General features: G+C 64.7%; 112 protein-coding genes and 1 pseudogene (2 of these 113 cut by a window edge). 40 read left to right on the top strand and 73 right to left on the bottom strand.

Features of this window, described 5'->3' with window-relative positions; genetic code table 11:
• Positions 1 to 826, top strand: partial view of a non-homologous end joining protein Ku gene (gene ku / locus AB7290_RS08875; RefSeq protein ID WP_085405237.1) — the 3' portion only. 59 nt of this gene lie to the left of the window's left edge; only the last 826 of its 885 coding nucleotides appear in the window; its start codon lies beyond the left edge, outside the window; the stop codon is at positions 824 to 826.
• 140 nt (positions 827 to 966) lie between these two features.
• On the opposite strand, the gene AB7290_RS08870 is transcribed toward ku, so the two are convergent.
• The 7 genes from AB7290_RS08870 to AB7290_RS08840 all read right to left on the bottom strand — a co-directional run bounded on the left by AB7290_RS08870 (position 967) and on the right by AB7290_RS08840 (position 9354).
• Positions 967 to 1656, bottom strand: coding sequence for a response regulator (locus AB7290_RS08870; RefSeq protein ID WP_028147071.1), 690 nt, complete (start codon positions 1654 to 1656; stop codon positions 967 to 969).
• Entirely contained in the window at positions 1653 to 4376 is a 2724-nt protein-coding gene (locus tag AB7290_RS08865; RefSeq protein ID WP_085405238.1) for a sensor histidine kinase, read from the bottom strand. Before AB7290_RS08865 ends, AB7290_RS08870 begins: the two co-directional genes overlap by 4 nt.
• Positions 4377 to 4416: 40 nt before the next feature.
• Entirely contained in the window at positions 4417 to 5022 is a 606-nt protein-coding gene (locus tag AB7290_RS08860) for a K(+)-transporting ATPase subunit C (RefSeq protein ID WP_085405239.1), read from the bottom strand.
• A 57-nt stretch (positions 5023 to 5079) separates the two neighbouring features.
• Complete coding sequence (gene kdpB, locus AB7290_RS08855) at positions 5080 to 7194, bottom strand: potassium-transporting ATPase subunit KdpB (protein ID WP_085405240.1); 2115 nt, start codon at positions 7192 to 7194, stop codon at positions 5080 to 5082.
• Positions 7195 to 7212: 18 nt separating this feature from the next.
• Positions 7213 to 8916 (bottom strand): potassium-transporting ATPase subunit KdpA, encoded by a 1704-nt coding sequence (gene kdpA / locus AB7290_RS08850; protein WP_208088430.1) that lies wholly within the window; start codon positions 8914 to 8916, stop codon positions 7213 to 7215.
• Positions 8917 to 9028: 112 nt separating this feature from the next.
• Positions 9029 to 9118, bottom strand: coding sequence for a K(+)-transporting ATPase subunit F (locus AB7290_RS08845; protein ID WP_041953522.1), 90 nt, complete (start codon positions 9116 to 9118; stop codon positions 9029 to 9031).
• Positions 9119 to 9129: 11 nt separating this feature from the next.
• A complete protein-coding gene (locus AB7290_RS08840; RefSeq protein WP_085965673.1) occupies positions 9130 to 9354 on the bottom strand; it encodes a hypothetical protein in 225 nt (74 codons plus the stop codon).
• A 380-nt stretch (positions 9355 to 9734) separates the two neighbouring features.
• Here AB7290_RS08840 and AB7290_RS08835 point away from each other — a divergent pair, with 380 nt between their 5' ends.
• The 4 genes from AB7290_RS08835 to dapA all read left to right on the top strand — a co-directional run bounded on the left by AB7290_RS08835 (position 9735) and on the right by dapA (position 11824).
• Positions 9735 to 10202 (top strand): hypothetical protein, encoded by a 468-nt coding sequence (locus AB7290_RS08835; RefSeq protein ID WP_085405242.1) that lies wholly within the window; start codon positions 9735 to 9737, stop codon positions 10200 to 10202.
• Between the two features lie 20 nt (positions 10203 to 10222).
• Complete coding sequence (locus AB7290_RS08830; RefSeq protein WP_081369150.1) at positions 10223 to 10501, top strand: hypothetical protein; 279 nt, start codon at positions 10223 to 10225, stop codon at positions 10499 to 10501.
• 133 nt (positions 10502 to 10634) lie between these two features.
• A complete protein-coding gene (locus AB7290_RS08825) occupies positions 10635 to 10889 on the top strand; it encodes a hypothetical protein (RefSeq protein WP_063981387.1) in 255 nt (84 codons plus the stop codon).
• 17 nt (positions 10890 to 10906) lie between these two features.
• Positions 10907 to 11824, top strand: coding sequence for a 4-hydroxy-tetrahydrodipicolinate synthase (gene dapA, locus AB7290_RS08820; RefSeq protein ID WP_135214836.1), 918 nt, complete (start codon positions 10907 to 10909; stop codon positions 11822 to 11824).
• A 36-nt stretch (positions 11825 to 11860) separates the two neighbouring features.
• On the opposite strand, the gene AB7290_RS08815 is transcribed toward dapA, so the two are convergent.
• The gene (locus AB7290_RS08815; protein ID WP_161495938.1) at positions 11861 to 12154 is read right to left on the bottom strand and encodes a hypothetical protein; all 294 of its coding nucleotides are present in this window, start codon (positions 12152 to 12154) and stop codon (positions 11861 to 11863) included.
• A 201-nt stretch (positions 12155 to 12355) separates the two neighbouring features.
• Here AB7290_RS08815 and AB7290_RS08810 point away from each other — a divergent pair, with 201 nt between their 5' ends.
• The 5 genes from AB7290_RS08810 (at position 12356) to AB7290_RS08790 (ending at position 15581) form a co-directional block, all read left to right on the top strand.
• A complete protein-coding gene (locus AB7290_RS08810) occupies positions 12356 to 12547 on the top strand; it encodes a hypothetical protein (protein WP_085405245.1) in 192 nt (63 codons plus the stop codon).
• Between the two features lie 17 nt (positions 12548 to 12564).
• Entirely contained in the window at positions 12565 to 12963 is a 399-nt protein-coding gene (locus AB7290_RS08805; RefSeq protein WP_085405246.1) for a hypothetical protein, read from the top strand.
• Between the two features lie 90 nt (positions 12964 to 13053).
• Positions 13054 to 13182, top strand: coding sequence for a hypothetical protein (locus AB7290_RS08800; protein ID WP_256478590.1), 129 nt, complete (start codon positions 13054 to 13056; stop codon positions 13180 to 13182).
• A gap of 158 nt (positions 13183 to 13340) precedes the next feature.
• The gene (gene upp / locus AB7290_RS08795; protein WP_085405247.1) at positions 13341 to 13976 is read left to right on the top strand and encodes a uracil phosphoribosyltransferase; all 636 of its coding nucleotides are present in this window, start codon (positions 13341 to 13343) and stop codon (positions 13974 to 13976) included.
• 33 nt (positions 13977 to 14009) lie between these two features.
• Positions 14010 to 15581, top strand: coding sequence for an AMP-binding protein (locus tag AB7290_RS08790; protein WP_085405248.1), 1572 nt, complete (start codon positions 14010 to 14012; stop codon positions 15579 to 15581).
• A gap of 30 nt (positions 15582 to 15611) precedes the next feature.
• On the opposite strand, the gene AB7290_RS08785 is transcribed toward AB7290_RS08790, so the two are convergent.
• Genes AB7290_RS08785 through AB7290_RS08765 form a run of 5 tightly spaced genes read right to left on the bottom strand, consistent with a single transcriptional unit; the run spans position 15612 to position 20999 of the window.
• Positions 15612 to 16844 carry an acetyl-CoA hydrolase/transferase family protein gene (locus AB7290_RS08785; protein ID WP_085405249.1) on the bottom strand — a complete coding sequence of 411 codons (1233 nt, stop codon included), beginning with the start codon at positions 16842 to 16844 and terminating at the stop codon, positions 15612 to 15614.
• Positions 16845 to 16875: 31 nt separating this feature from the next.
• Positions 16876 to 18042: an acyl-CoA dehydrogenase family protein gene (locus tag AB7290_RS08780; protein ID WP_071910096.1), complete on the bottom strand. Its 1167-nt coding sequence runs from the start codon at positions 18040 to 18042 to the stop codon at positions 16876 to 16878.
• Between the two features lie 29 nt (positions 18043 to 18071).
• On the bottom strand, positions 18072 to 19361 hold the full coding sequence (locus AB7290_RS08775) for a TRAP transporter large permease (RefSeq protein ID WP_071910094.1): 1290 nt from the start codon (positions 19359 to 19361) through the stop codon (positions 18072 to 18074).
• Between the two features lie 14 nt (positions 19362 to 19375).
• The gene (locus AB7290_RS08770) at positions 19376 to 19930 is read right to left on the bottom strand and encodes a TRAP transporter small permease (protein ID WP_028147088.1); all 555 of its coding nucleotides are present in this window, start codon (positions 19928 to 19930) and stop codon (positions 19376 to 19378) included.
• A gap of 40 nt (positions 19931 to 19970) precedes the next feature.
• Positions 19971 to 20999, bottom strand: coding sequence for a TRAP transporter substrate-binding protein (locus AB7290_RS08765; protein WP_085405250.1), 1029 nt, complete (start codon positions 20997 to 20999; stop codon positions 19971 to 19973).
• A 225-nt stretch (positions 21000 to 21224) separates the two neighbouring features.
• Here AB7290_RS08765 and AB7290_RS08760 point away from each other — a divergent pair, with 225 nt between their 5' ends.
• The 4 genes and pseudogenes from AB7290_RS08760 (at position 21225) to AB7290_RS08745 (ending at position 24537) form a co-directional block, all read left to right on the top strand.
• Positions 21225 to 22427 carry a CaiB/BaiF CoA transferase family protein gene (locus tag AB7290_RS08760; protein WP_085405251.1) on the top strand — a complete coding sequence of 401 codons (1203 nt, stop codon included), beginning with the start codon at positions 21225 to 21227 and terminating at the stop codon, positions 22425 to 22427.
• A 30-nt stretch (positions 22428 to 22457) separates the two neighbouring features.
• Positions 22458 to 22925, top strand: a pseudogene (locus AB7290_RS08755) (MaoC family dehydratase); the annotation flags it as partial.
• Entirely contained in the window at positions 22925 to 23776 is an 852-nt protein-coding gene (locus AB7290_RS08750) for an HpcH/HpaI aldolase/citrate lyase family protein (RefSeq protein WP_085405322.1), read from the top strand. The pseudogene AB7290_RS08755 and the gene AB7290_RS08750, both read left to right, overlap by 1 nt.
• 17 nt (positions 23777 to 23793) lie before the next feature.
• Positions 23794 to 24537 carry an IclR family transcriptional regulator gene (locus tag AB7290_RS08745; protein ID WP_063981375.1) on the top strand — a complete coding sequence of 248 codons (744 nt, stop codon included), beginning with the start codon at positions 23794 to 23796 and terminating at the stop codon, positions 24535 to 24537.
• A gap of 10 nt (positions 24538 to 24547) precedes the next feature.
• Here the strand turns inward: AB7290_RS08745 and AB7290_RS08740 are convergent, their stop codons facing one another.
• The 10 genes from AB7290_RS08740 to AB7290_RS08695 all read right to left on the bottom strand — a co-directional run bounded on the left by AB7290_RS08740 (position 24548) and on the right by AB7290_RS08695 (position 34726).
• Positions 24548 to 24970 (bottom strand): hypothetical protein, encoded by a 423-nt coding sequence (locus tag AB7290_RS08740; protein WP_135214837.1) that lies wholly within the window; start codon positions 24968 to 24970, stop codon positions 24548 to 24550.
• Between the two features lie 144 nt (positions 24971 to 25114).
• Positions 25115 to 25906 (bottom strand): transporter substrate-binding domain-containing protein, encoded by a 792-nt coding sequence (locus tag AB7290_RS08735; protein WP_085405253.1) that lies wholly within the window; start codon positions 25904 to 25906, stop codon positions 25115 to 25117.
• A gap of 83 nt (positions 25907 to 25989) precedes the next feature.
• Positions 25990 to 26781 carry a fumarylacetoacetate hydrolase family protein gene (locus tag AB7290_RS08730; RefSeq protein WP_085405254.1) on the bottom strand — a complete coding sequence of 264 codons (792 nt, stop codon included), beginning with the start codon at positions 26779 to 26781 and terminating at the stop codon, positions 25990 to 25992.
• A gap of 88 nt (positions 26782 to 26869) precedes the next feature.
• On the bottom strand, positions 26870 to 27688 hold the full coding sequence (locus AB7290_RS08725; RefSeq protein ID WP_085405255.1) for an alpha/beta fold hydrolase: 819 nt from the start codon (positions 27686 to 27688) through the stop codon (positions 26870 to 26872).
• Positions 27688 to 28476, bottom strand: a complete 789-nt coding sequence (locus AB7290_RS08720) for an SDR family NAD(P)-dependent oxidoreductase (RefSeq protein WP_085405256.1) — start codon at positions 28474 to 28476, stop codon at positions 27688 to 27690. The genes AB7290_RS08725 and AB7290_RS08720 overlap by 1 nt, the downstream gene beginning before the upstream one ends.
• Positions 28477 to 28485: 9 nt before the next feature.
• Positions 28486 to 29457 carry a Bug family tripartite tricarboxylate transporter substrate binding protein gene (locus AB7290_RS08715; protein WP_085405257.1) on the bottom strand — a complete coding sequence of 324 codons (972 nt, stop codon included), beginning with the start codon at positions 29455 to 29457 and terminating at the stop codon, positions 28486 to 28488.
• 40 nt (positions 29458 to 29497) lie between these two features.
• Entirely contained in the window at positions 29498 to 30934 is a 1437-nt protein-coding gene (locus AB7290_RS08710; RefSeq protein WP_085405258.1) for an MmgE/PrpD family protein, read from the bottom strand.
• A gap of 17 nt (positions 30935 to 30951) precedes the next feature.
• Positions 30952 to 32406, bottom strand: coding sequence for an MmgE/PrpD family protein (locus AB7290_RS08705; protein ID WP_085405259.1), 1455 nt, complete (start codon positions 32404 to 32406; stop codon positions 30952 to 30954).
• A complete protein-coding gene (locus tag AB7290_RS08700; protein WP_085405260.1) occupies positions 32396 to 33430 on the bottom strand; it encodes a PdxA family dehydrogenase in 1035 nt (344 codons plus the stop codon). Before AB7290_RS08700 ends, AB7290_RS08705 begins: the two co-directional genes overlap by 11 nt.
• An 18-nt stretch (positions 33431 to 33448) precedes the next feature.
• Complete coding sequence (locus AB7290_RS08695; RefSeq protein ID WP_245344272.1) at positions 33449 to 34726, bottom strand: cation:dicarboxylate symporter family transporter; 1278 nt, start codon at positions 34724 to 34726, stop codon at positions 33449 to 33451.
• A 167-nt stretch (positions 34727 to 34893) separates the two neighbouring features.
• Here AB7290_RS08695 and AB7290_RS08690 point away from each other — a divergent pair, with 167 nt between their 5' ends.
• Positions 34894 to 35862, top strand: coding sequence for a LysR family transcriptional regulator (locus tag AB7290_RS08690; RefSeq protein WP_085405262.1), 969 nt, complete (start codon positions 34894 to 34896; stop codon positions 35860 to 35862).
• Positions 35859 to 37397 (top strand): hypothetical protein, encoded by a 1539-nt coding sequence (locus AB7290_RS08685; protein WP_085405263.1) that lies wholly within the window; start codon positions 35859 to 35861, stop codon positions 37395 to 37397. The genes AB7290_RS08690 and AB7290_RS08685 overlap by 4 nt, the downstream gene beginning before the upstream one ends.
• A gap of 6 nt (positions 37398 to 37403) precedes the next feature.
• On the opposite strand, the gene AB7290_RS08680 is transcribed toward AB7290_RS08685, so the two are convergent.
• Positions 37404 to 38705 carry an MFS transporter gene (locus AB7290_RS08680; protein ID WP_085405264.1) on the bottom strand — a complete coding sequence of 434 codons (1302 nt, stop codon included), beginning with the start codon at positions 38703 to 38705 and terminating at the stop codon, positions 37404 to 37406.
• Positions 38706 to 39080: 375 nt separating this feature from the next.
• Between AB7290_RS08680 and AB7290_RS08675 the strand changes: the two genes are divergently transcribed.
• Genes AB7290_RS08675 through AB7290_RS08665 form a run of 3 tightly spaced genes read left to right on the top strand, consistent with a single transcriptional unit; the run spans position 39081 to position 42850 of the window.
• Positions 39081 to 40295, top strand: a complete 1215-nt coding sequence (locus AB7290_RS08675; protein ID WP_135214840.1) for an ABC transporter substrate-binding protein — start codon at positions 39081 to 39083, stop codon at positions 40293 to 40295.
• 7 nt (positions 40296 to 40302) lie between these two features.
• Entirely contained in the window at positions 40303 to 42036 is a 1734-nt protein-coding gene (locus tag AB7290_RS08670; RefSeq protein ID WP_085405266.1) for an FAD-dependent oxidoreductase, read from the top strand.
• A gap of 19 nt (positions 42037 to 42055) precedes the next feature.
• Positions 42056 to 42850, top strand: coding sequence for an IclR family transcriptional regulator (locus tag AB7290_RS08665; RefSeq protein WP_085405267.1), 795 nt, complete (start codon positions 42056 to 42058; stop codon positions 42848 to 42850).
• Between the two features lie 6 nt (positions 42851 to 42856).
• On the opposite strand, the gene AB7290_RS08660 is transcribed toward AB7290_RS08665, so the two are convergent.
• Positions 42857 to 45007 carry an ADP-ribosylglycohydrolase family protein gene (locus tag AB7290_RS08660; protein ID WP_135214841.1) on the bottom strand — a complete coding sequence of 717 codons (2151 nt, stop codon included), beginning with the start codon at positions 45005 to 45007 and terminating at the stop codon, positions 42857 to 42859.
• Positions 45008 to 45043: 36 nt separating this feature from the next.
• Positions 45044 to 46099 (bottom strand): LacI family DNA-binding transcriptional regulator, encoded by a 1056-nt coding sequence (locus AB7290_RS08655; protein WP_085405269.1) that lies wholly within the window; start codon positions 46097 to 46099, stop codon positions 45044 to 45046.
• A 77-nt stretch (positions 46100 to 46176) separates the two neighbouring features.
• Between AB7290_RS08655 and AB7290_RS08650 the strand changes: the two genes are divergently transcribed.
• The 3 genes from AB7290_RS08650 to AB7290_RS08640 are packed head-to-tail and all read left to right on the top strand — an operon-like array spanning position 46177 to position 49196.
• Positions 46177 to 47517 carry an ABC transporter substrate-binding protein gene (locus AB7290_RS08650; protein ID WP_063981357.1) on the top strand — a complete coding sequence of 447 codons (1341 nt, stop codon included), beginning with the start codon at positions 46177 to 46179 and terminating at the stop codon, positions 47515 to 47517.
• A gap of 6 nt (positions 47518 to 47523) precedes the next feature.
• Positions 47524 to 48372 (top strand): carbohydrate ABC transporter permease, encoded by an 849-nt coding sequence (locus AB7290_RS08645; RefSeq protein WP_085405270.1) that lies wholly within the window; start codon positions 47524 to 47526, stop codon positions 48370 to 48372.
• Positions 48369 to 49196, top strand: coding sequence for a carbohydrate ABC transporter permease (locus AB7290_RS08640; RefSeq protein WP_081369148.1), 828 nt, complete (start codon positions 48369 to 48371; stop codon positions 49194 to 49196). The genes AB7290_RS08645 and AB7290_RS08640 overlap by 4 nt, the downstream gene beginning before the upstream one ends.
• A gap of 4 nt (positions 49197 to 49200) precedes the next feature.
• Here AB7290_RS08640 and AB7290_RS08635 read toward each other — a convergent pair whose 3' ends face one another.
• The 10 genes from AB7290_RS08635 to AB7290_RS08590 all read right to left on the bottom strand — a co-directional run bounded on the left by AB7290_RS08635 (position 49201) and on the right by AB7290_RS08590 (position 58514).
• Positions 49201 to 49980 carry an SDR family NAD(P)-dependent oxidoreductase gene (locus AB7290_RS08635; RefSeq protein WP_038934859.1) on the bottom strand — a complete coding sequence of 260 codons (780 nt, stop codon included), beginning with the start codon at positions 49978 to 49980 and terminating at the stop codon, positions 49201 to 49203.
• Between the two features lie 57 nt (positions 49981 to 50037).
• On the bottom strand, positions 50038 to 50628 hold the full coding sequence (locus tag AB7290_RS08630; RefSeq protein ID WP_071910051.1) for a thiamine pyrophosphate-dependent enzyme: 591 nt from the start codon (positions 50626 to 50628) through the stop codon (positions 50038 to 50040).
• Complete coding sequence (locus tag AB7290_RS08625) at positions 50628 to 51170, bottom strand: thiamine pyrophosphate-binding protein (RefSeq protein ID WP_063981353.1); 543 nt, start codon at positions 51168 to 51170, stop codon at positions 50628 to 50630. Before AB7290_RS08625 ends, AB7290_RS08630 begins: the two co-directional genes overlap by 1 nt.
• A gap of 326 nt (positions 51171 to 51496) precedes the next feature.
• A complete protein-coding gene (locus tag AB7290_RS08620; RefSeq protein ID WP_014492735.1) occupies positions 51497 to 52201 on the bottom strand; it encodes a GntR family transcriptional regulator in 705 nt (234 codons plus the stop codon).
• A gap of 108 nt (positions 52202 to 52309) precedes the next feature.
• Positions 52310 to 53053, bottom strand: a complete 744-nt coding sequence (locus tag AB7290_RS08615; protein WP_071910045.1) for an aspartate/glutamate racemase family protein — start codon at positions 53051 to 53053, stop codon at positions 52310 to 52312.
• 9 nt (positions 53054 to 53062) lie between these two features.
• Positions 53063 to 54328 (bottom strand): NAD(P)/FAD-dependent oxidoreductase, encoded by a 1266-nt coding sequence (locus AB7290_RS08610; protein ID WP_085405271.1) that lies wholly within the window; start codon positions 54326 to 54328, stop codon positions 53063 to 53065.
• Between the two features lie 3 nt (positions 54329 to 54331).
• A complete protein-coding gene (locus AB7290_RS08605; RefSeq protein WP_085405272.1) occupies positions 54332 to 55993 on the bottom strand; it encodes a thiamine pyrophosphate-binding protein in 1662 nt (553 codons plus the stop codon).
• The gene (locus AB7290_RS08600) at positions 55990 to 57216 is read right to left on the bottom strand and encodes a pyridoxal phosphate-dependent aminotransferase (protein ID WP_085405273.1); all 1227 of its coding nucleotides are present in this window, start codon (positions 57214 to 57216) and stop codon (positions 55990 to 55992) included. The genes AB7290_RS08605 and AB7290_RS08600 overlap by 4 nt, the downstream gene beginning before the upstream one ends.
• 9 nt (positions 57217 to 57225) lie before the next feature.
• Complete coding sequence (locus AB7290_RS08595; protein ID WP_085405274.1) at positions 57226 to 57579, bottom strand: RidA family protein; 354 nt, start codon at positions 57577 to 57579, stop codon at positions 57226 to 57228.
• Between the two features lie 17 nt (positions 57580 to 57596).
• On the bottom strand, positions 57597 to 58514 hold the full coding sequence (locus AB7290_RS08590) for an NAD(P)-dependent oxidoreductase (protein WP_085405275.1): 918 nt from the start codon (positions 58512 to 58514) through the stop codon (positions 57597 to 57599).
• Positions 58515 to 58751: 237 nt separating this feature from the next.
• Here AB7290_RS08590 and AB7290_RS08585 point away from each other — a divergent pair, with 237 nt between their 5' ends.
• Genes AB7290_RS08585 through AB7290_RS08570 form a run of 4 tightly spaced genes read left to right on the top strand, consistent with a single transcriptional unit; the run spans position 58752 to position 61784 of the window.
• A complete protein-coding gene (locus AB7290_RS08585; protein WP_135216109.1) occupies positions 58752 to 59588 on the top strand; it encodes a transporter substrate-binding domain-containing protein in 837 nt (278 codons plus the stop codon).
• A 10-nt stretch (positions 59589 to 59598) separates the two neighbouring features.
• Entirely contained in the window at positions 59599 to 60261 is a 663-nt protein-coding gene (locus tag AB7290_RS08580) for an amino acid ABC transporter permease (RefSeq protein WP_085405276.1), read from the top strand.
• Positions 60258 to 61016, top strand: a complete 759-nt coding sequence (locus AB7290_RS08575) for an amino acid ABC transporter ATP-binding protein (RefSeq protein ID WP_085405277.1) — start codon at positions 60258 to 60260, stop codon at positions 61014 to 61016. Before AB7290_RS08580 ends, AB7290_RS08575 begins: the two co-directional genes overlap by 4 nt.
• A 39-nt stretch (positions 61017 to 61055) precedes the next feature.
• Entirely contained in the window at positions 61056 to 61784 is a 729-nt protein-coding gene (locus tag AB7290_RS08570; protein WP_085405278.1) for an aspartate/glutamate racemase family protein, read from the top strand.
• Between the two features lie 16 nt (positions 61785 to 61800).
• Here the strand turns inward: AB7290_RS08570 and AB7290_RS08565 are convergent, their stop codons facing one another.
• Positions 61801 to 62019: a hypothetical protein gene (locus AB7290_RS08565; protein WP_135216107.1), complete on the bottom strand. Its 219-nt coding sequence runs from the start codon at positions 62017 to 62019 to the stop codon at positions 61801 to 61803.
• Here AB7290_RS08565 and AB7290_RS08560 point away from each other — a divergent pair.
• From AB7290_RS08560 to AB7290_RS08550, 3 genes are read left to right on the top strand one after another with little or no spacing between them, the layout of a single operon-like run.
• A complete protein-coding gene (locus AB7290_RS08560) occupies positions 62018 to 62479 on the top strand; it encodes a (2Fe-2S)-binding protein (RefSeq protein ID WP_167768222.1) in 462 nt (153 codons plus the stop codon). The genes AB7290_RS08565 and AB7290_RS08560 overlap by 2 nt on opposite strands.
• A gap of 1 nt (position 62480) precedes the next feature.
• Positions 62481 to 64730: a xanthine dehydrogenase family protein molybdopterin-binding subunit gene (locus tag AB7290_RS08555; protein WP_085405279.1), complete on the top strand. Its 2250-nt coding sequence runs from the start codon at positions 62481 to 62483 to the stop codon at positions 64728 to 64730.
• 8 nt (positions 64731 to 64738) lie between these two features.
• Positions 64739 to 65371, top strand: coding sequence for a hypothetical protein (locus AB7290_RS08550; RefSeq protein ID WP_028160721.1), 633 nt, complete (start codon positions 64739 to 64741; stop codon positions 65369 to 65371).
• 15 nt (positions 65372 to 65386) lie between these two features.
• On the opposite strand, the gene AB7290_RS08545 is transcribed toward AB7290_RS08550, so the two are convergent.
• Positions 65387 to 66139 carry a metallophosphoesterase family protein gene (locus AB7290_RS08545; RefSeq protein WP_085405280.1) on the bottom strand — a complete coding sequence of 251 codons (753 nt, stop codon included), beginning with the start codon at positions 66137 to 66139 and terminating at the stop codon, positions 65387 to 65389.
• A 262-nt stretch (positions 66140 to 66401) separates the two neighbouring features.
• On the opposite strand from AB7290_RS08545, the gene AB7290_RS08540 reads away from it, so the two are divergent.
• Both AB7290_RS08540 and AB7290_RS08535 read left to right on the top strand, forming a co-directional pair.
• Positions 66402 to 68099, top strand: a complete 1698-nt coding sequence (locus AB7290_RS08540; protein WP_085405281.1) for a GMC family oxidoreductase — start codon at positions 66402 to 66404, stop codon at positions 68097 to 68099.
• Between the two features lie 21 nt (positions 68100 to 68120).
• A complete protein-coding gene (locus AB7290_RS08535) occupies positions 68121 to 68594 on the top strand; it encodes a GNAT family N-acetyltransferase (RefSeq protein WP_321576295.1) in 474 nt (157 codons plus the stop codon).
• Here AB7290_RS08535 and AB7290_RS08530 read toward each other — a convergent pair.
• Positions 68587 to 69195, bottom strand: a complete 609-nt coding sequence (locus tag AB7290_RS08530; RefSeq protein WP_085405324.1) for a TetR/AcrR family transcriptional regulator — start codon at positions 69193 to 69195, stop codon at positions 68587 to 68589. The two genes, AB7290_RS08535 and AB7290_RS08530, sit on opposite strands and share 8 nt — an antisense overlap.
• A 79-nt stretch (positions 69196 to 69274) precedes the next feature.
• Between AB7290_RS08530 and AB7290_RS08525 the strand changes: the two genes are divergently transcribed.
• Positions 69275 to 70174, top strand: coding sequence for an NmrA family NAD(P)-binding protein (locus AB7290_RS08525; protein ID WP_085405282.1), 900 nt, complete (start codon positions 69275 to 69277; stop codon positions 70172 to 70174).
• An 18-nt stretch (positions 70175 to 70192) separates the two neighbouring features.
• On the opposite strand, the gene AB7290_RS08520 is transcribed toward AB7290_RS08525, so the two are convergent.
• Positions 70193 to 71686 (bottom strand): carboxylesterase family protein, encoded by a 1494-nt coding sequence (locus tag AB7290_RS08520; RefSeq protein ID WP_085405325.1) that lies wholly within the window; start codon positions 71684 to 71686, stop codon positions 70193 to 70195.
• Between the two features lie 21 nt (positions 71687 to 71707).
• Positions 71708 to 73048: an MFS transporter gene (locus AB7290_RS08515; protein WP_085405283.1), complete on the bottom strand. Its 1341-nt coding sequence runs from the start codon at positions 73046 to 73048 to the stop codon at positions 71708 to 71710.
• Between the two features lie 208 nt (positions 73049 to 73256).
• Here AB7290_RS08515 and AB7290_RS08510 point away from each other — a divergent pair, with 208 nt between their 5' ends.
• Complete coding sequence (locus AB7290_RS08510; RefSeq protein WP_085405284.1) at positions 73257 to 73907, top strand: TetR/AcrR family transcriptional regulator; 651 nt, start codon at positions 73257 to 73259, stop codon at positions 73905 to 73907.
• 198 nt (positions 73908 to 74105) lie between these two features.
• Here the strand turns inward: AB7290_RS08510 and AB7290_RS08505 are convergent, their stop codons facing one another.
• Genes AB7290_RS08505 through AB7290_RS08480 form a run of 6 tightly spaced genes read right to left on the bottom strand, consistent with a single transcriptional unit; the run spans position 74106 to position 79999 of the window.
• The gene (locus tag AB7290_RS08505) at positions 74106 to 74891 is read right to left on the bottom strand and encodes an ABC transporter permease (protein ID WP_085405285.1); all 786 of its coding nucleotides are present in this window, start codon (positions 74889 to 74891) and stop codon (positions 74106 to 74108) included.
• A complete protein-coding gene (locus AB7290_RS08500; RefSeq protein ID WP_244623317.1) occupies positions 74888 to 75745 on the bottom strand; it encodes an ABC transporter permease in 858 nt (285 codons plus the stop codon). Before AB7290_RS08500 ends, AB7290_RS08505 begins: the two co-directional genes overlap by 4 nt.
• Positions 75746 to 75769: 24 nt before the next feature.
• Positions 75770 to 76816, bottom strand: coding sequence for an ABC transporter substrate-binding protein (locus tag AB7290_RS08495; RefSeq protein ID WP_167768221.1), 1047 nt, complete (start codon positions 76814 to 76816; stop codon positions 75770 to 75772).
• A 27-nt stretch (positions 76817 to 76843) separates the two neighbouring features.
• Positions 76844 to 78151, bottom strand: a complete 1308-nt coding sequence (locus tag AB7290_RS08490; RefSeq protein ID WP_085405327.1) for an NAD(P)/FAD-dependent oxidoreductase — start codon at positions 78149 to 78151, stop codon at positions 76844 to 76846.
• A 15-nt stretch (positions 78152 to 78166) separates the two neighbouring features.
• Positions 78167 to 78880, bottom strand: a complete 714-nt coding sequence (locus tag AB7290_RS08485) for an HAD family hydrolase (protein WP_085405287.1) — start codon at positions 78878 to 78880, stop codon at positions 78167 to 78169.
• Positions 78881 to 78916: 36 nt separating this feature from the next.
• Positions 78917 to 79999, bottom strand: coding sequence for an ABC transporter ATP-binding protein (locus AB7290_RS08480; protein WP_085405288.1), 1083 nt, complete (start codon positions 79997 to 79999; stop codon positions 78917 to 78919).
• A 212-nt stretch (positions 80000 to 80211) separates the two neighbouring features.
• Between AB7290_RS08480 and AB7290_RS08475 the strand changes: the two genes are divergently transcribed.
• Positions 80212 to 81150 (top strand): LysR family transcriptional regulator, encoded by a 939-nt coding sequence (locus AB7290_RS08475; protein ID WP_085405289.1) that lies wholly within the window; start codon positions 80212 to 80214, stop codon positions 81148 to 81150.
• A 20-nt stretch (positions 81151 to 81170) separates the two neighbouring features.
• Here AB7290_RS08475 and AB7290_RS08470 read toward each other — a convergent pair whose 3' ends face one another.
• The 7 genes from AB7290_RS08470 to AB7290_RS08440 form a co-directional block, all read right to left on the bottom strand.
• Entirely contained in the window at positions 81171 to 82322 is a 1152-nt protein-coding gene (locus AB7290_RS08470; RefSeq protein WP_063981332.1) for an alpha-hydroxy acid oxidase, read from the bottom strand.
• 114 nt (positions 82323 to 82436) lie between these two features.
• Positions 82437 to 83627: a mannonate dehydratase gene (gene uxuA, locus AB7290_RS08465; RefSeq protein ID WP_085405290.1), complete on the bottom strand. Its 1191-nt coding sequence runs from the start codon at positions 83625 to 83627 to the stop codon at positions 82437 to 82439.
• Between the two features lie 72 nt (positions 83628 to 83699).
• Entirely contained in the window at positions 83700 to 84749 is a 1050-nt protein-coding gene (locus AB7290_RS08460; protein WP_354078040.1) for an L-idonate 5-dehydrogenase, read from the bottom strand.
• Positions 84746 to 86152, bottom strand: coding sequence for a TRAP transporter large permease (locus tag AB7290_RS08455; RefSeq protein ID WP_085405292.1), 1407 nt, complete (start codon positions 86150 to 86152; stop codon positions 84746 to 84748). The genes AB7290_RS08460 and AB7290_RS08455 overlap by 4 nt, the downstream gene beginning before the upstream one ends.
• 4 nt (positions 86153 to 86156) lie before the next feature.
• A complete protein-coding gene (locus AB7290_RS08450; protein ID WP_085405293.1) occupies positions 86157 to 86735 on the bottom strand; it encodes a TRAP transporter small permease in 579 nt (192 codons plus the stop codon).
• Positions 86736 to 86968: 233 nt separating this feature from the next.
• Positions 86969 to 87928, bottom strand: coding sequence for a sialic acid TRAP transporter substrate-binding protein SiaP (locus AB7290_RS08445; protein ID WP_071917185.1), 960 nt, complete (start codon positions 87926 to 87928; stop codon positions 86969 to 86971).
• Between the two features lie 89 nt (positions 87929 to 88017).
• Positions 88018 to 88827 (bottom strand): FadR/GntR family transcriptional regulator, encoded by an 810-nt coding sequence (locus tag AB7290_RS08440; protein ID WP_135216105.1) that lies wholly within the window; start codon positions 88825 to 88827, stop codon positions 88018 to 88020.
• 146 nt (positions 88828 to 88973) lie between these two features.
• Between AB7290_RS08440 and AB7290_RS08435 the strand changes: the two genes are divergently transcribed.
• Together AB7290_RS08435 and AB7290_RS08430 are read left to right on the top strand one after the other, a co-directional pair.
• Positions 88974 to 90458 (top strand): mannitol dehydrogenase family protein, encoded by a 1485-nt coding sequence (locus tag AB7290_RS08435; RefSeq protein WP_085405328.1) that lies wholly within the window; start codon positions 88974 to 88976, stop codon positions 90456 to 90458.
• A gap of 98 nt (positions 90459 to 90556) precedes the next feature.
• The gene (locus AB7290_RS08430; RefSeq protein ID WP_085405295.1) at positions 90557 to 90964 is read left to right on the top strand and encodes a nuclear transport factor 2 family protein; all 408 of its coding nucleotides are present in this window, start codon (positions 90557 to 90559) and stop codon (positions 90962 to 90964) included.
• Between the two features lie 24 nt (positions 90965 to 90988).
• Here the strand turns inward: AB7290_RS08430 and AB7290_RS08425 are convergent, their stop codons facing one another.
• Positions 90989 to 91744, bottom strand: coding sequence for an HAD family hydrolase (locus AB7290_RS08425; protein ID WP_085405296.1), 756 nt, complete (start codon positions 91742 to 91744; stop codon positions 90989 to 90991).
• A gap of 143 nt (positions 91745 to 91887) precedes the next feature.
• Here AB7290_RS08425 and AB7290_RS08420 point away from each other — a divergent pair, with 143 nt between their 5' ends.
• Both AB7290_RS08420 and AB7290_RS08415 read left to right on the top strand, forming a co-directional pair.
• Complete coding sequence (locus AB7290_RS08420) at positions 91888 to 92736, top strand: NAD-dependent epimerase/dehydratase family protein (RefSeq protein ID WP_085405297.1); 849 nt, start codon at positions 91888 to 91890, stop codon at positions 92734 to 92736.
• Between the two features lie 121 nt (positions 92737 to 92857).
• On the top strand, positions 92858 to 94126 hold the full coding sequence (locus tag AB7290_RS08415; protein ID WP_085405298.1) for a serine hydrolase domain-containing protein: 1269 nt from the start codon (positions 92858 to 92860) through the stop codon (positions 94124 to 94126).
• 58 nt (positions 94127 to 94184) lie between these two features.
• Here AB7290_RS08415 and AB7290_RS08410 read toward each other — a convergent pair whose 3' ends face one another.
• Both AB7290_RS08410 and AB7290_RS08405 read right to left on the bottom strand, forming a co-directional pair.
• Positions 94185 to 95072 carry a dienelactone hydrolase family protein gene (locus AB7290_RS08410; RefSeq protein WP_085405299.1) on the bottom strand — a complete coding sequence of 296 codons (888 nt, stop codon included), beginning with the start codon at positions 95070 to 95072 and terminating at the stop codon, positions 94185 to 94187.
• A 101-nt stretch (positions 95073 to 95173) separates the two neighbouring features.
• Positions 95174 to 96400, bottom strand: coding sequence for an MFS transporter (locus AB7290_RS08405; RefSeq protein ID WP_244623319.1), 1227 nt, complete (start codon positions 96398 to 96400; stop codon positions 95174 to 95176).
• Positions 96401 to 96945: 545 nt separating this feature from the next.
• On the opposite strand from AB7290_RS08405, the gene AB7290_RS08400 reads away from it, so the two are divergent.
• A complete protein-coding gene (locus tag AB7290_RS08400) occupies positions 96946 to 97527 on the top strand; it encodes a MarR family winged helix-turn-helix transcriptional regulator (protein WP_028147146.1) in 582 nt (193 codons plus the stop codon).
• A 14-nt stretch (positions 97528 to 97541) separates the two neighbouring features.
• Here the strand turns inward: AB7290_RS08400 and AB7290_RS08395 are convergent, their stop codons facing one another.
• Entirely contained in the window at positions 97542 to 98474 is a 933-nt protein-coding gene (locus AB7290_RS08395; RefSeq protein WP_071909990.1) for a hypothetical protein, read from the bottom strand.
• Between the two features lie 817 nt (positions 98475 to 99291).
• Between AB7290_RS08395 and AB7290_RS08390 the strand changes: the two genes are divergently transcribed.
• On the top strand, positions 99292 to 100062 hold the full coding sequence (locus AB7290_RS08390; RefSeq protein ID WP_028147148.1) for a response regulator transcription factor: 771 nt from the start codon (positions 99292 to 99294) through the stop codon (positions 100060 to 100062).
• Between the two features lie 122 nt (positions 100063 to 100184).
• Here AB7290_RS08390 and AB7290_RS08385 read toward each other — a convergent pair whose 3' ends face one another.
• The 15 genes from AB7290_RS08385 to fliK all read right to left on the bottom strand — a co-directional run.
• Positions 100185 to 100643 carry a hypothetical protein gene (locus tag AB7290_RS08385; protein WP_014492689.1) on the bottom strand — a complete coding sequence of 153 codons (459 nt, stop codon included), beginning with the start codon at positions 100641 to 100643 and terminating at the stop codon, positions 100185 to 100187.
• Positions 100640 to 101152, bottom strand: a complete 513-nt coding sequence (locus AB7290_RS08380) for a hypothetical protein (protein ID WP_063981320.1) — start codon at positions 101150 to 101152, stop codon at positions 100640 to 100642. The genes AB7290_RS08385 and AB7290_RS08380 overlap by 4 nt, the downstream gene beginning before the upstream one ends.
• 39 nt (positions 101153 to 101191) lie before the next feature.
• Positions 101192 to 101677 carry a rod-binding protein gene (locus tag AB7290_RS08375; RefSeq protein ID WP_085405301.1) on the bottom strand — a complete coding sequence of 162 codons (486 nt, stop codon included), beginning with the start codon at positions 101675 to 101677 and terminating at the stop codon, positions 101192 to 101194.
• Positions 101674 to 102093, bottom strand: coding sequence for a hypothetical protein (locus AB7290_RS08370; protein WP_085405329.1), 420 nt, complete (start codon positions 102091 to 102093; stop codon positions 101674 to 101676). Before AB7290_RS08370 ends, AB7290_RS08375 begins: the two co-directional genes overlap by 4 nt.
• Positions 102094 to 102098: 5 nt before the next feature.
• Positions 102099 to 102851, bottom strand: a complete 753-nt coding sequence (fliR, locus tag AB7290_RS08365) for a flagellar biosynthesis protein FliR (RefSeq protein WP_063981318.1) — start codon at positions 102849 to 102851, stop codon at positions 102099 to 102101.
• Positions 102848 to 104929: a flagellar biosynthesis protein FlhA gene (gene flhA / locus AB7290_RS08360; protein WP_071909981.1), complete on the bottom strand. Its 2082-nt coding sequence runs from the start codon at positions 104927 to 104929 to the stop codon at positions 102848 to 102850. The genes fliR and flhA overlap by 4 nt, the downstream gene beginning before the upstream one ends.
• 76 nt (positions 104930 to 105005) lie before the next feature.
• Positions 105006 to 105272: a flagellar biosynthesis protein FliQ gene (fliQ, locus tag AB7290_RS08355; protein ID WP_014492683.1), complete on the bottom strand. Its 267-nt coding sequence runs from the start codon at positions 105270 to 105272 to the stop codon at positions 105006 to 105008.
• A complete protein-coding gene (flgD, locus tag AB7290_RS08350) occupies positions 105269 to 105688 on the bottom strand; it encodes a flagellar hook assembly protein FlgD (RefSeq protein WP_071909979.1) in 420 nt (139 codons plus the stop codon). The genes fliQ and flgD overlap by 4 nt, the downstream gene beginning before the upstream one ends.
• 15 nt (positions 105689 to 105703) lie before the next feature.
• Positions 105704 to 106123 (bottom strand): flagellar biosynthesis repressor FlbT, encoded by a 420-nt coding sequence (flbT, locus tag AB7290_RS08345; protein WP_063981315.1) that lies wholly within the window; start codon positions 106121 to 106123, stop codon positions 105704 to 105706.
• Positions 106123 to 106467: a flagellar biosynthesis regulator FlaF gene (flaF, locus tag AB7290_RS08340; RefSeq protein WP_063981314.1), complete on the bottom strand. Its 345-nt coding sequence runs from the start codon at positions 106465 to 106467 to the stop codon at positions 106123 to 106125. The genes flbT and flaF overlap by 1 nt, the downstream gene beginning before the upstream one ends.
• A gap of 54 nt (positions 106468 to 106521) precedes the next feature.
• The gene (locus tag AB7290_RS08335) at positions 106522 to 107568 is read right to left on the bottom strand and encodes a flagellar hook-associated family protein (protein WP_085405302.1); all 1047 of its coding nucleotides are present in this window, start codon (positions 107566 to 107568) and stop codon (positions 106522 to 106524) included.
• 3 nt (positions 107569 to 107571) lie between these two features.
• Positions 107572 to 109047 carry a flagellar hook-associated protein FlgK gene (gene flgK, locus AB7290_RS08330; protein ID WP_085405303.1) on the bottom strand — a complete coding sequence of 492 codons (1476 nt, stop codon included), beginning with the start codon at positions 109045 to 109047 and terminating at the stop codon, positions 107572 to 107574.
• A 34-nt stretch (positions 109048 to 109081) separates the two neighbouring features.
• Entirely contained in the window at positions 109082 to 110314 is a 1233-nt protein-coding gene (locus AB7290_RS08325) for a flagellar hook protein FlgE (protein WP_063981311.1), read from the bottom strand.
• Between the two features lie 97 nt (positions 110315 to 110411).
• The gene (locus AB7290_RS08320) at positions 110412 to 110993 is read right to left on the bottom strand and encodes a transglycosylase SLT domain-containing protein (protein ID WP_085405304.1); all 582 of its coding nucleotides are present in this window, start codon (positions 110991 to 110993) and stop codon (positions 110412 to 110414) included.
• Positions 110944 to 111168, bottom strand: partial view of a flagellar hook-length control protein FliK gene (fliK, locus tag AB7290_RS08315; RefSeq protein ID WP_085405305.1) — the 3' portion only. Its footprint extends 1101 nt past the window's final position; the window shows 225 of its 1326 coding nt (coding positions 1102-1326); its start codon lies beyond the right edge, outside the window; the stop codon is at positions 110944 to 110946. Before fliK ends, AB7290_RS08320 begins: the two co-directional genes overlap by 50 nt.

The raw sequence follows: 111168 nt of genomic DNA, 5'->3' as shown, positions 1-111168 counted from the left end.
CGCGCTTTATCCGGCGACCACCGCGGCCGAGAAGACGCGGTTTCACATGATCAACCGCGAGACCGGAAACCGGCTCAAGCAGCAGATGGTGGACTCCGGGACCGGCGACGTGGTCGAGAGCGGCCAGAAGGGGCGCGGCTATGAGCTGCGCAAGGGCAAATATGTCGAGATCGAGCCGGAGGAGCTCGAGGCGGTCCAGATCGAAAGCAACCACACCATCGACATCGAGAGTTTCGTGCCGAGCGACGAGATCGACCAGCGCTATCTCAATCATCCCTATTATATCGCGCCCGACGGCAAGGCTGCGGTCGATGCCTTCGCCGTGATCCGCGACGCCATGAAGGACCAGGACCGCGTGGCGCTCGCCAAGATCGTGCTCACCAACCGCGAGCACATCATCGCGATCGAACCGCTCGGCAAGGGCCTGCTCGGCACCACGTTGCGCTTCCCCTATGAGCTTCGCGACGAGGACCAGTTCTTCGACGGCATCAAGAGCCCCAAGATCACCAAGGACATGGTCGAGCTCGCCGGCCACATCCTGCAGACCAAGGCCGCGCATTTCGACCCGAGCAAGTTCAAGGATGAGTACGAGACCGCGCTGAAGGCGCTGGTGAAGCGCAAGGCCAGCGGCAAGACAATCGAGCTGCCGGAGCGCGACGAGCGCCCGAGCAACGTCGTCAGCTTGATGGACGCGCTGAAGCAGAGCCTGAAGGGACGCGGTGGGAAGAAGGCGGTGGCGAAGTCCCATGCGCGTCGTGCCACCGGCCGCCCGCGCAACGCGAAGAAGACGCAGCGCTCGACGACGCGGCAGAGGAAGGCGGGGTGATTTCGCCGCGCGCCCCACTCTCTGCCCTCATGGTGAGGAGGCGCGAAGCGCCGTCTCGAACCATGCAGGCCTCGCTGCCGCAGCCGGGCCTTCATCCTTCGAGACGCTCGTTCCGCGCTCCTCAGGATGAGGATCGAAAGCTAATCCCCCGCCTTCAGCCGGTACCCGATCCCGGTCTCCGTCAGCACATATTGCGGGCGTTCGGGATCGGCTTCGATCTTCTGGCGGAGCTGGCGGACATAGACGCGCAGATATTGCGCGTCGGTGAGCTCGTCCCAGAGCTCCTTGAGCAGGAAACGATGGGTCAGCACCTTGCCGGCGTGCTGCACCAGCACGCGCAAGAGATCGTACTCCTTCGGTGACAGCTTTATCTCGCGCTCGCCGACCTTGACGATGCGGCGCACGAGATCAACCGAGAGATCGCCGGTGCGGAACACCGGACGCTCGCCCTTGACCTGGAGCTGGTGCCGCAGCGCCGCACGCAGGCGCGCCAACAGCTCGTCCATGCCGAACGGCTTTGTCAGGTAATCGTCGGCGCCGAGATCGAGCGCCTGCACCTTGCCGGCCTCGTCGCCGCGGCTCGACAGCACCACGATCGGCACGCCTTCGTTGCGGCCGCGGATGGTGCGCAGCAATTCGTGGCCCTGGATGTCCGGCAGGCCGAGATCGAGAATGATCAGCGCGGGTTCTTCCGCGAGCTTCTCGAGCGCGGTCTTTCCGTTCGACGCTTCCAGGATCTCGTAGCCCTGCGTCGAGAGTCCCATCCGCAGCAATTTTCGGATTGGCGGCTCGTCGTCGATGACCAGAACCTTGATCGGGGCGGCACTCATGCGGCTGTATCCAATGCGTGGGTCCGTGCCGGAACGGGCAGCCGGATGGTGAGGATCGCGCCGCTGCGGTCGCCGCGGTTGGCGGCCGAGATCGTGCCCTGCATCGCCTCGACGAAGCCGCGGGAGATGGCGAGCCCCAGCCCGGTGCCGGGACGGACATGGTCGCCCTTCTGCACGCGATAGAACTTGTCGAACACGCTCTCGAGCTCGTCAGGCGGAATGCCGCCACCCTGATCGGCGATTTCTAGCACAACATGATTTCCCTCGCGCCGGCTGCGGATCGAGATCGTTGTATCGGGCAGCGAATATTTCGCGGCATTGTCGAGCAGATTGAACAGCACTTGCTCGAACAGCACGGCATCGAGCTGAAGCATCGGCAGATCGGCGGCCAGCACCAGCTCCACTTTGTGCGCCGTCAATATCTTGCTCGCACGCCGCAGCGCGCTGCCGACGATCTCGCCGAGATCGTGCAGTGCCGCGTTGGGCACGATGGCGCCGGATTCGAGCTTTGTCATGTCGAGCAGATTGGCGATGAAGCGGTTGAGGCGCTCGGACTCGTCGATCACGGTGGCGAGCAGATCGCGCTTCTCGGTGTCGGACAAGGCACCGGCGAGATCGCGCATGGTCGAGGCCGCGCCGAGCACGGAGGCCAGCGGCGTCTTGAGATCGTGCGAGATCGATGTCAGCAGCGCGGAGCGCAACCGCTCGGATTCGACGGTGCGCTTGACGCGATCCACGTCCTCGACCAGCAGCACGCGCTCGATTGCCAGTGCGCCCTGGTCGACGAGTGCATCGAGCAGCCGGCGCTGGTCCGGGGTCAGCAGCGGACCGGTGCGATCATTGTCGATACCGATGACGCCGATCGGACCACGCCCGGTGCGCATCGGCAGGAACAGCCGTTTGGCACCGGGCAGCGTGTCCGAGCCGCGGCCGGCGGGACGATCATTGCTCCAGGCCCAATTGGCGGCGGCGAGATCGGCCTGGTCGATCTGGTCCTCGGGCGGATAGCCGGACTTCACCGTGAGCAGGCCTTCCTCCGGCAGCAGCAGGACCACGCGAACCTTCAGCATCAGCGCAGTTTGATAGGCAGTTGCCCAGAGCACGTCGTCGAGCGTCCCGGTGCCCGTGAGCTTGCGGCTGAACGCATAGAGCTGCTCGGTCGTGCGGATGCGGCCGAGCGCGGTGTCCGCCTGCGTGCGCACCCGCCCGGCGACGTTCGACACCACGAACGCGATCAACATGAAAAAGAAGAACGCCGCGACATTGGTCGGGTCGGTAATCGTGAAAGTGTAGACCGGCGGCAGGAAGAAGAAGTTGTACGCCAGCGACGCCGCGACGCTCGCAAGGAGCGACGGCCACAACCCGTAGCGAACAGCCACGGCGACAACCGCGGTCAGGAACATCAGGTCGACGTTTTCGATGCCGAAATACGGCTTGATGGCCACCGCTGCGGCAAGGCCGAGCGCGGTGATCCCGAGCGCCTTCAAGTAGGGACGTGCATCAAACGCCTCTGCCCGTGCCGCCGTCTGAACCGCCGTCTTCGGCGCCGGCTCGGCCGCGAGCTCATCGCCGGGAATGACGTGAACGCTGATATTGCCGGAACTGCGCACGAGATCATGCACGACGGAGCCGCGCGTCAGTTCGAACCACCGCGAGCGCGTCGATTTCCCGATCACGATCTGGGTGACGTTGTTGCCTTGCGCGAAGTTGATGACGTCGTCGGCGATGCGGCGGCCGACAGCGGGGATGGTCAGCGCTTCACCGCCCAGCGATTCGGCAAGCCGCAGCGTATCGGCGAGACGATCGCGCTCCTCGTCCGAAAGCTGGAGCGACCGCCGGGTCTCGATCGAGATCGCGGTGAATTGCGCATGCAGCCGGTCGGCTAGCCGCTTGGTGTAGCGGACGAGCCCGGCCGCGCGCGGATCCTCGCTGATGCAGACGAGGATGCGCTCGCCCGCGGCCCAGGGGCCGGCGATGGCATTCGCCTGCATGTGATTGAGAAGCTGCTCGTCGACCCGCTCGGCCGTACGCCGCAGCGCCAGTTCGCGCAGCGCGGTCAGATTGCCCGGCGAGAAATAGTGCTCCAGCGCCCGCTCGGCCTGCTTGGGCACATAGACCTTGCCCTCCCGCAGCCGCTGGATCAAATCGTCGGGCGTGAGGTCGATCAGCTCGATCGCATCGGCGCGGTCGAATACCGAGTCGGGCACGGTCTCGCGCACCCGCACATGGGTGATCTGGGCGACGACGTCGTTCAGGCTCTCGATATGCTGGATGTTGACGGCGGTGTAGACGTCGATGCCGTGGGACAACAGCTCCTCGACGTCGAGATAGCGCTTGGGATGGCGGCTGCCGGCGGCATTCGTGTGAGCGAGCTCGTCAACCAGCGCGATTCGAGGGCGGCGCTCGATCACGGCATCGAGGTCCATCTCCTCGACGCTCTGGCCGCGGTAGTCGAACCTCTTGCGCGGCACCACCTCGAGCCCGCGCACCAGCGCCTCGGTCTCGGCGCGGCCATGGGTCTCGACAAAGCCGACCACCACGTCGATGCCCGCCTTGCGCCTGGCATGGGCGCTTTGCAGCATCTCGTAGGTCTTGCCGACGCCGGGGGCGGCGCCGACGAAGATCTTCAGCTTGCCGCTCGCGCTCTCCTCCCGGCGCGCGGCTTCAAGCAGCGCCTCAGGGGACGGACGTTGTTCGGGATCGCGGCGCTCTCGGACCATCAGGCCAATATAATCATCCGCCCGCCCCCAGCCTAGACCGCTACTTCGCGGTGGCGCGATCGAGCGCGAGGTTCAGTGCCAGAACGTTAACCCGCGGTTCGCCAATCAGGCCGAGCAAACGGCCCTGGGTGTTGGAGGCCACGAGCTGCTTGACCTGAGCGTCCGGCAGATTCCGCGCCTTCGCCACCCGCGGCACCTGAAATTCAGCCGCTTCCGGCGAGATGTCCGGGTCGAGGCCGCTGGCCGAGGTGGTGACCAGGTCGACCGGCACGGCGGCGTTCGGATTTTCAGCCTTCAACTTGTCCACATCCTCCTTGAGCCGGTCGGCCAGCGCCTTGCTGGTCGGGCCAAGGTTGGAGCCGCCCGAGTTGGCCGCGTTGTAGGGCGCCGACACCGTCTTGGTCGAATCATTCGGGTCCGGCGCCAAAGTCGCCGAAAGGCGGCCGTGGAAATATTTGTCCTCCTTGAACTCCTGCCCGATCAGGGCGGAGCCGATCACCTTGCCGTCCCGCTCGATCAGGCTGCCCTGCGCCTGTGAGGGGAAGATCGCACCGGCAATAGCGGTCATTGCGAGCGGATAGGCCAGGCCGGTGATGGCGGTGAGCACCAGCAGCAGGACGATGGCGGGGCGAATTTCTCTGAGCATGTTAGGTCTCCAAATCTTTCGTCACTGCGCGGGGCGCGGTGCGCCCCGCGGCGACGATCAAGCCAGATGCAAGGCGGTGACGACGAGGTCGATCGCCTTGATGCCGATGAAGGGAATCACGATGCCGCCGAGGCCGTAGATCAGGAGGTTGCGCCTCAGCAATGCGCCGGCACCGACCGCGCGATAGGCCACGCCCTTCAGCGCCAGCGGGATCAGCGCGATGATGACCAGCGCGTTGAAGATGATCGCCGACAGGATGGCGCTCTGCGGGCTCGACAGGTTCATGACGTTGAGCACGTTGAGCTGCGGGTAGAACGCCAGGAACATCGCCGGGATGATCGCAAAATACTTTGCGACGTCGTTGGCGATCGAGAACGTGGTCAGCGCGCCGCGCGTCATCAGCAGCTGCTTGCCGATCTCGACCACCTCGATCAGCTTGGTCGGGTTGGAATCGAGGTCGACCATGTTGCCGGCCTCGCGGGCGGCCTGGGTGCCGGTGTTCATGGCGACGCCGACGTCGGCCTGGGCGAGCGCGGGCGCGTCGTTGGTGCCGTCGCCGCACATGGCGACCAGCTTGCCCTTGGCCTGCTCGTCGCGGATCAGCTTCAGCTTGTCCTCGGGCGTTGCCTGCGCGAGGAAGTCATCGACGCCCGCCTCCGCCGCGATCGCAGCGGCTGTCATCGGGTTGTCGCCGGTGATCATGATGGTGCGGATGCCCATGCGGCGCAGTTCTGCGAAGCGCTCGCGGATGCCGCCCTTGACGATGTCCTTGAGCTGGATGACGCCGAGCAGCTTGCCGTCCTTGGCGACCGCAAGCGGCGTTCCGCCTGCTTTCGAGATCTCGTCGGCAATGGTCTGGACTTCACGGCCGGCGTCGGAAAGCACTGCAGGCTGGATGGCGCGCGCGGTGTTGCCGGAGGCAACGGCCAGCGGCGCACCGCCGCCGACATAGTTGAGCATGGCATCGACCGCGCCCTTGCGCACCGACGAGCCGCCGGCATCGACACCGCTCATGCGGGTTTGTGCCGTGAACGGAATGAAGGTGGCGCCAAGCTCGGCCATATCCCGGCTGCGAATAGAATACTTCTCCTTCGCCAGCACGACGATGGAGCGGCCTTCCGGGGTCTCGTCGGCGAGCGAGGCGAGCTGGGCTGCGTCCGCGAGCTCCTGCTCGGTGACGCCGCGCACAGGACGGAACGCGGTGGCCTGACGGTTGCCGAGCGTGATCGTACCGGTCTTGTCGAGCAGCAGCGTGTCGACGTCACCGGCAGCCTCGACCGCGCGGCCGGACATCGCCAGCACGTTGAAGCGGACCAGGCGGTCCATGCCGGCGATACCGATCGCCGACAGCAGCGCGCCGATCGTGGTCGGGATCAGCGTCACGAACAGTGCGACCAGCACGACCACCGAGATCGAGCCGCCGGCATAAGCCGCATAGCTCGGAATGGTGACGGTGGCGAACACGAAGATGATGGTGAGGCCGGCGAGCAGGATGTTGAGCGCGATCTCGTTCGGCGTCTTCTGCCGCTCGGCGCCCTCGACCAGCTTGATCATGCGGTCGATGAAGGTCGAGCCTTGCGCGGCCGTAATGCGGACGCGGATCCAGTCGGACTGCACCTGCGTGCCGCCGGTCACCGCCGACCGGTCGCCGCCGGACTCGCGGATCACCGGCGCGGACTCGCCGGTGATGGCGGCTTCGTTGACGGAGGCCACGCCCTCGATCACCTCGCCGTCGGATGGGATGACGTCACCTGCCTCGACCAACACGATGTCGCCGACCTTCAGGCTGGTGCCCGGCACCAGCGTGAAGGCCTGGCCCGCGCCGCTCAGGAGCTTGGCCTGGCTCTCGGTGCGGGTCTTGCGCAACGATTCGGCCTGTGCCTTGCCGCGGCCTTCGGCCACCGCTTCGGCGAAATTGGCGAACAGCACCGTGAACCAGAGCCAGAGGATGATCTGGAAGGTGAAGCCGAGATTCTCGCCGCCGGCGACGAGGTCGCGCAGGAAGATCACCGTGGTGAGCGCGGCCACGATCTCGACCACGAACATCACGGGGTTCTTGATCATCAGCCGCGGGTCGAGCTTGGTGAAGGACGCGCTGATCGCGGGCAGAACGATCTTGGGATCGAGCATTGCCGACATCGGGGCACGTTTTTGCAGTTTCATCGTATCCATGGAGGTCACTCCAAACAATCAGAAGACGTTGCCGGCGTTCATCGCGAGTTGCTCGACGATCGGGCCGAGCGCGAGTGCCGGGAAGAAGGTCAGGCCGCCGATGATCAGGATCACGCCCACGACGAGGCCGACGAACAGCCCACCCGTGGTCGGGAACGTGCCCGCCGACGGCGGGATCGACTTCTTGGCGGCCAGCGAGCCCGCAATCGCCATCGCCGGAACGATCATGAAGAACCGGCCGACGAACATCGCGGATGCGAGCGTGAGGTTGTAGAACAGCGTGTTGCCGGTGAGGCCCGCGAAGGCCGAGCCGTTGTTGCCGGTCGCCGAGGTGAAGGCGTAGAGCACCTCGGTGAAGCCATGCGGGCCGGCATTCGCCATGGAGGCGACCGCCGCCGGATAGACCACGCCGACCGCGGTCCAGCCGAGATACATCAGCGGCAGCACCAGGATCGCGAGCATCGCCATCTTGACCTCGCGCGCCTCGATCTTCTTGCCGACATATTCCGGTGTGCGGCCGACCATCAGGCCGGCGACGAAGATCGCGAGCACGACGAACAGCAGCATGCCATAGAGGCCGGCGCCGACGCCGCCGATGATGACTTCGCCGAGCTGCATGTTGATCAGCGGGATCATGCCGCCGAGCGCGGTGAAGCTGTCATGCATGGCGTTGACCGCGCCGCAGGAGGCAGCCGTGGTCACCACGGCGAACAGCGAGGATGCGACGATGCCGAAGCGGACTTCCTTGCCCTCCATGTTGCCGCCGGTGAGGCCGAGCGCATGCATCATCGAGGTGCCGTTGGCTTCCGCCCAGTAGGTGATGGAGACACCGGCGATGAACAGCACGCCCATCACCGCGAAGATCGCCCAGCCCTGGCGCTGGTTGCCGACCATGCGGCCGAACACATTGGTCATGGCCGCGCCGATCAGGAAGATCGAGAGCATCTGCACAAGATTCGACAGCGCGGTCGGGTTCTCGAAGGGATGGGCGGCGTTGGCATTGAAGAAGCCGCCGCCATTGGTGCCGAGCATCTTGATCGCGACCTGCGAGGCCACCGGGCCGACCGCGATGGTCTGCTTGGCGCCTTCGAGCGTCGTAGCCTCGACGTAATCACCGAGCGTCTGCGGGATGCCCTGCCAGACCAGGAACAGCGTGTAGACGACGCAGATCGGCAGCAGCACGTAAAGTGTCGTGCGGGTGACGTCGACCCAGAAATTGCCGACCGTGCGCATCGAGGCGCGCGAGAATCCGCGGATCATGGCCACCGCGAGCGCGATGCCGGTCGCCGCCGACAGGAAATTCTGGTGTGTCAGGCCGAGCATCTGCACGAGATAGGATACCGTGCTCTCGCCGCCGTAATTCTGCCAGTTGGTGTTGGTGATGAAGGAAATCGCGGTGTTGAAGGAGAGATCCTGGGCGACCGCGCCCTGCCCGGCCGGGTTGAAGGGCAACACCGCCTGAAGCCGCATCACGCCGTAGATGATGAGGAAGCCGCCGACATGGAACAGCAGCATCGAGACCGTGTAGGTCAGCCAATGCTGCTCGCGCCTCTCTTCGACGCCGGAAAACCAGTAGATGCCGGCCTCGATCGGCCGCAGCACCGGCGACAGGAACGTCCGCTCGCCGTTGAACACAGCCGTCATGTATCCGCCGAGCGGTTTTGTCAGCGCGACGATAATCGCGCAAAAGAGAATGATCTGGAGCCAACCGATCATAGTCATGGCATCAACCCTTTAGGACGTTTGACCTGCGCAGGAGCGGCAGGATCAGGGCAAGCAGGCACGCCACCAGCGCGGCGTCCGCGAGCAGCAATTCGAGAAGCAGCAGCACGGGTCAGAACCGCTCGGGCCGCAGCAGCGCATAAGTGAGGTAGAACAGGAGACCGAGCGAGACGACGGCGGCGAGCGAATAATCGAAGGTCATGGTCCGCTCCCTCACAGCCGTTCGCAGGCGTAGGTGTAGCCGATCGCGAGCGCGAAGAAGCCAAAGCCCAGCGCCAGCATCAGAATGTCCATCATGGGAATGCTCCTCGTTGCGGCTTTATGTCGGACGCAACCGTTTCTCAGGCGTCCGGCGAGCGCGTGGAACGAAGGAAATGCAAAGCATTTCCACGGCACCAGCCGGGACTTTTGACCGTGTTGAAGTGCCACCACCGGCATAGGTTTTCGAGATGAGGCCTATGGCGAAGTTATATGAATTCCATAAAGGCCGGCACGTCGTGGCTGTCCGCCATGTGGCACCGACACTGTATTCCGGGCGGCCGTTCCGAGCAGGCAGCGCAGCGACACAAGCCACCGTTGCTTTCACTACCGTTGTTAAGGCAGGCCATGGCCAGGGTCTTTTCAAAAAGCCCTGCTTCTATAAGCCTCGACCTTCGGCGGCGACGGCGGCCGAGGATCTGTCGCTCTTATCCGGAAGATTCCGTGCACTTATGAAATCCTTATATCTCCCGTCCCGTCCCCATCTCGTTTTCAAATGCGCTTCCAGCCATCTTGGAGAGGCCGGCCGACTGACCGACGCCAATTCCAGGAGGCCAGACATGACCGCCGTTCTCCGACGCCTTGCCCCACCTTCCCTCAACCAACTGCTTCGCGCGGCACCGGCAATGACGCGTCCGCTGATGCTCGACATCATCGATCAGGCCTGCCGGCGCTTCCCGTCGCGCGGGCGGAGCGAGCGCAGTGCGCGCATCATGCGCCTGGTCGATGCCGAGGCCTGGACCGACGCCGCGCTGGCGCTGATCGAGTTCGAGCTGCCGCTGTGGCAGGTCCGCCGCATCGCCTATGACGAGGGCGAGTGGCATTGCGCGCTGTCGCGCGAGCGCGAATTGCCGGACTGGCTCGACGCCGCTGTCGAAGCCCGGCATGCCGATCTCGCACTTGCCTTGCTGTCGGCCTTCATCGAAGTACAGGCATTGGCCGTGGAGGTATCGCGGCCGAGCGTTCCCACCGTGCGCCCCGCCCCGGACCCGCTCTATCAGCCGGTCGCTTGCGAGAATTTCAGCTAGGCCAAGCGGAGGTTCGCGCCTTGCCGCAATCTTCAGACATGTCGCGGGGCCTCAGCCCGACGCGGTTGATCGCGCGCTTTGCCGTCCGCATCGCACTGCTCGTCGCCTTTGCAGCCTTCGGCAGCGTCGGCTTTGCACGCAGCCTCTCCGCCCTGCTCTGGATGTCGATCATCCTGTGCGCCCTCGCCGGCCTCGTCAGGCGCGAGCCGCTGTTCGGTGCCGTCCTCAATCATTGGGACGAGGGCGTTGCCTTCGGCGCCCTGTTCGCGCTGGTTCAGGTCGTCAACGAGCTGGCCTGAGCATCGGGCTTTATGACCTTCCTATGAGATCGTCGCGCAGCCTCACTCGAAATCATATTCGCTTGAAAAGATATTGATCGGGTGGTCGCGGGACACGCACCCGCCGCCCGCGTCAATCGGAAGGAATACGAAAGTGAAACTCGTCGAACCTCCCTCGTGCAGCTCTCCCTCGACCATCGTCTTCATCGGCCGCAACCACAGGGGACAGTGGGTCGCCCAGCAGCAGAACGGCCTCTACGGTGGCCTCTTCGTCAACCGCGCCCAGGCCATCAAATATGCGCTGTTCGAAAACGGACAGCATCCCGAGACCATCATCGAGCTGCCACGCGAGATCGAGCTCGACATGGGCAGCAGGCCCGATGCCGCCGCTCCCAAGCGCGCCGCCTGAGTTCCTCGGCAAAAACCATGTTCATCCCACCCTCCGCCTGGTTCACCGGGTTCATACCGGACCTGCCGACGCCGTTCGATTCGGCCGACGCGATCGACCTGAAGGCGTTCGCCGCGCTCTGCGAGCGTCAGATCGCAGCCGGCGTACCCGCGCTGGTGGTGTGTGAGACCGCCGGCGAGGCACCGACGCTCTCGCCGGCCGAGCAGGCGCTGATCATTCGCACCGCGGTCGATGTCGCGCGTGGCCGCGTGCGGATCATCGCCGGCGCCGTGTCGAATTCAACGAGCCACGCCATCGAACTCGCGCGGCGCGCGGAGGCCGCCGGCGCCGATGCCGTGATGTCGGTGGTGCCCGCCTACAACAAGCCGATGCAGGACGGAATGCTCGCGCACTTCCGCGCCATTGCCGGCGCGATCGGCCTGCCCGTGATCCTGCACGACGTACCCTCCCGCACGCTGCGGCCGCTCGCCGACGAGACGCTTCTGCGCCTCGTCGAATCGCGCCAGTTCGTCGGCCTGCGCGATGCGACCGGCGACATCACCCGCCCGATGCGCCTGTCCCGCCGCCTGCCTGCCGGCTTCCGCTGTCTATCCGGCGACGACACCACCGCATTCGGCTTCATCGCGGACGGCGGCGATGGCGCGATCTCGGAGGTCGCCAACATCGCGCCGGATCTCTGCCGCACGATTTTTTCACATGTCAGGCAGGGCCGGCTGCAATCCGCCCGGTACCTGCACAGGCGCCTGATCCCCTTGATCGCCTGCCTCGGGAAGGAGAGCCCGGCCGCACTTAAATGTGCACTCGGCGTGCTTGGCCTGATGTCGCCCGCCACAAGGCTTCCGATCGTTCCGCTGGACGCAGCCGCGCAGAGGGAAGTGGTACGCGCATTCGCCGCGATCGCCGACGAGGAGCTGATCGACCGCGTCGGCGCCTGAGGCGTCGCACGGCATCCGGGTATCCCCATGCGGCAATCAATCGAAAGGCCTCACAGGCTGCTCCGCGCCTGGCAGCTCGCGCTGCTGCGATTTGCCGTGACGCTCGATGAGTCCGACAGGCTTAATGTCGCCGCGCTCGCGGCGGACCTCGATCATCTGGGCGGCGGCGCCAGGGACTCCCTCCACTTCTTTCGGCGGACCAGCTCGCAACTCTGTGCGGCCATCAGCGGGCAGCGGCAGAGTGTGGAAGCGACGCTGGAATGCTTCTGCAAGCAGATCGATGAACCGCGGCTGCGGAACGCCTTTGCCGCAGCGATCGGGATGACGCATTTGGATCCTGCGCCGTCTCAGGCCCGGCCGAAGCGGAACCCCGGTCTCTTCAGAGGGCTGCCGGCGCGACGGTCGGCATCATTATAGCATTCCTATACTGGTGCCTCGGCGCTCATCTCGCAATCCTACGCAACGATGGACATCATACGAGGCAGATTGCGGCGGCCTCGGCCACCGCCACGCTGACGAAGGAATGCAGACATGTCGATGCTGACACATGGCGCTGAGCGCTCCCTTGGCTGGGCCGAACGCCCCGCACGGATCTCGCCGGAGCGCAAGGCACAGCTCAAGCGCCTCGCGCTCAGCGCGCTGACCCTGCTCTCGATGGGCAGCGTGCTCGCAGCGCTGATCGCGCTGAAGACCGCGATCTATGTCTGGCACCTCCACGCCTGACGGCATGGGAGACCATCATGACCTTGCAGATGTGTGAGGAAGCCGCCATGGCCGCGATCGCCCTTCAAGCCGCGCGTCGCCAGCCCGAGCGACCGACAATCGCCGCGTCCGCGGCGTGCCTTGGACCGATCGACCCGGATGTCATCAGCACCGCCATCCCCGCCTTCTTCATCGGGCGCAACGGCGCCGGCCTCTGGGTCGCGCGCGAGGCGCATGGACGCATCGGCGGTCTCTTCCTGTTCAAGAGCTCCGCGGTCGACTTCGCCAACCGGCAGAGTGGGCCCGCAAGATGCGCGCTGGTGTTTCCCGCCGAGACCTTCGAGCTCGATATCGAGAACCGCGGCAATCCGCTGATTGCGCTGGCGGAGGGCGCGAGGCGGCTCCTGGCCCGCGCGGCGGCAAGGCTGCGGACATGATCGAGCTCAAGATCGCCATCCTGGTTGCGGTGATGGGTGCATTGCTGCTCGGCCTGCGCATCGGCGTCGCGCCTGCCACGGACAAGTAGCATGCAGCTCCTCAAGGGAAATCTGGAGCAGGCGGTCACGACAACGATCCTGACCATGACGCTGAGCCTGATCTGGGGCGCGGTCCTGACAATCGTGATCACGCTCGTGGCACGCGGGCTGGGAGTTTAGAACCCGGCACATCGATGGACCGTGAATTGACCATGGCTGCCTACGAGGCGAGCAGCTGGGTACGTAGCGCCGTCGCGATGCCCGCGTGAGGCCGCGTATCCCCGCGAAAAGATCTGGCCGATCTGGCGCTATTTCACGGAACCGTGTAGATCGGTTTCATGAGCACAAGCAGCGTCAACGTCGTCGCCCACCCCCTGGTCCAGCACAAGCTCTCCCTCATGCGGGAGAAGGACCGCTCGACCAAGAGTTTTCGCGAGATCCTGAACGAGATCGGGATGCTGCTCGGCTACGAGGTGACGCGCGATCTGCCTTTGGAGCTGGTGGAGATCGAGACGCCGATCTCGCCGATGCGGGCACCGAAGATTGCCGGCAAGAAGCTCACGCTGGCGCCGATCCTGCGCGCCGGCGTCGGCTTCCTCGACGGCATGCTGGCGCTGATGCCCTCGGCGCGCATCGCCCATATCGGGCTCTACCGCGACCCCGAGACATTGCAGGCCGTGGAATATTACTTCAAGGCGCCGCAGGACCTGTCCGACCGCACCGTGATCCTGATGGACCCGATGCTGGCGACCGGCAACTCGGCCTGCGCCGGCGCCTCCCTGCTCAAGGCGCGCGGCGCCCGCGACATCCGCTTCGTCTGCCTTCTGGCCGCGCCCGAAGGCATCGCGCAGTTCCAGAGCGAGCATCCCGACGTGCCGATCTGGACCGCCGCGATCGACGAGCGGCTCAACGACCACGGCTACATCGTGCCGGGCCTGGGCGATGCCGGCGACCGGATGTTCGGCACCAAGTAGACAGGTCTGCGCGATCGGGTTAGTCCGGTTGCCATGAGCGTCAACCAATTTTCGCTTCAATCGCTGATCGGCACCGAAGGCGCCGAGCCCGCCTTCGTGTTTGACGGCAGGCCGGTCTCGCGCGCGGAATTCTCCGGGAAGGTCGAGCAGACCGCCGCATGGCTTGCCGCGCAAGGCATCGGCCGGGGCGACGTGGTCGCGGTCTGGCTGGTCAACCGGGTCGAATGGATCGCACTGCTGTTCGCCGCCGCCCGCTGCGGTGCGATCGTCGCCTCGGTCAATACCCGCTACCGCAGCGCGGAAGTCGGCCATCTGCTCAAGGTGTCCGGCGCCAGGCTGATGGTGGTCGAGGCCGCGTTCCGCTCGATCGATTTTGCCGCCATCCTCGCCGGGGTCACCAGGGACGAAGTGCCCGCGCTGCAAAGGCTCGCGGTGGTTGGCGGGGATGCGATCCCCGCACACTGGCCCTGTGTGCGCTTCGATGCGTTCGAGACGTCCTATCCGCCAGCACCGCCGGCGCGGGACGAGGTCGATCTGCCGGTGCTGCTCTACACGACATCGGGCACGACCAAGGGACCGAAGCTCGTCGCGCATTCGCAGCGGACGCTCGCCACGCACGCCGCCTCCGTCGCCAAGGCGCTGAAACTCTCGCCACAGCGCCATTCGCTGCTGGCCATGCTGCCGTTCTGCGGCACCTTTGGCATGACCAGCCTGCTCGGCTTCATCGCAGCCGGCGCGACCATCCATGTGCTCGATGCTTTCGAGGCGGCATCAGCGTCGAAGGTCCTTGGCGAACACAAGATCACGCACGCCTTCGGCTCCGACGAGATGTTCCGCCGCATCCTCGCGCTCGCCGACACACCACGGCCATTCCCGCATCTCGAAGTCTGCGGCTTCGCCGCGTTCCAGCCCGGCTGGCGTGAACTCGCCGCGGAGGCCGAGGCGCGCGGCATGCCGCTGTTCGGCCTCTACGGTTCGAGCGAGGTGCAGGCGCTGTTCTCGATCGCCCGCTCCGGTGATGCCTTCGCCGCTCGCATCGAAGGCGGCGGCTGGCCGATGTCTCCCGACGCGAAGGTGCGCGTGCGCGACACTGAGACCGGGGAGCTGGCGGCGCAAGGCGTCTCCGGCGAGATCGAGATCAGCGCGCCCTCGCGCTTCCTCGGCTATTTCAACAACCCGGATGCGACGCACGACGCGATCACCGCGGACGGCTTCTTCCGCACCGGCGACATCGGCCGGATGCGCAGCGACGGCGCCTTCGTCTACGAGACCCGCGCGGGCGATGCGATGCGGCTCGGCGGCTTCCTGGTTGCGCCCGGCGAGATCGAGGACGAGCTCAAAGCCTGCACGGGGGTTGCCGACGCCCAGGTTGTCGCGGTCGATCTTAGGGGTCAGGCGCGCTGCGTCGCCTTTGTGATTCCGGCCGAGGAGCCGCCGCAGCAGGAGATGCTGGTGGCCCGCCTGCGCGAGCGGCTGGCCGGCTATAAGGTGCCGGCACGAATCTATATCGTCGACGCTTTCCCCGTCACCGACAGCGCCAACGGTGTGAAAATCCAGCGCGCCCGGCTTCGCGCCATGGCAATGGAACGGATCGCCGCCGAATAGGCCCGCCTGTTTCAGATGGCTCGCCAGATTCTAGCGCGCGGCGCGAAGTTGTGCCGACAGCGCATCGCGGTGCCCGGGCGCCGCGATCGCGACCATGCGGCGCGCGCGCTCGGCAAGTCCGCAACCACGCAGCTCTGCAACGCCCCATTCGGTCACGATGGCATCGACATCGGCGCGCGGCGTCGTCACGGTCTCCACATGGACGACAATGCGGCTGGTCCCGTCGGACGCCGTCGCCGGCAGCGCGATGATCGCCCTGCCCCCGGGCGATGCATTGGCACCGCGCACGAAATCGAGCTGCCCGCCGATGGCGCCGATCGCGACGCCGTTAAGCGTTTCGGAGTTGACGCTGCCATCGAGCCCGACCTGGAGCGCCGAGTTGATCGCGACCAGCCGGTTGATCCACGCCAGCACATTCTGGCCGTGCGTATATGACGTCGGCCGCACCGAAACCGCCTTGTTCTCGTGCACGAAGCGATAGAGCCGCTTCGTGCCGATCACCTGGTTCGTCACCGTGGTCCCGGCATCGATTCCCTTCTCTGCATTCGTCACCGCGCCGCGCTCGATCAGGTCGACAACGGCGTCATTGATCAGGCCGGAATGGATGCCGAGATTGCGGGCATGGGAGAGCGAGGACAGGATCGCGTCCGGAATGCGTCCCACACCGAACTGAAGCGTACTGCCGTCGGCGATCAGGCTCGCCGCATGCGCGGCGATCAGCCGGGAGATGTCATCGATCGGGGGCGAGGCCAATTCCACCGGCGGGCGCCGGGCCGGCACACGCAAATGGATCGGCACGTCCTCGGGCCATTCCGCCCCGAACGTAAGGGGCGCATCCGGATTGATCTCGGCGATGACCACTCGCGCGCCCCGTGCGGCATCGATGACATAATCGTTGGAGAGGCTTGCGCTCAATCGACCATCGCCGGACTCGGCGAGTTGCACCAGCACCACATCCGCACGATGGCGCCGTGAGGCGAAATCGGCGCAGAAGGCGCTGTAGTTGCTCGGGATCACGTCGAGCCGTCCCGCTTTCGCGAGCCGCCGCGCATTCCCGATCACGCCATAGCTCTGGAACGAGATGTTGGGCGCGCACGCGGCGGAAAACGTGTCGGAGAATATTGGACCGACCATCATGCGGAACGCCGGCAGATGCCCGGCTTGCGCGACCAGCGCTTCGGTCAGGGTGACCGGCTCAGCCGTTGCCTGCCCGCACACGACACGGTCGCCCTCCCGGATCAGGCCGGAGAAGTCGAGGTTCATTGGCGTCCCCGCTAAGCGATCCGCGCGAAGACTAGTAAGACTTCGCCAGCCCGAGCACCTTTTCCGCGATGAAGCTGAGCGCGAGCTGCGGGCTGACCGGCGCGATGCGCGGGATCAGGACCTCGCGCAGATAACGCTCGACGTGGAATTCCTTGGCATAGCCGAAGCCGCCATGGGTCATCACTGCCTGCTCGCAGGCATGGTAGCCGGCTTCGCCTGCGAAATATTTCGCGGCGTTCGCGCCAGCGCCGCAAGGCAAGCCCTTGTCGTATTGCCAGGCTGCCTGCATCACCATCAGCCAGGCCGCCTCGAGCTCGACCCAGTTCACCGCGAGCGGATGCTGGATGCCCTGGTTCTTGCCGATCGGACGGTTGAACACCACGCGCGTCTTGGCGTATTCGGTCGCGCGCGACAGCGCGAGCTTGCCGAGGCCGACCGCTTCCGCCGCGATCAGGATACGCTCGGGGTTCATGCCTTCGAGGATGTACTGAAAACCCTTGCCCTCTTCGCCGATGCGGTCCTCCATCGGGATCTCGAAATCCTCGAAGAACAGCTCGTTGGAATCGACGATCTTGCGGCCCATCTTCTCGATCTCGTGGACCTTGATCTTCTTGCGGTCGAAATCCGTGTAGAAGAGGCTGAGGCCATGGGTCGGCGACCGCACGTCCTCCAGCGGCGTGGTGCGCGCCAGCAGCAGGATCTTGTGCGCGACCTGCGCGGTGGAGATCCACACCTTCTGGCCGTTGACGATGTAGCGGTCGTTCTTGGCGACGGCACGGGTCTTGAGTTGCGTGGTGTTGAGGCCGGTGTTGGGCTCGGTGACGGCGAAGCACGCCTTCTCGCGGCCCTCGACCATCGGCGGCAGCATGCGCTTGCGCTGCTCCTCGGTGCCGAACACCACGACGGGGTTGAGCCCGAAGACGTTGATGTGCACCGCGGAGGCGCCGGACATGCCGGCGCCGGATTCCGCGATGGCGCGCATCATGATCGCGGCCTCGGTGATGCCGAGCCCGGAGCCGCCATATTCCTCCGGCACGCAGATGCCGAGCCAGCCGGCATCGGCCATCGCCTTGTGGAAGTCGTGCGGGAAGCCGCCGTCGTGGTCCTTCTTCAGCCAATAGGCGTCGGGAAAGTCCTCGCAAACTTTTGCGACGGCGGCACGAATGGCTTCCTGCTGATCGGTGAGCGCGAAATCCATGATGGTCTCCTTATGGAGGCTCGTTGGGCCTAGCGCCCCATCTGCGAGGGCAGCCAGAGAATGATCGAGGGAAACGCCACCAGGATCGCGATTGCGATCAGGTGCGCGATGAAGTGCGGGAAGGTGCCGTGGAACACTTCCGCCACCGGCCGCTTGGCATAGCGAGCAACGATGAAGCAGTTGAGCCCGACCGGCGGCGTGATCATGCCGACTTCTGCGGTGACGATTTTGATGACGCCGAACCAGATCGGATCAAAGCCCAGCGTCTTGATCAGCGGCAGCACGATCGGCACGGTCAGCACCAGGATCGCGATCTGGTCCATGAACGAGCCGAGCACGATGTAGCCGCACAGGATCAATGTAATGATCACCCAGCGCGAGGCCGGAAGGCTGCCGATCCAGGCGACGAGGTCCTGCGTGACATGGGTCAGCGTGAAGAAATAGCCGAAGATCGAGGCACCGACCAGGATCATGATGATCATGCAGGTGCCGTGGCAGGCGCGCAGCAGCGTCGCATAGAGCGAGGACGGCGTGATCTTGCCCTTGACGATGGCGAGCAGGAAGGCGCCGAACGCGCCGAAGGCGGAGGCTTCCGTCGGCGTTGCGACGCCGAGATAGATCGTGCCTGTCACGATCGAGAACAGCACCACCATCGGCGAGACCTGCCACAGCAGCGCAAACTTCTCGCGCCACGGTACAGACTTCGCGGCCGGTGCGCGCGAAGGATCCTGCCAGACCAGGAAGTAGATCGTGGCCATGATGGTGAACGTGACCAGGATCGCCGGGATGATGCCGCTGATCAGCAGCTTGCCGATGTTTACCTCCGCCAGCAGGCCGAAGATGACGAGCGCAACGCTGGTCGGCAGCAGCATCGACAACGTGCCCGAGATCGCAACGACGCCGGCCGCCATCTTCGGCTCGTAGCCCTGGCGGATCATCGCCGGCAGGCTGGTCGAGGACAGCGTCGCGGCGGAAGCGGTCGAGGTGCCGCAGATCGCGCCAAAACCGGCGCCGGCGAGCGCGGTTGCCATGCCGAGGCCGCCGGGAATGCGGCCGACCCAGGCCGAAGCGGTCTTGAACAGATCGTCCGCGACACCCGACAGCAGCACGAGGTCTGCCATCAAGAGAAACATCGGAATGGTGATCAGCTCGTAGGCCGAGACGGTCGAGAGCGGCGCTGTCTGCAGGATGCCGAACAGCGTGGGCCATCCGCCAACCATGACGAGGCCGACCGAGCCGGAGAAAGCCATGGCAAAGCCGACGGGCGTGCCGAGGGCAAGCAGGCCGAACAGCAGGGCGAGAACGATGAAAGGTGTCATGGGGATATCGCCCGTTACTCGAAGCCGCGTGCTTCGCCGACGCCGGTCACCGGCGGCAGCGGATAGAGGTCGCGGCCGCTGACGAGACTCAGCACATTGCCGACGAGCTGCAGCGCCAGCCGCAGCACCAGCACGCCGCAGCCGAACGGCACCAGCGCCGCCGAAATCCAGGTCGGCCAGGGGATCGCGCCGGAGAGCACGTCGTGCTGCTCGTAATTCTCCAGCGCGCGCTCGAACCCGACCTTGCAGATCAGGATGAATACGAACAGGCCGGCGAGCGCCGTGACGATCTCGGACAACCGTCGCCCCGTCAGCGAGAAGCGCGACAAGAGGATGTCCACGCCGACATGGACATGCTCACGCAGCGCGTCCGACAGCGTGAAGAAGAACACGCCAGCGAGGAGATAGAGCCCGATCAGATCATAGGTGAAGGAGAAAGGGCTGTTCAGCGCGTAACGCATGAACACGTCGGTCACCACCAGCAGCATGATCACGAACATGAACACCACCGCGATCACCGTCAGCGCGCGCTCCAGCGCGCCGAGCACATCTCCTGCCCGTTTGATCACCTCTAGCGCCTCCCTGTTGGATGTCGGACTACCTGGCGCTCTACTTGGCGCCGCCCGCGGCGAGCAGATCGTCGAACTCCTTCAGCGCGGCAGACGCCTGCTTGCCGCGGCTGTCGAGCCCGCTCGCCCACTCCTTGCCGACGCCCTTGAGCTTGTCCTTGATCTCGGTGCGCGTCGCCTCCGGCAGCGGATCGAAGCTGATGCCTTCGTCCTGCATTTGCTTCCTGGTGACTTCGCCTTCCTTTTCGACGCCGGCGCAGGCTTGCGGCGTAATCGCCTCCGAAGCCTCGTTCATCGCCTTCTTCACGTCGTCGGGTAGCTTGTCCCAGACCGACTGGTTGATGGAGTAGGCAACGATGAAGCTGCCGAAGCTGACGCCTTCGGTGGCGTGCTTGACCAGCTTGTCGAGGCCGTATGAGACGACGCTGTCGAGCGGGAACAGCAGGCCGTCCATGGTGCCGCGCGACAGCGACTCATAGGCATCGGGCGCAGCCATGCGCACCGGCACGGCGTTGAGCGCACGCAGCGTCAGGTCCTGCGCGCCGCCGGTGGTGCGCAGCTTCAGGCCCTGCATGTCCTTGGTGGTTTCCACCTTCGACTTGACGGTCCACACCTGGTAGGGCGGCAGCACTACGGCGAGCAGCAGCTTGATCTTGTTCGGCGCGTATTCCTGCTTGGCCAGAATGCCTTCGCGCGCAGCCTTCCAATAAGCCATCGTGCCCTGGCACGCAGTCTCGAACGCACCCGGCAATTGCGCGACCTCCGACAGCGGCATCTTGTCGGAGACGTAGGACGGTCCGATGTAGCCGATATCGACCACGCCGGACTGGGTGAGCCGCAGCATGTCCGCCGCCTTGCCGATCTGCTGGTTCGGATAATAGGTGAAGGTCACCGCACCGTTGGTGCGCCTTGTGACGTCGTCCATCCAGGGCTTCAGCATCAGGCGGACGAGATAGTGACCGGCGGGGAAGCTATCGGCGACCTTCAGCTCCAGGGCCTGCGCCTGCAGCGTCGAGACCGGCAGCGAGAGAGCGAGCACTGCTGCAGCCCGGACCAGATTCTTCTTCATGTCGTTCTCCTTGACGCGTCCCCACGCCGAACGCGGCAGCGAATTGCTGCGGCGCCGTCCGGCCCTCGCTCTATTTCTTGCTTGAAAATGTACATATAGGTGAATTTATCTGTCAAGTATATGAATTATTCATGGAGCCATGCGCCGTAAACTGGAGTCGCCGAATTGACACCGCTATTTTATGAACTCTAACTTCACGTATATGAATTTATCCAACGAGGCCTCATGGGACCGCTCGCCGGCTTCACCATTCTCGACCTGACCTCGGTGCTGATGGGCCCCTACGGCACCCAGGTGCTGGCGGACATGGGCGCCGACGTGATCAAGGTCGAAAGCCCTGAGGGCGACATCGTTCGCCAGATCGGTCCCGGCCGCACGCCCGGCATGGGCGGGATGTTCCTCAATGCCAATCGCGGCAAGCGCAGCATCGTGCTCGACCTGAAGAAGACGGAAGGCCGCGACACCTTGCTGCGGCTGGCGAAGCACGCCAACGCGCTCGTCTACAACGTGCGCCCACAGGCAATGGCGCGGCTCGGCCTCGACTACGAGACACTTCGCGAGATCAACCCCGCGCTCATCTATGTCGGCGCGTTCGGCTACGGCCAGTCCGGGCCCTATGCCGCAAAGCCCGCCTATGACGATCTCATCCAGGGCGCCGCCACGATTCCGACGCTGCTTGCGGCGGCCGGCGACGGCACGCCGCGCTACGTCCCCGTCACCATCGCCGACCGCATCGTCGGCCTGATGTTGGTCAATGCGATCATGGGCGGGCTGATGCATCAGAGCCGCACCGGCGTTGGCCAACGCATCGACGTGCCGATGTTCGAATCGATGACGGAGTTCGTGCTGGTCGATCATCTGGGCGGCCTCACCTACGATCCGCCGCTCGACCATGGCGGCTATGCCCGCCTGCTGTCGCGCTATCGCCGCCCCTACAAGACCAGTGACGGCTATCTCTGCGTCCTCATCTACAACGACAAGCACTGGCGCAGCTTCTTCGAGGCGATCGGACAGCCGCATTTCCTCGATCAGCCGCGCTTCGCCAACCACGCCGCGCGGACGAAGCACATCGACGAGATCTACGAGGAGATCGGCCACATCTTCCTCACACGCACCACCGCAGAATGGCGCGATCTGCTCGAGCGCGCCGACATTCCGGTGATGCCGATGCACACGCTGGAGACGATCCTCGACGATCCGCATCTCAATGCGATCGACTTCTTCAGGACGGTGGATCATCCCGTGGAAGGCCGGATCCGCCAGATGCGCGTGCCCTCCACCTGGAGCGTAACCCAGCCGGAAGCCGCCGGCCCCGCACCGACGCTCGGCCAGCATGGCCGCGACATTTTGCGCGAGGCCGGCTTCTCGACCGACGAGATCGAGCAGCTCGCAGAGCAAAAAGCAGTTCACCTGGCCGCGCCGCCCTAACGGCAGCGCTGGCCAGAATCGCAGCTATACAGGGAGGAAACCGCGATGGCCGGGCTTTATTTCGAGGACTTTTCTGTGGGCCAGGAGTTCAGGCATCCGCTGACCCGGACCGTCACGGAGATGGACAACACCATGTTCAGCCTGCTGACGCTCAACCCGCAGCCGCTGCATATCGACGCGCATTTCGCTGAAAAGACCGAGTTCGGCCAGCGCATTTTCAACAGCCTTTACACCCTCGGCATCATGATCGGCATGACGGTCTATGATACGACCATGGGGACCACTGTTGCCAATCTCGGCATGACCGACGTCACGTTTCCAAAACCGGTCTTCCATGGCGACACCTTGCGGGCGACGACGAAGGTGCTTTCGTTGAGGGAATCCAAATCGCGCCCGAGAGCGGGTATCGTCGAGTTCGAGCACCACGCCTTGAACCAGAACGACGAGATCGTCGGCAAATGCCGCCGCATGGCGATGATGCACAAGAGGCCGGTCTGATGCGTTCGATGCTGTTCGTGCCGGGGGATTCCCCGCGCAAATTCGAGAAGGCGAGCGAAGGCAAGGCCGACGCGCTGATCATCGATCTCGAGGATTCCGTCGTCACCGACAAGAAGCCGGAGGCGCGCACCCTGACGCTTGCGATGCTGAAGGGCCGCCCCGGCCCGCATCAGCTCTATGTCCGCGTCAACGCGCTCGACACCGGCCTGACGCTCACCGATCTCGCCGCGGTGATGCCCGGCAAGCCCGACGGCATCGTTCTGCCGAAATCGCAAGGCGGCGATGACGTGCGCCAGGTTGCAACCTGGCTCGAAGCCTTGGAAGCCGCGGCCGGCATCACCGTCGGCGCGACGCGCATCGTCTGCGTCGCGACGGAGACAGCCAGCTCGATCTTCGGCCTCGGCAGCTACAAGGGCTGCTCCCCCCGCCTCGCCGGATTGATGTGGGGTGCGGAGGATCTCTCGGCTTCGCTCGGCGCCACGGAAAAGGCCGCAGGCGGCGTGTTCCACAGCCCCTACCGCCTCGCGCGCGATCTTTGCCTGATGGCCGCGGCCGCGGCCGAGGTCGCGCCGATCGACACCGTCTATACTGACATCGACAATCTCGCCGGCCTCGAGCAGGAAACGCGCGCCGCGCGGCGCGACGGGTTTTCGGCGAAGGCGCTGATCCACCCGAAACATGTCGACGTCGTCAACGCGGCGTTCGAGCCGACCGAGGCTGAGCGCACCTGGGCGGAAAAAGTGATCGCCGCATTCGCGAGCAATCCGAACTCCGGCACGCTGCGGCTCGACGGCCAGATGATCGACAAGCCGCATCTTCGCGCCGCGAAGAAGATCCTCGGCCAGACCTAGATCGGAACGCCGCCACCATGATCGTTCGCCAAGCCGCAAACGTCCTGGAGATCATGGAATTCTTCGCGCAAACGAGGAAGCCGGCGACGCTTGCTGAGATCGCCGATCATTTCGGCTGGCCGCGCTCGTCGACCTTCAACCTGCTCGCGACGCTGTCGGAGAAGGGGTACCTCTATGAGCCGCGGCCGCGCGCCGGTTTCTATCCGACGCCGCGCTGGCTGGCGATGGCGCGGATGATCTCCGAGGTCGAGCCGCTGCCGCCGTGGACGCATCAGCTGATCGCAGATCTCTCGGCGGAGACCGGCGAGACCGCATCGATTGTGGCGCCGGCGGGCGTCATGGCGGTGTTCATCGACGTCGTCGAATCCCAGGCCGCGATCCGCTATTTCGCGACCATCGGGCACCGCGTTCCGATCCACGCCACCGCCAGCGGCCGCGCGCTGCTGCTGCAATATTCACAGGAAGAGCGCGACTCCGTCTATCGTAAGATCGAGTTCAAGCAATACGGCCCGTCGACGCCGATCAGCATCGAGGCCGTCGAGATCGAGCTGCGCAATTCGATCGCGCGCGGCTATTGCCAGAGCTTTGCCGATTACAGCCGCGATCTCGCCGGCGCGGCGATCCCGCTGCCGATCGGTGATCGCCGGCTCTCGGTCGTCGTCGCAGGGCCGGAATTTCGCATTGGTCCAAAAGTGCCGGAGGTGGCCGCGCTGATCGCACGGACCGTCGACCGGCTGCGGCCGAAGACGACCGCGGCCTAAAGCCGGAGCCTCATTCGAGTCCCTGAACGGGCGGGGTCGAAGTCTCCGCCGGCGGAGCCGGGGCAGCTTGAACTGGCTGCACCGGAGGCGCGGCTTGAGCCGGCGGATTCGGATTGCTGGCGGCTCTGATCTGGCCGTTGGCATTCATCGCCTCACGTGCGCTCGGCGGAGCGCCGGTTGCGGCTGCGCGGTACGCCTCGCGGCGTGGCGGCTGCTGGTGTCTTGCCGACCGCGAACCTCTCACGCCCCATGACCTCGCGATTGAAGGACCGGCGGTATAGCCAATCACTGCACCCGCGACCGCACCGACCGGACCGAGCACGACGGCCCCGGACACGGCGCCTATCGCCGCAGCACCAGCGCGCTCCTGCGCAACGGCGCTCGCAGGCACGCCAGCCAGCAGCACGACCGCAGTGATCAGAACTTTCTTCATCGCAAGCGCCTCCCTCTCGGGAGATCACTCTTACTCAAATATGGCCGCACGAGGTTTGTTCGTTGCCCAACACGGGGCAATGGCCGATGGAACTCCGGCAATTCAAAGACCTCCGCCGCCACTCGCGGTTCCAGCGGGGCCAGATCACGGCGCGATCTTGTCGCTGGTAAATCCATTACCATCGAGCGCACGACGCACGGTGCCGTCTATCTTGGCTTCATCCAGGAAGCGCGCCGCCCAGGTCTTCGCCACGGCCTTGCCCTTGGGAACGACCACGACCACGCCGGTCGACTGGATCACCTCATCCAGCACCTTGGTTCCGGGCAGCTTTCGCGAAAGGTCTTCCAAGGCTCCCATTCCCATGGCGAGAGCATCGAGCTGCCCCTTGCCGATCAATTCGGCCGCCTCTTCCGGCTTCACGAACTTTGTCAGCTTCGCCTGCTTCAAGGATTTTTCGACCGTGCGTGACGTCGATGTCCCTTCGATACAGCCGACCCGCATGCCGGCGCGATCGACATCCGCAACGATCCGGATGTCCGATCCGGCGCGGGTGAGATAGCCGCTCATATAGGCGACGTAAGCGGGCCCTTGGTCCACGAACTGCTCGCGCTTGACGTCCGCCGGCATGAAAGAGAGATCCCAGACGTCCTTGCTGCCGGCGGCGGCGATCTCGTCGGAGCTCGGGTATTCGACGAGCTGAAGCGGAACGTGCAGCTTGTCAGCGGCAGCCTTGGCGAGTTCGACCGTAACGCCGCGCGGTTTTCCGGTCGATGGATCGCGCGTCGTCCAGAACGCCGACGCGGCCGGGCCGACGGCCACCGCCACGCGGAGCGCTCCCGTCGGCGCGATGTCGACGGGGCCTTCGGCTTTCGAGCTGGGAATGGAGGTCATGATGAAGACCAAGCCCAACGCAGCAATCAGACCACGCCGCAACATTTAGCGCCTCCAAGATTGGACAATCCGTCGACAAGCTGACGGCGCGCTCCCTCGCCCCCGTTCTTACGGGGAGAGGTAAAGAACTACACGATCTTGATCGACATATCCGGCAGGCCCTCGAGCTTGCACAGCAGAACGTCGCCCTTCACCACCGGGCCGACATTCTCCGGCGTGCCGGAATAGATGACGTCGCCGGCCTTCAGCTCGAACGCTTCGGAGAGCTTTGCGATCTGCTCGGCAACGCTCCAGATCATCTTGCTGAGATCCGAGTTCTGTTTCACCGTGCCGTTGATCGCGAGCGAAATGGCGCCCTTCTCGAAGTGGCCGGTTTTGCTCACGGGGTGGATAGGGCCGATCACCGCGGCGTGGTCAAAGCTCTTGCCGATCTCCCAGGGCTTCTTCTCCGCGGCCATGCCGTTCTGGAGATCGCGCCGGGTCATGTCGAGGCCGAGCGCGTAGCCATAGACGTGATCGAGCGCCTTGTCGGCCGGGATGCTGATGCCTCCCGATTTCAGCGCGGCGACCAGCTCGACCTCGTGATGATAGTTCTTGGTCAGCGACGGATAGGGGTGGTCGGCAACCTCGCCGATCGCGACGTTCTGGATCGCGTCCGTCGGCTTCTGGAAGAAGAAGGGTGGCTCGCGGTTCGGATCCGACCCGCGCTCGATCGCGTGCGCGGCATAGTTGCGGCCGATGCAGTAGATGCGGCGGACCTGGAACACCTGGGTCTCGCCGACGATCGGAATCGTGACCATCGGCACCGGGAAGATCGGCTTCGGTCCGGCCTGCGCGGCGGCCGGCGCCGCCTCAGTAAGGCCTGCCGCTGTCATCGCGGCTGCGGCCGTGAGCACGCTGCGTCGCGTGGTTTTTGTCATGGCTTCACTCCCTGATATTTGCCGTTTCTTGTCGAACGGTAGTCTTAGAGCCAAATGCGGGGCGGGCCAATGGCCCGCCCTGTACGTCTTAAGTCGCGACGCGATCGAAGAACGCGCGAACTTTTTGCGCGCACGCGTCCGGGTCAGTCGCGGCGACGTGATAGGAATCGCCCGGTAGCACTTCCAGCTTCGAGCCTGGAATCGTTTCCTGCCATGCCTTCACGGAGGCGACGTCGCCGAGACCGGAGCCGGTCGTGGTGATCACCAGCGCCGGGCGCTTGATGGACGGAAGCTCGCCGGTGACATCGACCGTCGGCACCATCTGCAAAAACGCCTCCAGCGTCGAAGCCTTGGTCTTCGACATCAGCTTGATCCACCAGTCCAGCGCCGCCGGCGGCAGCGACGAGCCGAGCCGGCCGGCCGTGGTCTCGCGCACCCAGGGCTCGACGCCCTGCTCGCGGATCTGCTTGCGCCAGGTCGGCGCCCGCTCGTTGAACGAGGTGAGCGAGGCCGGCGCACCGACCGCGGCGACTGCGATCACGCGATCCGGGTGTTTTGCGGTCAGGTGCATCGCCAGGGTGCCGCCGATCTTGCCGCCAACCAGGAAAACGCGATCGAGCTTCAGCACGTCCAGCATCCGGATGATGTCGTCGCCAAGGCCTGCGAAGCGATAGACATAATCGCCCTGCATCGGCGTCGAATCGCCGTAGCCGCGCAGATCCGGGCGCACCACGAGGTGATGCGTGGCGAAATAGGGCACCCAGCGCCGGAACGCCTCGCCGCTCTCGGCGAGCCCGTGCAGCATCACGACCGGCGGTTTGACGTCCCATGGCAGCAGATAATCATCGATGCGAACCGCAAGCTCGCAATCCTCGCTGACACCGATCTTCCGCAGTTCGCTACCCATCAGATACACCTCGTTCCGCCGCCATCGACATTGATGCAGGTACCAGTAATGAAGGACGCGCGGTCTGAACAGAGGAACGCGACGATGCCGGACACCTCGTGCGGCTGCCCGACGCGGCCGAGCGGAACCGAGGCGATCGCCGCAGCATTGGTCGCGCCCTGATCTTGCCCGGCGATCGCCGCACCTTGAGAGATGAGGCTGTCCCAGCGGTCGGTCTGCACCGGTCCGGGATTGACGCCGGTGACCAGCACATTGTCGGGCGCGCATTCCTCGGCGAGCGCCAGCGTGAAGTTCAGCAGCGCCGCGTTGACCGCGCCGCCCGCCATATAGGCCGCGCGCGGCTGGTGGCCGCTGCGGCCGATGATGTTGATGACGCGGCCCCAGCGGCGGTCGCGCATTTCCGGCAGGACATTGCGCGCACAGCGCATGTAGCCGAGCAGCTTCAGCTCGATCGATTTGGCCCAGGTCGCATCCGGCGTCTCCGCGATCCGGCCCATCGGAGAGGCGCCGGCGTTGTTGACGAGGATATCGATGCGGCCGAAGGCCTCGCGCGCGGTGGTCATCGCTCGCGCGATGTCGTCGGGCTTGGTCATGTCGCCGGCACAGGCGATCACACGCCGGCCGGTGTCCCGCGACATTTCCTGTGCTGACGCCGAAAGCCGCTCGGCATCGCGGGCGACGATGACGACATGCGCCTGCTCGCGCGCGAGTTCGGCGGCGATCGCGCGGCCGATACCGATGCTGCCGCCGGTAACGACGGCAACCTTGCCGCCCAGATTGAGATCCATGACGCTACCCTAATCCACTGTGGCGCCGGACGCCTTGACGAGCTTGCCCCACTTCGTGGTTTCGTCCGCCATGAACTGCCCGAACGCCGGCCCAAACACCGTGCCGGGCTCGGCGCCAAGCTCGGCAAGCCGCTTCTTGACGTCGGGCATCTTCAGAATGGTCTCGAGCTCGCCGCTCAGCTTGGCGAGCGCGGGTGCTGGCGTCTTGGCCGGCGCCACCAGCCCAAACCAGGACGAAGCCTCGAAGCCGGGAATGGTGTCGGCCACGGTCGGCACGTCGGGCAGTGCTTCCGCACGCTTGGTACCAGCAACCGCGATCGCATTGATGGCCCTGCCCTGCACCTGCGGCAGCACCGCCGGCATGTTGTCGAACATGAAGGGGATCTGGCCCGCGAGCAGATCGTTCATCGCTGGCGCGGCGCCGCGATAGGGCACGTGGACGATGTCCACGCCGGCCATGCTCTTGAGCAATTCGCCCGCCAGATGATTCGTCGAGCCGATGCCGGACGAGCCGAAATTGAGCGAGCCGGGCTTCGCCTTGGCCAGCGCGATCAGCTCACCCACGTTCTTCGCCTGCACCGACGGATTGACGACCAGCACAATCGGCACCGAGGCGATCAGCGCCACCGGCGCAAAGGCCTTGGCCGGATCGAACGGTAGCTTTTTGTAGAGGGAGCCGTTGATCGTCAGTGGAGGCGGCGCGGTCAGCAGCAGGGTGTAGCCATCGGGCTCTGCGCTCGCGACCGTCTCGGCGCCGATATTGCCACCGGCGCCGCCGCGGTTCTCAACGAGGAAGGTCTGGCCGTTCCGCTCGGTCAGCTTCTGCGCGACGATGCGGGCGATGATGTCGTTGGACCCACCGGCCGGGAACGGCACGATGATCTTGACGGGTCGGGAGGGATAATCCTGCGCTACCGCGAAGCCGGAGAACAGAACGGCCGCACAGGCGGCCACAAAGGTGCGTCGCATAACCCCGCGCATGGGCACTTCCTTGATGTTTGTCTTGTTGTTGATTGATTCATCACGCCGTCAGCAATGGCCTCAACTTGCCGACGTCGTCAAGCCGTTCGAGATTGCCGATCTGGTCGATCAGCCTCTCGGCCCTGTCACTGCCCAATACCGGTGCAATCAGATCCCGCGTCTTGGCCGCCACTGCTTCCGTGCTCAGCGGATTCTCCTTGGTGCCCGGCGGATACTTCGTGAAGTGCTCGACCTTCCTGCCATCGGTCAATGTCACCTCGACGACAGCACCGCGCGGCGCCGCCGGGTCCATCAGCGCCTTGTCGCCGGCCAGCGTCACCTTGGCGCGCTGCTCCAGGATCTTTGGATCATGCATCAACGCGACGTCGTGACTGTCATTGAACGACACGGCGCCCTTGACCAGCGCGACAGCCGCGAGATGCTGGCAGTTGACGTCTGGCATCGCGCTCTCGCCCACAATTCCCATCGCATCGGTCGGCAGCTTGACTAGAATATTACGCACATTATCTGGCGTGAGGCTGTGCTGCTTGCGCAACGTCAGCATTGCATCCAGGGGCGACTGGATGGGATAGCCGACCGAAAATGTCTTGATCGCCGTCTCCGTGACATAGAAGCGCTTGCCGAGATCCTTCACCATCTCTTCCGGCTTCGGATCGGTCGACAGCGCGATGAAGAGATTGTGGGTGCCATCGAGCACGTCGTCGACGCCGGTGAGGCCCGCTTTCACCATGTCGACCGCCATGACGCCGTTGCGGGCCCCCATGCCGGCAAAGTCGAACGCCTTCTCGATGTGATCGTGATCCTTCACCCAGCTCCACAGGCCGGACACCTGCTGCGACGAATAGGAGATCGCGTAGCGCATTCCCTTTTCATCGAGCCGCGCCAGCGATGCGGCGGCCCCGAGCGCGCCAAACGTCGAGGACGTCCCTTCGGCACTCCGATGCGAACCGCGGACGAGGTCGGGACCCAGAGCGAACAGCAGCCGGCAGGTCAGGTCGTAGCCGAGCGCGACGGCGCGAATGACGTCCTGTCCGCTGCGATGCTCGCGCTCGCCAATCGCGAGTGCAGCCGGCACGACCGAACACCCAGGATGCGCCTTGGTGACGGGCTCGAAATCGTCGGTCTCGTCGGCATGCGCACACATCGCGTTCGCCAACGCCGCGTTGACAGCCGTGGTCCGGAAATCGGAGCCGACGACGGACGCCTGTGCATCGCCGCCGAGGGTGCGCACATATTTCAGCGCCATTTCGCCCGGCCGCATGCGCGAGCCCGAAACCATCGCGCCGAGCGTATCGAGAATGCGGTGCTTGCATTCACGCAGCACCTGCTCCGGCAGCTCCTGGTCGCGCGCGACGACCATGTAGCGGGCGAGACGCTCGGTGACACCTGGGCTCGCCGCGAGAGCCGCACGGCCGCCGGTGGCGACCAAGGCGGCAACCGAACCGGCGGACTGCAGGAAACGGCGGCGTGACGGCATGCTGTTCTCCTCCGCGGTCAGGTTGCGACCGACATCCTTGCGATCTCCGCCGCGTTCGGCAGGTTCTCGACATTCCAGCAGGCGTCCATCACGCGCCGGATCGTCGCAGCAGGGATGATACCCTCTGCAAGGTCCGAGAATTTGGTTTCGAGCTGCTTGTCCGTCATCGGCACCTCGACGCTGCCGATCGCATGCTCGATGTAGCGGTTGAGCTTGCGGCCGTCCTTGAGCACGATGGTGAGATCGACCTGCTCCGGCTTGATGCCGGGTGTGATCACCGGATTCACCTTGCCGCGCAGCGCGACGACGGTCGGATCGGTCACGGCCCGGTCGCTGAACTGCTTCTCGCCGCCGGCGCCCTCGACGATGGCGACCGCGACCGCGTGATAGATGCTGAACTTGCCTTCGAGGCCCGCCTTCGGCGTCTTCTTGCCGGTGAGTTCCAGCACCAGGGGATGGACCTTGAGGTCGACGCGCTCGATCTGGTCCGCAGTCACCTTGCTCTCGTTGCGGAGCTGGATCGCGGCGTCGATCGCCGGGTGCATGACGATGCCGCAGGCGAATGGCTTGTAGGTATTGAGCGCGGCCTCATAGCGTTTGCCGAGGTCGCCGAGGATCTCGTTGTAGTCCTGCTTGGTGCTGATCGTGTTGGCCCAGCCGCGCTTGGCCTCGATCATGGCGTCGGACGAGGTGAAATTCTTCGAGGCCAGGATCGCCGCGAAAATGCCGCTTGATGCGGCACGGCCTGGATTGAAGCTCTTGTTCATCGAGCCGAAGGATTCCCGCAGGCCCACCGGCTGGGATGCGGCCAGTCCGAGCGCCCATGTCATCTGCTGCTCGTTCAGCTTCAACAGCTTGCCGACGGCCGCGGCCGAGCCGAACACACCGGCGGTGCCGGTGATGTGCCAGCCGACATCGTAATGGTTCGGATAGACCGAGTTGCCGATCCGGCACTCGGTCTCGACGCCGAGCACCAGCGCGTTCAGGAAATCCTTGCCCGATACCGGCTGCATCTCCGACAGCGCGAGAATGGCCGACGCCACGGGACCGGCAGGATGGATGATCGTCTTCAGGTGGGTGTCGTCATAGTCGAAGATATGGCTCGACACACCGTTGATGAAGGCCGCGTTCATGATGTCGAACCGCTCGCGCCGCCCGAACAGCGAGGCCTGCTGCGGCCCGGAGAACGGACCGAGCGCCGAGACCGCGATATCGACCGTCTCGTGATGCGATCCGCCGATGGCGACGCCGACCCAGTTCAGCAGCGTGCGCACGCCTTCCTTGCGCACATTGGCCGGCAGGTCGTCATAACTCGCGGTCACGAGATAATGCGCCAGCGCACGCGTCACCTCCTTGGGTGGCGCTGCTGCGGGCGTTGCGGCCGGCGTCTGCGCGAAGGCGGCGTTGGCGCCGACGGTTGCGAGCGGCAGCGCGGCCGCCGCCTGGAGCAGGGTCCTGCGATCAGTTTGCATGGGCAGCCTCCTTGACCTTGATCGATACCAGTTGCGCTGCAAGGCGGACCGCGCTTTCGAGCGCGCCGGTCTTGGCGACGCCCGTGCCGACGATGTCGAACGCGGTGCCATGCGACGGCGTAGTGAAGACGGTCTCAAGGCCCGCCGTGACGGTGACACCGCGGTTGAAGCCGCGCAGCTTGGTCGCGATCTGGCCCTGGTCGTGATACATCGCGACCACGCTGTCGAACTCGCCCGCGAAGGCGCGGATATAGACGGTGTCAGCGGGATATGGCCCGGTGCACGCAATGCCGCGCTTCGCAGCGGCTTCGACGGTCGGTCGGATCATCTCGATCTCGTCGCGGCCGAACAGGCCGTTCTCGCCGGCATGCGGATTGAGCGCGGCGACCGCGATGCGCGGCCTGGCGACGCCAGCCCTCCGCATCATGCGGTCGACCAGCTCGATCGAGTCCGTGATGCTCTCCGGATTGATGCCGTCGAGCGCCTCGCGCAGCGATTGATGCCCGGTGACGCGCGACATCCACTGGCCGTCGAGCACGTTCATCTCAGAGAAGTAAGTCTTATGCCCGAGCAGGCTCGCGAACATCTTGTGCTCGTCGGGGAACTTCCAGCCGCCGTCGAACATCGCGCGCTTGTTGAGCGGCGCGAAGGTAATGGCGTCAACCTCACCCGCCTTGGAGAAGTCGATCGCGCGCGACAGCGTCTCGCCGGTCAGCCGGCCGGACTCGGCGCTGGCTTTGCCGATCGGGAATTTGGCGGGATCGGTGTTGCCGAGGTCGACGAGCTGCACCGTGCCGCGGCCCCAATTGGCCGCCTTGGGCGAGGCAATCCGCTCGACCTTCAGGTTCACGCCGGCATGCGCCATGCCCATCTCGAGCACGCGGGCATCGCCGACAACGACGAGGCGGGCTGCGTCAGCAAGCCGGTCGTCGGAGAGGATGCGCGCGATCTGTTCGGGGCCAATGCCGGTACAGTCGCCAGGGGTCAGCGCAATGACGGGCAGTTCGTTGGTGTTGGTAGCCATATTGAAAGCCTTGGATCCTTACTTCACTGCTTGGATTTGAGCGGCGGACTGGGCCCAGTCCTCGCGGTTGAATTCTCCATCCCACTTCGCGACCACGATGGCGGCGACCGCGTTGCCGATGGTGTTGGTGATGGCGCGCGCCAGCGACATGAAGCGGTCGATGCCGAGCAGCAGCGCCAGTCCCTCCGCCGGCAACCCCGCGGCGATCACCGTCGCGGCGAGCGCGGCGAAAGCGCCGCCGGTGACGCCCGCGGCGCCTTTGCTGGTGAACAGCATCACCACGAACAGGCTCAATTGCTGGCCGGCCGACAATTCGATGCCGTAGACCTGGGCGACGAACATCGTGGAGAGCGGCAGCGTCAGCGCGACACCATCGAGATTGAAGGAATAGCCGGAGGGAATGACGAGGCCAGCGACTGCCCGCCCCACACCCGCCTTCGGCAGCTTCTCCATCATGCCGGGGATGGCAGTCTCCGACGAGGAGGTGCCGAGCACGACGAGCAGCTCGTTGCGCAAGAGGCGCAACAGGTCCATCAGGCGGATGCCGGCGAGACGGCAGATCACGTTGAGAATGACGAAGATGAAGAACGCCATCATCGCCCAGGCGGTGCCGACCAATAGCGCCAGCGCATAGAGCGTGGCGGCGCCGAACTTCGCCACGGTGAAAGCCATGGCACCAAAGGCGCCGATCGGCGCCAAGGCCACCACGACATGCACGACGCTGAAGACGAGTTCGGTGATCCGCTCAAGGCCCGTCCGCAGCGGAGCAGCCTTTTCGCCGAGCAGCAGCAAGCCGATGCCGCACAGAAGCGCGAGCACGAGAACCTGGAGCACGTCGCCGGCCGCGAACGCGCCGACAAAACTCTCCGGGATCATGTGCTGGATGTAGGCTGACAGCGACCCGACATGAGCCTGCGAATAGCGCGCGACGGTCTCGGCCTGCTGCGCGGTGGCATGCGCCACGCCGGCGCCGGGCTGCACCCAGCGCACCACCACGAAGCTGATCAACAGGCAGATCGTCGTCACGGCCTCGAAATAGGCAAAGGCCTTGAGGCCGATTCGGCCAACCGCCTTCATGTCACCGACCTGCGCGATGCCGGTGACCACCACCAGGAAAATCAGCGGCGCGATCGTCATCTTGATCAGCGAGATGAAGGCATCGCCGAGCGGCTTGAGTTCGACCGCGAAGGCCGGAAACAGAGCGCCGAGCAGCGCACACAGCGCGGCGCCGGCGACCACCAGAACATACTGCTCGCGCCAGAGCGGCTTGCGGCGCCGTTCGGAAACCGGGCTCAATATAGGCTCCGACAGCGGAGTTGCGGCGATCTGCAATTGATTTCCTCCAACGCATCGTCGCGCCATGCGTAGTGGCGCCTTGTTCTGGTTTTGCGCTGTTTACATTGGACCAGCAGCGCCCGAGGCGCTAATGCCGTATCGGTATGATTTGAGGACAAAACCGCATCATGGACCTGGTCTGGCTGGAGGATTTCCTTGCCATCGCCGAGGAAGGCGGGTTCTCGCGCGCGGCCCAGCGACGGCATGTGACCCAGCCGGCGCTGAGCCGCCGCATCAGGTCGCTCGAGGAGTGGCTGGGAACACCGCTGTTCGAACGTTCGACCCACACGATCACGCTGACGCCGGCCGGCGAGAGTTTTCGCCCCGTCGCGGAGGACGTGCTGCGCCGGGTCCTGGTCGGACGCGAGGAAGCGCTCGAAGTGGCGCGGCTGAAGGCCGAGACCATCACCTTTGCCGCCACGCATTCACTGTCGCAGACCTTCTTTCCGGAATGGATTCGCAACTCCGACAGCGCGCGGGCCGACTCGGCCGTTCAGCTCGTCGCTTCGAATTTCGCCGGCTGCGAGAAGCTACTTCTGGATGCGCAGGCCCATTTCATGCTGGCGCACTACCATCCGACGCTGGTGAGCCGGCTCGACATGGACCGCTTCCAGCGCGTCGATCTCGCGACCGACGTGCTGATCCCGATCAGCGCGCCGGCCGCAAAACCGGGCCGCGGTGGACGCAGCAGCAAAAAGGCACAGCCTCGTTATGCCCTGCCCGGCGCATCGGGCGCGCCGCTGCCCTATCTCGCCTATCACCCCGGCTCGGGCGTGGGGCGGCTCGTCACCTCGTTCCTGGCCGCGAAGGATTCGACGGCGTGGCTGGCGCCCGGCTTCGCCGCGCCGGTCATGCTGCTGGTCGACATGGCGCGCGAAGGGCGCGGCGTGACGTGGGCTCCGATGAGCCTCGTCCGCGCCGATCTCGACAGCGGCCGCCTGTTGCGCGCCGGCGGCGCGGATTGGGACATTCCGATCAGCGTCTCGCTGTTCCGCACGCGGGCCCGCATGACCCGGGCGGCCGAGAATTTCTGGAATTCGGTGCGCAAGGGCCGGCCGGGAGGGAAATCCATCGCCCCCGCGCCGCGGACCAGATGACCGTGTCGCGGATCAAGTCGGCCTTCGGACTGCTTCGGCCGCAGATGCTGCTGATGAGCCTGCTCGCTGCCACAACGTTAGACGCGGCGCACGCCGGCGGCGCCTCCATCGCACCCGCCGAGCTGAAGGCGATCGGGACGATCGATGCGCGCTTTCAATCCTACAATATCGAGATGGTGGAGGTAACCGGCGGCTGGTTCTGGAAGCCTTATCCGCGAACAATGCGCGCGCTCGATGAGCGGGATCGTTACGGCGAGAGGCCGCCGATCGATCTTGCCAATGCGCGGCTGCGCAAGCTCGCCGCCGCTTTGGCGCCGGCCTATCTGCGCGTGAGCGGCACCTGGGCCAATGCGACGTTCTTTGCCGACACGGACCATGCGCCAGCCAAGCCCCCGCCGGGATTCAATGACGTGCTCAGCCGCAACCGATGGCGCGACGTCATCGACTTCGCGCGCGCAGTCGACGCGGAGATCGTCACCTCCTTCGCGATCAGTCCGGGCAGCCGCGATGCGGATGGCGTGTGGAAGACCGATCAGGCGCAGCGCCTGATCGACGCGACGCGTTCGCTGGGTGGCCACATCGCGGCGGTGGAATTCATGAACGAGCCGACGCTTGCGGCGACGAACGGCGCACCGCCGGGATATGATGCGGCCGCTTATGGCCGGGACTTCAGGATCTTTCGCGAATGGATGCAACGCGCGGCGCCCGAGACGTTGATCGTCGGTCCGGGTTCAACCGGCGACGCGCCGTTGCCATCCGGGTCGGGCATCACCACGCGCGATCTGCTGGCCGCATCCGCCCCCGGCATCGATCGCTTCTCCTATCATCACTACAACACGCTCTCGCCGCGCTGCGGCGGCCGCGACGATCCGGCGCAGGCGCTCTCCGCGGACTGGCTGGCACGCACCGACGCGACGTTCGCGACCTATCGGGCCCTGCGCGACGCATTCGAGCCGGGCAAGCCGATCTGGCTGACGGAGACGGCAAACGCCGCCTGCGGCGGCAATCCATCGGACAAGACCTTTCTCGACACATTCCGCTATCTCGACCAGCACGGACGCCTGGCGAGGGCCGGCGTCCAGGTGGTGATGCACAACACGCTGGCCGCCAGCGACTACGGCCTGCTCGACGAGGGAACGTTCCGTCCGCGGCCGAGCTACTGGGCTGCGCTGCTCTGGCATCGGCTGATGGGAACGATCGTGCTCGACGCGAACCCGGTCGCCGCGCCAGATCTCCATCTCTACGCGCATTGCCATCCGGGCATGCGGGGCGCCGTGTCCATGCTCGCAATCAACGCGTCGCGGCACGCATCATTGACCCTGACGCTGTCACACCCCGCCGAGCGTTACACGATACATGCGAGGCGGCTGCAAGACGCGACAGTTCAGCTGAACGGCAAGACGCTCGCGCTGAGTGCCGACGACGAACTGCCCCGACTTGAGCCGCGCGCAACACCTGCGGGGGCGATCCGGCTGGTGCCGGCGACCGTCACCTTCCTGGCGTTTCCGGACGCAGCAAACCCCGCCTGCCGGTGACGGCCCTTACGACTTCAGCGCGTCGCGCGCCGTCTCCGGCGCCATCAGCGTCGCGATGATCGTGATGACCGACAGCGCGATGATGTAGACCGACACCGGCCAGTAGGCGCCGGCCCATGCGAGCAGCGCCGTTGCGATCAGCGGCGAGAAGCCGCCGCTCAGCGCCGCCGCGACATTGGCGCCCAGCGAGGCGCCGCTGTAGCGCACCTGGGTGCGGAACAGTTCCGGCATGAACGCCGCCTTCGGCCCGAACAGCAGGGCGTGCGTCAGCGTCATCGTGACGACGAGCGCGAACGTGATCAGCGCCGGCTCCCTGGTGTCGAGGAACCAGAACAGCGGAAACGCCAGCGCCACCGAGAACACCCCGCCGGCGAGATACAGCGCCCTGCGGCCGAAGATATCGGAGAGCCAGCCGGCGAGCGGCAGCGTCGCGAACTCGACGAGCGCGGCATAGACCACCGCGTTCAGGATCACCTGGCGAGGCAGGCCGAGTTTCGTCGTCGCATAGACCACGGTGAAGACGGTGAGGAGATAGGCGAGCCCGACCTCCGACACCGTGATGCCGATCGCGAGCAGAAAACTGCGCCAGTCGCGGCGCAGCACCTCCAGCACCGGCTGCGCCAGCACTTCCTTGCGCTCGACGACTTCCTTGAAATGCGGCGTTTCCGCGAGCTTGAGCCGCACGATGAAGCCGACGCCGACGAGCAGGATGCTGATCAGGAACGGCACGCGCCAGCCCCAGCTCAAAAAGTCCGCCTCGGGCAGTTGCGTCATCAGGCCGAAGATACCGGTTGAGGCGGCGACGCCGACCGGAAAGCCGATCTGAACTAGGCTGCCGTAGAAGCCGCGGCGATCACCGGCGTGCTCGATCACCATCACGACCGCGCCGCTCCATTCGCCCCCGAGCCCGATGCCCTGGACGAAGCGCAGGATGATGAGCAGGATCGGCGCCCAGACGCCGATCTGGCTGTAAGTCGGCAGGCAGCCGATCAGGAAGGTGCCGAGCCCCATCGCGATCATGGTCGCGACCAGCATGGTCTTGCGGCCGAGCCGGTCGCCGTAATGCCCGATGATCGCGCCGCCGATCGGACGCGCCACGAAGCCAACCGCATAGGTCGAGAACGCCACCAGCGTTCCGACGAAGGGATCGAAGCTCGGAAAGAACAGCTTGTTGAAGACAAGTGCAGCTGCCGTGCCGTAGATCAGGAAATCGTACCACTCGATCGCGGTGCCGAGTGCGCTCGCCCACACCACATGCGCCGTCGTCGATCTCTCCGTCGCCGCGGAGACCCCCGTTGCTGCCGTCATGCCCTGCCCCAAAAGATTCCTGGCGGCATCATGGCTAATCGCGATGGCGGTTGCAACCTGCGGAGGTGTGATCTCTGTGCGAGACTACGATGCGAGATTTTGCGCGTCGCTGCTCCCGCACTCCGTCATTGCGAGGAGCTCTTGCGACGAAGCAATCCAGGCTGCCTCCGCGGAGAAAGTCTGGATTGCTTCGCTGCGCTCGCAATGACGGGTGTGGCGGCAGTTGCGCGCACGCCTCCGGCAATGTCTCCCGGGCGACCATGGAACTCATCGACCCCCCTTATTCGCCATTGACAAACTCATTCGTTAATATCTAACTAACCGCCAACTGATAACCGGCCGCGCCAAGCGGCTCATAAAAGAGAGGGATCGACGATGAGAGGGCTTTTGGCCTGCACCTTGCTCGCGGCCATGACTTCGGCTGCCATGACCACGGCGGCGCGCGCGCAAGTCTCCGACGACGCGGTGCGGATCGGCGTGCTGACGGATCTGTCGAGCTGGGGCCGTGACAACAGCGGGCCGGGGTCGGTCGAAGCCGCCAAGATGGCGGTCGAGGAATTCGGGCCGACCGTACTCGGCAAACCGATCGAGATCATCAGCGCCGACCACCAGATGAAAACCGACGTCGGCGTACAGATCGTGCGCGGCTGGTTCGACAACGGCAAGGTCGACGCCGTCGTCGACATCCCCAACTCCGGCATCGCGATCGCCGTGCACAACATGGTGCGCGAGCGCAACAAGATCGCGCTGCTCTCCGGCCCCGGCGCGAGCTCGCTCACCGACGAGCTGTGCAGCCCGAACACCGTGCACTTCACCTACGATACCTACGCGCTGTCCAAGGTGACGGCCTCCGCCGTGATCAAGGAAGGCGGCAAGTCCTGGTACTTCATCACCGCGGACTACGCTTTCGGCCAGCAGCTCGAAAAGGACGCCACGCGGTTCATCAACGAGATGGGCGGCAAGGTGCTGGGCGGCGTGAAGCATCCGACCAACACAGCCGACTTCTCCTCCTTTGCGCTCCAGGCGCAGAGTTCGAAGGCCGACGTGGTGGCGTTCGCCAATGCCGGCCAGGACACCGACAACGCCATCAAGCAGTCCGGCGAGTTCGGCCTGGTACAGGGCGGCCAGAAGCTGGTCGGTCTCCTGATGTTCGACACCGACGTGCATGCGGTCGGCCTGAAGGCCGCGCAGGGCACCTACATGACAACGGCGTCCTACTGGAACATGGACGAGGCGACGCGCGCCTGGTCGAAGAAATTCTACGAGCGCACCAAGGTGATGCCGACCATGATCCAGACCGGCGTCTACGGTTCGGTGCTGCATTATCTGAAGGGCATCAAGGCCGCCGGCACCGACGACCCCGCCAAGGTGATGGCAAAGATGCGCGAGCTGCCGATCGAGGATACCTTCGTCCATGGCGGAAAATTGCGCGAGGACGGCCGCGTCATCCGCGACATGTATCTCGCCAAGGTGAAATCGCCCGAGCAGTCCAAGGAGCCGTGGGACTATCTGGAGATCGTCAAGACCGTGAAGGGTGAGGACGCCTTCCGCCCGGTCTCCGAATCCAAATGTCCGCTGCTGAAGAAATGAGGCCCGCATGACCGGCAACGAGCGCAACGCAATTGAGACTTACGAGTGCGATGTGCTCGTGGCCGGATCGGGTGCCTCCGGCATGTCGGCCGCGATCACCGCGGGTTATCGCGGCCTCGACGTGCTGATCGTCGAGAAGGAGCCGCGCTTCGGCGGCACCACCGCCCGCTCCGGCGGCTGGCTCTGGATCCCCGGCACCTCGCTGGCGAAGGCCTACGGCATCGAGGAGACGCCGGAGCAGGCCCGCACCTACTTGCGGCACGAAGCCGGCAACAACTTCGATGCCGCGCGGGTCGATGCATTCCTGAGTGCGGGTCCGGAAGCGGTCGATTTCTTCACCACCAGGACCGCGCTGCGCTTCGACATGCCGCTGGTGTTTCCCGACTATCACGCCGAAGCGCCGGGCGGCGCGCAGGGCGGCCGCTCCATGGTGACGCGCCCGTTCGACGGCCGCGAGCTCGGTGACCAGATCAAGACGCTGGGTATGCCGCTGCCCGAGCTGACCGTGTTCGGCATGATGCTCGGCTCCGGCAAGGAGATCATCCATTTCATGCGCGTGACGAAGTCGCTGACCTCGGCGGTATACGTCGCCAAGCGCCTGTCACGGCACCTGATAGACGTGCTGCGGTATGGCCGCGGCATGACCTTGACCAACGGCAACGCGCTCGCCGGGCGCCTCGCAAAATCCGCGCAGGATCTGAAGATTCCGATGTGGCTGTCCTCGCCGGTGCGCGAGCTCATAGTCGAGAACGGCGCGGTCACTGGCGCCATTGTGACTCGCGAAGGACGCGAGATCCGCATTCGCGCGCGCCAAGGCGTCGTTCTCGCTTGCGGCGGCTTCCCGCATGACGTCGAACGCCGCAAGAAGATGTTTCCACACGCACCGACCGGCCATGAGCACTATTCGCCGGGACCGACCGGCAACACCGGCGACGGCCTGCGCCTTGCAGAGAGCGCTGGCGGGCACGTCGAGGATCGCCTGCCGAACGCGGCGGCCTGGGTGCCGGTGTCGGTGACCAAACGCAAGGATGGTTCGAGCGGCGTGATGCCGCATTTCATCGACCGCGCCAAACCTGGCGTGATCGCGGTGATGCGGGACGGCAAGCGCTTTGCCAATGAGGGCAATTCCTATCACGACTTCGTCCAGGCCATGATCAAGGCCGCGAAGCCCGGCGAGGAGATTGCGGCGTATCTCGTCTGCGATCACCCGACGCTGCGCAAATACGGCCTCGGCTGCGTGCCGCCGTTCCCGATGCCGCTCGGTCATCACCTCGATACCGGCTATCTCATGCGTGGCGACACGCTGGAGGCGCTCGCGGCAAAGGCCGGCATCGATGCGACGGCGTTCACCGAGACGGTCAGGCAGTTCAATGCGACTGCGCCGCAAGGGCACGACGCCGCCTTCGGCAAAGGTTCAAAAGCCTATAACCGCTACCAGGGCGACGCCATGCACGGCCCGAATCCCTGCATCGCACCGATCAAGAACGGCCCGTTCTACGCCATCAAGATGGTGATCGGCGATCTCGGCACCTATGCCGGCATCGTCACCGACGAGAACGCGCGGGCGCTGGACGCCGAAGGCCGGGTGATTCCCGGGCTCTATGCCGCGGGCAACGACATGGCGAGCATCATGGGCGGCAATTATCCCGGTGCCGGCATCACGCTTGGGCCGGCGCTGACCTTCGGCTACATTGCCGGCCGTCATCTCGCCGACAGCGCCGCCAAGCGCAACGCGGCGTAAGCCACGCGCCAGGAGACGCATGAAGAGAGAAAGCCGCGGCATCCAGTCGATCGAGGTCGGCGGAGAATTGCTTCGCGCGCTCGCGAGATGCGGCGAGCCGATGATGCTGCGCGATCTCGCGCGCGAGGCCGGCATGACGCCGGCCAAGGCGCATCCCTATCTCGCCAGCTTCTCCCGCATCGGGCTGATCGAGCAGGACGAGACCACCGGCCGCTACGAGATCGGCGCGCTGGCGCTGGAGCTCGGCCTGATCAGCCTGCGCCGCCTCTCCGGCGTGCGGATCGCGCGTCCGAAGATCGCAGGCCTCGCGAGCCAGATCGGCCATGCCGTCTCGCTCGCGGTCTGGGGCACCCACGGCCCGACCGTGGTGCAACTGGAGGAGCCCGGCCAGCCCGTGCACATCGTGATGCGCGCTGGTTCGGTCATGGCGCTGCTGGAGACGGCTACAGGCCGGGCGTTTGCTGCCTTCCTACCGGAGAAGACGATCAACGCCGCGCTCGAGAGCGGCCTCGACCGTCATGGCGTCGGCTACAATCCGAAGCGGGCGGTGAAGGGCGCGAAGGTCGCCGAGATGCTCACGGAGGTCCGCAAGCACGGCCTCGCCCGCGCGCTCGGCGATCCCCTGCCCGGCGTCAATGCATTCTCGGCACCGGTATTCGACCATTCCGGCCATGTCGCGCTGGTGATCACCGCGATGGGGCCGGAAGGCACTTTTGATGCGCGCTGGGACAGCCCCATTGCCCATGCCCTGCGCGACTGCGCCGGTGGGATCTCGAAGCGGCTGGGCTACGGGATGACGATCGCGGCGGAGTGAGGCCTGTTAGGCCGGCGACACGCGCACCTCCTCCGCGGAGATCGATCCGCTGTCGACGACGAGCGCGACGGCGCCGCTGGTCAATGGGAGATCGCCCGTGTCCTGAACGCTGAAGAGTTTTTTACCATCGACATGGGCTTCGATGTCGGTTCCGGCCACGCGCAGCTCAATCCGATATCTCCGGTCGAGCTGCCAGTCGAAGCGTTCGCTGGCGAGCACGAGTTCGTCATGCACGCGCTTGACCAAACGGACGCGGCCGCCCTCGGCACGGTCGAACATCAGCGCGTAATAGCGCTCGCGTCCCTGCACCCGCGCCGCGAGGCCCCAGGCGTTCGCCAGCAGCGGCATGATCTCGGACGTTACGCGATAATCCTTCCAGTCGCGCGTACCTTGCGCGATGAAGCCAAGCCCGTCGCCATTGGTAACGCGCAGGCCCTCCCAGCGGGTCTGGAACTGGCTGACATTGTTGACCCAGGCGTGCTTCCACATCGTGCTCAGATTGTTGTCCGGCCGTTTCAGCACGGTGTCAGGCGCGCCACCCCAGGTCAGATAGTCGAGATAGAGCGTGCCATCGACGCCGAGCGGATCGCGCGTTTCGATCTCCACCCCGATCTCGAAGATCGGATAGGCATGGGTCTCCGGCACCTCCCAGCTCAGCACGGCGTGACAGCCGCCGGTCAGTTCCTGCGCATCGCCGTAGATCTGGATCAGCTCGTCGTGCTCGTCATAGACGCTGGAAAACAGTCGCACCGCCACGGTGCCGCTATCCGCTTCCGATTCAATCCGGCACTCCACCCGTTGCCCCGAATACAGCGTCGGACAGGCCACAAGCTGGTAGGTCGGCATCGTAAACACCTCCTTGTCGAAGAAGGTGGGGCTCGCAACGCGTGCCACGCGTCCGGGCGCCAGACGGCGGAAGTCGATCGCCAGACTCCGCTCCCCAGTGCGGCTGTGGCCGGCGACATTGCTGAGCTCGACCTCGTGGAGCCGTGCGGGCGAGCCGCCCTTCACGTGGAAGCCCTGCAGGCTGCCCGGAAAGTTGAAGTTGAAGCGCGCGCCGTCCTTGGCGACCGCCAGCGCCGGCGCACCGGCGAGCGCAAGCCCGGCCGCGACCAGCGACTGCGTCTCGATCACGGCGTCGGAGATCGCAGCGCCACCATCGGCCGTCGAGATGTACATGCGGTCGGCGATGGGGGTGCGGAAGTCCGGCCCGGCGTCGAGGCCGGCAAGTCCGGTGCGGATGCCGAACAGGCAGCCGACATTGCCGGCATTGCAGTCGGTATCCCAGCCGGCCGTGTTGGCGATGCGCATCGCCTCCTGAAAGCTGTTCCCGCCGTAGAGCGTCGCCAGAATGATCAGCGCGTGGTTGGGCACGACATGGCAATTGCCGAGGAATTTGTCGTAGCCGTAACGTTCGGCGATCAGCGCACGGGTCCGTTCCCAGTCGTTGCCGTTGTCGCCGGCGTGCCATTCCCGGACGTCGTTGACGACGCGCCGGATCAGCGCGTCCTTCGGCACGAAGCCGAGCCCGACATCGATCAGCTTCTGCACGTCGTGCTCGACGAAGGCCAGCGCCTCCATCGCCGCGAGCAGTTTTGCGGCATGCACGGATTCACCATCATGGCTCACGCGCCCGGCCTGCTCGGCCAGATAAGCGGCCTGCTCCGGATTACCCGGGCTCACCATCGCCCAGCCGTCGATGAAGATTTGCGCACCGATCTGCTCGGCTACGGTCGTGCCGTTCAGCGCAATCGAGCCGCTCTGCGGCGCCGGGATACCGGACTTCAGCCGCAGATAGGCGGTGTGCTCGGTGGAATTGCCGATGCCACCCCACCACAGGATGGCGCGCTCCTCGACGATGTAGTTCAGCCAGGCTTGCCCGATCTGCCTCGAGGTGAGACGCTTCGGATAGCCATTGTCGGCAAGCGCGCGGGGAAACGCAAACGTGCCGGAGACGTCGTCGTCGGTGACGACGAGATGATGGGATCGCAACGCGACGTCACGACGCTCGTTGACATAGTAGTTGATCGGCCCGAGCTCCTTCATGATACGCTCATAGGTCCAGCCCTCGAAGGGCCGGCCGAGGTAGACACCGATGAGCTTGCCAAGCACGCCGGCATAGACCCGCTCCGCGTAGTCATGAGGAATAGCTGTCACGAGTTCACTCCCATATCCAATTGCTTGGCCCGCGGGTCAGACCGACGAGCGCTTCATGATCTCGAATTTCAATTCATGGCTCTGGCCCGGCGCCGCGAGCCCGCCCGGTTGCAACCGCTTGACCAGCGTCTCCGCCGCAAGCGCGCCGAGATCGAACTCCGGTTGCCGCACCGTGGTGAGCCCGAGCAGCTTTGCGACCGGGATATCGTCGAAGCCGGCGATTGCAATGTCGCTGGGGATCGAGAGCCCGGCTGCACGCGCCGCCTCCATCGCACCGAGCGCCAGCACGTCGCTCGCGCCGAACACGGCGGTCGGGCGATCGCCCTTTCTTTCGAGCAGCCGCTTCATCGCACGCGCGCCGGATTCCTCGGAATAGGCGCTATCGGTAATGAAATCTGGCGCAAGTCCTGCTTCCCGCATCACCGCGCCGTAACCCTGCGCGCGCCGCTGACTCGGGCCGAACTCGGCCTGGATCATGGCAATGCGCCGATGCCCGCGCGCAATCAGAAGTCGCGTCATTTCCGCGGCCGCTTCGGCATTGTCGATATAGACGCTGTCGATCGCGAGCGGTCCGTCCGGCTTGTGCTGGCTCTCCAGCCGCACCAGCGGGATGCCCTTACGCGCGAGCACGGCGAGCTGGGGCGCCCGCAGATGAAAGAACGTTGCGACGACGCCGTCGGCCCGTCCCTGGAGCAGCCAGTCGATGGCGCGGGCCTCGCCTTCCGGCCGCCCGTCGGTGTCGAAGATCAGGACGTCATAGCCAGCCGGCGCCGCGACCGTCTGCAATCCCCGGACGAGGCCTGGATAGAACGGATTGGTGATATCTGGAATGACACAGGCAAACGTCATGGTCCGCGCGCTGCGCAGCATCCGCGCCGGATGGTTCGGCTGATAACCCAGCTCCTGTGCGACCTGAAGAATGCGCGTGCGCGTCGCAGGCGGAACGGACGGCGTCTCCGTCTTGTTCAGGACAAGCGACACCGCGGCCTGCGAAACACCGGCCGCGAGCGCGATATCCTTCTGCGTGGGGCGGGCTGGCGCCTGTTTGTCGCGCCCCTTCCCCCGCTTCGTCCTCGTTGTTGACGTCGCCATTTGGCTTAGTTATACGTATTACTAAAGGAAAATCAACAATCACCGCCAATGACCTGAGGAAACCGAGGTTCATCGCCATGACCATGACCCGACGCCAGCTTGTTGCCGCCATCCCCGCTGCCGCGCTTGCCGTTAGCTTGCCGCGCGACGTTCGCGCCGAGGACGGGCGCAAGGTCGTGACTTTCTGGTTCGGCCAGGCGAATTCGGACGGCCAGGCCGCGCTGCGCAACGATTTGGTCGAGGCGTTCAACGCCTCGCAGGACAAATATCTGCTCCAGCTCGAGGTGAAGGGCGCCGCCGTCAACAACCTCCTGAAGGTCGCACTCGTCGCCGGTAACGGCCCGGACATCGTGCAGACAGCGGGTCCCGCCTATCTCACCGCGATCGCGAATGCCGGCCAGGTGCTGCCGCTCGACGATTTCGCCGAGAAGTACAAGTGGAAGGATCGCTTCCTGGCACCGCTGCTCAACACCAGCGTCTACGGCGGCAAGCTCTACGCGCTGCCGCGCGACTACGAGTCGATGCACCTGTTCTATAACAAGGAGCTGTTCAAGCAGAACGGCTGGAAGCAGCCGACCAACCGGCAGGAGATGGAGGCGATCGCAGACGCAGCGCTCGCCAAAGGCATCATCCCCTTCGGCGCCGGCAATGCCGACTGGAAGGGCGTGAACGAGTGGCTGATGACGGTGTTCTTCAACAACGTCGCTGGCCCCGACAACGTGCGCAAGGCACTTGCCGGCGAACTGCCCTGGACCGCGCCGCCGTTCGTCGAGGCGGTCGAACTGTCAAAGGCGTGGTACAACAAGGGCTATTTCGGCAAGAACTATTTCTCGCTGACCATCGAGCAGAGCTTCCTCCAGGTCGTCAACGCCAAGGCGGCGATGGCGTTCAGCGGCACCTGGTCGTTCGGCACCAAATCCTACGGCATGTCGAAGCCCGATACCGTGATGGACGTCATGCCGACGCCGACCCTCGGCTCGGCCTTCACGGGATCACTGGTACATCTCGCCTGCGGCGCGACGCTGTCGATCGCCAAGAACTCGCAGAATGCGGAAGGCGCAGCCGCAGTGTTCGAGTTCATGCTGACGCGCAAGTTCTACGAGACCATGAACCGCGACTGGCCCGGCAAATGGGCACTCCCGGTGAAGGACCTGCCGCCGGACATGCTCCAGGGCATCGGCTATCCCCTATTCGAGAAGACGATCGCGAATCTGCACGAAGCGTTCAGCAAGGGGCAGTACGGCTTCACCACCTGGACGTTCTGGCCCGGCGCCACCAACTCCTATCTGATCGAAGGCATCGAGCAGGTCTGGCTCAACAAGATTACGCCGGACGCTTACCTCACGCGGATGCAGACGCTCTTCAGCCAGGAAGCAAAGGAAGGCAAGGTGCCGCCGCTGCCGCCGCGGACGGCCTGACGCACGATGTGGCTCTTCGCGCTTCCAGCGCTCCTGATTAACGTCTGCATCATCCTGGTTCCCGCCGTGCTGACATTCACGGCGGCGTTCTTCATGTGGGACGGTGTCGGAAAGCCGGCGTGGGCGGGACTGGCCAACTTCCAGAACATGTTCGCCGATCCCGTGTTCTGGTCGGCGCTGACAAATAACTTCATCTGGACGGCGATCTTCCTCACCGTGCCGGTCTGCCTCGCGCTCGTGATGGCAGCCGCGCTGCTGATGGCGCCGAAGGCGCGCATCGTGGTCCAGTCCATCATCTTCCTGCCGCGCATCATCGCTGTCGCAGTCACGGGCCGCATCTTTCAGGGCATGATCTTCAGCCCCGCGACCGGCGTCGTCGCCTGGTTGAACGAGCACGGCTTTTCGATCTCCGATCCCCTCGCCGATCCCGACCGCTCGCTCTATGCTGTGGCCGCGGTCGACATCTGGCACTGGTGGGGATTTCTCGCGGTCGTGTTCCTGTCGGCGATGCGGCAGATCAGCATCGACCAGATCGAAGCCGCGCGGCTCGACGGAGCCGGCTTCTTTGCTTTGTTCCGCTACGTTCTGATCCCGGGCATCCGCCCGACCCTGACCTTGATGCTGATCCTGACCGTGATCTGGTCGTTCCAGGTCTTCGAATTCATCTTCATCGTCACCCGCGGCGGCCCCGCCTATGGCAGCGAGGTGCTGGCGACGTTTGCCTACCGCCACGCCTTCTTCGAAGGCGACGTCGGCCAGGCTGCAGCCGCCGCCTGCGTCATGAGCCTGTTCGGCCTGTGTGCCACCGCCGTCTATCTCTGGCTCCAGATCACCGACGACGCGCAATCGACATGATCGGGGATCGCTGGAGCAGGACATTCAGCCTCGGGCTGATCGGCATCGCATCGTTCAGCTCGCTGCTGCCGATCGTGCTCGCCGTGATGAACGCACTGAAGACGACGGTCGAGATCGGCAGCAATCCGCTCGCGCTGCCGACCCAGTTGCACTGGGAGAATTTTTCCTCCGCCTGGCGCAACGCCCAACTCGGCCCGAGCCTGCTGCACAGTGCCGAAGTCGCGATCCTGACCATTCTGATGGTGTGCGTCACCGCGACGCCCTGCGCCTATGTGCTTGCGCGGCAGAAGGGAAAATTCTGGCGCTTCATCACCTTCTACTTCATGGCCACGATCACCGTGCCCGTGCAGCTCTATCTCTACCCGCTCTACTTCATCTTCGCGAAGCTCGGGCTGGTCAATTCGATCCCCGCGGTGGCGCTGATCTACACGGCGATGTTCTCGCCGTTTGCGATTTTCCTCTTGCGCACCTACGCGCTCGCGATTCCCGTCGCGCTCGAGGAAGCAGCCCAAGTTGACGGCGCAAAGCCGTGGCAGACCTTCTGGTACGTGATCCTGCCGATGATGCGGCCCGGGCTGCTCACGGTCGCCATCATCGTCGGGCTGAACGCCTGGAACGAGTTCGTCATCGCCGTGACGTTCCTGCAGAACGACAGCAACGTCACCGCGATCGTGCGCTTCTACAATCTGACCGGCCAGTATTCGACCGACTGGGGCGAGATGCTGGCCGCAGCCGTCACCATCGTGCTGCCGATCGTTGCGATCTTCGTGCTGCTGCAGCGTCAGTTCATCGACGGCATGACGTCGGGCGCGGTGAAGTCTTGAAGCCCTACTTCTCCTTCACCGGCACCGTGTAGTTCAGGATCAACCGCCCGCCATCCGGATAGATCGTCTGCCCGGTGATGTAAGACGCATCATCACTCGCCAGGAACGCCACGACGGAGGCCACCTCGCTCGGCTCACCGCCGCGACCCGCCGGCGTGCGTGACATCACCGTCTTGCGGGCATCCTCCGAGGTGTAGATGGACGACGCCACCATGTCGGTCAAAATCGTGCCCGGCCCGACCGCCACGACGCGGATGTTGTGCGGAGCGAGCGCGACGGCGGCGACCGAGGTCAGCTGCTTCATGCCGCCCTTGGAGATGGCGTAGGTCGCAAGCGTCGGGATCGCCAGCAGCGCGTTCACCGAGGACATGTTGATGATGACCCCGCCGCCGCCCTGCGCGATCATCTGCTTGGCCGCCGCCTGGACGCCGAAGAACGCGCCCTTCAGATTGATGCCGATGATTTCGTCGAATTCCTCTTCCGAAATCTCCAGGATGTCGCGGTTGCGGGCGACGCCGGCATTGTTGACCATGATGTCGAGCCGGCCGAATTCCCTGACCGCGGTCGCCACCGCGCGATCGACGTCCGCACGCCGCGCGACGTGACATGGCACGGCATACAATTCCTTGGGCTTGCCCAGCTCGTTGACCGTCTTCTCGAGCTCATCCGTATCGACGTCCGAGATGACGACCTTGACGCCGTCGTCGAGGAACCGCTTTGCGCACGCCTTGCCGATGCCGCGCGCTGCGCCGGTGATGACGGCGACCTTGCCGGATAGTTTCATGGGTCTCACTCCAGGATAGCTGCTTGGGCAGCGAGCTATCCCGGAGAGGACCCCGGTTCAAGCCGCCGCGAAGCCGAGATGAGCACGGAACCGGTTCTTGATAAAGACGGCATCGCGCGAGGGCAGCGAGCGCGGCGGATTTTCCGCCAGAACCTTGATGACAAAAAGCCGCGGGCCGTCGGCCGGTCCGGCGATCTGCGCGGCGAGGCGCTGCACCTCCTCGAGCGTCCGCACGGTCCCGGTCGCGGCGAAGCCGCAGGCGGCGGCAATTGCCGTGAGATCGACGCCGCGGCCGGTGTGGCTCGCCTGCATGCCGGTCTCGCCAAAATGCTGATTGTCGATCACGACGATGTCGAGATTGCGCGGACGCGCGACGCCGATGGTGGCGATGCCGCCGAGACCCATCAACTGCTCGCCATCGCCCGTCAACGCAAGGACGCGCTTGCCCGGCTGCGCCTGCGCGAGCCCAAGCGCGATCAACGCGGCACCACCCATTGCGCCCCAGAGATAAAAATTGCCGTCGTGATCCCCCACGGAATGCAGGTCGTAGGTGGGCGAGCCGAGACCGGAGACGACCAGCGTGTCCTTGCGGTCCTTCAGGAGCGCGGCGACAGCGGCGCGACGATCGAGTTGAGCTTGCATCGGCATCACCACTTCTTCTTGCCGATCAGGCGCTGCCCGATCAGGACCGCAATCTGCTGATCGGACTCGTAGGCGAGCGATGCCGCCGATTCGACGGTCTCGACCAGATCCTCCGCCGTCTCCGCGCGCATCACTTTCAGGCCGATCGCTTCCAGCGACGGCTGCGTCGCCCGGCTCATCGGCACCTGCCACGGATTGAATTCGGCCCATTCGCCGCGCATGGTCACCAGCATCAGCAGCGGAAAGCGCCCGATCGCCGACAGCGACAGCATGTTGATGCAATTGCCGACGCCGCTCGACTGCATCAGCAGCACGCTGCGCTGACCGCCGAGCCAGGCGCCGGCGGCGATGGCGATGCCCTCCTCCTCGGTCGTCAGCACGTTGGTGGTGACGTCGCGGTCGGCCGAGAACATGCGGATGAGCTGGCTGTGGCCGGCATCCGGCACGTAGGACATCTGCCTGACGTCGGCGGCTTTGAGGATACGATAGAGCTCGGACGGCCAGTCGTCGCTGCTGCGCGTTTCAGGATTCGGTTGAGGGCTGTGCACCGCGAGGTCTCCGTGAAATTCGAGCGGACCCTAGCGATTATTCCGCGCGACGGCTCTGACCGTCTGGCACGATCAGGTATTGAAGGATTGTATAGCTGCCTTTTCCGTTGTCGCCTGGACCAGAGCACGATGCGCATGACTGCGCCCTCTCCCCTTGTGGGAGAGGGCATCACCGCAGGAAGATACAAACTCATTGGGGTGAGGGGTATCTCTCGGCGCATTCATATGCATCGATATGCGCGGAGAGATACCCCTCATCCGGCGCTTCGCGCCACCTTCTCCCACAAGGGGAGAAGGGAAGAGACACTGTCGCTTGGACTAGCGACTCAATTCGCCGCAGACCTCGCCGCAGCCGGCATGTAGATCTGCGCGTAGCCTTCCTTGATCGCCGAGGTGATGCGATCCAATCGGCGGTCGATGTGCTTCTCCAGCACCGAGACGCAGGCCTCTTCGTCGCGCGCTTTCAGTCCTTCGACGACAGCGCGGTGCTCGGCCTGGGTGTTGGAGCGGTTGATGCGGTCCATGTCGATCCAGCGCACGAAGCGGATGCGGGCGTTGACGTTGCGCAGCACGCGCAGCATCTCGGCGTTGTTCGACATCCCCATCAGCCGCTCGTGAAAGGTCTCGTCGAGTTCGACCAGCTCCACCGACGAACGCTCGCCGGGATCGGGACCGGTGGCTTCGAGGAATTTCAGGAGCGCGTCGATGTCCTCGTCCCTGGCGCGCTTGATGGCAAGGCGGATCGAGGCGACCTCGATCGACTTGCGCAGCTCGTAGAGATCGAAGATCTCGTGCGCGTCGAGCTCGCGGCAGAAGAAGCCCTTGCCCGGCGTGAAGCGCAGGAAGCCTTCGGTGTTGAGACGGTTGAGCGCTTCGCGCAGCGGCGTGCGGCTGACGCCGAGGCGTTTTGCCAGCTCGCCCTCGTTGAGCCGTTCGCCCGGCTTGAACTCATAGCTCACGGCCATCGCCTTGAGCTGTTCATAGACGCGATCGACGATACTATCGGAAGCCAGTTCCACGTTGCTCTTCATAAGCTGCATTCATGCCCGAACACAGCCCAATATACCGGGGCTGCATGGACGATTGCAATCCAAACAGCTGCCTAGCACATCTTGTGCATAGCTTTGCGACAGCCGGGCTCAGGCAAACGCGCGCGGGCGCAGTCCAGCATGAAACCAGGTGATCATGGAATAGATGTCGTAGACCGGCAGGCCAACTTCGGCCTGCAGAGCTGCCGCATAAGGCGGCATGTTGGTGCATTCGAGCACGATGGCGCCGACATCCGGATTTTTCGCGACCAGCTCCTTGCCCGCCTCGACCACGTCACGCTCGGCCTGGGCCACATCCATGTCATCCTTCTCGGCCTTGATCAGGACGCGAAAGAATTCCTTGCCGTGCTCGGTGCCGACCAGTGGCGTATCGAGCGGCACGCCGGCGCCTTCGAGATGGGCCGGCGTCAAGGTCGAACCTGATACCGTGACGAGGCCGACGCGCTTGCCTGGCGGCAAGGTCGCCTGCACCCACGGCACCTGCATCAGCGACGAGGTCGCAACGGGAACGCCGACGGCGGCCGCGATCTCCTTCTGAAACAGCGAGAGGAAGCCGCAATTGGTGGTGATGGCTTCCGCGCCCAACCGGACCAGATCCTTCGCCGCCTCGATGAAATCCGGCAGCAGGCCGGCGGCGCCCTTCAGCACCACCTTCTCCGGCGACGCGCCGCTCACCACGCGATAGAGCACGGGGAACGGCCAGGTCGTGCCGTTGCCCATGTCGCCGGGAATGCGGGGAAAGCGCGCTTCCAGCATCAAAATGCCGAGCGGCGCGCCATAGATGGCCTTGCCGCCGCGGGCGATGCGAGAGGACGAGTTGGCTGGATAGGTCATGGTGCGTTCTCAGAGGAAGCGAGTGGGCGCGAACGGCGCAAGCGGGATCTCCGGCTGCTTGCCGCTCAGGAGCTGGGCGACCAGACGGCCGGTGCGCGCCGATCCGACCAGGCCGACATGGCCATGGCCGAAGGCGTAGACGATATCGCACGAGGCACGCGCATGGCCGATGCAGGGCAGCCCATCCGGCATGCTCGGCCGATGGCCGAACCAGGTTTTGATGCGCGAATCTGGAATATCCTTCGGCAGTTTCGGGAACATGCTGAAGAGGTTGTTGCGCAGGATTTCGGCGCGCTTCCAGTTCGGCGCGGCCTCGAGGCCCGCGATCTCGACCGTGCCGGCGGCGCGCAGGCCCTTGTCGGTCCAGTTCACCACCATGCTGACGTCGGACGCCATCATCGAGCTGCGCGGACCCGATTCCGGGTTCTCGATCATGACGTGATAGCCGCGCTCGGTTTCGAGCGGCAAGGGATCGCCGACGGATGCGGTGAGCTGTTTTGACCGCGCGCCGGCGGCGACCACCGCGGCATCGCAAGCAATCTCACCGGTCTCGGTGAGAACGGCAACGAGCTTGTTGCCTGAAAGCTTCAGACCGGTCGCCCTGGCATGAACGAGCTTGGCACCGCTCGCGAGCGCATGCTGGGCCAGCGCCGCAACGTAAGCGCCGGGATCACGGCAGCGTCCGGCCTCCTCCACCACCACGCCAAAGGTGTAGCGCGGATGCAGATCCGGCTCGCGCTGACGCATCTCGTCGGCGTTCAGCTCCATCCATTCGACGCCGACTTTCTTGCGCAGGCGCCAGCCGAGATTGCTGTCGAAATTGCCGCGCGACGGGAATACGTGCATCACGCCGTTGCGCTCGACCAACTCGGGCACGCCCGCTTCTTCCGCGAGCTTCTTGTGCAGCAGCGGCGCGTCCTTCAGCAGATCGCGCAGCGCAAACGCCGTCTTCTCGACCCGTGCCTCGGTCCAGCCGGAGAGCAAATACTTGACCAGCCAGGGCAGCGCCTTCGGCAAGTAAGACCAGCGGATCGCGAGCGGGCCGAGCGGGTCCATCAGATAACCCGGCACCTTCTTCCAGAGGCCCGGCTCGGCCGGCGGAATCACCGAATGGGAGGAGAGCCAGCCGGCATTGCCGTAGCTCGCCGCCTGTTCGCCACCGGGCTCGCCTGCGTCGATCAGCGTGACGCGATGCCCCTCGCGCAGCGCCTCGATGGCGCTGATCACGCCGACCGCGCCGGCTCCGATGATAGCGACGTGGCGGCCTTCCGACATCGGCTACGCCTTCACCGCCGGCGCGAAATCCTTGCCGACCGAGATCGCGCGCGGATCGATGATGCAGTGGAGGATCGACGGCTTGCCCGAAGCGAGCGCGCGCTCGAACGCCGGCGCAAACTCTTCGGTGCGCTCGACGCGCTCGCCATGGCCACCGAATGCCTTCGCATACATCGCAAAGTCAGGGTTCTTGAGCTGAGTTCCGACCACGCGGCCAGGATAATCACGCTCCTGGTGCATACGGATGGTGCCGTATTGCGAGTTGTCGACGACGATGACCACCAGCGGCGCGTCGTACTGCACGGCGGTCGCGAATTCCTGGCCATTCATCAGGAAGCAGCCATCACCGGCAAAGGCGACGACGACGCGATCCGGATATTGCCGCTTTGCAAGCACCGCAGCCGGCACGCCATATCCCATCGAGCCCGAAGTCGGCGCGAGCTGGGCGGCAAAGCTGTGGAAACGGTGATGGCGATGGATCCAGCCGGCATAGTTGCCGGCGCCGTTGCAGACGATCGCGTCCTTCGGCAGGCGGTCGCGGAGCCAGGTCATGACCTGGCCGTACTGGAATGTGCCCGGCAGCTCACGCGCCTTGTCGGTCCAGGCGAGGTAATCGGCATGCGCCTTGGCGGCCTCGCCCTTCCAGGCAACGGCGCCAGCGGGCTTCAGCGTCTCGACGGCGGCCGCGAACGCGGCAGGCGTCGCCTGGATCGCGAGCTCAGGCTGGTAGATGCGCCCGAGCTCTTCCGAGCCCGGATGCACGTGGATCAGCTTCTGCTTCGGCGTCGGGATATCGAACAGCGTGTAGGACGAGGACGGCATCTCCGACATGCGGCCGCCGATCAGGAGAATGACGTCGGCGTTGTCGATGCGCGCCTTCAGGCCCGGGCTCGGCCCGATGCCGAGATCGCCGGCATAATGCGAATGATCGGCATCGATCAGCGAGGCCCGGCGGAACGAGGTCGCGACCGGCAGGTCGAACCGTTCGGCGAAGCGCGCGATGCTCTTGGTCGCCTCATCCGTCCAGCGCGAGCCGCCGAGGATGACGAGCGGCGCCTTGGCGCTCGCGAGCATGGCGCCGACGCGCTCGAGATCTGATGGTGCCGGCCAGCTCACGGCCGGCTCGATGCGCATGGCGTCGGCAACGGCCGCCGTCTCGGTCAGCATGTTCTCCGGCAGCGCGATCACCACGGGGCCCGGACGGCCCTGCATGGCGACGCGGAAGGCACGCGCGACCAGCTCCGGAATGCGATCGGGGCGATCGATCTCGACGGCCCATTTCGCCATGGTGCCGAACACCGCCTTGTAGTCGAGCTCCTGGAACGCCTCGCGCTCGCGCATGCCGGTGTCGACCTGTCCGACGAACAGGATCATCGGCGTCGAATCCTGCATCGCGATGTGGACGCCGTGGCTGGCATTGGTGGCACCGGGGCCGCGGGTGACGAAGCAGATTCCGGGACGGCCGGTGAGCTTGCCATAGGCTTCCGCCATCATCGCAGCACCACCCTCGGCGCGGCAGATCACGACGTCGATCGGGCTGTCATGCAGCGCGTCGAGTGCCGCGAGGTAGCTCTCGCCCGGCACGCAGGTGACGCGCTCGACGCCTTGGGCGACGAGCTGATCGATCAGGATCTGGCCCCCGGTGCGGGTGTTGCGAATGGTCATGACAGCTCCCTGCAGGCTTTGGCGATGCGCATCACGGCCTCGCGCAAGTTTTGTTCCGAGGTGGCGTAGGACAGGCGGAAATAAGGTGCAAGGCCGAAACAGCTGCCCGGCACCACGGCCACGTCATGCCTCTCCAGCAGGAAGCGGCAGAACGCGGCGTCGCTATCGATAACGGTCCCATCCGGCGTGCGGCGGCCGATCAGGCCGGCGCAGCTCGCATAGGTATAGAACGCCCCTTCCGGCCGGCGGCAGCTGACGCCGTCGATGGCGTTGAGCGCATCGACCACGATGTCTCGGCGGCGCTGGAACGCGGCACGGCGCTCGATCAGCACGTCCTGCGGGCCGGTCAGCGCGGCGATCGCAGCGGCCTGGCTCACCGAGGAGGGATTGGTCGTGCTCTGGCTCTGCACCACCGCCATCGCTGCGATCAATTCGCGCGGGCCGCCGCCATAGCCGACGCGCCAGCCGGTCATGGCGTAGGCCTTGGAAACACCATTCACGGTCAGCGTGCGTGATTTCAGGCTCGGCTCGAGCGCCGCTGCGGTCACGAACGGCATGCCGTCATAGATCAGGTGCTCGTAGATATCGTCCGCCATCAACCAGACATGCGGATGGCGCTTGAGCACATCCAGGATCGGGCGAAGCTGCGCGGCCGAATAGGCGGCTCCGGTCGGATTGGACGGCGAGTTCAGCAGCAGCCAGCGCGTCTTCGGCGTGATCGCGCGTTCGAGATCGGCGGCGTCGAGGCGAAACCCGTTCTCCTCGCGGCAGAGCACGTCCACCGGCGTGCCGTCGGCGATGCGCACCATGTCGGCATAGCTGGTCCAATAGGGCGCGGCGAGGATGACCTCGTCCCCGGGGCTGAGCGTCGCCATGAAGGCGTTGTGGATCACCTGCTTGGCGCCGGCGCCTGCGGTGATCTCGTCGGCGGCATAGACGAGATCGTTCTCGCGGCGGAATTTCTCGGCGATCGCCGCCTTCAATTCCACGGTGCCGTCGAGGATGGTGTATTTGGTCTGGCCGGCGCGGATGGCGCGCTCGGCCGCGTCCTTGGCATGATCAGGCGTATCGAAGTCAGGCTCGCCGGCGCCCAGCACGATCACCGGTCGCCCCTCACGCTTCAGCCGCTGCGCGACCGCGCCGATCTTGAGGATCTCGGAGACGCCGATCGCGCTGATGCGCTGGGCGGGACGGAAGGTCGATGCGGGCGCCTGGACAGTCACGGCCGAGCCTCAACTGCGCGCGGCGATCGCGATCACCTCGATACGGAAGGCGGGATCGGCAAGCTCGACCTTGCCGCAAGCGCGGGTCGGCGTGTTGCCGGGCACGACCCAGGCATCATAGACCGCATTCATGGCGTCGAAATCGTCCATGTTCTTGAGCCAGACCTGCACGCTGAGCAGGCGGGACTTGTCGGTGCCGGCGCGCGCCAGCATGTCGTCGACCTTCGCCAGCGCCTCTTTCGTTTGCTGGGTGATATCAGCGGCCTTGGTATCCGCCACCTGACCTGCGAGGAAGACGAGATCGCCGAACACGGAAGCGCGGCTGCGGCGGGCGTTCTGGTCGATGCGAGTGATATCCGACATGGGATGTCCTTATGTCTTTACTTGCCGGTGGCGATGATGCGGCGGCAGTGGTCGAGCGCCGCGCCGATGAGATTGTCACTCGCCTCGGGCGTGCGGAACGCCGAATGCGCCGATAGCGTCACGTTCGGCAGCTTGGTCACGGGATGACCGGCGGGAAGCGGCTCGACGGTGAAGACGTCGAGGCCGGCATGGGCGATGTGGCCGGAGCGCAGCGCATCCAGCATTGCGTCTTCATCGACCACAGCGCCGCGCGCCGTGTTGATCAGAATGCTGCCGGGGCGCATCTGCGCGATGCGCTCGCGCGACAGGAAACCCTTGGTCTCGTCGTTGAGCAAGAGATGCAGCGAGACGACGTGGCTCTCGGCGAGCAGCTTCTGCAGCGAGACGAACTCGACGCCGGGATGGGTCTTCGGCGTCCTGTTCCAGGCGATCACCTTCATGCCGCAGCCCGCCGCCATGCGCGCGGCTTCCGCCGCGATGCCGCCGAAGCCGATCAGGCCGAGCGTCTTGCCGGTGAGCTGCATCGCGTCACGGCGCAGCCAGTTGCCCTCGCGCATGCCGCGGTCCATCTCGCCAAAATTTCGCGCAGACGCCCACATCAGCGCGATCGCGCATTCGGCAACGGCCGTATCGCCATAACCCTTGATGGTGTGGACGGAGACGCCGCGCTCAGCGAGCTCTTCCGGATTCATGTAGCTGCGCGCGCCGGTGCCGAGGAAGACGACGTGCTTCAGCTTCGCGCATTTCTCGGCAATCGCTGATGGCACCGCCGTGTGGTCGACGATCATGATCTCGGCATCGCCGAGCAGGCCGGGCAGATCGTCGGGCTTGATCGAGGGATTGCGGTTGATGCTGACCGGCAGCTTCTGCGAGGCCAGCAGCTTGTCGGTCACCGCCGCCAGGGTCTCGTTCGCATCGACGAATAGGGCGCGCACAGGCCTCTCCTTCAGCTCACTTCCGTATTGCGTTCAGTCTTGTATTCAGACTTAAATGCAATTTACAACCCCTCCCCATCAGGAATTTTGCGCAATCCTGCCAAGATATTGGGCTCATTTCTGCCTTGCCGCCCAAATGGCCAGCAAGTCGAAATACCGTATTGCATTTTATCCTGAATACAGAAATAGTCCAGAGGCCGGACACGATCCGACCCAGATTCCAGGGAGACAGAGACCATGAATCGCAGGGATGCTCTCACCACAGTCGCGCTGGCAGGCGCAGCGATCGCCGCCGCGAGCGGCTCGGCCAAGGCCGATGCGCCGGCCTCCACGCTCGACCGCATCAAGAAGAATGGCGTGCTGCGCGTCGCCGTCATCGTCGGCCAGGAGCCCTATTTCCATAAGGACCTCGCCACCAACGAATGGTCGGGCGCCTGCATCGACATGGCCAAGGACATCGCCGGCAAGCTGGGCGCCAAGGTCGAGACGCTGGAATCGACCTGGGGCAACCAGATCCTCGATCTCCAGGCCGACAAGGTCGACCTCGCCTTCGCCGTGAACCCGACGCCGGAGCGCGCGCTCGTCATCGACTTCTCGACGCCGATCCTGGTGCACTCCTTCACCGTCATCACCAAGAAGGGCTTTGCCAAGCCGCAGACCTGGGCCGAGCTCAACAAGCCCGAGGTCAAGATCGCCGTCGATATCGGCTCGACCCACGAGACGATCGCGCGCCGCTACTGCCCGAAGGCGACCATCCTCGGCTTCAAGAACCGCGACGAGGCGATCCTGGCGGTTGCGACCGGCCGCGCCGACTGCAACGTCTCGCTGGCGGTGCTTTCGGTCTCGACGCTGAAGAAGAACCCGAACCTCGGCGATCTCGCCATTCCGCGCCCGCTGCTGACGCTGCCGACCAACATGGGCATCCGCGCCGAGAGCGACCGCCGCTACAAGGATTTCCTCAGCGCCTGGGCCGACTACAACCGCGCGATGGGCCAGACCCGCGAATGGATGCTCAAGGGTTTTGAGGCGGTCGGCCTCACCGCCGACGATCTCCCGCCCGAAGTGCAGTTCTGACGGTCGATCGATGTACGTCTGGGACTTCGCGGCGCTCAAGCCGTATTGGGGCCTGATCTGCCAAGGGCTCCTGGTCACCGTGTATTACACGGTGACCACGGTGGTCGCGGGTCTCGCCATCGGACTGTTCGTCGGCATCCTGCGCACGACGGCACCGCGCTGGGTCACGGTGCCGTTGCGTCTCTATATCGAGGTGTTCCGCTGCACGCCGCTGCTGGTGCAGCTGATCTGGGTCTACTACGCCCTGCCCGTGCTGATCGGCGTCGACATGTCGCCGGCGATGGCCTGCTTCATCGCGCTGTCGCTCTATGCCGGCTCGTTCTATGCGGAAATCTTCCGTGGCGGCATCGAGGCCGTCGACACCGGCCAGTGGGAGGCCGGCCGCGCCATCGGCATGCGCCGCGGCAAGATCTTTCGCCGCATCGTGCTGCCGCAGGCGACGCAGGTGATGATCCCCTCCTTCATCAACCAGACCATCATGCAGCTCAAGAACACCTCGCTGGTGTCGGTGGTCGCGGTCGGTGACCTGCTTTACCAGGGCACTGTCATCACGGCGTCGAGCTACAAGCCGCTCGAGGTCTACACCACGATCGCCGTGCTCTATTTCGTCGTGCTGTTCCCGCTGACGCTGGTCGCTGATAGGGTCGAGCTGAGGATGGGAGCGCACCGATGAGTGCTCTGATCGCTGACAACATCCACAAGGCGTTCGGCGACCACGAGGTGCTCAAGGGCGTCTCGCTCTCGGTCGCACGCGGCGAGGTCGTCACCCTGATCGGCGCCTCCGGCTCCGGCAAGTCCACCTTCCTGCGCTGCCTGAACCTCCTGGAAATGCCGCAGCAGGGCGAGCTTGCGATCGGCACGCACAAATTCGCCTTCGGCAAAGGCATGCGCGCCGCCGGCGATGCGCAGCTCGCGCTGCTTCGGCGCAGCGTCGGCATGGTGTTCCAGCATTTCAACCTGTTCCCGCACATGTCGGTGCTCGCAAACGTCACAGAGGGGCCGGTGCAGGTGAAGGGCATGGCGCGAAACGAAGCCGATGCGCTCGGCCGCGATCTGCTCGCCAAGGTCGGCCTCGCCGACAAGGCCGATGCCTTTCCGAGCCGCCTGTCCGGCGGCCAGAAGCAGCGCGTCGCGATCGCGCGCGCGCTCGCCATGAAGCCGGACGTGATGCTGTTCGACGAGCCGACCTCGGCGCTCGATCCCGAGCTTGTCGGCGAAGTCCTCTCCGTCATCCGCAGCCTTGCGAGCGAAGGCATGACCATGGTGCTGGTGACGCACGAGATGGCCTTCGCCGCCGACGTCTCCACCCGCGTCGGCTTCATGAACGACGGCATCATGGCCGAGATCGGCACGCCCGAAGAGACCATCCGCCAGCCCCGCAGCGAACGGCTGAAGTCCTTCCTCAGCCGGTTTCACGAGACGCATTAGACTGCCTGGCACGACCTTTCCGAATCGGTGGGGACACCCATGAAACTCCGCGGCGGCTTCACGAATTACGGCGAGACGATCGGCATCCTGATGCTCGATACCCGCTTCCCGCGCCCGCGCGGCGACATCGGCAATGCGCTCTCCTATGATTTCCCGGTGCGCTACAAGATCGTGCGCGGCGCACACGCCACAAGGATCATGGGCGACCATCCCGATCCCGCCCTGCTCGAGCCGTTCATCGCGGCGGCCCGCGAGCTGGAAGCCGACGGCGTCAAGGCGATCACGACGAGCTGTGGCTTCCTCGCGCCATTCCAGAAACAACTCGCGGCCGCCGTGAACATCCCGGTCTTCACCTCGAGCCTGATCCAGGCACCGTTGATCCATGCCATGCTGCCGCCGGGCAAGGTCATCGGCATCTTCACCGAACGCGGCCACCACATGAACGAGGGGCATTTCCGCGGTGTCGGCTGGTCGCCGGACGAGATCCCCGTCCAGATCCAGGGCATGAAGCCCGATGCGCAGTTTCCCGCAACCTACATTCTCGGCCGCGAGGAACTGGACACCGACGTCCTCCGCGCCGAGATGATCGAGATGACGGAAGCCTTCATGGCGTCCTGCAAAAACCCGGGTGCGATCCTGTTCGAATGCACCAACATGTGCCCGTTCTCGCGGGACGTCGCCGAAGTCTCGGGCCTTCCGGTGTTCGACATCAACACGTTGATCAACTTCTTCTATCGCGCGGCCCATCCCGTGCCATTCTTGCGCTGATCGCCCTTCCAGACGATCAGCGGCAATTGAATCGATTGTCAATCGCGCCAAAGGCGCGGCAAAAATTCACACCATACTCTTCGTGCGAATTCGCAAATGCTGCGGGGTCGTCGTTTGACAGCATCGGCGCTTGCGCGGCACGCTGACCACGCCGGTCCAACCTTCGACGACGCTCGCTGGAGCGTGCCTGTTCGACCTCACGTCCCGCGAGGACGCGCGAAAGGAACATCGACATGATCGAGCTCACGGTCAACGGGACCAAGCGCCAGGTCGACGTCGTTCCCGAGATGCCCCTGCTCTGGGTGCTCCGCGACGAGCTCGGCATCACCAGTCCGAAATATGGCTGCGGCGTCGCGCAATGCGGTGCCTGCACCGTCCAGATCGACGGAGCCGCCGTGCGATCCTGCCAGGCCCGCATCGGCGATCTCGCCGGCAAGTCGGTCGTCACGCTCGAAGGATTGGACAACAGGGAGCAGCATCCCGTTCTGCAGGCCTGGATCGAGCATCAGGTTCCGCAATGCGGCTACTGCCAGACCGGCCAGATCATGCAGGCCATCTCGCTGCTTGGATTGATCGACAAGCCGACGGACGAGGACATCAACGAGGTGATGTCCGGCAACCTCTGCCGTTGCGGCACCTACCCGCGCATTCGCACCGCGATCCACGCGGCTGCCGCAAAGATGGTGGGGAAGTGAAATGGGACACCAGACGCTTTCCCGCCGCGCCTTCGTTTTCGGCTCTGCCGCCGTGGCTGGCGGCATCGCATTCGGCGCCTACAGCGACATCGCGCAAGCCGCGACTGCCAGCGAAAATCCACTGACCGCGGGCCTTGCGCCGAATTCCGTGACCTTCAATCCCTGGGTCGAGATCAGCCCCGAAAAAATCACGCTGATCGCCCAGCACGCCGATATCGGCCAGGGCGTCGGCTCGGTGCAGCCGATCATGATCGCCGAAGAGATGGACCTCGAGCCCGGCCAGTTCGAAGTCCGATTTGCAGGCCCGAGCCCGGCGTATTTCAACACCGGCTTCGCCGACGAGTTCGCGCCGTTCGTGGCCGCGGACCAAAGTCCCGCCGCCGAGGAAGCGCGCGCCAAGACGCTCGAATGGCTGAGAGAGTCCGGCCTGCAGATGACCGGCGGGTCGAGTACGCTGCCGGACACCTATGAAAAGCTGCGCGTTGCCGGCGCGGTCGCGCGCGAGACGTTGAAGGCCGCCGCTGCCAAGCGTTCGGGTGTCGCCGTGGCCGACCTGCGCACCCAATCAGGCCATGTGATCCTGCCCAACGGCACCAAGATCGCCTACGTCGATCTCTCCGCGGACGCCGCAAAGATTCCGCCGGTGCTCGATGCCAAGCCGCGCGATCCGTCGAAATGGCGCATGCTGGGCAAGCCGATGATGCGCCTCGACGTTCGCGCGAAGGTCTTGGGCGAGCTGAAGTTCGGCATCGACCAGAAGATGGACGGCATGCTGTATGCCGCCGTCAAGCTGAACCCTGGCAAGGGCCAGCCCCTGAAGTCATACGACGCCGGCAAGGCGCGATCGATGCCGGGGGTCAAGAAGATCCTGGAAATCAAGAATGGCGTCGCGGTGATCGCCACGAACAGCTGGTACGCGATGAAGGCGGTCGACGCCGTCACTTGCGAGTGGGCGCCCTCGGCCTATCCCGCCGAGCAGGCGGATCATTGGAAGGTTCTTGAATCCTCGTTCAAGCCTGAATTCCTGGGCAAGGAGTGGCGGAAGATCGGCGATATCGAAGCCGGGCTGAAGACGGGCAAGCTTGTCGAGGCCGAATATCGCGCGCCCTATGTGGGGCATCAGCCGCTCGAGCCGTTGAACGGGATCGGCCTCGTCACCGACAAGGGGATGGAGATCTGGGTCGGCCATCAGAGCCCCCGTTTCGTGCAATATGTCGCGGCGACGGCGATTGGCCTCAAGCCGGAACAGATCACCTTCCACAATCAGTGGACGGGTGGAAGCTTTGGCCACCGTCTCGAGTACGAGAACGTCCGCGTTCTCGCCGAGATCGCCAATCAGATGAAGGGAACGCCGATCAAGCTGGTGTTCTCGCGCGAGGAGGATTTCCTCCAGGACATTCCGCGGCAGATTGCGATCGCCCGGCACCGAGGCAGCATCGACAAGAGCAAGATCGTCGCAGCCGATCTGCAACTGGCCTCGACTGCTCCGCTCAAGGGGCTGCTCGAGCGTTCGGGCACACCCTCGAAGGATCCCGATGGGCAATTGGCTGCCGGCCTGTGGAATGTCTATTACGACATCCCCAATTTCCGGGCCACAAGCTACGAGGCGCAAGGACTTTCGCCTAGCACCACGTGGCGGTCGGTCGGCGCCTCGACATCGGGCTTCTTCACCGAAAGCTTCATCGACGAGCTGATCCACGCGGCGGGTCTCGATCCCATGAAGGCGCGCATCGCGATGTGCACCGTGCCGCATTATCGCAAGGTGCTGGAAACGGTCGCGGAGATGTCGGACTGGAAGGGACCACTCGGAAACGGCAGGGGCCGCGGCGTCGCGTTCGTTGAATCCTTCGGCACGCCGACAGCCGAAGTCGTCGAAGTCACGAAGACGGAGCGAGGCATCAGGATCGACAAGGTCTGGGTCGCTGTCGACGTCGGCAAGGTGGTCGATCCCGTCAACTTCGAGAACCAGGTGCAGGGCGGCGTCATCTGGGGCCTCGGCCACGCCATCAATTGCGAGCTCACCTACGCCAAGGGCGCGGTGCAGCAGACCAACTACAATCATCACGAAGCGATGCGGATCTACCAATGCCCCGTCATCGAAGTTCGCGGGCTCGAGAACGATCCCAAGGTGAGAGGCGTCGGAGAGCCGCCTGTTCCGCCAGCCGCCCCTGCACTCGCCAACGCTATCTTCGCCGCGACCGGGCAGCGCATCCGCGAAATGCCTTTCAACAAGTTCATCGATTTCGTGTGAGACGAGCCATGAAGAGTTCTCTCATTGCACTCGCTTTCGCCGCTTCGACAATTGCGGCTCTCACGGGGATTGTCGCGGCCAAGGACGAGGCGAACAAGGATGCTTTGCCGCCGGGCAGCGTCAGCCGCGCCGAAGGTCTGGAGGCCTGGAAGCGGATCGAAGCCGTGGTGACCCATCCGCGCTGTGCCAACTGCCACGTCGACGCCAAGGCCATACCGATCTGGACGCCGGCAGGCGAAACCAGGCCGCGCGTGCACGGCATGAACATCCACGGCGGCGACAGCCGCATCGGGGCCGAGAAGGTCGCCTGCTCGACCTGTCACATGACCTCCACCCAGGCGAACGACCCGGCGCCGTCACCGCCGCGTGCCGGCATCGACTGGCAGCTGGCGCCGGTCGAGTTCATCTGGTTCGGCAAGAGCGGCGCCGAGATCTGTACGCAGCTGAAGGACCCCAAGCGCAATGGCGGCCGCGACGCCGTAGGCCTGCTGGCGCATTTGCGGCACGACGCATCGTTGAACGGCTTCATCCCGCGCGGATGGGCGCCCGGAGCCGGCCGCACGACCCCACCGGGCACCTTCGAGGACCACGTCAAGGACATGGCCCTGTGGGGCGCTGCGGGACAACCGTGTCCGAACTGACGGTCTTGCTGTTGCCTAGCGGCAGGCCTGCTCGCGCTGAACCCAACCCGTCGCAATCGCGCTTGCCCAGTTGAGCATGCCTTTGCTGCGCGCCAGTGCGGCCATGGCCGCGGTGTCATAGGGCACGTAGCGGATCGTCGCGGACCAGCCTGCGCCGGCATGCTCCAGAATCGCGTAGCACGCATGCGGCGTACCGACCTCGACCACGTAGGGAACGGGCACCTTCCCGTCATAACCGGGCAAGCCGACGCTGCCGGGATTCACGACCAGCCGGCCATCCCTCAGGCGGACCACGCGCGGAATGTGCGTGTGGGCGCACAGGATGATCTCGGCGTCGATCCCCTCAGCTTCAGCCTCGATCGCGTCGATGCCGCTCGGGCGCGGGCAGCCGTCGTCCGCGATGTGGTCGAGCCAGAACGCAGCGTCATCCCTTGGCGATCCATGGCACAGGAACACCCGTCCCTTATAGGTGAGCGTGGACGGCATGCTCGCCATCCAGTCGAAATGCTTGCGCGCGAGCTCACGGAAATCGCTGCGAGGGGAGCCGCCGGCCTCCCAGAGCTCGACGAGGATTCGATCCTGATCGCCCCGTATCGACGGAAAGCCTCGCGCCATCAACAGATCCGCGGTCCTGGCTGCCTCGAGCGGGCCACTGACGTGGTCGCCGAGGTTCACGACCTCGTCGAGGCCGAGCATGGCAATGTCCGCAAGGACGGCTTCAAGTGCCGGACGATTCCCATGCACGTCCGCGATGGCAGCAAATCTCATTTGGCCCCTTCCATTCGGAATGGCCGATTGTTCTCGCTATGCGGGGGATGCAGGACTGGCTAGTCAATTTAGCTACGTCTCTTTAGCTGCATTTGTAGAAGCGCCCGCAAGCTGAGGATCAAATCGGCGCTGGCAGAAGAATTACACGATCGTGGTTGCCAGGCAAGCAATGCGAGTTACGAACTGTCGCGGCAATGCCGACGTGACCTCGGGAAAATAACGCGCTACGTTTCCCGGACAAGACCAAGAGGAAACGCCAATCGTGTACGACTTCATTATCGTCGGCGGCGGCTCGGCGGGGTCCGTGCTGGCCCACCGGCTCTCCGCAAAGAGCGCCAACAAGGTCCTGCTGTGCGAGGCCGGACAGGACACACCGCCCGGCAACGAGCCCGCCGAGATCAGGGACAGCTATCCGGGCACGGCCTATTTCGATCCCCGCTTCCACTGGACCGAACTCAAGGTCACGACCCAGATCGTCAGCCACAACAATCCGAACGAAGCGCGTCCTCCCCTGCGCAAATACGAGCAGGCGCGCGTGCTGGGCGGCGGCTCGTCGATCAACGGCCAGATGGCCAACCGCGGCGCACCGACCGACTACGATGAATGGGACGCGCGGGGCGCCGACGGCTGGAGCTGGAACGACGTGCTGCCTTTCTTCAAGAAGGTCGAGCGCGACCTCGATTTCGACGGCCCGTACCACGGCAAGGACGGCCGAATTCCGGTGCGCAGAATTCCGCGTGAACACTGGACTCGGCATTCGCAGGCGTTCGCCGACGCCTTCCAGCAGGCCGGCCATCAGTTCGTGCCTGACCAGAACGGCGAGTTCGTCGACGGCTATTTTCCGGTGACGCATTCCAATCAGGCCGAGCAACGTGTCTCGGCCGCGATGGGTTATCTCGATCGTGACACGCGCAAGCGCGCCAATCTCACCATCTCCACCAACACGCAGGTCAAGGAGCTGCTGTTCGAAGGCACGCAATGCGTCGGCGTGAAGGCGATGGTCGACGGACAGGAACAGGAATTCCGCGGCCGCGAGATCATCCTGTCCAGCGGCGCGATCCATTCGCCGGCGCATCTCCTGCGCGCCGGCATCGGCCCGGTCGGTCATCTCAAGGATATGGGCATTCCGGTCCTGATGGGGCTGGCAGGTGTCGGTCAGCGCCTGATGGATCATCCTTCGATTTCGCTGTCGTCCTTTGTCCGCCGCGGCGCGCGCATGAACGAGCACACCAGGCGCCACATGCAGCTTGGCCTGCGTTATTCATCCGGGCTGTCGGGCGTACCGAAGGGCGACATGTTCGTCGTCCTGCTCAGCAAATCGGCCTGGCACGCGGTCGGCGAGCAGATCGGCTCGCTGCTGACCTTCGTCAACAAGACCTATTCCGAGACCGGACAGGTCAAGCTCGCCTCGCGCGATCCCGCTGCCGAGCCGATTGTCGAGTTCAATCTGCTGTCCGACCGCCGCGACCTCGATCGCCTGATGAGCGGCTTCCGCAAGATGGCGGCCGTGCAGATGAGCGACGTGGTGAAAGCGGTGACGGACAAGCCGTTTCCGGCCGCCTATACGGACAAGGTGCGCAAGATCGGCGTGGTCAATACCAAAAACAGGATCCTGACCAAGATCGCCGCGACCTTGATGGACGGGCCGGCGGCGCTGCGCCACTACCTGATCGATAATTTCGTCGTCGAAGGTTTCACCTTCGACCAGGTGATGAACGACGACGATGCGCTGGAAGCCTTCGTCCGCAAGGCGACCATCGGGGTGTGGCACGCCTCGTGCTCATGCCGCATGGGCCGGGCCGACGATCCGATGGCGGTGGTCGATAATCAAGGCCGCGTCAAAGGCGTTCAGGGCCTGCGCGTCGTCGACGCCTCGATCTTCCCCGTGGTGCCGTGCGCCAACACCAATTTTCCGGTGCTGATGTCGGCGGAGAAGATCGCTGCGTCGATAATGCAGTGAGGGCTAGCGACTGCCGGGCGGGTGGAGGGATCAATAGATTGCAGCATCCGCCCGGCGCGCGAAGAGGATAGCGGCGAAATCAGCGCCGTCATTCTGCGCGCACCGCGCGAGACAAATGCCAGGGATTACACAGACAAAATCATCGAGCGGGTCGAGCATAGCTTCAGCCCGACCGCCGTTCTGGAGCTGATCCGCAAACGCACGGTCCTTGTTGCCGCCCTTGGCGGCCGCGTCGTTGGAACGGCGAGCCTTGACGGAAGCGTCGTCCGCACGGTCTTCGTGGCTCCCGACGTTCAGGCGCAGGGGATCGGCAAGTTCCTGATGGCCGAGATCGAACGCATCGCGCGCGAGCGAAACATCGCTTTTTTGACCGTCCCATCTTCAGTCACCGCCGAATCCTTCTACGCCCGGCTCGGGTTCAAGGCCGTGCGCGACAGCTACTATGGCGATGAGCGCACGATCATCATGGAGCGATCGCCCGCTGCCCCTATGTAGGCTTGGATTGGCTCGCGGGCGGGAGGAACGGCCATGCCAACATTGCAAGTTCTACGACACCGCGAAGCTCGCCGACAGTCGCGCCGGCTTGCGGCAAATTCATTATCGCCTGCAACACACCAAGGTAGTGCCACGCCAATCCCTCGATGTCCGCTGTCGCCGCCAATTCTCCACTTGCGACCGCCTCGCGTAAAATGCCGCCGAGGATCGCGCGCTGCCGCGTAAGTCCCTGCCGCGCGACCGACTGGCCTGCCGGAGGCAGGTCCACCATCTCAGCGCACGATCGGGCCAGCATGCATCCAGCGGGCCGCGCCGTCTTGCCCGCTCTGGGCAAGAATTCGTGCAACAGCGCTTCAAGCTGTTGGCGCTTCGTCTCGCCTCGAACGGCGCTCATGCGCCGCTCGACGCGCTCGACGTAAGCCGAAAGGACCTCCCCGAATAGGCCGTCCTTGTCTTGGAATCGCTTGTACATGCTGGACCGCGACAAGCCCATCGCCGTCGTCAGTTGATCGATCGACGAGGCCGAATAGCCGTGACGCCAAAACACATCCATCGCGGAGTTGATCACGGCATCGTCATCGAATTGGGGTTTTCCACTCATGCCATTCTCACTTGACATCATGGAACGATCGTTCCACGTATTTTGAACTGATCGTTCCAAGATACGAAAGGTTATCCGGATGTTCAACCCCTCCCAGCGTAGCGCCGCCCGTACGCGCATTGCGGTGGCGGGAGCCACAGGTCGCGTGGGCTCCGCCTTGATTTCGAAACTGTTCACGGAACCGGTTGAGATTGTGGCATTGACCCGCACGTCGGATGCTGGACGTCTGCCGTCCGGAGTTTCGCCTGCGACCGTGGACTTCGATGCGCGATCGACTTTGGACAACGCGCTGCGCGGAGTTGACCGTCTGTTCCTCGCCCACGGCACGTCCCCCCGGCAAGTCGCCAATGAAATTGCGCTGATCGACGTAGCCGTGGCCGCCGGCGTAGGCCACATCGTCAAATTGTCCGTGTTGGGACCACCGTCTCGGCTACATCCGTTCGACTGGCATGCGCAAATTGAGGCGCATCTTGCGGCCTGCGACGTAGGCTTCACGGTTTTGCGGCCATCGAGTTTCGTCGATATCCTGGCACGGGCTGGCGCTCCAGTCGCCAATGACGCATGGGGCGGGGCAGCCGGCGATGGATTGGTCAACTTGATCGACGCACGCGATGTGGCGGACTCGGCTTTCGCTGTCCTTCTCGACGACGCGCACGTAACTTCTCAGCGCGCCTATCACCTGACCGGGCCAACCGCAGTCAGCATGCCTGAGATAGCAAGTGAAATGTCCAGACTGCTTGGACGTGTCGTCACATATCAGCACCGAAGCCCTGCGGAGCAGCGTGAGAAGCTGATGGCGTCTGGACTCAACGAATTTGTCGCCGACCTGCTGCTCGGTCTGGATCGCCTTTTCTACGAATCGGTCCTCGCAGAAACCACGTCAACTGTTCGCGAGTTGACCGGCCACGCTCCGCGCCCGGTAACCGATTGGCTAAGCGACAACATCTCGGTGTTTCAGGCGACGCATCATGGAGTCTAATCTCATGGTGCTGCCTTGCTACATCGCAGTCACAGCTTGCGCTGCTCCGGACTGCGCCGATAGCTCCGCCCATACGCGGAAGCGCGCGCCGTTGTTGAGCGGCACGATGTGAAACGGCTGGCCGAAGATCGCGAGCGGCTCATGGCCCGGCTCGAACTGCGGCCAGGCTTGCGCGACGTCCGGCATGCCGGTCGTGACGAAGCGCAAGACGCTCGCCTGAAACCGCGCCGCGACATCAATGTCGGCCGGGGTCATCGGCCCGCCCTTGCGCCTGAGGATCGGCCGATCGATGAAATCAGGCAGATGCGCCCACAGGCAGGCATTGTCCGCGCCATGGGTTGGTCCCTGCGACAGGAACGGCTCCAGCGCCGGGCGATGATCGAACCGGCTCAACCACACCGCGCCGCCTGCCGCAGCATGACGCCGCGCGAGATCGGCCATGGGGCGATGCCAGAACGCATCCGACAACAGCGCCTCGTACGGATCCTCGTCGAGGCGCGCGTTGGCGCGATAATACGATAGCAGCCGGCACCAGCCGGCATCGCCGAACGTCGCGCGCACTTGTCGCTCGGTGGTGCGGATCATCGCGGCCGGCGGCATGCTCTTCAGGAACATCACCATCTCGTCGCGGCAGGAGCCGAGCCAGAGCGGAATGTCGCGCAAAGTTTCGTCGGCGAAGACGTCGCGCGGCTCGCACGCGATCACGGTCCCGTCGAGCACCGGACCGAACACGGTGCCTGCGTCCGTCTCGTCCGCGAGCCTGCGTCCGACGCGCTCTACCGCCGCGAACAGCTTTGGCAGCGGCACGGACGCAATCGCGCTGGGATCGCGCGCAAGCTCGAGCTCCTCGAGCACGTGGCGCGCGACATCGTCGGCGTGCCCCGCACTCATGATGTTGCGCCCAGGCGCGCTCAGCGCGAGGGCACGGATAAACTTGCTTCGTGCATGCGGCAGGGTTGCGAGCGCGATCACCATGGAGGCGCCGGCGGATTGTCCCGACAGCGTAATCGCATCCGGATCGCCGCCGAAATTCGCGATGTTGGCACGGACCCAATCGAGCGCCGCGAGCGTATCCTGGAGCGCGAGGTTGTTGGCTTCGGTGAGGCCGTAGCGATGCAGTTGCAGAAAGCCGAGCGGCCCGAGCCGGTAGTTGATGGTGACAATGACGGCCGGACCGTGGGCGGCGAGGAAGGAGCCGTCATAATCGGCGCCGCCGCCGGTGACGAAGGCGCCGCCATGGATGAAGAACTTGACCGGCAGCGGGTGATCCGCCGCCGGCGCCCAGATGTTCAGGCTGAGACAGGATTCCTCGTCAGCATGATCGAGGTGGCCGGGCTGCGGCGCGTAAGCGCCGTAGTCCGTGCATCGGCGCGGCTCCGTCCACGCGAGCGGCGGTGTCGCCCTGGCAAAACGCCGCGCGGTCGCGAACGGCACGCCCTTGAACACGCGTAAGCCGTTCTGCTCGGCGCCGATGATCGGCCCGCTCGTGGTCGAAACTGCGTTGGTCAACATGCGACTTTCACTCATCCCGACTCAGGCGTGCCGCTTGCCGAGATCGGCGATGTCGACATTGAGGGTTTCGCGCGCGGTTGCCGCAGATGCCGCCGAGATCACGCAGCAGCAGGCAACGAAGATTGCCACGGGGATCCAGCCGTTCGGCCCCTCGCCGACCAGGCTCGCACTCACCAGCGGCGTGAAGCCGGCGGCGAGGAAGCCGAGCTGCGTGCCGATCGCCGTGCCGGAGTAACGCACGCGCGCGTCGAACATCTCCGCATAGAACGACGGCCAGATCGCGTTCGGCGCGGCGTAGATGACACCCGAGAGGATCATCGCCGCGGCGAAGATCGCCGGCGTATTCCCCGATGTCACCAGCATGAAATACGGGAACACCAGCACCGCACAGCCGAGCACGCCACCGATGAACACCGGCTTGCGGCCGATCCTGTCGGCCAGCAGCGCCCACAGCGGCTGGGTGATCAGCGCGGTGACATTGCCGAGCACGCCGGCCCACAGCATGGTCGGGCGGGCGACGCCGAACTTGCTGGTGGCATAGCCGAGCGCGAATACCGCGGTCATCGTGCTCACGGTCGCGATCAGCGCGCAGACGATGACGCGCAGCACGTCCGGCCAGTAGTCGCGCATGAGCGTAACGACGGGGAAGCGCGCCACCTGCGCCTTGTCCTTGATGTCTTCGAAGACGGGCGTTTCCGGCATGGTCCTCCGCACCAGGTAGGCGACCAGCAGCACGAGCGCGGAGAGCAGGAACGGAATGCGCCAGCCCCAGCTCAACAACTGGTCTTCCGGCAGACTCGACACCGGGATGAACACCAGTGTTGCAAGGATCGCGCCGGCCTGGGTGCCGCTCAAGGTCCAGCTCGTGAAGAAGGCGCGGTTCGAATTGGCGGAATGCTCCAGCGTCAGCGAGTTGGCTCCGCTCTGCTCGCCGGCAGCCGACAGGCCCTGCAACAGGCGGAGCAGCGTCAGGATGACAGGCGCGGCGTTGCCGATCGTCTTGGCATCCGGCAACAGGCCGATCGCCAGCGTCGAGCCGCCCATCAGAACCAGCGTGAACAAGAGCACCGTCTTGCGGCCAATACGGTCGCCGAAATGGCCGAGGATGACGGCGCCCACGGGCCGGGCGATATAGCCGATGCCGAAGGAGAGCAACGCGAGCAGCGTCGCGGTCGAGGGATCGACATTGGCGAAGAACACTTTTGGAAAGATCAGCGCCGCCGCGGTGCCGTAGATGAAGAAGTCGTAGTATTCGAGCATGCTGCCGACGAAGCTGACCAGCGCGGCGCGCTTCGGCAGCTTGTTCGGCGTGGCTTCCGCGCTGGATGATGCGCGCAGCGGTGCGGTTGACGTCAACGTCATTGAAAGCTCCTCCCCATGTGGCCGGTGCGGTTCGCGTCAGGCAGATCGCCTCGCGCGCGTTTTCTGGTTCTGGTTGCCGCAACTTTGGTCTGGAGCGATGATGTACGAACTAGTACGTTTATGCAATACGCATTGGATCAGTGCCCAGACGGGTGAAATTTGCCTTCACCTTCAAGGTGATCCGTGGAAACTGGCGGGAGAAACAGTGATGCTCGAGCGTATGCCGCCCCCATCGAAGCGCACCAACGACCCCGAGCGCACCAAGCGCGACATCCTCGAAGTGGCGATGGCCGAATTCGCCTCGGAGGGCTATTCCGGCGCCCGCGTCGATGCGATCGCGGCGCGCACGCGCACATCCAAGCGGATGATCTATTACTATTTCGGCGGCAAGGAGCAGCTCTACCTCGCGGTGCTGGAGGAGGCCTATCGCAGCATCCGCGCGCTGGAAGACCAGCTCGACATCGAAAGCTGCGACGCCCGCGAAGGACTGCGCCGGCTGATCGAGGCCACCTTCGACCATGACGAGCGCAATCCGAACTTCATCCGCCTCGTCAGCATCGAGAACATCCACCACGGCAAGCACCTGAAGCAGAATTTGCAACTGCGCCAGCTCAACGCCAGCGTGATCGCGACGCTCGACGGCATCCTCGAGCGCGGACGCGGCGAAGGCGTCTTCCGCGACGACGTCGACGCCATCGACCTTCACCTCGCCATCTCTTCCTACTGCTTCTTCCGCGTCGCCAACCGCCACACCTTCGGCGCCCTGTTCGACCGCGACCTCAGCGAGCCCAGGGTGCTGGCAAAGAGCCGGACGCAGATCGTGGAGATGATCCTGGCGTGGCTGGGAGCGAAGGCTTAGCCGCACACTTGCTGTCATTCCCCGCGACCCGGCTACGCCAAGGCTTCGCCGGGGCTGCGGTCCAGGGGCGCCGAAGCTTTAGCGTAGGCGGCAGGCGGGGAATCCAGTACGCTGCGGCCTATCGAGGAACCACTACCGTCTCTGGAATACTGAATCACCCGCTTTCGCGGGTGATGACGGCGGAGGCCGGAGCCCCCCTCACCCGCCCTTCTTGCCCCGCGTGCTCGCCAGCAGCACCAGCATGAACGACGCCACCGTCATCAGCGTCGAGATCGCGGCGATGGTCGGGTCGATCTCGTCACGCAGCGCGGTGAACATGCGCTTGGTCAGCGGCTGATACTGGCCGCCGGAGATGAACAGCGCGACGATGGTCTCGTCCATCGCCGAGATGAAGGCGAAGATGCCGCCCGCGACCACGCTGGACTTGATCTGCGGCAGCGTCACCGCGAAGAAGCTGCGCAGGCGGTTCATGCCGAGGCTGCGCGCCACCATCTCCTGCGCCGGATCGAAGCTCTGCAAGCCCGCGAGCACCGAGATGACGACGTAGGGCAGGCCCAGCATCACATTCGCCAGCACGAGGCCGGGCATGGTCGCGACCAGGCCGACCTTTGCATAGACGAAGAAGATGCCGACCGCAGTGATGATGATCGGCACCACCAGCGGCAGCAGCAGCGCCATGTGGATGATGCGCATGATGCGCAGCTTCGACTGGCTGATCGCGTAGGCCGCCGCGACCCCGCACGGCGTTGCGATCAGGACCGTGAAGAACGCGACCGTCAGCGTCACCCGCGTCGCCTGCATCCAGGCCGGATTGGCGAAATATTGCTGGTACCAGCGCAGCGAGAACGACGGCGGCGGGAACGTCAGGAAGCGCGCACTGGAAAACGAGATCGGCGCGATGATCAGCACGGGCAGGATCAGATAGACCAGCACCAGCGCGCTGATCACGTAGAGGACAATCCGTGCGGGCGAAGTGCGCGTCATTTCTGCCCCAACACGCGATCGAGCGAGATGAAGCGGCTGACGGCGAAGAAGATCAGGAGCACGCTGAGGAGCAGCACCACGGCGACCGCGCTCGCGGCGCCGAACTGGTTGTAGAGCTCGACATTGCGGCTCACCAGCATCGACACCATCACGGTGCGGCCGCCGCCGAGCAATTCCGGCGTGATGTAGAAGCCGAGGCAGAGCACGAACACCATGGTGCAGCCGGCGAGCACGCCCGGCAGCGACAGCGGCAGGAACACCCGGAAGAAGGTGAGCGACGGGCTCGCCCCCAGGCTCGCGCCGGCCTGCATCAAATCACCGGGGATCTTCTGCATGGTGGCATAGAGCGGCAGCACCATGAACGGCAGCAGGATGTGCACGGTCGCAACCACCGTGCCGAACGTGTTATGCACCAGCGCGAGCGGCTCGGAGATGACATCGAGATAGCGCAGGAGCTGGTTGATCACGCCGGTGCGCTGGAGCAGCGCCAGCCAGGCATAGGCGCGGACCAGCACGGACGTCCAGAACGGCAGCACCACCAGCGACAGGATCAGGATGCTCCACCCTTTCGGCACTGCGTTGGCGAGATAGGCCACGGGATAGCCGAGCAGCAGCGCGATCACGGTGACGGCGAGGCTGATCTCGAAGGTCAGCGCAAAGCTGCGCCAGTAGATGTCTTCGGTGAAGACCCGGCGATAGTTCTCCAGCGTGAAGCCGTCATGGTAGATCGACTGCCAGGCGAGCCAGCCGACCGGCAGTACGATCAGGAGAAGAATCACGAGCAGCGCCGGCGACACCAATGCCAGCATCAGCGCATGCTCGCGGCGCTGATGCTTTTGGGAGGAATCTGGCATGGATGTCGCCAAGGCTGACCTCGCTCACTTCTGCATGAACGACGCCCAGCGCTTCTCGGCGGCCTCGCCCGCGGGCGAGGACCACCAGGCGTAGGACATCAGCGCCTGCTTGGCCGCATTCGCCGGCTCGCTCGGCAGTTGCGCGGCGCGCTCGGGCTTGATCACGCCGGTCTCGAACGCCTTCGGATTGCCCGGACCGTAGTCGATGTGGAGCGGCAGATTGGCCTGGTGCACGGGATCGACGGCCTCGTTGACGAATTTGACTGCCGTCTCCAGATTCGGCGCGCCCTTGAGGATGCAGAGCGAGGTGCTCTGAAGGACGCCCTGGTTGTAGGTGAAGGAGACCTTTGCACCCTCCTTGGCCACCGCGCTGACGCGGCCGTTCCAGGCCATCTCCATGTCGACCTCGCCGTCATTGAGGAGCTGCGCCGACTGCGCGCCTGAGGTCCACCACACGGTGATGTGCGGCTTGATCTCTTCCAGCTTCTTGAAGGCGCGGTCGACGTCGAGCGGGTAGAGCTTGTCGGGCGCAACGCCATCGGCCATCAGCGCGGCCTCGAGCGTCGCGAACGGATGGTTGCGCAGCGCGCGGCGGCCGGGAAATTTCTTCACGTCCCAGAAATCGGCCCAACTGTTCGGCGCGTCCTTCGGGAAGGTCTTCTGGCTGTAGGACAGCACGCTGGAATAGAACTCGTACGACACCGAATAGGGACTGCGATAGGCCTCCGGCATCGCCGCGCCGTTTGGAATCTTCGAAAAGTCGAGCTTCTCGATCAGCCCCTGCTCGCCGCCGCGCAGGCAGTTGCCGGTCGGGGTGTCGACGACGTCCCAGATCGGCTTGCCGCTGCCGACCTGCGTCTTGATCGCGGGCCAGGCGTCCGGGATGGAGTCCTGGTTGATGGTGATGCCGAGCTTCTTGGCGGAGGGATCGAGGATCGCCACCGTCTGCGCCGCCTGATAGGCGCCGCCTTGCGAGACGAAGGTGATCTGCTCGGCGGCGCTCGCCGCAGTGGTAAATCCGATTGCGCCCAGCATTGCACAGCCCAATCCAAAATTGCGTGTCGTCATCATCCTCGCCTCCTCCATCACCAAATAATCTCACTGACCGATCGCATCGAGAAACTGGTACCAGCCGGCGACCATGCGCACGGCGGGCTCGCGCAGCGGATAGAACGGGATCGTCTTCATGCGCCTGATATCGAGCAGCCCGACCTCGGGCGTCTCGCCGCGCACGAAGGCGGCGAGATAGCGGCCCATCAGGCTCGACATCGCAACACCCGCGCCGTTGTAGCCCATCGAGACCAGCGTGCGGTCGTCGAGCCGGCCGATATGCGGCACCGAGTCCAGCGTCATCGCGACGAGGCCCGACCATTTGTAGGCGAGCGGCACATCGGCAAGATCCGGGAAGATGCCGACCATCGCCTTGCGCAAGGCGTCGAAGGCAGCTTGCGAGTCCTGCTTGCCGAAAGCACCGCGCCCGCCGAAGATGACGCGATTGTCGACCATGCGGAACCAGCGCATCATGCGCTTGGTCTCGGTGTAGGTCCGACCCGTCGGCATCAGCTTGCCCGCGAGATTGCGCGGCAGCTGCTCGGTCGCGACCAGGGCGCTGCGGAACGGGATCAGCGTGCGCTGCATGTGCGCGGTCGCGCTGGTGAGATCGGAGTAGCTGTTGGTGGCGATGATCGCCTGTTTCGCGCGCACCGCGCCTTGCGGCGTCTCGGCGACGATGCCGCCGTTCTCACGCCGGAGTTTGACCACCGGCGACTCCTGGAAGATCGGAACACCACGGCGCGCGACGCCATCGGCGAGCCCGCGCAGATAGTTCAGCGGATGAATGCCGCCGGAGCCGGGATTGAGCACGCCGCCGACGAAAATGTCCGAGCCGGTCTCGTCGCGTACGCCATGTTTGTCGAGGATGCGGACCTCGGCGGAGCCCATCTCGCGCGTCATCCAGTTGGCTTCGTCGATCGCGGCTTTCAGCGTCGTCTCGTTATGCGCGGCCTTGACCTGGCCCGTGCGCGTCAGCGCCGCGCTGGCGATGCCGAATTCGGACACCAGCTCCTCGACCATGTCAGTCGATTCATGCGCGATCTCGTACATGCGCTGCGCCATGGCGCGGCCATGGGCGGCGTCGATCTCGCGGAACGACAGGCGGAATTTTGCGGTGATCACCCCGCCGTTGCGGCCGCTTGCGCCCCAGCCGGGACGGTTCGCCTCCAGCACGACCGGCGACAGGCCGCTCTTGGCGATGTGGTGCGCGGCGGACAGGCCCGTGTAGCCTGCACCGATGATCACCACATCCGCCTGTTGCTCGCCCGACAGCACGGGAAACGCGCGCGCCGGCTCCGCCGTGGCTTCCCACAGCGAGTTGGCCGATGGCAATGCGCTCCAGTCCCGTGTCATGCCGCCGCTCATGCCTTACGCCGGCCCGATCGCCGCGTCCGCCAGCGCCTTCAGCGTCGGGAAGTGGAAGTCCGGCTTGGTCAGCGTCTCCACCGCCGGCGTGCCGCCAAACCCGCCGATGCCCTGGCGGCGCTCGATCCAGCACACCTTGTAGCCGAGCTTTCGCGCGATCCCGATGTCGTGGTACTGGCTCTGCGCGACGTGCAGGATGTCGGACTGCTTGTAGCCGAAAGCTGACTGGCGTCCCTTGTTGTAGGCGAAGAACTCCGGGTTCGGCTTGGCAACGCCGGTATCGTCGGCGCAGACGGTGTCGTCGAAGGGATTGCCGAGCGCGTGCGCGTAGCAGGAGAGCGCGACGCGGTCGGCATTGGTCATCGCGACCAGCCGGAATTTCGTGCGCAGGCGCTTCAGCGCCTCGACCGAATCCGCGAACGGCCCCCAGCGCAGCACCGAAAGCTGGAACACATCGCAGGACGCATCGTCGGAGGGAAGCCCGAGCTCCTTGGCGAGATGGCGATAGACGTGGAACATCGCCTCGCTCGAGCGCTCATAATGCTTGTCGCGGCCGCGCTTGTAGGGCTCGAAGATCTGCTCGTCGCTGAGCTCGGCCGGCGACTTGCCGGAGATCTTGCGCACCGCGGAGAGCACGCCGGTCTCGAAATCGATCAAGGTGCCGACGACGTCGAAGGTGAGAACCTTGAAATTGCTGAACGAGGCTGCTGACGACATCTTTGGTTTCTTCTCTCGGTTGAACAGGGCTTGAGTTCAGTCCCCCGCCCTGGGGACAACGATGGTGTCCTCGGGGTGAAGGGTCACGGTGAGGCTGCCGCCGAGCGGCGGGATGCGGCTGTAGGCCTGGTGATAGCTCGGCTGGCGCAGGCTGAGCGCGATGCCATCGGTGAGCGCCAGGAAGATGCGCAGGCTCTCGCCCTGGTAGACGATGTCGGTGACCGTTCCGGTCAGCCGGTTGCAGGCGGCATCCTGCGCGCCGTCGTCGATCAGGAGCTTTTCGCTGTGCACGGCCAGCATCAAGGCATCGCCATCGGGAATGGCACGGGCGCTGCGCAGCAGCGCATTGCCGAGCGCGACGCTGGAGGCATCGACGCGGCGAACCGGCAGCATCGTCGCTTCCCCGATGAAGCTCGCGACGAAGGAATCCGCGGGATGATCGTGCAGCCGCTCGGGCGCGTCGATCTGGATCAGCCGGCCGTCCTTCATCACGGCGACGCGGTCGCTCATGGTCAGCGCCTCGCGCTGGTCGTGGGTAACGTAGATGATGGTGGCGCCGATGCGCCGGTGCAGCGCGCGCAGCTCGATCTGCATGGATTCGCGGAGCTGCTTGTCGAGCGCAGAGAGCGGCTCGTCCATCAGGATCAGGCGCGGCTCGAAGATCATCGCACGCGCCAGCGCCACGCGCTGGCGCTGGCCGCCGGAGAGCTGCGCGATGCCGCGCTCTTCATAGCCGGCGAGACCGACCATCGCGAGCGCCGCGCGCACCTTGTCGGGCCAGCTCGCTTGCGGCAGGCGCCGTGCGCGCAGGGGAAAGGCGACGTTCTCGCCGACGCTCATATGCGGGAACAGCGCGTAGTTCTGGAACACCACGCCGATGTCGCGCTTGTGCGGCGGCATCCAGGTGACGTCACGACCGCCGAACAGGATGGTTCCGCTCGATGGCAGGATGAAGCCGCCGAGAATTCCAAGCAGCGTGGTCTTGCCGGAGCCGGAGGGCCCGAGCAGCGAGACGAATTCGCCGGCGCCGACATTGAGCGAAACGTCGTCGAGAGCGCGAACGGGGCCATACGCCTTGCTCGCGGACCTGATCTCGACGCTTTCCGCTCGTTTGTCCAACGATCGACCTCGCCTCGTTCCCTGCAATGGCGTGCCTCACTGCGCGCCATAAGCCTGCTTTATAGACAGGAATTTTGAGCACTCACGGCCGAAGCGTGCACCGCACCAAATCTTCGTTCGCAAGCCCTGTCTTTAGGCTGTGATGCCAATGACACCAGACTTGGCAAAACTCGGCAATTGCCAAATTCTCACCGCGTCCATAACATGGCGTTATGCCCGAGCTACGCCGGATGCTGCCCTCCAGTAACGCCCTGTTCGTCTTCGACGCAGCGGCGCGCAATGGCAGTTTCACGGCGGCAGCAGCCGAGCTCAACGTCACGCAGCCGGCGGTAAGCCGCATGCTCGGACAGTTCGAGGAGCATCTCGGCGTCCGCCTGTTCGACCGCACTGCGGGGCGCGCGGTGCTCACCGAGGAAGGCGAGCTGCTTTATCGCCGCGTGCTCGAAGGCTTTCGCAGCATCGAGACCGGGCTCGTCGAGATCGAGCGGCGCCGCAAGGGCACCGAGACGGTGACGCTGTCGGTCTCCTCCGCCTTCACCACGCATTGGCTGATGCCGCGCATCGACAAGCTCCAGAAGCAGTTTCCCGAGGTCGATCTGCGCTTCCAGCTGATCTCCGGCGCGCTACGCGGGCCGGTGGAGAATGTCGACCTCGGCATGCGATTCCGTGACCGCGACGAGCCGTCATCCGGCGGCACGCTGGTGATGAAGGAAGTCATGCTGCCGATGTGCAGCCCTGGCTATCTCGGCGAGACCGATCCCGCTGAAGGCAACACCATCATTCGCCTCGCCGAGACGCCGGGCGATTGGGCGGCGGATTACACCTCGCTTCTGACCGGCCGCCGCGGCGCGGCCAAGGCGCTGAGCTTCACCGATTATGCCGTCGTGATGCAGGCCGCCCTGCTGGGCCAGGGCATCGCACTCGGCTGGCTGACGGTGGCCTCGCACTGGCTCCTGACCGGCGCGCTCGTGCCGGCCTCCGAGACGCTCACCACCACGCGGCGCATCTGCGAATTCCTGCCGCCGCGCAACCGTCCGATGCGCCCCATCGCCGCCGAGATCCGCGACTGGATCATCGCGCAGATGAAAAGCGAGATCGCCGCGATCGACCTGCTCTATCCGAAGCTCGGCGCGATGGCTGCCTGCTATTGAGGCCGAACGATCACCGCGCGCTACCCCGGCCGAAAGCGCAGATTGGCGCGCGATAGCTGGCTGATCGACGTACATCCCATCAGCTTCATATCGCGCACGAGCTCGGCCCGCAGCAGGCCGAGGGCCCGTTCGACGCCGGGCCGGCCGGCGGCGGCGAGCGGATAGAGATAGTATCGTCCAAGCCCGACCGCCTTGGCCCCGAGCGACAGCGCTTTCAGGATATGGGTTCCGCGCTGGATGCCACCGTCCATCATCACGTCGATGCGGTCGCCCACGGCATCGACGATTTCGGCGAGTTGATCGAAAGCCGAGCGGGAGCCGTCGAGCTGGCGGCCGCCATGATTGGAAAGGACGATCCCGGCACAGCCGATATCGACCGCGCGGCGCGCGTCTTCCACCGACATGATCCCCTTCAGGCAGAACGGGCCGTTCCAGGTCCGCACCATCTCCGCGACATCGTCCCAATTCATCGCGGGATCCAGCATTTCCGTGAAGTAGCGGCCGATCGACATGGCGCCGCCGCTCATGTCGACGTGCTCCTCCAGTTGCGGGAGCCTGAATTTTTCGTGGCTGACATACTGGATACCCCACATCGGCTTGATCGCGAACTGCAACATGCCCGCAGGCGTCAGACGGAAGGGAATGCTGAAGCCGGTGCGCAGATCGCGCTCGCGATTTCCCCCGGTGATGCTGTCGACCGTCAGCATCATCACCTCGACGCCCGCGTCCCTGGCGCGCTGCATCATGGCGCGGTTGAGACCGCGATCCCTGTGGAAATAGAATTGATAGACCTGCGGCGTGTCGTGGGCCTTGCGCAATTCCTCGAGCGACACCGTGCCCAGCGAGGAGACGCCGAACATGGTGCCGTAGCTCGCCGCGGCAGCGGCGACGGCACGCTCGCCTTCATGATGGAACAGGCGCTGCAGGGCGGTCGGCGAGCAGTAGAACGGCAGCGCGAGCTTCTGGCCCATGATGGTGACCGAGAGATCGACGTCCTGCACGCCGCGCAGCACGTTGGGCAGAAGGTCGCAATGCTCGAAGCTCGCGCTGTTGCGGCGATGGGTGGTCTCATCGTCGGCCGCGCCGTCGATATAGTCGAAGATCGGACCGGGCAGTCGGCGGCGCGCCAGCCGCCGGAAATCGTGGAAATTATGACACTGTGTCAGGCGCATTTCTCAACTCCGCTCGCGGCATGCTCTGCGCGACGATCATCTTGCCATCGCGCCGCTGATGCTGTCAGCGGCCGCCATCGCGGCGATCTCTCGCCTGATGGCGCCGCCGGTCTCCTATCGATGCTCGATCGCCCTGATCGCGCCGCGGAGTTCGGCGAGGCCGCGCAGGCGGCCGATCGCGGTGTAGCCGGGATTGGTGCGCTTGGTGGCGGCGAGATCGTCGAGCATACGATGGCCGTGGTCGGGACGGAACACGATTCTCTTGTCGGGCGAACGCCGCGCGTTCTCCTTTAACAGCGCCTTCAGCACCGCGACCATGTCGACGTCACCGTCGAGATGGTCGGACTCGTAGAAGGACAGGCCGTCGGCCTCGCGCTTGGTCGCGCGCAGATGCGCAAACGCAATGCGCGGGCCGAAGCGCTCGGCCATCGCGGGCAGATCGTTCCCGGCGCGCACGCCGAGCGAGCCGGTGCACAGGCAGATGCCGTTGGCCTTGGATGGCACGGCATCGAACAGCGCCTGATAGTCGTCGGCGGTCGAGGCAATGCGCGGCAGGCCGAACAGCGGGCGCGGCGGATCGTCCGGGTGCAGCGTCAGGGAGACGCCAAGTTGCTCGGCGACCGGCGTGACGCGGCCCAGGAACTCGGCGAGATGCCGGCGCAGGATCTTTGGCGTGATGTCGCGATAGGTCTCCAGCCGGTCGCGGAATTGCGGGATGGTCATCGGCTCGGTGGTCGAGCCCGGCAGCGCGCTAGCGATGACCATGACGAGGTAGTCGATATCGGCCTGGCTCATCTTCTCGAACAGCTTTTTGGCGCGAGCCTGCTGCTCGGGCGAATACTCCTGAACGGCGGCGGGACGCTTCAGGATATGCAGCTCGAACGCGGCAAAGCGGTCCTGGTCGAAGCGCATGGCGCGGGCGCCGTTCGGCAGCTCCCACTCCAGATCGGTGCGGCACCAGTCCACCACCGGCATGAAATTGTAGCAGATGATCTTGATGCCGGCCGCGGCCACCGCTTCGAGGCTCGCGATCCACGCCTCGATCGAGGCCGTCGCGTTGGCCCCGAGCCGCTTGACGTCGTCGGGGATCGGAATCGACTCCACCACCGACCAGGTCAGTTGCGAGCGGCCGGGCTGGCCATGCTCGATGAAGTTCTTGCGCTCCTCGACCGCCTTGCGTGTCCAGGCTTCGCCGATCGGCACCTGATGCAGCGCCGAGACGATATCCGTCGCCCCGGCCTGCCTGACATCGTCCAAAGACACCGGATCATCCGGACCGTACCAGCGCCATCCCTCGAGCATCATCGAAATTCTCCTAAAGCGTTTTCGAGCGAAGTGGATACCGGTTCGCGTGAAGAAACGCGTCAAAACAAAGAATCAGTTCGCGGTCAGCACGACCTTGACGCTCTGCGAGCGGTCGAGCGCCAGCCGCAGTGCGTCCGGCGCGGTCGACAGCGGCCGCTCGGCGGTGACCAGCGACAGCACGTCGACGCTGCCGGCGCCGATCAGTTCCACTGCGGTCATGAACTCGAAGCCGAAGCGGAACGAGCCGCGCAGGTCGATCTCCTTGGCCATCACCGCATTCGACGGCGTCGGAATCTGGCCGCCCGGCAGATTGCCGATCTGCACCACAATGCCGCCGCGCCTGACAATGCCGATCGCGCTGGCAAGGCCCGCGGCGGTGCCCGAGACCTCGAACGCGACGTCATAGGGACGCGATGCGGCCTGTGCCTTCAGTCCTTCCTCGCCGCTCGAGACGTTCTCGACGTGAGAGGCGCCGAGCCGGGTCGCAAAGGCGAGCGGCGCCGGCGCGATGTCCGCCACCGTGATGTCGGCCATACCGGCGCGGTGTGCGGCGAGCATGGTCAAAAGCCCGATCGGGCCGGCACCGAAGATGATGCCGCGCTTGCCCTCGATGTTGCCGGCGCGCGCCACCGCATGCAGGCAGACCGCGAGCGGCTCGGCCAGCGCCGCGGCCTGATAGGAGACGTGGTCGGGGATCTTCACGCATTGCGCGGGGACCGCGTCGAAATAATTGGCGAAGCCGCCCTGCATGTGCGGCGTCTTCGAGGCCGAGCCCATGAAGTAGATGTTCTCGCAGAGATTGGGCCGTCCCTCGCGGCAGGCGACGCAATGGCCGCACCAGCGCGACGGATTGACGGCGACACGGTCGCCGACCTTCAGGTTCGCTGCGGAACCTGCGATCTCCACGACCTCGCCGGAGATCTCGTGGCCGAGCACGAGTGGCGACTTCACGACGAAATCGCCGGTCCGGGCATGACGGAAATAATGCATGTCGGAGCCGCAGATGCCGCCGGCGCCGAAGCGGATGCGCACCATGCCATCAGCGAGCTTGTCGAGCGGATGCTCGATCATGCGCAGATCTTCGGGGCCGAACAGGGTTGCGGCGAGAGCGGTGGAGGTCATTTGGAGAGTCCCATGTATTTAGGCAGCCAGAGGGTCAGTTCGGGAATGTAGGTGATCGCGATCAGCGCGACCATCAGCGGCACCAGCCAGGGCAGGATCGCGACCGTCGTGCGCTCGACCGAGAGCTTGGCCACGCGGGCGAGCACGAACAGCACCATGCCGAGCGGCGGATGCAACAGGCCGATCATCAGGTTCAGCGTCATGATCAGGCCGAAATGGATCGGATCGATGCCGAGCTTGAGCACGATCGGCAGCAGGATCGGCACCAGGATGGTGATCGCCGCGGTGGTGTCGATGAAGCAGCCGACGAACAGGATCAGGACGTTGGCGAGCGCCAGGAACACCCATTTGTTGTGGGTGATGCTGAGCATCCAGTCCGAGAGCATTTGGGCTGCCTGCGACACCGTCAGCAGCCAGGCGAAGATCGAGGCTGCCGTGACGATGAACAGCACCGAGGCCGTGGTCTCGATGGTGTCGAAGGTCGCCTTCGCCACGGTCTTCAAGGTCATCGTGCGGTAGCGGACGAGGCCGAGGAACAGCGACCAGATCACGGCGGCGACCGCGGCCTCGGTCGGCGTGAACCAGCCGAGCGTCATGCCGCCGATCAGGATGACCGGCGCCATCAGCGCCATCACCGCAGAGAAGTCGAAGTACCAGTCGATCGCGAGCAGCGCGCCGAGGCCGATGACAACGGCCATGTTGGTCGACATGCCGGCCAGCACCATCAGCCAGATCGCGAGCGGGAAAGCCAGCACGATGGCGATCTCGAGGCCGGCCGAGCCGAGCTGCGGCCAGGAGAACGGCGTGTCGCTGCCCCATTTGTTCTTGTGCGCGAAATAGGTGACCGTGGCCATCATCAGCAGCGTCATGACGATGCCGGGAATGACACCGCCCAGGAACAGCGCACCGATCGAGACGTTCGCCATCATGCCGTAGATCACGAAGGGCAGCGACGGCGGGATGATGGGCCCGAGCGTGGCTGAGGCCGCGGTGACGCCGACGGAGAACTCGGTGGAATAGCCGTGGTCCTTCATCGCCTTGATCTCGATGGTGCCGAGACCGGCGGCATCCGCGATCGCGGTGCCGGACATGCCGGAGAAGATCACCGAGCCGATGATGTTGACGTGACCAAGGCCGCCGCGCATCCAGCCGACCAGCGCGACCGCGAATTTGTAGATGCGGCCGGTCACACCGGCGATGTTCATGAGATTGCCGGCCAGGATGAAGAACGGCACCGCGAGCAGCGGAAAGCTCTCGACGCCGGCGATCATGCGCTGCGCCAGCGTGACATCGGGCGTCACGCCGCTGACCAGGATGTAGAGCAGCGACGACGCGGCCATGGCGATCGCCACGGGAACGCCGAGCAGCATCAGGACGAGGAAGCCTCCAAGCAACAGCAACATAACTTTACCCCTCAAAACCGTCGTAGGCGCCGGGACGTTCGAGGATCGAATAGCCCTGTCGCGAATGTTGGATGGCCACCTGCACCGAGCGCACGAACATCAGCACGAAGCCCGCCAGCACGGCGTAATAGACGTAGTCCTTGGGCAGATTGATCGTGGTCATCGACTCGTCGCCGATGATCTGGATGTAGACCCAGACCAGCTTGATGGCGTAGCCGAAGAAGGCGATCCGGATCAGGTCGATCGCGGTCGCCAGCGCGCGCGCCACGACATGCGGCAGATAGCGGTAGATCAGATCGACCTGGATGTGCCGCGACAGCCGCACGCACATCGAGGAGCCGATGAAGACCACGCCGATCAGGCAGTAGGTCGCGATCTCCTCGGTCCAGGCATAGCTGTCGTTGAGGACGTAGCGGGTGAAGAACTGGAGGAAGACAGCAAGCGCCATCACCCAGAAGATCACCAGCGCCACCCAGTCCTCGAAAGCGTAGACGCCGAGATCGACCTTCGGCACCGCCTCTTCCTCGAAGGTGTGGGCGATCTCGTCCCCGGTGATCTGCCGGTGTATTTCGGCGGTGGACATGGGGTTACTCCTCAACCTCTTAATCGTCATTCCGGGGTGACTCGAAGAGCCGAACCCGGAACGACGACTTAATTCTACGAACTCCGCTCCTCATCCTGAGGAGCTTGCGAAGCAAGCGTCTCGAAGGATGGCCTCGGGCGACGCCCGAGCGACATCCGGGCCTTCATGGTTCGCCCGGCGATGCGAAGCATCGTCCGGAGCGCGCTTCGCGCTCCTCACCATGAGGGTCTCGGTTATTTCACCGCCTGAATGCGTTCCCAGTCGGCCTTGCGATAACCGAAGGTCTCGAACGCAACGTTCTTCAGCACGATGTCGCGGAACTCGTTCTTGTCGACCTCGGTCACGGTCAGTCCCTTCTCCTTGAAGAAGGAAACCAGCTTGGCCTCGTTCTGCTTGATCTCAGCGGTCGCTTTCGCAGCCGCCTCCTGGGCGACGTCGGTGAAGATCTTCTTGTCCTCGTCGCTGAGCTTCTTCCAGAGCGCGCCCGCCACCACCGTGTTGAGGTGGTCGACGATGTGGCCGGTCAGCACGATATGTTTCTGCACTTCGTAGAACTTCTTGGCCTCGATCGTGGTCAGCGGGTTCTCCTGCGCCTCGACGGTGCCGTTCTGAAGCGCGAGATAGACTTCGGCGAACGCGATCGGCGCGGTGTTGGCGCCGCAGGCGCGCGGCATGGCGAGATAGGCCGGAACGTCGGGCACGCGCATCTTCAGGCCCTTGAGATCGGCGCAGGTCTTGATCGGCTTGTTCGACGAGGTCTGGCGCACGCCGTAATAGGTGACCGCGACGATGTGGTGGCCGCTCTTGTCCTCATAGCCCTTGGCGAGCTCCTTGAAGATGTCGCTCTTGGTGTAGGCAAGGAGATGGTCGGCGTCGCGGAAGGTGTAGGGATAGTAGGTCACGCCGATCGGCGGGAAGCTCTTGGCCGCGAAGCTCGAACCGGAGATGATGATGTCGACCGAGCCGAGCGAGAGGCCCTGGTTGATGTCGGCTTCCTTGCCGAGCTGCGACGCCGGATAGACGTCGACGGTATAGCGCCCGTTGGTGCGCTTGCCGATCTCCTGCGCGGCCCAGACCGAGGCGGTGTGGAACGGCTCCGAGGTCTCGTAGACATGGGCCCATTTGAGCTTGGTCTGCGCCATGCCGGGATTGGTCGCCGCGAACATTGCCGCGACCGAAGTCGCCAGCACCATCGTCATCTTCTTCAACACTGACTTATCCTCCACTGACTAAAGTCTGCTTCTTGTTTGCCCGCCCCAAACCCGGGACGAGCCGCCCAATCTCATCGTCGCCGCACGCTGCCGCTTTTGGCCTGCGTCTTCGCGCGTTTTGGTTTTGCCGGTTTCGCCGGCGTGCGCGCGACCCGGCCTCGCTCCGCGGGCGATCCCGCGGCGGTCTCGGCACCAAAGTTCTGCGCAAAGCGCTCCTGCGAGCGCGCTAGATGCTTGCGCATGGCCTCGCGCGCGGCGTCCGGATCATGCGCCGCAATCGCGTCACGCACGGCGCAATGCTCGTCGAGCGCGGTGCGCCAGGTGCCCGGGCTTTCGAAGTAATGCGCAAGCTGCGCGAAATAGGGATTGAGGCGCTGGTCGAACAGCTCGCCGACCACGCGCACCAGCACGGCATTGCCGAGACTGCCGGCGATCGCGACGTGGAAGGCACGATCGTGCACCATCGAGGCCTCGCCGGGATGCTCGACATTCTCCATGGCGACAAGCGACGCATTGATGCGGTCGATATCGTCCTTGGTCGCCACGCGCGCGGCCTGCTCGGCGATCGCGCTTTCCAGGAATTCGCGGGCGCGCAAGAGCTCGAACGGGCCTTCGATGCCGGCGGCCGGAAGCGCAGGCGCGGCGTCCGCCGGCTCGGTCACATAGATGCCGGAGCCGACGCGGATGCGGACGCGGCCCTCGACCTCGAGCGCGATCAGGGCCTCGCGCACCGTCGGCCGCGAGATCCTGAGCTGTTCGGCGAGTTCGCGCTCGGTCGGCAAGCGGCTGCCGACCGCGTACTCGCCGCTGTCGATCAGGCTTCGCAATTGATCGGCGACCTGGCGGTAAAGCCGTCTCGCCTCCACAGCTTCCAGCGGCACGCTGGCCTCCCCGAAAGGGTCTCGCCGGGAAGCATCGCGTCCCGGCGGCCCGCCAATTTTGGAAAATTGGTCTTACCAATTGACCGGAGCATTGACCGAGGACAGGCGCCATGTCAAGCAGCGGCCAAACACAGGGAGAGACGACCATGCGCCATAGTTCAACGCGTCTTGGCCGCGCCAATCTCGACCGGCTGCCGTCCGCCATCCGCCGCCCGGCCTATGACCGCTCGCGCGTTACGCCCGGCATCGTGCATCTGGGCCTGGGCGCCTTTCATCGCGCGCACCAAGCCGTCGTCATCGACGACTGCCTTGCCGCAGGCAACTCGTCCTGGGGTATCGTCGGCGCGAGCCTGCGCAGCCCGGATACGCGCGACGCCCTCGCCCCGCAGGATCATCTCTACACTGTGGCCGTACGTGCCGCCGAAGGCACCGAACACCGCGTCATCGGCGCGCTGCTCGACAGCGTCGTCGCGCGCGAGAAGCCGGCAGCACTGGTCGATCGGATGGCCGATCCCGCCATTCGCATCGTCTCGCTGACGGTCACCGAAAAGGGCTATTGCCACACGCCGCAGACCGGCGATCTCGACGAGCGGCATCCGGATGTCGTGCACGATCTCAACAATTTTGACGCGCCGCGCTCGGCGCCCGGCTTCATCGTGGCCGCACTGGCGCGCCGGCGCGCACAGGGGCTGGCGCCCTTCACCGTGCTCTGCTGCGACAATCTCGCCGCCAACGGCCACACCGTGCAGCGGATCGTGACGCAGTTCGCCGCGCTCCGGTCGAAGGACCTCGGCAAGTGGATCGCCGATAGCACCGCCTTCCCGTCGACCATGGTCGACCGCATCGTGCCGGAGACGACGGACGCCGACCGGGATGCGATCTCGAACGCGCTCGGCATGCGCGACGCCTGGCCTGTGATGACCGAGCCGTTCACGCAATGGGTGGTCGAGGACCGCTTCACGGCGGGGCGGCCCGATTTCGCCGCCGCCGGTGTCGAGCTCGTCACCGACGTCAAGCCGTTCGAGCTGATGAAGCTGCGGCTGCTCAACGCCAGCCATTCGGCGCTGGCCTATCTCGGTTATCTCGCGGGCTACGAGACCATCGCCGACACCATGCTGGATCCGCATTTCGCCCGTCTCGCCGCGCAGGTGATGGAAGAGGCCGCGGTGACGCTGACGATGCCTGTTGGCACCGATCTCGCCGCCTATCGCGCCTCGCTGCTCAAGCGCTTCGCCAACCCCGCGCTGCATCACCGTACCTGGCAGATCGCGATGGACGGCTCGCAAAAGCTTCCGCAGCGCCTGCTCGGCGCGATGCAGGATCGCCTGCGCAAAGACCTGCCGATCGCGACGCATGCGCTCGCGGTGGCCGGCTGGATGCGTTACGTCACCGCACGCGACGAGCAGGGCCGCGCCATCGACGTTCGCGATCCGCTCGCCGCCGAGTTCGCCGCGCTGGCGCGCGAGGCGGGTCCCGTCGCTGAACGGCTTGCGCAGGCATTGCTCGGGGTCGAGAAAGTGTTCGGACCGCTGGGCACTGAGCCGCGCCTGCGCGAGGCCGTGACCATGGCGCTCAGCCGTCTCTATAAGGACGGCGCGCGGCGGGCGGTGGAGACACTTGTCTCGGCGTGACCACAAAGCAGGCAATGCTGCACTGCGGTCCAAATCGAACGCAAAGTCGGACGGAAGTCGCGCTTGATTTTTGCCTGCCATTGCCCCACCCGAGAGGCATGGCAAAGGACAAAAAGGTCATCGCCGCGAACGCGGCCTTCTACGCCGCCTTTTCAACGGGCGACTTCGACGAAATGGAGCGGATGTGGGCGGATGACGACGCCATTTCCTGCATCCATCCCGGCTGGCCGGCCATCATCGGCCGGGCCACGGTGATCGGCAGCTGGCGCGACATCCTGCAAAATCCGGAGCGGCCGCAGATCGTTTGCGCCGAACCGCAGGCGATCGTCGACGGCGACAGCGCGCGCGTGCTCTGCATCGAGATCGTCGACGGCACCGCTTTGGCCGCTGCCAACCATTTTCGGCGTGTCGGCGACGGCTGGCGGCTGGTGCACCACCAGTCGAGCCCAATCGCGCAGATTGTCGAGCAGACTGAAGACGATAGAACGAGCCACCGCGTCCACTGACCGCCGCGAGCCGGCCGGCGCTTACTACTGTGCATGGGGTTGTTTTTCAGTTTTTTGTCTTGAGCCCCCGAATTCCGACAAATCGTCCAGCACGACCTGCGCCGCACTGAAATCATCGTCCCGAAAGAACATGCTTCTGGTGATGAGCACCGGAATGTTCGCCCGCGAGGCCGCGATCAGACCGTTGCGGGAATCCTCGATCGCGACGCAGTCGGCTGCGCCCAGCTTCAGCCGCGCCAGGGTTTCCAGATAGACATCCGGCGCCGGCTTCTTGTGGCGGACATCGTCGCCGGCGACGACCGCATCAAAATCCGCCGCCCAGCGCGTTCCCAGCGCTTGCGACAGCAGCGCATCGATATTGCCGTGCGAGGTGGTGGTCGCGATCGCGAGCCGCTGGCCGCGGGCCTTCGCGGCAGTGAGAAGATCCGCCACGCCGGGCCTTAAGGGACAGCAGCCGGTTTCGATCAGCTCGGCGTAATGCGCGGTCTTGCTGCGGTGGAGGGCTGCGATATCGGCATCCGGCAATGGCGGCGCGACCTGCAGCCTCGCGTGAAAGGCGCGCATGCGCTCCTTGCCGCCGGTGACACGCAGCAGCTCCTTGTAGACGGCCCGGTCCCACTGCCAGTCGAGACCGTGGCGAACGAAGGCGTGGTTGAAGGCCTGCCGATGCAGCTCCTCGGTTTCGGCCAGCGTGCCGTCGACATCGAAGATCAGCGCGGCGGCGCGCCCGATCAACTCCGCGGCACCGCATGGCACTGCGGCCGGCGCTTCTGCCTGCATGACCGAGGCCTCCCTCCTGACAAGCGAGCATCGCCTGCCCTGGCCGGCGAGTAAAATTGCAATATCTTTTGCCGGACCCAAAAATCCCTTATGAGCGAACGGCGCGCAGCTCGCGCGAGCGGGAACTCCAGCACGGCAGGCGCATGCGGCTCTTCATCCTCGGCCTCGGCTACAGTGCCCGGCATTTCGTCGGCCAATTCGGCGGCGCATTCTCGCATATCGCCGGCACCGTGCGCGATCCCGGGAAGCGAAACGACCTTGCCGGCATCGAGGTGCATGCCTTTTCCGGCAGCAGTCCGGCCCGCGAGGTGGTCGAGCGAGTCCGCGACGCCGATGTCCTTCTCATATCGATCCCGCCCGGCAGCGCGGGCGACCCGGCAGCTACGGCCTTTGGCGACGCGCTCGCGCGCCGGCGGCGGAAGATCGTCTATCTCTCCACCATCGGCGTCTATGGCGATCACGCAGGCCGCTGGGTGGACGAGAGCACGCCGCCGCAGGCCACCCTCGACCGCACGCGAACGCGCGTTGCGGCGGAGCAAGCCTGGACCGCCGCGGCGCGCGGCGACGTCGCGATCCTGCGGCTTGCGGGCATCTACGGGCCCGGCCGCAACGCACTGATGACGCTGCGGGCGGGGACGGCCCGGCGCATCGTCAAGCCGGGACAGGTCTTCAACCGCATCCACGCCGACGACATCGCGAGCGCGATCATGGCCGCGGTGAAGCACAGTGACGGCGGCACCTGGAACGTCTGCGACGACGAGCCGGCGCCGCCGCAGGATGTGATCGCTTATGCGGCGAAGCTGATGGACCTTGCGCCGCCGCCCGAAGAGCCGTTCGAGACGGCCAAGATGTCGGCGATGGCCCGCAGCTTCTATGCCAGCAGTGCCCGGGTCTCCAACGCGAAACTGAAGCACGAGCTCGGTGTCACGCTTGCCCATCCGACCTATCGGCATGGCCTGGATGCATTGTGGCGCACCGGGCAAGGGCGATAGGTTCCGGTTATCTCCGACGCGTCCCAGACATGCCCCACCCGCGCTTGACTTCGCTCAGGCGCAGCCGTGATCTAGCCGCTCGGCGAGCCACCACAGAACGAGCTCGCCTTGGGAGGATGCAATGAACAAGACGATCGCCATGATCGCGGCGGCGGCTGCCGTCATCACGTTCGGTGCGGCGCGCGCCGCACCACTGCCCGAAGCCAACCCTGATGACGCCGGTTTCTCGAAGCAGGGTCTCGCGCGGCTCGACAGCTTCTTCGCGCGCGAGATCGCCGCCAAGCGCGTTCCCGGCGCCGTCGTCGCGGTGGCGCGGGACGGCAAGCTCGTGCACTACAAGGCTTACGGCATGCTCGATCCGGACAAGGGCACGCCGATGCCGGTCGACGCGATCTTCGCGCTGGCCTCGATGACCAAGCCGATGGCGGCGGTCGCCGGCCTGACGCTGATGGAGAAAGGCCAGTTGCCGCTCCAGGCCAAGCTGTCCGACTACTATCCCGGCTTTGCCGACATGAAGGTCGGCGCGACCGGGGCCGATGGCTCGCTCAAGCTCGAACCGCAGGCGTCCCCGATCTTCGTCCACGATCTCTACCGGCATACGTCCGGATTGATGTATGGCGGCCGCCCCGACTCATCGAGTCCGGTAGCGCGGCAATACCCCGATGGCGTCGCGCCGGCGGTGGAAGGCGACACTGAGGCCTTCATCGGCCGCATCACAAAACTGCCGCTGGCGCATCAGCCCTCGACCGAGTTCGAATACGGTTTTTCGATCGACGTGCTCGGCGCCGTCGTCGAGAAGGTGAGCGAGCAGAGGCTCGGCGACTATCTCGCCGCCAATGTGTGGCAGCCGCTCGGCATGAAGGACGCGACCTTCCACCCGACCGACGCGCAGCGCCCTCGCCTCGCCCGCCCGTTCGCCAACGATCCGCTGACCGGCAAGCCGCAAGCCATCAAGCTGCTGGACACCCCGACCAAGTTCGATTGCGGCGGCGCCTGCTCATTCGCGACGATGGGCGATTACATCCGCTTCGGCCAGATGCTGCTCAACGGCGGCGAGCTCGACGGCCAGCGCATTCTTTCCCCGAAGACCGTGCATCACATGACGACCAACCACCTCGGTCCCGAGATCAAGAACAATGTGGCCAACATCGAGCCGCATCGCGCCGGCTTCGGCTTTGGTCTCGCGGTCGCGGTCCGGACCAGCGAAGGGCAGTCGTCGGTCCCCGGCAATCCCGGCGAGTTCACCTGGAATGGCGCCTACGGGACGCAGTTCTTCTGCGATCCCAAGGAGCGTCTCGTCGTGGTGGTGGGAACGGCGGCGCCGGGCGAGCTCAGGAAATACTATCGCGAGCAGGTGCAGGACATCGTCTATGGCGCGATGGTGAAGTAAGACCGGCGCGCTGGAATAGAAAGGGCGGCCGCTCAGGCCGCCCTTTGCGAATCTGGCGTCAGCTCAACACGCCGTACCTCTTGAACCAGGCCTGGGCCTGCTTCCAGGCGTCTTCCGCCGCATCCTTGCGATAGCTGCCGCGATAGTCGGCATGGAAGCCGTGCGGCGCCTGCGGATAGATCTTGAATTCGGCGATCTTCTTGTCCTGCTCGAGCGTCGCCTTGAACTGCTCGACCTGGGCCACGGGAATGCCGGTATCAGCGCCGCCATAGAGGCCGAGCACCGGCGCCTTCATCTCGGGGGCGAGCTGAAGCGGACTCTTCGGCCACACCGGATTGGCGGGATCGACCGGCGCACCGTAGAACGCGACACCGGCCTTGAGGGTGCCACTGTGGGCAGCGTATTCCCAGACATTGCGGCCACCCCGGCAGAAGCCGATGATGCCGAGCTTCGTGGTGTCGCCGCCTTGCGATCCCGCCCACGCCACCGTCGCATCGAGATCGGACAGCAGCTCGGCGTCCGGCTTGGCATTAACGACCGGCAGCAGATCCTTGATGTCGGTGACCTTGGTGAGGTCGACACCCTTGCGGAAGTAATAGTCGGGCGCGACCGCGAATGCGCCGAGCTTGGCGAGGCGCCGTGTCACGTCCTTGATGTATTCGTGCAGGCCGAAAATCTCCATCGCCACGATGATCACCGGCGCCTTGGTGTTGCCGGCCGGGCGCGCGAAATAGGCCGGCATCTCTTCGGACCCGACCTTGATCCTGGCGTCGCCAGCCTGGAGGCCGCCGGTATCTGTCGTGATGATTTCGGCGCGGACCGGACCGGCCGCAAGCGTGTAGCCGGCAGCGACGGCCGCGGTGGCGCTCATGAATCCGCGGCGCGAGACCGGGGCGACTTTCGTCAGCCCGACGACGTCGGATGTCATGGTGGTTTCGAAGCTCATCGGTCGATCCTTCCTGATGCTTGGCCCTGATTCCTCAGGCGGCGCATTCGCCGATAATTGCCGGCGAAACGCAAATCACCAGCCTGCGAGCATGTTCGCGTTCAGGCCAAGCCCTGACGTCTTTTCAGCGGCGCCGTTTCGGGCATCAGGCTCATTGCGACAAGTCCGACGATCGCCGCAAGCAGGAGGTACCAGGCCGGTGCCAGCGGATTGCCGGTGACGTGGAGGAGCCAGGTGACCACGAGCTGCGCCGTACCTCCGAAGCTCGCGATCGCCACCGCGTAGACGGTCGCGAACACGCCTCCGCGGATGTTCTGGGGCAGCGCTTCGGTGAAGGTCGCATAGAACGCCGTGAACGGCAGCGAGCCGATGATCGATAGCACGCCGAAGCCGATCAGGAGCGACAGCGCGCCCGGTGCATGGACGATCCACAGGAAGGTCGGATAGGTGAGCAGGAGGGTTGCGAGCTGAGGCCAGATCATGATCGGCTTGCGGCCGAGACGATCGGCGAGCCATCCGCCGGCCAGTGCACCGACGAACTGAATGCCGTTGCTGACGAGCGACACGGCGAAAGCCAGTGTCGACGACACGTGCAGGGTATTCTGCGCATAGGTCGTCATGTATTGCGTGACATAGGTCGAGATCGTGCCGCTGGCCAGGATCATCAAGGCCAGCGCGATGATGCCGAGGTGACGCCGGACCTGCGAGAGGTGACCCGTGCGCTCTTTCGCTGCGACACCGGCATCGGCATGCGGAATCGTCTCGGGCAGTGTCCGCCGCATCCAGAGCCCGAACGGCAGGCAGACGGCCCCGATCAGGAACGCCACCCGCCAGCCGTAGGAGTCCAGCATCTCCGGCGCCATGGTCGTGCTCAGGATGACACCGACCAGCGCGCCGGCGGTCGCCGCGATCTCCTGGCTCGCCGGCTGCCATGCCACGACCAGCGCCCGATGCTCGGGCGGCGCAATCTCGAGGAGATAGGCGGTCGTCGGTCCGACCTCGCCGCCGAGGGCGAAGCCCTGCACCATGCGCGCCGCAATCACGATGATGGGCGCGGCGACGCCGATCATGCGATAGGACGGCGTGAGCGCGATGGTCAGGATAGCAGCTCCCATCAACGCAAAGCTCAGCAGCATGGCGGGCCGCCGGCCGATCCGGTCGGAATAGATGCCGAGCACGATCCCGCCGATCGGCCGCGTCACGAAGCCGGCCCCGAACGTCGCCAGCGACAGCATCAGGCTGCCGTACTCGCTTCCGGTCGGGAAGAAGGTATGGCCGATCTGGATGGCGAAGAAGCTGTAGGTAATGAAGTCGTAGAATTCGAGCATGTTGCCGATGGTGGCTGCGAATGCTGCTCGTTTGACGTTGAACGGCGCCGCTTGCTCAATTCCCAACGACACTTTGACTCCCTGGATTCGCTCGTTTGCCGGACTTAACCGTCTGGCTGCATTGCGTCGCAACATCCATTAACCGAAAGAGAGGGTTCTCTCCCGGCCAGCCACACCGCCAAGCGTTACCGGTGATGCGCCCTTTTGCGTATTCGAAACTCCAGGCCGCAACAAATGGGCCTCGCAGTGGCGACAATGACACATCATGTTGCTCAGGCGTCGCACATCACCGTCAATTCACGCGCAAGCTCTCGTGATTTGATTGAAATTTTCAGAAGAGTTGAGCCGTGCGATTTACTCGAACTTTCTGTGTGACGCTCTAGTTCCACGGCCGGAAGTTCCATCTGCAGAACGGATGCAACTTCCCGAGCGCGGTCCTTCCATCCGGCAACGGAGGAAGAATCGCCCGAGAACTTCATTCTCGTCCACCCAGATTGCGCTACCAAAGGCTCAATTGAATAAAGCTTGTCCGACCTGGAACTGAAATGATTTTAGCTCGCGAAGCGATTGAATTGTTGGGACAGATGGCTCGCATCCTGTGGTTCGAAGGCACCAAGCATGGCTTGCGCGACCGCGAATGGATGGCCCTGCGCTTTCTCTCCCGCGCCAACCGTTTCTCGCGGACGCCCTCGGCGCTCGCGAGCTACGTCGGCACCACGCGCGGCACCGCCTCTTTCATTATCGGCGAACTCGAGCGGCTCGGATATCTGGAGCGAAAGCGCTCCGCGACGGACAAGCGATCGGTGACGCTGAGCGTGACGCAGCAGGGCAAGAAGTTCCTGGTGCGCGACCCCATCAGCGTTCTCCTCGAACCGATCGCCGTCCTCGACGACGAGGCCAAGATCCGCTTTCGCGACACGCTCCGGCACGTGCTCGATCAGGCGGACGCGGCCGAGCAGCGGCACCATACCGACGTCTGCAAGCGATGCATCTTCCTGCGCGAAGATCGCACCGCCACGGACGGCAAGCCCGGCGCCGCCGAGTTCAGCTGCCGCCTGTTTCGCGCGCCGATCGCCGAGGCGGAGATCGATCTGCTATGCACCAGCTTCGAGCATCATCGCCAATAGGAGGCGGCCCTCGATCACGGCGTCGCCTTGCGTGACGAGTAGATGACGCCGCCGCTGGACTCCACGACCAGACGGCCGTTCTCGTTCTTGATCTCTTCGATGCGGCCAAGCCCGGGTACCTGCTGTCCAAGCACGGCCTCGATGACGCCGTTCGGACCTTGCAGGATCGCAATTCCCTCATAGGCCTGGCGGACCGACCAGCCCTTGACCACCTTGCGCGGCGCCGACGGAGGAACCGAACCCGTGATCTCGGGCGCGGCAACCGAGGCCATCATCGGCATCGTCTGCGAGGGCGGCTGCGAGGCGACGGCCGCCGGCGCCGGCGCTTGCGCCTGAGCCTGGGCGAGCTTGTCCAGCTTCACCGTCGAGGACGAACTCACCCGCTCGATACGGTCCAGATTCTCGGCGAACCTGCCGAAGCGATCGTTGGTCGCCTTGCTCGACTGATCGACCGCGGTGCGCAGGCCGTCGAGATTTTCGGACACGCCCGACACCTGCTTGCGCAGCAGCGCGACAGTCTCGCGCAGATTCCTGATCTCCGTATTGGCGGCCACGTTGCTTTGGGCCGGCTGCGTGGTGAGATAGGCGATCACGCCGGTGCAGGCGCAGACCACCAGGATCGCAGCGACCGCCAGTGTTGCGAGCGGCGCGACCCATGTCGGACGCGGCGGCGGCGGCTTGGCCACGATCACGGCCGGCTTCATCACGGTCGGCGCAGGCTTCGGTATCGCCATCTTGTCGAGGCGCGCCTTGGCGCGAATACGCTTCAGCCCCTCGAGCGCCTCTTTCGCCAGGGTCTCGTCGTTCGCCGCAGCCGACACACGCTTCGCGCTTGCAGCGGGCTTGGCCGTCTGTGTCGTGCTTGTATCGCGCGCATCCGGAGCCGGCTTCGCCGCCGCGGAAACATCAGCGGTCGCGTTGGGACGAGCTTGTCCATCGGACAACATGTGAAAATGCTCCGTTCGGTTCGATCTATCGAACGGTGAAGTTATTTGCCGAAGCTTGCCTGAAACGTGCGCAGCGAAAACTTTTCATCGCGCCCGATGCGACGTCGCATGAGTCAAAAGCGTCATGGACGTGGCGAGAGTGCGACTCGAAAGACACACACTCGCCAAGATTTCGCCAAGCTGGAGTCGCCTCGCCATACATGAGTCGAATTGTCGCATGGGGAAACACCAGCAGGAGAGTCAATCCCGGGTTGAAAACCCCGCTATGCGCATGACCCGCAGCACCGCGCAAAACAGCTGTGATTACGCGGGGATGCGGAACTTTAGAAACGCTACGGTGCAAAACTAGTTCGATCACCAAATCAACTGATGCGATCGAACATACAAAGAAACAACCAGAAACGAATCAACAGCATCAAACACGCATAGCAACCGCTTTGCTGCGCGCGCTTGATCGGAAATCGGCAATTGTTACGGTCCTACTCAAGTGATTCTCGCCAGTTGGCGAGGAGATCGACACAGTTCAGGTGCGTTCGGACGCAATCGGCAAGTTGGCGCAACTGTTCTAGGTCTGTCTCAATCCGCTCCGCGAGGTGATCCGTAAGACACCCGCCGAGCCTCACGCAGTAAGCGTTCAGTATCGAGTCGAAGTAGCAGGCCTGCACACGCAGGCACTGAATGCGTAGGGCTGCCCGCGAATATCGAAACCATAATAACGGTTCGCGGGATGGAAATATCGTCAAACAGCATGGTTGCCGAGCCGGGCATCACAACAACCATCCGGCCGCAACAAGTGCGAAACAGGGGCGAAAGACTAATGTATATTATCGTTGATGATCGCGAGAGCGTCACGAACAGCTACGTTGGAGGGCTCGTTCGCGAAGGTGTATCGTCGATCGGCTTCTCTTCCGGAGAATTCTGGGACTGGCTGCAATCTGCGAGCGAACCGGATCTGGCGGCGGTCGACGCCTTTCTCCTCGGGGACTGCGATGCCCGCGGAAGCCTGCCACGGGCGATGCGGAAGCGCTCCTCGGCGCCCATCATCGCCATGAGCGGCCAGAAGATGCTCAAGAACACGCTTGAGCTGTTCGAATCGGGCGTCGACGACGTCGTCCACGTACCGATTCACCTGCGCGAGATCCTCGCCCGAACGGCCGCAATCGCGCGCCGCCGGGTGGGCGAGCTGCCGAGGCCCTGCGAGACCAGGATCCAGGTCTTCTTCAACGGACGTGACCCCGAGATCGCGGGCCACGCTCTCACCCTGCCCCGCCGCGAGCTGCGCATTCTCGAGTATATGGTCAGCAACCACGGCAAGTGGATCACCAAGACGCAGATCTTCAACGCGGTCTACGGCATCTTCGAGTCGACCTTCGACGAGAGCGTGATCGAGAGCCACGTCAGCAAGCTGCGCAAGAAACTCCGCGACCGCCTCGGCTTCGACGCGATCGTGGCCCGGCGCTACGTCGGATACCGCCTCAACATCCCTGCCGGCGAGACCATCGACGTGCCGATGCAGGAACTCGACGAGGTCGGCATCCTCCTGAACAGGGCACATGCCGCCCCGGCGGCGTACCCGGCCGGAAACTGACGCGGCAGGGCACCGCCACGAAAACGACAACGGCCTCTGCGGAGTACCCTTCGCAGAGGCCGTTGCACTTTCAGCGGCAGAGATGGCGGAGCAGCGATCTCGCGATGCCGGCGCCGCGACAGCTACGGCTTCTGCTGGAATTCTTCCTTCGAAACATAGTTGAAGTCCTCGACCAGGACGTCCTGGACGACGTCGGCCTGCATCCGCTCGTTGACGCGCTGCTTGATGGCCGTCGTGAGGATGGAAAGGTCGTAACGGGCGAGCTTCCTGAAATCGAGGCGGTCGTCGGCATAGATCCTGCGGAAGGCCTCGTCGACGACGAACGGCTCCGGCGGGACGTTGAGCTGGTGCATGATCCGCGCCTCAACGGTGTAGACGAAGCGCGCCACGATGTAGCCCTGCACGCTGCCGCCCTCGACCATTGGCACGCTCAGCGCCCGCGTCTTCTGGTATTGAAGGCCGTCGAGATATTCGTCCTTCGCCGGCAGCAGGCTGCCGTTTTCCTTCCAATAGGCCACGGCATAGCTCGTGCCCGCGGTGAGGATGCATACCCAGAGCCCGGCCAGCACGAGTCTGATCATTTTCCGTCCTGTGCTGTGCGGCCGGTATAGGTGCCATCCGACTCGGCTTCCTTGATCGCCTTGACGATGATGGCCGCGACCTCACGCACCGCATCGTAATGCATTTCGAGGATGGAACGGTTTCGCTCGAGCTTCTCGCGCAACCGCTGGATCTCCTCGGTGATCTCGACCTCGTTGCCGAGATGCATCCGTGCCCGCATCAAGCGGACGAATTCGAGCATGCTCCGGCTCTTCCGGGCACTGAAGTCGTCGAAATCGATCTTCTTGCCCGTCGAGAGCGCGACCGTCTCCTCCTCGACGATGTTCTCGAGCCGGCGGATCGCAGACAGCAGGCCACGCACCTCGTCCGATCTCGCCGCGTCGGTGCCGTCGTTCACCACGTCACCGCCGAGATTCGGCAGCAGCGCAGGCAAGAACGCATCGCCTTCTGCCGCTTCCAGCGTCATCGCCTCGGCGTCCACGACCGGCTGCTCCACCACCAGGACCGCCGCACCTTCTTGTGCTTGCATAGGAAATTCACCCCTCAACTTCTGTCACCCATTCCCGGATCATGATCCGGTCTTTTCCGTAACGCCGGGCCCCGCCGGTTGCGCAGCGGCGAGTTGCTTGGCAATGCCAATGCCCTTGCCCTTTGCCAGCTGAGCACCAAGCTGCTCCGCCAGCATCGACTTCCAGACGCCGCCGGCCGTGCCCTTGCCGAAGACTTCCTCCGACTCCTTCGGCAGCATCGTCTCGACGAAGGTCTGGAGAATGAACGCCTCGAACTTCCGGTACACCTCGCCGGATGCGGGCGCCTTGATCACCCGCACCGGCGGCCCGTTCACCACACCCGGCTGCTGCGCTTCGGCAGCCTGCGCCGCGGATTGATCGGCAGTCGCCGCCTTGGCCTTGCCGACCTCCGCGTCCATGGTGGCGGCGAAATCGGCGTCCGATGATTTCAGTGCATCGAGCTTCGCGGTCGCCGCCCGCTGCGTCACGGGGTCGGCGGCATCGAGGACATCGAGAACGAGGTCGGGCGTCGCTGTCACGATCATGTCTTGTTCCGGCTGGCTGGCCGTGGCGTCCAGTCACGCACGGCGGGGCGTATTCCCGTCATCTCTTCGAGCGAGCGCGCCTCCGCGTCGCGAAGTTTGTCTGCGAGCGCGGCCTTCGCGACCTGCTCGAGCTGTTTCACACGGCGGGTGTCCGCGCGGACCTGGTCGAGCTGCTGCGACGCCTGCGCCTGGACCGCGCGCGCACCGGCGCTCGTCCTGTTCAGGCGCCGCGCGATTGAATCGCTCGACGAGCCCGCCGGCGGTTTGCCCTCGTTGAGGGTTCCTACCAGCCATTCCTGCTCGTCCTGCAAGCTGCGCTCCTGCTGCCGCAGATGCGCGAGCTGCCATTCGGACAGCCGGAGCTGAAGCTTCACGAGCGAGACCATCCGGCCGAGCTTGTCCGCGCGCGACGTCATGACCATCACTCCGCCAGCCACGACGAGACGCCGAGCATGAATTGCGTCAAGAGCTCGTCGCTGGTGAGGTAGAGCAGCAGGAAGCCGCCGAACAGCACGAAGGGCACCGAGATGAAATAGACCGGGATCGCCGGCGTCAGCTTGTTGATCAGGCCGACCGCGAGATTGACGATGACCGAATAGACGATGAAAGGGCTGGTGATCCGCAGCGTCAGCACGAACGCCTCGGACAGGCGGCTGACGAGCTGCTCGAGCGCCATGCTGCCGCCGATCCTGTTGCCGGGCTGCCAGACGTCGTAGGAGTTCATCAGCCCGCGCAGGACCTGCCAGTGCTGGTCGGTCATGAAGAACAATGTGGTGACGGCTGCCATGATCAGCGGCACCAGGGCCGGCGCCGGATCGGTGTCGCCGACCGGCGTTCCCGGGATGTTGCTCAGCCCGATCGCGCCCGCCATCACGGTCGCCATGGTCTGCAGCGCGAGGAAGAACACCCGCCCGCCAAGCCCGATGACGCTGCCGACCACAAGCTCGGAGCAGATCAGAAGCGCAAGCGTCAGCGGCGCGGCGTTGTCGGTGAGAGGTTTCAGGACCGAGATCAGGATCGGCGTCAGCGCAAACGTCGTGACGAGCGCGACGAACAGGCGAACCTGGGCCGGAACGTTGACGCTGGAATAGCCGGGCACGAGCATCAGGCAGGCGCCGATGCGGCAGAACACGATGAACGTGACCAGCACGCTGTCGGCGAGGCCGCTGATCACGATATGGCTCCCAGCGCCCTGATCTCGGCGCTGCGCGCGACCTCGACATGCGACAGGACCGGCAAGGTCGGGAACACCCGCTCCAGGATCATCCGGACATAGGGGCGGGCTTCCGGGGTGACCGCCAGAACCACGCTGGTGCCGTTCTCGGTGAATTTTCGGATCGCGGCGCTAGCTTCGGTTGCGAACTGCTCGATCAGGCGAGGATCGGCGTCGAATTCGAAGACTTCGCCCTTGGCGTCGCGCTTCAGGCTCTGGTGGAACGCCAGGTCCCAGCGATTGCCAAGGCGGACGACGTTCAGCACACCGTTGTCGGAAAGGTCGCCGCAGATCTGCTGGGCAAGTCGGGTCCGCACATGCTCCGCGACCTGCTCGGAGCGCCGCACATGGGGTGCGATCTCGGCAATGGCCTCCAGGATCAAATGGAGATTGCGGATCGACACGCGCTCGGCCAGCAGGATCTTCAGGATCGCCAGCAGGCCCGAATAGGAGATCTGCGACGGGCAGAGATCCTCGACCAGGCGCTTGTATTCGGGATCGAGACGGTCGAGCAGCCCGCGCATGTCCTTGTAGGACAGCAGCTGCGCGAGATTTGCCCTGAGCACTTCGCTTAAGTGCGTGAGCAGCACCGACAGGTTGTCGACCGGCTTGCAGCCCTGACGCTTGACCTCGTCGGTGAACGCCTCCGTCACCCACAGCGCCTTCATGCCGAAAGCGGGTTCGATCACCTCTTCGCCGGGCACGTCGGGCTTGCCGTCCTTGTCGACGAGCACCAGCACCTCGCCGAGCCGCAGCTCGCCATGGGCGATACGCGTGTCGTGGATCCGGATCTGGTATCCCTTGGGATCGATCGACAGATTGTCGCTGAGCTTGATCTCCGGAATGACGAAGCCGTATTGCTTGGCAAACTTCTTGCGGAGCTTGCTGACCCGGTGCCCAAGCTCGGTACGCGCGCCCAGCAAATGGACCGACAGATGGCCGCCGAGCGACACCTCGATCTCTGCGGTCTTGAGCGATTCCTTGACGGATTCCTTGGCATCGGCCTGGGCGCGCTCGTCGGCCTTGCGCGCATGCTCTTTCTTCTCCCGCGCCGCCTGCCGCCGCGGCAGCGAGTAGCCGACAAAGGCCATGGCACCGCCGAGCAGCACGAAGGGTGCCATCGGTAGCCCAGGCATCAAGGCGAGCACGAACATCATCAACGACGCCGCCGACACCGCGCGCGGGTAGCCACCGAGCTGCCTCAGCACGGCCTGCTCCGCCGACCCCCTGGTGCCGCCCTTGGAGACCAGGAGGCCCGCCGACAGCGACACGATCAGTGCCGGCATCTGCGTTACCAGACCGTCGCCGACGGAGAGTTTGGTGTAGACGTCGGCGGCGCGCGACAGCGTCAGCCCGTGATGCGTCACGCCGATGATGATGCCGCCGAAGATGTTGATCGCCGTGATGATCAGGCCGGCGATTGCGTCGCCGCGGACGAATTTCGAAGCACCGTCCATTGCGCCGAAGAACGCGCTTTCCTCTTCGAGCTCGCGGCGCCGGCGCTGGGCCTCCTTGTCGTCGATGAGGCCCGCGGAGAGGTCGGCGTCGATCGCCATCTGCTTGCCCGGGATGGCGTCCAGGGTGAAGCGGGCACCGACTTCGGCGATACGCGTTGCGCCCTTGGTGATCACGACGAAATTCACCGTCACCAGGATCGCGAAGATGATCAGACCGATGACGAAGTCGCCGCCCATGACGAACTTCGAGAAGCCGGCAACGACGTGACCCGCGGCTTGTTCGCCCTCCCCGCCCCGCGACAGGATCAGACGGGTGGTCGCAACGTTGAGCGCCAGCCGCAGGATCGTCGCGATCAGCAGCACGGTCGGGAAGGCGGAGAAATCGAGCGGCCGCTGGATCCACAGCGCGACCATCAGGATCAGCGCGGACAGCGCGATCGAGAAGGCGAGGCCGAGGTCGATCAGGATCGGCGGTATGGGCAGGAACAGGATCGTGAGCATGGCCACGATACCGCCCGCGAAAAAGGCGTCGGCCCCCAATCGTCGCGGGGTCGGCAGGCTAGCAGCTAATGTATCGGCCATGGGTCACCGGCAGAGGGTCCGCCCCGCAATCTGCCGTGCAAAGCTTACGCGAGGGTGGTGGCCGGGCTCTCGCGGATCAGAAGCCGTGCTCGATCCGCGAATAGACCATCTCGGTGAAGGTGGAGAGATGGGCACCGATGAAGGAGCCGGAAACGGCAACGACCAGGAGGATGACGATGATCTTCGGCACGAAGGTCAGCGTCACCTCCTGGACCTGGGTCAGCGCCTGGATCAGCGCAATGGCGGTGCCGACAAGCATCGCGGCGCCGACGGCGGGGCCGGAGGCGACGATGATGGTCCAGATCGCCGCCTGGACGATGTCGAGGGCGTCCCGCTCGTTCATGACTGGCTGATTGTAAGGCCGGGCCCGACCGCGACCTTCGTGCCGTTCTCGAGGGTTGCGATGGAGCCGTCGTTGTTGATGGAGATCGAAACGACCTTGCCGCTGAAGGTTGCGCCGGTCGCGTCGGTGAAGCTGACGGTCTTTCCGATCAGCCCGTTGGCCTGCGACAGCGACTGCGACGACAGCAGCGCATCCAGCTTCGAATTGGTCTGCATGGCCTGCTCGACCGTCGAGAGCTGGGCGAACTGACTCATGTACTGCGAGGTATCCATCGGATTGGTGGGATCCTGGTTCTTCATCTCGGCGACGAGGAGCTGAAGAAAGGTATTGTAGTCGACGGTGTTGCTCGCCGTGTTCTTTGTGGAACTGGTCGCGTTGGACTTGCTGGTGCTGTCGGTCGCGCTGTTGACGTTCATGTAGCCTCTCCGCTGTCAGGCAGCCTCGAATGGGATCTCGGTGGCGACGCCGGCCAGGCCGGCCAGGATTGCGTCCTCTACCGGGAACAGTCCCCGGATCCGCTTGAGCGCCTCGAAATAGCGGGTCGTGCGGACCAGCTCGTGGATCGTGGCGAGCCCGTCGAGCATCTCACGGCTCTCGCAAACCGCGAGCAGGGCCGCGTGATGCTCCCCGTAGAGCGCGACTGCGGCGCCGATATCCGTCGGGTTCATCAGCATGAGCTGGACGATGAAATAGAGCTGCCGCATCGCCGTAGTGGCGTCGGAAGCCTGCATGACCTGCCCTTCGAGCAGGAACATCACGTCGTTGACGAGCTCGACGGAGACCTTGCGGTCCACGCGCAGCACTGCGCCGTTGACGTAGATCCGCTCACCCGCCCGCAAGGATATTTTCATCAGAGCGCGTCTCGGATCAGGCGGTTGATTTCGATGAGCTGCATCACGTCGTTCGACTTCTCCTCGCGAAGCCGATCGGCTTCCTTGACGACCCACAGGCCGATCGAGATGATATCGGCGCGCAGCTTTTCCGGGAGTGCGTTTTCCGGATGGGCGAGATCCTCGATGAAGATCGTCCACAGCCGCCGCACGTAGAGCAGGCTCTCGACCAGATCTTCGAAGCTGAAGCGCCCGCCCTGGACCCGCTCGAGCCGGTCGATGCCGAGGCTGAGCGCCTGCCGCTCGCGGCCCCGCGCCTCAGAGGCGCTATCATCGACGACCACTTCATAGGCTTCAAACGTCATCAGAACCACTCTGCGCAGGAGACCGAACAACAAGACAAAGTTACAGACCCCGGCTCACAGATAGTTGATCAGGCTGATCTGCTGGAGCTGCGACGTCAGCGACAGCGCCGTCTTGATCTGGGTCTGCAGGGTGTTGACCCGGACCGAGGCCTCCGTCGGGTCGACGGCCTCCATCTTGACGATCTGATTGTTCAGAATGTCCTGCTGCGTCTTGAGCTTTTCGGTGGCGCCGGTGACCCGCTGCTGGACCGTGCCGACGCCGCCGCCGAGCGTAGCGAGGTCAGTGATGGCGTTACCGACGAGGCCGATGGCCTTGTCCACGACGACCTGGAACGTGTCCTGGCTCAGGTTCGCGTTCCCAAGATCCGCCATCATGGTGTAGGCCTCGGCGAGCCTACGGAAGCCGATCTGGTTGGCGCTAACGGACGTATCGGCGATCTCGGTCGTGGAGATACGGCTTTGCATGGTCTGGTCGGTGGCCGTTGACCAATTGGTGTTCCAGGCCGGGCTCGCGAACTCGGCATCGAAGGTGGTGTTGAGGAAGGTCTGCATTTGGGCCGGGGTAATGGTGCTCACGCTGGCCGAGGATTGCGAGAAGCCGAAGGTCGCAAGGAAATCGGCATCGACCTGGTTCTTGCTGGCCGAACCCGCGGTGTAAGCCGTGATCGGCGTGTTCTGCGTGTTGACCCCCGAGAAGAGATACGAGCCATTATAGGAGACGTTCAGCGCGCCGATCAGATCCTGGAGGTTGGCGGACGCAGGCGGCAGGATGATCCGCCCGCCGCCGTCGGTGCTACGGGCCGCGATCAGGTCCTTGAGGAAAGAGGTTGCGGTTGCGCCCAGCTGGGTGATCCGGTTCTGCGTCGTGTCCAGGCGCCCCGAGACGAGCCCGTTGGTATCGACGAGCTGATCGGCGAAGCTCAGGTCCGCCCGCAGGGTGATGTCGCTTCCCGTCGTGGCACCAAGCTCGAGGCCAACATCGGCGAAGCGGCCGGTGGTGGCTTCCTTCGAGGCCTTGGTCAGCGCGGCCTGATTGTTCGTGATCGAGGACCTCAACGACGAAGACAGCATCAAGGTCGAGATGTAGTTGGCGCTCATCATGACTTAATTCCCCACGGCAGCCAGCAGGCTCTGCAACATTTGGTCGACGGTCGAGATGATCTTCGACGACGCCGAATAGGTACGTTCGACCTGAAGCATCAAGGACATCTCGTCGTCCATGTTGACGCCGCTGACGTTCGACAGCGCCGCGGTGCTGCGATCGAGCAGCGTGTTCTGGTAGGTGGCGCTGTCGTCCGCGGCCTTGCGTTGGTTTTCGATCCAGCTCGTCGACGACGCCGCGAAGTCGATCAAGCTGCCGCTCGGCTTGCCTTGCGTGGTTGCATCGAACGGCTGCGACGCATCCATGTTGCCGATCAGCTGCTGCAGCCTGGTCGAGTAGCCGGCATTGCCGGTGGTGTTGTATCTGTAGGCGACGTTGCCGCTGATCGCGCCATCACGCAGCAGGTTGGGATTGCCGCCCTGGGCCGGGTCGACCGACGCGGCAACGCTGATCGAGCCGGCCAGGCCGACCGAGACGGTCGCGCTTGCGGGCATCGCGGGTGAGCCGGGATAGGTGAAGAGGCCGGGCCGGTCGGGCAGCGCGGCGCCGGACTGGTCGACCTCCTTGAAGGATTCGACAAGGCCGCGTGCGACCTCGTCGAGCTGGCTCTGATACGTGACCGTGGCGTTGTCGCGCAATTGGGCGAGGCCAGCGAGCTTGCCGGTCTTGATCGGCATCACGGAATTGGCGCCGGTGACCGGGACACCGTCGATATAGACAGCATTCCCGGTGGTCCCGGGCGTATAGATGTTGGTCGCCGCGAAGCTGACCGCGCGCGCCGTCTTGTCGAACAGCACGACACCGCTGTCGGTGTAGAGCGCCGCGTCGCCGTTGGCGCGCAGCGTCATCGAGACGCCGACCTCCTGCGACATCTTCGAGACGATGTTGTCGCGCTGGTCGAGATAATCGGTGACGTCGTCGCCGGCGATCGTCCCCTTCACGATCGCGGTGTTGACCTTATCGAACTGGGTCAGGAGCTGATTGATATTCCCGACCGAAGTCGCCATGTCGGCGTCCGCTCCCTGGCGCACCGTCTGCACGGTCTTGGTGGCCTGGTTGAGCGCGGTCGCCATGTCCTTGGCGGACGTGACCGCCGCCTGCGCCAGCGTGGTGTTGTCCGGAGCGTTGGCATATTGCTGGAGCGCCTGCTTCAGCTTGTTGAGCTGGGCGGCCGGCGACTGCCCAAGTTCGGGATCGTCCACAGTCGAGGCCGATATCTTCTGAAGACCGTCCAGGATCGCATTCTGCTTGGCGGACCCAGACGTCGCGATCAGGACGTTATTATAGAGACCCGAGCTGGCGGCGCGCTGGATCGCCGCCACATAGACGCCGGCCCCGGGGAGATTGTCCAGCACGGCGATCTTGCGCGAATAGCCGGCGGCGCTGGCACCGGCTATGTTGCGCGAGATCGTCGACGACTGGATACCCGACGCCATGAGCGACGCACGAGCGGAGTCGAGAGCGGCGGTAAGGGACATGATCTGCTCTTGCCCGGAATGAGCGCTTGAGGATTCAGCGCTTCAGGTTGACGACGACGTCGAGAAGATCGGCGCCGGTCTGGAACGATTTCGAATTCGCAGTGAAGCCGCGCTGCGCCTCGATCATCCCGGTGAGTTCGTCCGCGAGGTCGACGTTGGAGTCCTCCAGCGCGCCCGACTGGACAGTGCCGAGACCGCCGGTACCGGCATTCCCGGCCTGCGCGTTGCCGGAATTCATGTTGGTCGAATAGACGTTGCCGGGCTCCGGCGTCAGGTTGTCGGGGCTCGCGACGTCGGCGAGCATGATGGTGTAGAGCGTCAGCTGCTGACCGTTCTTGAGGATCGCCGTCACGAAGCCCGAATCGTCGACATCGACTTTGTCGATGGCCGATGGAACGCTGCCATTGACAGTCGCCTTGAAGCTGAAGTCGGTTCCGACCTGCGTCATGTTCGACAGGTCCAGGCTCATCGCCGCACCGCCGGGAACGGTGAGGGCGAGAGTCGTCGGGCTCGCCGCGGCCAGCGTGCCTTTGCCGGCTGCGGTCGTATCGAAGGTGAAAGTGGTGGCGGCACCGACCGACGCACCTGTCGCGGAGTTGTAAGCCTGAAGCTGCCAGGTGTCAGAGCCGGCGGCCGTCGCCGTGTGGGACATGTAGACGTCGAGCGTAACGGCCTGGCCGATATTGTTGTAGGCCACGATCGAGCTCTTCGACGAATATGACGCCGGCCCGGGCGGACCGGCGATCACAGCCGCTTTCGGATCCAGATTGCCGGTCGTGAGCGTTCCCGCCGTCGACGGCACGGGCACTTGCGAAACCTGGGCAATGTTGACGATCTGCATGCCGGACAGGCTGTTCTGCGAGAAATTGGTCACCTTACCGGGCTGGCCCAGGAGGTAGTAGCCGGCCGCGTTGACCAGATTGCCCTGGGCGTCCGGCACGAACGAGCCGGCGCGCGTCAGATATTGCTGCGTGTTGGCGGCGTTCGACACCACGAAGAAGCCGTTGCCCTGCACGGCGAGGTCCGTGGTCGACGTGGTGAACTGCGTGTGTCCCGCGTCGCTGATGGCGTAGCGAACCGTCGTCTCGACGGCGCCGGAGTCGTAATTGCCGGAGCCGCTCTTCAGGATCAGTGACGAGAATTCCGTCGAAGCCCGCTTGTAACCGGTCGTGTTGACGTTCGCGATGTTGTCCGAAACCGTCGACAGCTTGTTGGACTGCGCGCTCATTCCGGAAACGCCGGTGCGCATAACACCATACAGGCTCATGAAGTAGGCTCCTTTGTCAGGTTGTATCTACAATGCGGGTTCTTGCTTGCGCGGAGCTGATGATTGGGATCCGTGCACAACTTTCAGGTTGTAGCGGTCATGTCGTCTTCGGCTGACAGAACGAGCGCGCCTTGTCGGTCCACGCGCCGAAGCCGCTGGAGACGAGATGCGCGACGATGTGACAGACGTAGCGCTTCTGCGCGGGCTGATTGTTGGGGCCTGCGTTGTAGCGCGCGACCGCCATGGTCCAGCTGCCCTCGCGCTGCTTCAGCTCTTTCAGGAAGCGCGCGGCGTATTCAACGTTCTTCGCGGGATCGAACATCGCGCGCACCGACGTGAACTTGTCGCCGTGATAATAATGGTTGATCTGCATGCAGCCGAGGTCGATCAGCTTGATGCCCTTGCTGCGCATCGTCTCGAAGTTCGCGATCGCGTCGTTCATGTCCTTGGCGAACACGGTCTGGCCGTCGGCGCCGAGCGCGTAAGGGTGGAGCGAACCGCGCCGTCCGGTCTCGGTGAGGCCGACCGCATAGAGAATGCCGAGCGGAATCCCATGCTGCTGGGACGCGCGCGCCATCTCGCGCTCGCAAGGGCGCGCGTTGTCGGTCGCCGCTGCCGCGGCGCCCGCGCTACAGATAAACAGGGCCGCGGCGAGTATGCGGCCCCACGTCCTGGTCATGACGCGTCTCCTCGTTGGACTGGCGCTCCTGCCGGGCCTGCTTCGCACCGCTGTCCGATTGCCCGGACGACGTGCCGGCGCCGCCGAACGTGCCTTGCGACTGCGACGATGGCTGTTGCTGGCCGGAGAGCTGCGGCTGCGGCTGGCCGGAGCCGCTCTGGAATCCGTCCAGCGA

This window comes from Bradyrhizobium sp. 613_E4_N2_2, assembly GCF_052075995.1.
Lineage (GTDB): Bacteria > Pseudomonadota > Alphaproteobacteria > Rhizobiales > Xanthobacteraceae > Bradyrhizobium > Bradyrhizobium barranii.
The sequence above is the reverse complement of the archived record's forward strand: the minus strand, read 5'-3'. Positions and strand labels throughout refer to the sequence as shown.

What these genes read in the sequence shown, in the direction of transcription:
- AB7290_RS08870 (WP_028147071.1), bottom strand. Translation starts at nt 1,656, where the DNA reads ATGAGTGCCGCCCCGATCAAGGTTCTGGTCATCGACGACGAGCCGCCA.
- AB7290_RS08865 (WP_085405238.1), bottom strand. Translation starts at nt 4,376, where the DNA reads ATGGTCCGAGAGCGCCGCGATCCCGAACAACGTCCGTCCCCTGAGGCG.
- AB7290_RS08860 (WP_085405239.1), bottom strand. Translation starts at nt 5,022, where the DNA reads ATGCTCAGAGAAATTCGCCCCGCCATCGTCCTGCTGCTGGTGCTCACC.
- kdpB (WP_085405240.1), bottom strand. Translation starts at nt 7,194, where the DNA reads ATGGATACGATGAAACTGCAAAAACGTGCCCCGATGTCGGCAATGCTC.
- kdpA (WP_208088430.1), bottom strand. Translation starts at nt 8,916, where the DNA reads ATGACTATGATCGGTTGGCTCCAGATCATTCTCTTTTGCGCGATTATC.
- AB7290_RS08845 (WP_041953522.1), bottom strand. Translation starts at nt 9,118, where the DNA reads ATGACCTTCGATTATTCGCTCGCCGCCGTCGTCTCGCTCGGTCTCCTG.
- AB7290_RS08840 (WP_085965673.1), bottom strand. Translation starts at nt 9,354, where the DNA reads ATGCCGGTGGTGGCACTTCAACACGGTCAAAAGTCCCGGCTGGTGCCG.
- AB7290_RS08835 (WP_085405242.1), top strand. Translation starts at nt 9,735, where the DNA reads ATGACCGCCGTTCTCCGACGCCTTGCCCCACCTTCCCTCAACCAACTG.
- dapA (WP_135214836.1), top strand. Translation starts at nt 10,907, where the DNA reads ATGTTCATCCCACCCTCCGCCTGGTTCACCGGGTTCATACCGGACCTG.
- AB7290_RS08815 (WP_161495938.1), bottom strand. Translation starts at nt 12,154, where the DNA reads ATGCGTCATCCCGATCGCTGCGGCAAAGGCGTTCCGCAGCCGCGGTTC.
- AB7290_RS08810 (WP_085405245.1), top strand. Translation starts at nt 12,356, where the DNA reads ATGTCGATGCTGACACATGGCGCTGAGCGCTCCCTTGGCTGGGCCGAA.
- AB7290_RS08805 (WP_085405246.1), top strand. Translation starts at nt 12,565, where the DNA reads ATGACCTTGCAGATGTGTGAGGAAGCCGCCATGGCCGCGATCGCCCTT.
- AB7290_RS08800 (WP_256478590.1), top strand. Translation starts at nt 13,054, where the DNA reads ATGCAGCTCCTCAAGGGAAATCTGGAGCAGGCGGTCACGACAACGATC.
- upp (WP_085405247.1), top strand. Translation starts at nt 13,341, where the DNA reads ATGAGCACAAGCAGCGTCAACGTCGTCGCCCACCCCCTGGTCCAGCAC.
- AB7290_RS08790 (WP_085405248.1), top strand. Translation starts at nt 14,010, where the DNA reads ATGAGCGTCAACCAATTTTCGCTTCAATCGCTGATCGGCACCGAAGGC.
- AB7290_RS08785 (WP_085405249.1), bottom strand. Translation starts at nt 16,844, where the DNA reads ATGAACCTCGACTTCTCCGGCCTGATCCGGGAGGGCGACCGTGTCGTG.
- AB7290_RS08780 (WP_071910096.1), bottom strand. Translation starts at nt 18,042, where the DNA reads ATGGATTTCGCGCTCACCGATCAGCAGGAAGCCATTCGTGCCGCCGTC.
- AB7290_RS08775 (WP_071910094.1), bottom strand. Translation starts at nt 19,361, where the DNA reads ATGACACCTTTCATCGTTCTCGCCCTGCTGTTCGGCCTGCTTGCCCTC.
- AB7290_RS08765 (WP_085405250.1), bottom strand. Translation starts at nt 20,999, where the DNA reads ATGAAGAAGAATCTGGTCCGGGCTGCAGCAGTGCTCGCTCTCTCGCTG.
- AB7290_RS08760 (WP_085405251.1), top strand. Translation starts at nt 21,225, where the DNA reads ATGGGACCGCTCGCCGGCTTCACCATTCTCGACCTGACCTCGGTGCTG.
- AB7290_RS08750 (WP_085405322.1), top strand. Translation starts at nt 22,925, where the DNA reads ATGCGTTCGATGCTGTTCGTGCCGGGGGATTCCCCGCGCAAATTCGAG.
- AB7290_RS08745 (WP_063981375.1), top strand. Translation starts at nt 23,794, where the DNA reads ATGATCGTTCGCCAAGCCGCAAACGTCCTGGAGATCATGGAATTCTTC.
- AB7290_RS08740 (WP_135214837.1), bottom strand. Translation starts at nt 24,970, where the DNA reads ATGAAGAAAGTTCTGATCACTGCGGTCGTGCTGCTGGCTGGCGTGCCT.
- AB7290_RS08735 (WP_085405253.1), bottom strand. Translation starts at nt 25,906, where the DNA reads ATGTTGCGGCGTGGTCTGATTGCTGCGTTGGGCTTGGTCTTCATCATG.
- AB7290_RS08730 (WP_085405254.1), bottom strand. Translation starts at nt 26,781, where the DNA reads ATGACAAAAACCACGCGACGCAGCGTGCTCACGGCCGCAGCCGCGATG.
- AB7290_RS08725 (WP_085405255.1), bottom strand. Translation starts at nt 27,688, where the DNA reads ATGGGTAGCGAACTGCGGAAGATCGGTGTCAGCGAGGATTGCGAGCTT.
- AB7290_RS08720 (WP_085405256.1), bottom strand. Translation starts at nt 28,476, where the DNA reads ATGGATCTCAATCTGGGCGGCAAGGTTGCCGTCGTTACCGGCGGCAGC.
- AB7290_RS08715 (WP_085405257.1), bottom strand. Translation starts at nt 29,457, where the DNA reads ATGCGCGGGGTTATGCGACGCACCTTTGTGGCCGCCTGTGCGGCCGTT.
- AB7290_RS08710 (WP_085405258.1), bottom strand. Translation starts at nt 30,934, where the DNA reads ATGCCGTCACGCCGCCGTTTCCTGCAGTCCGCCGGTTCGGTTGCCGCC.
- AB7290_RS08705 (WP_085405259.1), bottom strand. Translation starts at nt 32,406, where the DNA reads ATGCAAACTGATCGCAGGACCCTGCTCCAGGCGGCGGCCGCGCTGCCG.
- AB7290_RS08700 (WP_085405260.1), bottom strand. Translation starts at nt 33,430, where the DNA reads ATGGCTACCAACACCAACGAACTGCCCGTCATTGCGCTGACCCCTGGC.
- AB7290_RS08690 (WP_085405262.1), top strand. Translation starts at nt 34,894, where the DNA reads ATGGACCTGGTCTGGCTGGAGGATTTCCTTGCCATCGCCGAGGAAGGC.
- AB7290_RS08685 (WP_085405263.1), top strand. Translation starts at nt 35,859, where the DNA reads ATGACCGTGTCGCGGATCAAGTCGGCCTTCGGACTGCTTCGGCCGCAG.
- AB7290_RS08680 (WP_085405264.1), bottom strand. Translation starts at nt 38,705, where the DNA reads ATGACGGCAGCAACGGGGGTCTCCGCGGCGACGGAGAGATCGACGACG.
- AB7290_RS08675 (WP_135214840.1), top strand. Translation starts at nt 39,081, where the DNA reads ATGAGAGGGCTTTTGGCCTGCACCTTGCTCGCGGCCATGACTTCGGCT.
- AB7290_RS08670 (WP_085405266.1), top strand. Translation starts at nt 40,303, where the DNA reads ATGACCGGCAACGAGCGCAACGCAATTGAGACTTACGAGTGCGATGTG.
- AB7290_RS08665 (WP_085405267.1), top strand. Translation starts at nt 42,056, where the DNA reads ATGAAGAGAGAAAGCCGCGGCATCCAGTCGATCGAGGTCGGCGGAGAA.
- AB7290_RS08655 (WP_085405269.1), bottom strand. Translation starts at nt 46,099, where the DNA reads ATGGCGACGTCAACAACGAGGACGAAGCGGGGGAAGGGGCGCGACAAA.
- AB7290_RS08650 (WP_063981357.1), top strand. Translation starts at nt 46,177, where the DNA reads ATGACCATGACCCGACGCCAGCTTGTTGCCGCCATCCCCGCTGCCGCG.
- AB7290_RS08645 (WP_085405270.1), top strand. Translation starts at nt 47,524, where the DNA reads ATGTGGCTCTTCGCGCTTCCAGCGCTCCTGATTAACGTCTGCATCATC.
- AB7290_RS08640 (WP_081369148.1), top strand. Translation starts at nt 48,369, where the DNA reads ATGATCGGGGATCGCTGGAGCAGGACATTCAGCCTCGGGCTGATCGGC.
- AB7290_RS08635 (WP_038934859.1), bottom strand. Translation starts at nt 49,980, where the DNA reads ATGAAACTATCCGGCAAGGTCGCCGTCATCACCGGCGCAGCGCGCGGC.
- AB7290_RS08630 (WP_071910051.1), bottom strand. Translation starts at nt 50,628, where the DNA reads ATGCCGATGCAAGCTCAACTCGATCGTCGCGCCGCTGTCGCCGCGCTC.
- AB7290_RS08620 (WP_014492735.1), bottom strand. Translation starts at nt 52,201, where the DNA reads ATGAAGAGCAACGTGGAACTGGCTTCCGATAGTATCGTCGATCGCGTC.
- AB7290_RS08615 (WP_071910045.1), bottom strand. Translation starts at nt 53,053, where the DNA reads ATGACCTATCCAGCCAACTCGTCCTCTCGCATCGCCCGCGGCGGCAAG.
- AB7290_RS08610 (WP_085405271.1), bottom strand. Translation starts at nt 54,328, where the DNA reads ATGTCGGAAGGCCGCCACGTCGCTATCATCGGAGCCGGCGCGGTCGGC.
- AB7290_RS08605 (WP_085405272.1), bottom strand. Translation starts at nt 55,993, where the DNA reads ATGACCATTCGCAACACCCGCACCGGGGGCCAGATCCTGATCGATCAG.
- AB7290_RS08595 (WP_085405274.1), bottom strand. Translation starts at nt 57,579, where the DNA reads ATGTCGGATATCACTCGCATCGACCAGAACGCCCGCCGCAGCCGCGCT.
- AB7290_RS08585 (WP_135216109.1), top strand. Translation starts at nt 58,752, where the DNA reads ATGAATCGCAGGGATGCTCTCACCACAGTCGCGCTGGCAGGCGCAGCG.
- AB7290_RS08580 (WP_085405276.1), top strand. Translation starts at nt 59,599, where the DNA reads ATGTACGTCTGGGACTTCGCGGCGCTCAAGCCGTATTGGGGCCTGATC.
- AB7290_RS08575 (WP_085405277.1), top strand. Translation starts at nt 60,258, where the DNA reads ATGAGTGCTCTGATCGCTGACAACATCCACAAGGCGTTCGGCGACCAC.
- AB7290_RS08570 (WP_085405278.1), top strand. Translation starts at nt 61,056, where the DNA reads ATGAAACTCCGCGGCGGCTTCACGAATTACGGCGAGACGATCGGCATC.
- AB7290_RS08560 (WP_167768222.1), top strand. Translation starts at nt 62,018, where the DNA reads ATGATCGAGCTCACGGTCAACGGGACCAAGCGCCAGGTCGACGTCGTT.
- AB7290_RS08565 (WP_135216107.1), bottom strand. Translation starts at nt 62,019, where the DNA reads ATGTCGATGTTCCTTTCGCGCGTCCTCGCGGGACGTGAGGTCGAACAG.
- AB7290_RS08555 (WP_085405279.1), top strand. Translation starts at nt 62,481, where the DNA reads ATGGGACACCAGACGCTTTCCCGCCGCGCCTTCGTTTTCGGCTCTGCC.
- AB7290_RS08550 (WP_028160721.1), top strand. Translation starts at nt 64,739, where the DNA reads ATGAAGAGTTCTCTCATTGCACTCGCTTTCGCCGCTTCGACAATTGCG.
- AB7290_RS08545 (WP_085405280.1), bottom strand. Translation starts at nt 66,139, where the DNA reads ATGAGATTTGCTGCCATCGCGGACGTGCATGGGAATCGTCCGGCACTT.
- AB7290_RS08530 (WP_085405324.1), bottom strand. Translation starts at nt 69,195, where the DNA reads ATGAGTGGAAAACCCCAATTCGATGACGATGCCGTGATCAACTCCGCG.
- AB7290_RS08525 (WP_085405282.1), top strand. Translation starts at nt 69,275, where the DNA reads ATGTTCAACCCCTCCCAGCGTAGCGCCGCCCGTACGCGCATTGCGGTG.
- AB7290_RS08520 (WP_085405325.1), bottom strand. Translation starts at nt 71,686, where the DNA reads ATGTTGACCAACGCAGTTTCGACCACGAGCGGGCCGATCATCGGCGCC.
- AB7290_RS08515 (WP_085405283.1), bottom strand. Translation starts at nt 73,048, where the DNA reads ATGACGTTGACGTCAACCGCACCGCTGCGCGCATCATCCAGCGCGGAA.
- AB7290_RS08510 (WP_085405284.1), top strand. Translation starts at nt 73,257, where the DNA reads ATGCTCGAGCGTATGCCGCCCCCATCGAAGCGCACCAACGACCCCGAG.
- AB7290_RS08505 (WP_085405285.1), bottom strand. Translation starts at nt 74,891, where the DNA reads ATGACGCGCACTTCGCCCGCACGGATTGTCCTCTACGTGATCAGCGCG.
- AB7290_RS08500 (WP_244623317.1), bottom strand. Translation starts at nt 75,745, where the DNA reads ATGCCAGATTCCTCCCAAAAGCATCAGCGCCGCGAGCATGCGCTGATG.
- AB7290_RS08495 (WP_167768221.1), bottom strand. Translation starts at nt 76,816, where the DNA reads ATGATGACGACACGCAATTTTGGATTGGGCTGTGCAATGCTGGGCGCA.
- AB7290_RS08490 (WP_085405327.1), bottom strand. Translation starts at nt 78,151, where the DNA reads ATGACACGGGACTGGAGCGCATTGCCATCGGCCAACTCGCTGTGGGAA.
- AB7290_RS08485 (WP_085405287.1), bottom strand. Translation starts at nt 78,880, where the DNA reads ATGTCGTCAGCAGCCTCGTTCAGCAATTTCAAGGTTCTCACCTTCGAC.
- AB7290_RS08475 (WP_085405289.1), top strand. Translation starts at nt 80,212, where the DNA reads ATGCCCGAGCTACGCCGGATGCTGCCCTCCAGTAACGCCCTGTTCGTC.
- AB7290_RS08470 (WP_063981332.1), bottom strand. Translation starts at nt 82,322, where the DNA reads ATGCGCCTGACACAGTGTCATAATTTCCACGATTTCCGGCGGCTGGCG.
- uxuA (WP_085405290.1), bottom strand. Translation starts at nt 83,627, where the DNA reads ATGATGCTCGAGGGATGGCGCTGGTACGGTCCGGATGATCCGGTGTCT.
- AB7290_RS08460 (WP_354078040.1), bottom strand. Translation starts at nt 84,749, where the DNA reads ATGACCTCCACCGCTCTCGCCGCAACCCTGTTCGGCCCCGAAGATCTG.
- AB7290_RS08455 (WP_085405292.1), bottom strand. Translation starts at nt 86,152, where the DNA reads ATGTTGCTGTTGCTTGGAGGCTTCCTCGTCCTGATGCTGCTCGGCGTT.
- AB7290_RS08450 (WP_085405293.1), bottom strand. Translation starts at nt 86,735, where the DNA reads ATGTCCACCGCCGAAATACACCGGCAGATCACCGGGGACGAGATCGCC.
- AB7290_RS08445 (WP_071917185.1), bottom strand. Translation starts at nt 87,928, where the DNA reads ATGGTGCTGGCGACTTCGGTCGCGGCAATGTTCGCGGCGACCAATCCC.
- AB7290_RS08435 (WP_085405328.1), top strand. Translation starts at nt 88,974, where the DNA reads ATGCGCCATAGTTCAACGCGTCTTGGCCGCGCCAATCTCGACCGGCTG.
- AB7290_RS08430 (WP_085405295.1), top strand. Translation starts at nt 90,557, where the DNA reads ATGGCAAAGGACAAAAAGGTCATCGCCGCGAACGCGGCCTTCTACGCC.
- AB7290_RS08425 (WP_085405296.1), bottom strand. Translation starts at nt 91,744, where the DNA reads ATGCAGGCAGAAGCGCCGGCCGCAGTGCCATGCGGTGCCGCGGAGTTG.
- AB7290_RS08420 (WP_085405297.1), top strand. Translation starts at nt 91,888, where the DNA reads ATGCGGCTCTTCATCCTCGGCCTCGGCTACAGTGCCCGGCATTTCGTC.
- AB7290_RS08415 (WP_085405298.1), top strand. Translation starts at nt 92,858, where the DNA reads ATGAACAAGACGATCGCCATGATCGCGGCGGCGGCTGCCGTCATCACG.
- AB7290_RS08410 (WP_085405299.1), bottom strand. Translation starts at nt 95,072, where the DNA reads ATGAGCTTCGAAACCACCATGACATCCGACGTCGTCGGGCTGACGAAA.
- AB7290_RS08405 (WP_244623319.1), bottom strand. Translation starts at nt 96,400, where the DNA reads ATGCTCGAATTCTACGACTTCATTACCTACAGCTTCTTCGCCATCCAG.
- AB7290_RS08400 (WP_028147146.1), top strand. Translation starts at nt 96,946, where the DNA reads ATGATTTTAGCTCGCGAAGCGATTGAATTGTTGGGACAGATGGCTCGC.
- AB7290_RS08395 (WP_071909990.1), bottom strand. Translation starts at nt 98,474, where the DNA reads ATGTTGTCCGATGGACAAGCTCGTCCCAACGCGACCGCTGATGTTTCC.
- AB7290_RS08390 (WP_028147148.1), top strand. Translation starts at nt 99,292, where the DNA reads ATGTATATTATCGTTGATGATCGCGAGAGCGTCACGAACAGCTACGTT.
- AB7290_RS08385 (WP_014492689.1), bottom strand. Translation starts at nt 100,643, where the DNA reads ATGATCAGACTCGTGCTGGCCGGGCTCTGGGTATGCATCCTCACCGCG.
- AB7290_RS08380 (WP_063981320.1), bottom strand. Translation starts at nt 101,152, where the DNA reads ATGCAAGCACAAGAAGGTGCGGCGGTCCTGGTGGTGGAGCAGCCGGTC.
- AB7290_RS08375 (WP_085405301.1), bottom strand. Translation starts at nt 101,677, where the DNA reads ATGATCGTGACAGCGACGCCCGACCTCGTTCTCGATGTCCTCGATGCC.
- AB7290_RS08370 (WP_085405329.1), bottom strand. Translation starts at nt 102,093, where the DNA reads ATGACGTCGCGCGCGGACAAGCTCGGCCGGATGGTCTCGCTCGTGAAG.
- flhA (WP_071909981.1), bottom strand. Translation starts at nt 104,929, where the DNA reads ATGGCCGATACATTAGCTGCTAGCCTGCCGACCCCGCGACGATTGGGG.
- fliQ (WP_014492683.1), bottom strand. Translation starts at nt 105,272, where the DNA reads ATGAACGAGCGGGACGCCCTCGACATCGTCCAGGCGGCGATCTGGACC.
- flgD (WP_071909979.1), bottom strand. Translation starts at nt 105,688, where the DNA reads ATGAACGTCAACAGCGCGACCGACAGCACCAGCAAGTCCAACGCGACC.
- flbT (WP_063981315.1), bottom strand. Translation starts at nt 106,123, where the DNA reads ATGAAAATATCCTTGCGGGCGGGTGAGCGGATCTACGTCAACGGCGCA.
- flaF (WP_063981314.1), bottom strand. Translation starts at nt 106,467, where the DNA reads ATGACGTTTGAAGCCTATGAAGTGGTCGTCGATGATAGCGCCTCTGAG.
- AB7290_RS08335 (WP_085405302.1), bottom strand. Translation starts at nt 107,568, where the DNA reads ATGATGAGCGCCAACTACATCTCGACCTTGATGCTGTCTTCGTCGTTG.
- flgK (WP_085405303.1), bottom strand. Translation starts at nt 109,047, where the DNA reads ATGTCCCTTACCGCCGCTCTCGACTCCGCTCGTGCGTCGCTCATGGCG.
- AB7290_RS08325 (WP_063981311.1), bottom strand. Translation starts at nt 110,314, where the DNA reads ATGAGCCTGTATGGTGTTATGCGCACCGGCGTTTCCGGAATGAGCGCG.
- AB7290_RS08320 (WP_085405304.1), bottom strand. Translation starts at nt 110,993, where the DNA reads ATGACCAGGACGTGGGGCCGCATACTCGCCGCGGCCCTGTTTATCTGT.